At 60.8% G+C, this 115,343-nt stretch carries 99 protein-coding genes, 1 tRNA gene and 1 pseudogene (1 of these 101 running past the window's edge); 53 read left to right on the top strand and 48 right to left on the bottom strand.

Features of this window, described 5'->3' with window-relative positions; genetic code table 11:
• Positions 1–1,432 carry the 3' portion of a GMC family oxidoreductase gene (locus tag FKM97_RS14585; RefSeq protein WP_205015069.1) on the top strand. Its footprint begins 182 nt before the window's first position, so the window shows 1,432 of its 1,614 coding nt (coding positions 183–1,614); the start codon falls outside the window, past its left edge; the stop codon is at positions 1,430–1,432.
• Between the two features lie 59 nt (positions 1,433–1,491).
• Here the strand turns inward: FKM97_RS14585 and FKM97_RS14580 are convergent, their stop codons facing one another.
• Positions 1,492–2,292, bottom strand: a complete 801-nt coding sequence (locus FKM97_RS14580; RefSeq protein WP_144293161.1) for a crotonase/enoyl-CoA hydratase family protein — start codon at positions 2,290–2,292, stop codon at positions 1,492–1,494.
• A 106-nt stretch (positions 2,293–2,398) separates the two neighbouring features.
• Entirely contained in the window at positions 2,399–2,794 is a 396-nt protein-coding gene (locus FKM97_RS14575; protein ID WP_246105092.1) for a hypothetical protein, read from the bottom strand.
• Between the two features lie 182 nt (positions 2,795–2,976).
• On the opposite strand from FKM97_RS14575, the gene FKM97_RS14570 reads away from it, so the two are divergent.
• Both FKM97_RS14570 and FKM97_RS14565 read left to right on the top strand, forming a co-directional pair.
• Positions 2,977–3,684: a fumarylacetoacetate hydrolase family protein gene (locus tag FKM97_RS14570; RefSeq protein WP_144293160.1), complete on the top strand. Its 708-nt coding sequence runs from the start codon at positions 2,977–2,979 to the stop codon at positions 3,682–3,684.
• Between the two features lie 94 nt (positions 3,685–3,778).
• Positions 3,779–5,173, top strand: a complete 1,395-nt coding sequence (locus FKM97_RS14565; protein ID WP_144293159.1) for an MFS transporter — start codon at positions 3,779–3,781, stop codon at positions 5,171–5,173.
• Positions 5,174–5,186: 13 nt separating this feature from the next.
• Here the strand turns inward: FKM97_RS14565 and FKM97_RS14560 are convergent, their stop codons facing one another.
• The 6 genes from FKM97_RS14560 to FKM97_RS14535 form a co-directional block, all read right to left on the bottom strand.
• On the bottom strand, positions 5,187–6,713 hold the full coding sequence (locus FKM97_RS14560) for a malonate--CoA ligase (protein ID WP_144293158.1): 1,527 nt from the start codon (positions 6,711–6,713) through the stop codon (positions 5,187–5,189).
• The gene (locus FKM97_RS14555; protein WP_144293157.1) at positions 6,710–7,225 is read right to left on the bottom strand and encodes an OsmC family protein; all 516 of its coding nucleotides are present in this window, start codon (positions 7,223–7,225) and stop codon (positions 6,710–6,712) included. Before FKM97_RS14555 ends, FKM97_RS14560 begins: the two co-directional genes overlap by 4 nt.
• A 35-nt stretch (positions 7,226–7,260) precedes the next feature.
• Positions 7,261–8,052 carry an ABC transporter ATP-binding protein gene (locus FKM97_RS14550; protein WP_144293156.1) on the bottom strand — a complete coding sequence of 264 codons (792 nt, stop codon included), beginning with the start codon at positions 8,050–8,052 and terminating at the stop codon, positions 7,261–7,263.
• Between the two features lie 9 nt (positions 8,053–8,061).
• On the bottom strand, positions 8,062–8,907 hold the full coding sequence (locus tag FKM97_RS14545) for an ABC transporter permease (protein ID WP_144293155.1): 846 nt from the start codon (positions 8,905–8,907) through the stop codon (positions 8,062–8,064).
• Between the two features lie 5 nt (positions 8,908–8,912).
• The gene (locus tag FKM97_RS14540) at positions 8,913–9,893 is read right to left on the bottom strand and encodes an aliphatic sulfonate ABC transporter substrate-binding protein (RefSeq protein WP_144293154.1); all 981 of its coding nucleotides are present in this window, start codon (positions 9,891–9,893) and stop codon (positions 8,913–8,915) included.
• 123 nt (positions 9,894–10,016) lie between these two features.
• Complete coding sequence (locus FKM97_RS14535) at positions 10,017–10,913, bottom strand: LysR substrate-binding domain-containing protein (protein ID WP_144293153.1); 897 nt, start codon at positions 10,911–10,913, stop codon at positions 10,017–10,019.
• 101 nt (positions 10,914–11,014) lie between these two features.
• Between FKM97_RS14535 and FKM97_RS14530 the strand changes: the two genes are divergently transcribed.
• The 6 genes from FKM97_RS14530 (at position 11,015) to maiA (ending at position 18,426) form a co-directional block, all read left to right on the top strand.
• Entirely contained in the window at positions 11,015–12,490 is a 1,476-nt protein-coding gene (locus tag FKM97_RS14530; RefSeq protein ID WP_144293152.1) for a catalase, read from the top strand.
• A 183-nt stretch (positions 12,491–12,673) separates the two neighbouring features.
• Positions 12,674–13,783: an S-(hydroxymethyl)glutathione dehydrogenase/class III alcohol dehydrogenase gene (locus FKM97_RS14525; protein ID WP_144293151.1), complete on the top strand. Its 1,110-nt coding sequence runs from the start codon at positions 12,674–12,676 to the stop codon at positions 13,781–13,783.
• Positions 13,784–13,929: 146 nt separating this feature from the next.
• Positions 13,930–15,042, top strand: coding sequence for an FtsH protease activity modulator HflK (hflK, locus tag FKM97_RS14520; RefSeq protein ID WP_144293150.1), 1,113 nt, complete (start codon positions 13,930–13,932; stop codon positions 15,040–15,042).
• Positions 15,039–16,022 carry a protease modulator HflC gene (hflC, locus tag FKM97_RS14515; protein ID WP_144293149.1) on the top strand — a complete coding sequence of 328 codons (984 nt, stop codon included), beginning with the start codon at positions 15,039–15,041 and terminating at the stop codon, positions 16,020–16,022. Before hflK ends, hflC begins: the two co-directional genes overlap by 4 nt.
• A 123-nt stretch (positions 16,023–16,145) precedes the next feature.
• The gene (locus tag FKM97_RS14510; protein ID WP_144293395.1) at positions 16,146–17,687 is read left to right on the top strand and encodes a Do family serine endopeptidase; all 1,542 of its coding nucleotides are present in this window, start codon (positions 16,146–16,148) and stop codon (positions 17,685–17,687) included.
• A gap of 109 nt (positions 17,688–17,796) precedes the next feature.
• Entirely contained in the window at positions 17,797–18,426 is a 630-nt protein-coding gene (gene maiA / locus FKM97_RS14505) for a maleylacetoacetate isomerase (RefSeq protein WP_144293148.1), read from the top strand.
• Positions 18,427–18,429: 3 nt separating this feature from the next.
• On the opposite strand, the gene FKM97_RS14500 is transcribed toward maiA, so the two are convergent.
• The 5 genes from FKM97_RS14500 to FKM97_RS14480 all read right to left on the bottom strand — a co-directional run bounded on the left by FKM97_RS14500 (position 18,430) and on the right by FKM97_RS14480 (position 23,280).
• On the bottom strand, positions 18,430–19,044 hold the full coding sequence (locus FKM97_RS14500; protein ID WP_144293147.1) for a hypothetical protein: 615 nt from the start codon (positions 19,042–19,044) through the stop codon (positions 18,430–18,432).
• Between the two features lie 145 nt (positions 19,045–19,189).
• On the bottom strand, positions 19,190–20,332 hold the full coding sequence (locus FKM97_RS14495) for a hypothetical protein (RefSeq protein ID WP_144293146.1): 1,143 nt from the start codon (positions 20,330–20,332) through the stop codon (positions 19,190–19,192).
• A gap of 109 nt (positions 20,333–20,441) precedes the next feature.
• On the bottom strand, positions 20,442–21,023 hold the full coding sequence (locus tag FKM97_RS14490; RefSeq protein ID WP_144293145.1) for a YqaA family protein: 582 nt from the start codon (positions 21,021–21,023) through the stop codon (positions 20,442–20,444).
• A gap of 343 nt (positions 21,024–21,366) precedes the next feature.
• Positions 21,367–22,194 (bottom strand): tyrosine-type recombinase/integrase, encoded by an 828-nt coding sequence (locus tag FKM97_RS14485; RefSeq protein WP_170240920.1) that lies wholly within the window; start codon positions 22,192–22,194, stop codon positions 21,367–21,369.
• 669 nt (positions 22,195–22,863) lie between these two features.
• Entirely contained in the window at positions 22,864–23,280 is a 417-nt protein-coding gene (locus FKM97_RS14480; RefSeq protein ID WP_144293143.1) for a hypothetical protein, read from the bottom strand.
• Positions 23,281–24,484: 1,204 nt separating this feature from the next.
• Here FKM97_RS14480 and FKM97_RS14475 point away from each other — a divergent pair.
• Entirely contained in the window at positions 24,485–24,760 is a 276-nt protein-coding gene (locus FKM97_RS14475) for a hypothetical protein (RefSeq protein ID WP_144293142.1), read from the top strand.
• 239 nt (positions 24,761–24,999) lie between these two features.
• On the top strand, positions 25,000–25,209 hold the full coding sequence (locus FKM97_RS14470) for a hypothetical protein (RefSeq protein WP_144293141.1): 210 nt from the start codon (positions 25,000–25,002) through the stop codon (positions 25,207–25,209).
• Between the two features lie 46 nt (positions 25,210–25,255).
• Here FKM97_RS14470 and FKM97_RS14465 read toward each other — a convergent pair whose 3' ends face one another.
• The 3 genes from FKM97_RS14465 to FKM97_RS14455 form a co-directional block, all read right to left on the bottom strand.
• Positions 25,256–25,567 carry a hypothetical protein gene (locus tag FKM97_RS14465; RefSeq protein WP_205015032.1) on the bottom strand — a complete coding sequence of 104 codons (312 nt, stop codon included), beginning with the start codon at positions 25,565–25,567 and terminating at the stop codon, positions 25,256–25,258.
• Complete coding sequence (locus FKM97_RS14460) at positions 25,546–27,246, bottom strand: DUF262 domain-containing protein (protein ID WP_170240919.1); 1,701 nt, start codon at positions 27,244–27,246, stop codon at positions 25,546–25,548. Before FKM97_RS14460 ends, FKM97_RS14465 begins: the two co-directional genes overlap by 22 nt.
• Positions 27,247–27,708: 462 nt before the next feature.
• Positions 27,709–28,191 carry a hypothetical protein gene (locus FKM97_RS14455; protein WP_144293138.1) on the bottom strand — a complete coding sequence of 161 codons (483 nt, stop codon included), beginning with the start codon at positions 28,189–28,191 and terminating at the stop codon, positions 27,709–27,711.
• A 302-nt stretch (positions 28,192–28,493) separates the two neighbouring features.
• Between FKM97_RS14455 and FKM97_RS14450 the strand changes: the two genes are divergently transcribed.
• A complete protein-coding gene (locus tag FKM97_RS14450) occupies positions 28,494–28,790 on the top strand; it encodes a hypothetical protein (RefSeq protein ID WP_205015031.1) in 297 nt (98 codons plus the stop codon).
• Positions 28,791–29,537: 747 nt separating this feature from the next.
• Here the strand turns inward: FKM97_RS14450 and FKM97_RS14445 are convergent.
• Positions 29,538–29,613: transfer RNA gene (locus FKM97_RS14445), tRNA-Val, on the bottom strand.
• 85 nt (positions 29,614–29,698) lie between these two features.
• Positions 29,699–30,400: a phosphoglycolate phosphatase gene (gene gph, locus FKM97_RS14440; protein ID WP_144293136.1), complete on the bottom strand. Its 702-nt coding sequence runs from the start codon at positions 30,398–30,400 to the stop codon at positions 29,699–29,701.
• A 140-nt stretch (positions 30,401–30,540) separates the two neighbouring features.
• Between gph and FKM97_RS14435 the strand changes: the two genes are divergently transcribed.
• The 4 genes from FKM97_RS14435 to gor are packed head-to-tail and all read left to right on the top strand — an operon-like array spanning position 30,541 to position 34,455.
• Positions 30,541–31,995: an NAD-dependent succinate-semialdehyde dehydrogenase gene (locus FKM97_RS14435; protein WP_144293135.1), complete on the top strand. Its 1,455-nt coding sequence runs from the start codon at positions 30,541–30,543 to the stop codon at positions 31,993–31,995.
• Positions 31,992–32,687 carry a ribose-5-phosphate isomerase RpiA gene (gene rpiA, locus FKM97_RS14430; protein WP_144293134.1) on the top strand — a complete coding sequence of 232 codons (696 nt, stop codon included), beginning with the start codon at positions 31,992–31,994 and terminating at the stop codon, positions 32,685–32,687. The genes FKM97_RS14435 and rpiA overlap by 4 nt, the downstream gene beginning before the upstream one ends.
• Positions 32,688–32,689: 2 nt before the next feature.
• The gene (locus FKM97_RS14425; protein WP_144293133.1) at positions 32,690–33,061 is read left to right on the top strand and encodes a VOC family protein; all 372 of its coding nucleotides are present in this window, start codon (positions 32,690–32,692) and stop codon (positions 33,059–33,061) included.
• A gap of 11 nt (positions 33,062–33,072) precedes the next feature.
• Positions 33,073–34,455, top strand: coding sequence for a glutathione-disulfide reductase (gene gor, locus FKM97_RS14420; RefSeq protein WP_144293394.1), 1,383 nt, complete (start codon positions 33,073–33,075; stop codon positions 34,453–34,455).
• A gap of 1 nt (position 34,456) precedes the next feature.
• On the opposite strand, the gene FKM97_RS14415 is transcribed toward gor, so the two are convergent.
• On the bottom strand, positions 34,457–34,666 hold the full coding sequence (locus FKM97_RS14415) for a hypothetical protein (RefSeq protein WP_144293132.1): 210 nt from the start codon (positions 34,664–34,666) through the stop codon (positions 34,457–34,459).
• A gap of 194 nt (positions 34,667–34,860) precedes the next feature.
• Between FKM97_RS14415 and ileS the strand changes: the two genes are divergently transcribed.
• The 6 genes from ileS to mutL all read left to right on the top strand — a co-directional run bounded on the left by ileS (position 34,861) and on the right by mutL (position 43,814).
• Entirely contained in the window at positions 34,861–37,815 is a 2,955-nt protein-coding gene (gene ileS / locus FKM97_RS14410) for an isoleucine--tRNA ligase (RefSeq protein WP_144293131.1), read from the top strand.
• Positions 37,812–38,336, top strand: a complete 525-nt coding sequence (gene lspA, locus FKM97_RS14405; RefSeq protein WP_144293130.1) for a signal peptidase II — start codon at positions 37,812–37,814, stop codon at positions 38,334–38,336. Before ileS ends, lspA begins: the two co-directional genes overlap by 4 nt.
• Positions 38,337–38,452: 116 nt before the next feature.
• Positions 38,453–39,019, top strand: a complete 567-nt coding sequence (locus tag FKM97_RS14400) for a hypothetical protein (RefSeq protein ID WP_170240918.1) — start codon at positions 38,453–38,455, stop codon at positions 39,017–39,019.
• Positions 39,020–39,189: 170 nt separating this feature from the next.
• On the top strand, positions 39,190–40,659 hold the full coding sequence (locus tag FKM97_RS14395) for a M16 family metallopeptidase (protein WP_246105091.1): 1,470 nt from the start codon (positions 39,190–39,192) through the stop codon (positions 40,657–40,659).
• A complete protein-coding gene (locus FKM97_RS14390; protein ID WP_144293128.1) occupies positions 40,656–42,011 on the top strand; it encodes a M16 family metallopeptidase in 1,356 nt (451 codons plus the stop codon). Before FKM97_RS14395 ends, FKM97_RS14390 begins: the two co-directional genes overlap by 4 nt.
• Positions 42,012–42,032: 21 nt before the next feature.
• Positions 42,033–43,814, top strand: a complete 1,782-nt coding sequence (gene mutL / locus FKM97_RS14385; protein WP_144293127.1) for a DNA mismatch repair endonuclease MutL — start codon at positions 42,033–42,035, stop codon at positions 43,812–43,814.
• 15 nt (positions 43,815–43,829) lie between these two features.
• Here mutL and rsmD read toward each other — a convergent pair whose 3' ends face one another.
• The gene (rsmD, locus tag FKM97_RS14380) at positions 43,830–44,387 is read right to left on the bottom strand and encodes a 16S rRNA (guanine(966)-N(2))-methyltransferase RsmD (protein ID WP_144293126.1); all 558 of its coding nucleotides are present in this window, start codon (positions 44,385–44,387) and stop codon (positions 43,830–43,832) included.
• A 4-nt stretch (positions 44,388–44,391) separates the two neighbouring features.
• Positions 44,392–45,183 (bottom strand): annotated as a pseudogene (locus FKM97_RS14375) (pseudouridine synthase); the annotation flags it as partial.
• A 38-nt stretch (positions 45,184–45,221) separates the two neighbouring features.
• On the opposite strand from FKM97_RS14375, the gene FKM97_RS14370 reads away from it, so the two are divergent.
• From FKM97_RS14370 to FKM97_RS14360, 3 genes are all read left to right on the top strand, one after another.
• The gene (locus FKM97_RS14370) at positions 45,222–45,683 is read left to right on the top strand and encodes a nucleoside deaminase (protein WP_246105090.1); all 462 of its coding nucleotides are present in this window, start codon (positions 45,222–45,224) and stop codon (positions 45,681–45,683) included.
• A 299-nt stretch (positions 45,684–45,982) separates the two neighbouring features.
• Positions 45,983–47,749, top strand: a complete 1,767-nt coding sequence (locus tag FKM97_RS14365) for a type I secretion system permease/ATPase (protein WP_144293124.1) — start codon at positions 45,983–45,985, stop codon at positions 47,747–47,749.
• A complete protein-coding gene (locus tag FKM97_RS14360; protein WP_170240917.1) occupies positions 47,733–49,088 on the top strand; it encodes an HlyD family type I secretion periplasmic adaptor subunit in 1,356 nt (451 codons plus the stop codon). Before FKM97_RS14365 ends, FKM97_RS14360 begins: the two co-directional genes overlap by 17 nt.
• Here the strand turns inward: FKM97_RS14360 and FKM97_RS14355 are convergent.
• Genes FKM97_RS14355 through purD form a run of 4 tightly spaced genes read right to left on the bottom strand, consistent with a single transcriptional unit; the run spans position 49,039 to position 53,258 of the window.
• Complete coding sequence (locus tag FKM97_RS14355; protein ID WP_144293122.1) at positions 49,039–49,944, bottom strand: patatin-like phospholipase family protein; 906 nt, start codon at positions 49,942–49,944, stop codon at positions 49,039–49,041. The genes FKM97_RS14360 and FKM97_RS14355 overlap by 50 nt on opposite strands.
• Before the next feature lie 6 nt (positions 49,945–49,950).
• The gene (locus FKM97_RS14350) at positions 49,951–51,048 is read right to left on the bottom strand and encodes a phosphotransferase family protein (RefSeq protein WP_144293121.1); all 1,098 of its coding nucleotides are present in this window, start codon (positions 51,046–51,048) and stop codon (positions 49,951–49,953) included.
• Positions 51,045–51,956 (bottom strand): alpha/beta fold hydrolase, encoded by a 912-nt coding sequence (locus FKM97_RS14345; RefSeq protein WP_144293120.1) that lies wholly within the window; start codon positions 51,954–51,956, stop codon positions 51,045–51,047. Before FKM97_RS14345 ends, FKM97_RS14350 begins: the two co-directional genes overlap by 4 nt.
• Before the next feature lie 33 nt (positions 51,957–51,989).
• Entirely contained in the window at positions 51,990–53,258 is a 1,269-nt protein-coding gene (gene purD / locus FKM97_RS14340) for a phosphoribosylamine--glycine ligase (RefSeq protein WP_144293119.1), read from the bottom strand.
• Positions 53,259–53,348: 90 nt separating this feature from the next.
• On the opposite strand from purD, the gene xseA reads away from it, so the two are divergent.
• Together xseA and FKM97_RS14330 are read left to right on the top strand one after the other, a co-directional pair.
• Complete coding sequence (gene xseA / locus FKM97_RS14335; protein ID WP_144293118.1) at positions 53,349–54,947, top strand: exodeoxyribonuclease VII large subunit; 1,599 nt, start codon at positions 53,349–53,351, stop codon at positions 54,945–54,947.
• Positions 54,948–55,040: 93 nt separating this feature from the next.
• Entirely contained in the window at positions 55,041–55,262 is a 222-nt protein-coding gene (locus FKM97_RS14330) for a DUF2093 domain-containing protein (protein WP_144293117.1), read from the top strand.
• Between the two features lie 39 nt (positions 55,263–55,301).
• On the opposite strand, the gene FKM97_RS14325 is transcribed toward FKM97_RS14330, so the two are convergent.
• The 3 genes from FKM97_RS14325 to FKM97_RS14315 form a co-directional block, all read right to left on the bottom strand.
• Positions 55,302–56,447, bottom strand: coding sequence for a carboxylate-amine ligase (locus FKM97_RS14325; RefSeq protein ID WP_205015029.1), 1,146 nt, complete (start codon positions 56,445–56,447; stop codon positions 55,302–55,304).
• Between the two features lie 73 nt (positions 56,448–56,520).
• Positions 56,521–56,739, bottom strand: a complete 219-nt coding sequence (locus FKM97_RS14320) for a hypothetical protein (protein WP_144293116.1) — start codon at positions 56,737–56,739, stop codon at positions 56,521–56,523.
• Positions 56,740–56,748: 9 nt separating this feature from the next.
• A complete protein-coding gene (locus tag FKM97_RS14315) occupies positions 56,749–56,997 on the bottom strand; it encodes a hypothetical protein (protein ID WP_144293115.1) in 249 nt (82 codons plus the stop codon).
• Positions 56,998–57,304: 307 nt separating this feature from the next.
• On the opposite strand from FKM97_RS14315, the gene FKM97_RS14310 reads away from it, so the two are divergent.
• The gene (locus tag FKM97_RS14310; protein ID WP_144293114.1) at positions 57,305–58,696 is read left to right on the top strand and encodes a class II 3-deoxy-7-phosphoheptulonate synthase; all 1,392 of its coding nucleotides are present in this window, start codon (positions 57,305–57,307) and stop codon (positions 58,694–58,696) included.
• 22 nt (positions 58,697–58,718) lie between these two features.
• Here the strand turns inward: FKM97_RS14310 and FKM97_RS14305 are convergent, their stop codons facing one another.
• Positions 58,719–59,624, bottom strand: a complete 906-nt coding sequence (locus FKM97_RS14305; protein ID WP_281290108.1) for a homocysteine S-methyltransferase family protein — start codon at positions 59,622–59,624, stop codon at positions 58,719–58,721.
• Positions 59,625–59,864: 240 nt separating this feature from the next.
• On the opposite strand from FKM97_RS14305, the gene cysS reads away from it, so the two are divergent.
• The 3 genes from cysS (at position 59,865) to rarD (ending at position 64,101) form a co-directional block, all read left to right on the top strand.
• Positions 59,865–61,271 carry a cysteine--tRNA ligase gene (gene cysS, locus FKM97_RS14300; protein WP_144293112.1) on the top strand — a complete coding sequence of 469 codons (1,407 nt, stop codon included), beginning with the start codon at positions 59,865–59,867 and terminating at the stop codon, positions 61,269–61,271.
• A gap of 160 nt (positions 61,272–61,431) precedes the next feature.
• A complete protein-coding gene (cimA, locus tag FKM97_RS14295) occupies positions 61,432–63,033 on the top strand; it encodes a citramalate synthase (protein ID WP_144293111.1) in 1,602 nt (533 codons plus the stop codon).
• 132 nt (positions 63,034–63,165) lie between these two features.
• Positions 63,166–64,101, top strand: coding sequence for an EamA family transporter RarD (gene rarD, locus FKM97_RS14290; protein WP_144293110.1), 936 nt, complete (start codon positions 63,166–63,168; stop codon positions 64,099–64,101).
• A 13-nt stretch (positions 64,102–64,114) separates the two neighbouring features.
• On the opposite strand, the gene FKM97_RS14285 is transcribed toward rarD, so the two are convergent.
• Positions 64,115–64,714: an LOG family protein gene (locus tag FKM97_RS14285; protein WP_144293109.1), complete on the bottom strand. Its 600-nt coding sequence runs from the start codon at positions 64,712–64,714 to the stop codon at positions 64,115–64,117.
• A gap of 248 nt (positions 64,715–64,962) precedes the next feature.
• Here FKM97_RS14285 and FKM97_RS14280 point away from each other — a divergent pair, with 248 nt between their 5' ends.
• The 6 genes from FKM97_RS14280 to hpnH all read left to right on the top strand — a co-directional run bounded on the left by FKM97_RS14280 (position 64,963) and on the right by hpnH (position 75,090).
• Positions 64,963–66,864 carry a LysM peptidoglycan-binding domain-containing protein gene (locus FKM97_RS14280; protein ID WP_144293108.1) on the top strand — a complete coding sequence of 634 codons (1,902 nt, stop codon included), beginning with the start codon at positions 64,963–64,965 and terminating at the stop codon, positions 66,862–66,864.
• Positions 66,865–67,011: 147 nt separating this feature from the next.
• A complete protein-coding gene (locus tag FKM97_RS14275; protein WP_144293107.1) occupies positions 67,012–68,967 on the top strand; it encodes an ABCB family ABC transporter ATP-binding protein/permease in 1,956 nt (651 codons plus the stop codon).
• 84 nt (positions 68,968–69,051) lie between these two features.
• Positions 69,052–69,756: a phosphatidylserine decarboxylase gene (locus FKM97_RS14270; RefSeq protein WP_144293106.1), complete on the top strand. Its 705-nt coding sequence runs from the start codon at positions 69,052–69,054 to the stop codon at positions 69,754–69,756.
• Between the two features lie 40 nt (positions 69,757–69,796).
• Complete coding sequence (gene pssA, locus FKM97_RS14265; RefSeq protein ID WP_144293105.1) at positions 69,797–70,645, top strand: CDP-diacylglycerol--serine O-phosphatidyltransferase; 849 nt, start codon at positions 69,797–69,799, stop codon at positions 70,643–70,645.
• A gap of 484 nt (positions 70,646–71,129) precedes the next feature.
• Positions 71,130–73,688, top strand: a complete 2,559-nt coding sequence (locus tag FKM97_RS14260; protein WP_144293104.1) for an MMPL family transporter — start codon at positions 71,130–71,132, stop codon at positions 73,686–73,688.
• A 211-nt stretch (positions 73,689–73,899) separates the two neighbouring features.
• The gene (gene hpnH / locus FKM97_RS14255; RefSeq protein ID WP_144293103.1) at positions 73,900–75,090 is read left to right on the top strand and encodes an adenosyl-hopene transferase HpnH; all 1,191 of its coding nucleotides are present in this window, start codon (positions 73,900–73,902) and stop codon (positions 75,088–75,090) included.
• Here the strand turns inward: hpnH and FKM97_RS14250 are convergent.
• From FKM97_RS14250 to hpnC, 6 genes are all read right to left on the bottom strand, one after another.
• Positions 75,046–75,723 carry a phosphorylase family protein gene (locus tag FKM97_RS14250; protein ID WP_144293102.1) on the bottom strand — a complete coding sequence of 226 codons (678 nt, stop codon included), beginning with the start codon at positions 75,721–75,723 and terminating at the stop codon, positions 75,046–75,048. The genes hpnH and FKM97_RS14250 overlap by 45 nt on opposite strands.
• Before the next feature lie 135 nt (positions 75,724–75,858).
• Positions 75,859–77,862 carry a squalene--hopene cyclase gene (shc, locus tag FKM97_RS14245; protein WP_144293101.1) on the bottom strand — a complete coding sequence of 668 codons (2,004 nt, stop codon included), beginning with the start codon at positions 77,860–77,862 and terminating at the stop codon, positions 75,859–75,861.
• Positions 77,859–79,202, bottom strand: coding sequence for a hydroxysqualene dehydroxylase HpnE (gene hpnE, locus FKM97_RS14240; protein WP_144293100.1), 1,344 nt, complete (start codon positions 79,200–79,202; stop codon positions 77,859–77,861). The genes shc and hpnE overlap by 4 nt, the downstream gene beginning before the upstream one ends.
• A gap of 50 nt (positions 79,203–79,252) precedes the next feature.
• On the bottom strand, positions 79,253–80,146 hold the full coding sequence (hpnD, locus tag FKM97_RS14235) for a presqualene diphosphate synthase HpnD (protein WP_144293099.1): 894 nt from the start codon (positions 80,144–80,146) through the stop codon (positions 79,253–79,255).
• Positions 80,147–80,162: 16 nt separating this feature from the next.
• A complete protein-coding gene (gene dxs, locus FKM97_RS14230) occupies positions 80,163–82,082 on the bottom strand; it encodes a 1-deoxy-D-xylulose-5-phosphate synthase (RefSeq protein WP_144293098.1) in 1,920 nt (639 codons plus the stop codon).
• A gap of 257 nt (positions 82,083–82,339) precedes the next feature.
• On the bottom strand, positions 82,340–83,242 hold the full coding sequence (gene hpnC, locus FKM97_RS14225) for a squalene synthase HpnC (protein ID WP_205015027.1): 903 nt from the start codon (positions 83,240–83,242) through the stop codon (positions 82,340–82,342).
• A 403-nt stretch (positions 83,243–83,645) separates the two neighbouring features.
• On the opposite strand from hpnC, the gene FKM97_RS14220 reads away from it, so the two are divergent.
• The 6 genes from FKM97_RS14220 (at position 83,646) to speB (ending at position 90,364) form a co-directional block, all read left to right on the top strand.
• Positions 83,646–85,031 carry an aspartate aminotransferase family protein gene (locus FKM97_RS14220; RefSeq protein WP_144293097.1) on the top strand — a complete coding sequence of 462 codons (1,386 nt, stop codon included), beginning with the start codon at positions 83,646–83,648 and terminating at the stop codon, positions 85,029–85,031.
• A 108-nt stretch (positions 85,032–85,139) separates the two neighbouring features.
• On the top strand, positions 85,140–86,219 hold the full coding sequence (locus FKM97_RS14215) for an ABC transporter substrate-binding protein (RefSeq protein WP_144293096.1): 1,080 nt from the start codon (positions 85,140–85,142) through the stop codon (positions 86,217–86,219).
• 141 nt (positions 86,220–86,360) lie between these two features.
• On the top strand, positions 86,361–87,278 hold the full coding sequence (locus FKM97_RS14210) for an ABC transporter permease (RefSeq protein ID WP_144293095.1): 918 nt from the start codon (positions 86,361–86,363) through the stop codon (positions 87,276–87,278).
• A gap of 3 nt (positions 87,279–87,281) precedes the next feature.
• On the top strand, positions 87,282–88,172 hold the full coding sequence (locus tag FKM97_RS14205) for an ABC transporter permease (RefSeq protein ID WP_144293094.1): 891 nt from the start codon (positions 87,282–87,284) through the stop codon (positions 88,170–88,172).
• A 16-nt stretch (positions 88,173–88,188) separates the two neighbouring features.
• Positions 88,189–89,262, top strand: coding sequence for an ABC transporter ATP-binding protein (locus FKM97_RS14200; RefSeq protein WP_144293093.1), 1,074 nt, complete (start codon positions 88,189–88,191; stop codon positions 89,260–89,262).
• 112 nt (positions 89,263–89,374) lie between these two features.
• A complete protein-coding gene (gene speB, locus FKM97_RS14195; RefSeq protein ID WP_144293092.1) occupies positions 89,375–90,364 on the top strand; it encodes an agmatinase in 990 nt (329 codons plus the stop codon).
• A 27-nt stretch (positions 90,365–90,391) separates the two neighbouring features.
• Here speB and FKM97_RS14190 read toward each other — a convergent pair whose 3' ends face one another.
• Both FKM97_RS14190 and FKM97_RS14185 read right to left on the bottom strand, forming a co-directional pair.
• Positions 90,392–91,687 (bottom strand): NAD(P)/FAD-dependent oxidoreductase, encoded by a 1,296-nt coding sequence (locus tag FKM97_RS14190; protein WP_205015025.1) that lies wholly within the window; start codon positions 91,685–91,687, stop codon positions 90,392–90,394.
• On the bottom strand, positions 91,684–93,075 hold the full coding sequence (locus tag FKM97_RS14185) for a glutamine synthetase family protein (protein WP_144293091.1): 1,392 nt from the start codon (positions 93,073–93,075) through the stop codon (positions 91,684–91,686). The genes FKM97_RS14190 and FKM97_RS14185 overlap by 4 nt, the downstream gene beginning before the upstream one ends.
• A gap of 184 nt (positions 93,076–93,259) precedes the next feature.
• On the opposite strand from FKM97_RS14185, the gene FKM97_RS14180 reads away from it, so the two are divergent.
• Positions 93,260–94,612, top strand: a complete 1,353-nt coding sequence (locus tag FKM97_RS14180) for a glutamine synthetase family protein (protein ID WP_205015024.1) — start codon at positions 93,260–93,262, stop codon at positions 94,610–94,612.
• Between the two features lie 132 nt (positions 94,613–94,744).
• On the opposite strand, the gene ald is transcribed toward FKM97_RS14180, so the two are convergent.
• Positions 94,745–95,863: an alanine dehydrogenase gene (ald, locus tag FKM97_RS14175; protein WP_144293090.1), complete on the bottom strand. Its 1,119-nt coding sequence runs from the start codon at positions 95,861–95,863 to the stop codon at positions 94,745–94,747.
• A gap of 253 nt (positions 95,864–96,116) precedes the next feature.
• Here ald and bmt point away from each other — a divergent pair, with 253 nt between their 5' ends.
• On the top strand, positions 96,117–97,130 hold the full coding sequence (gene bmt / locus FKM97_RS14170) for a betaine--homocysteine S-methyltransferase (RefSeq protein ID WP_144293089.1): 1,014 nt from the start codon (positions 96,117–96,119) through the stop codon (positions 97,128–97,130).
• Positions 97,131–97,764: 634 nt separating this feature from the next.
• Complete coding sequence (locus FKM97_RS14165; RefSeq protein ID WP_144293088.1) at positions 97,765–98,466, top strand: corrinoid protein; 702 nt, start codon at positions 97,765–97,767, stop codon at positions 98,464–98,466.
• 136 nt (positions 98,467–98,602) lie between these two features.
• Here the strand turns inward: FKM97_RS14165 and FKM97_RS14160 are convergent, their stop codons facing one another.
• Positions 98,603–98,914, bottom strand: coding sequence for a hypothetical protein (locus FKM97_RS14160; protein ID WP_144293087.1), 312 nt, complete (start codon positions 98,912–98,914; stop codon positions 98,603–98,605).
• Positions 98,915–99,251: 337 nt separating this feature from the next.
• A complete protein-coding gene (locus tag FKM97_RS14155) occupies positions 99,252–99,632 on the bottom strand; it encodes a hypothetical protein (protein ID WP_144293086.1) in 381 nt (126 codons plus the stop codon).
• A 495-nt stretch (positions 99,633–100,127) separates the two neighbouring features.
• On the opposite strand from FKM97_RS14155, the gene FKM97_RS14150 reads away from it, so the two are divergent.
• Positions 100,128–100,826, top strand: coding sequence for a DUF1638 domain-containing protein (locus FKM97_RS14150; protein ID WP_342783556.1), 699 nt, complete (start codon positions 100,128–100,130; stop codon positions 100,824–100,826).
• Here the strand turns inward: FKM97_RS14150 and FKM97_RS14145 are convergent.
• Genes FKM97_RS14145 through FKM97_RS14135 form a run of 3 tightly spaced genes read right to left on the bottom strand, consistent with a single transcriptional unit; the run spans position 100,760 to position 102,856 of the window.
• Complete coding sequence (locus FKM97_RS14145) at positions 100,760–101,233, bottom strand: GFA family protein (RefSeq protein WP_144293386.1); 474 nt, start codon at positions 101,231–101,233, stop codon at positions 100,760–100,762. The genes FKM97_RS14150 and FKM97_RS14145 overlap by 67 nt on opposite strands.
• Complete coding sequence (locus FKM97_RS14140) at positions 101,217–101,906, bottom strand: hypothetical protein (RefSeq protein ID WP_144293085.1); 690 nt, start codon at positions 101,904–101,906, stop codon at positions 101,217–101,219. Before FKM97_RS14140 ends, FKM97_RS14145 begins: the two co-directional genes overlap by 17 nt.
• Positions 101,903–102,856 (bottom strand): DMT family transporter, encoded by a 954-nt coding sequence (locus tag FKM97_RS14135; protein ID WP_170240916.1) that lies wholly within the window; start codon positions 102,854–102,856, stop codon positions 101,903–101,905. The genes FKM97_RS14140 and FKM97_RS14135 overlap by 4 nt, the downstream gene beginning before the upstream one ends.
• 280 nt (positions 102,857–103,136) lie before the next feature.
• Between FKM97_RS14135 and FKM97_RS14130 the strand changes: the two genes are divergently transcribed.
• The gene (locus tag FKM97_RS14130; RefSeq protein ID WP_144293083.1) at positions 103,137–104,699 is read left to right on the top strand and encodes a trimethylamine methyltransferase family protein; all 1,563 of its coding nucleotides are present in this window, start codon (positions 103,137–103,139) and stop codon (positions 104,697–104,699) included.
• A gap of 159 nt (positions 104,700–104,858) precedes the next feature.
• Here FKM97_RS14130 and FKM97_RS14125 read toward each other — a convergent pair whose 3' ends face one another.
• The 4 genes from FKM97_RS14125 to FKM97_RS14110 all read right to left on the bottom strand — a co-directional run bounded on the left by FKM97_RS14125 (position 104,859) and on the right by FKM97_RS14110 (position 109,084).
• A complete protein-coding gene (locus tag FKM97_RS14125; protein WP_144293082.1) occupies positions 104,859–106,928 on the bottom strand; it encodes an ASKHA domain-containing protein in 2,070 nt (689 codons plus the stop codon).
• Positions 106,929–106,957: 29 nt separating this feature from the next.
• Positions 106,958–107,896 (bottom strand): methyltetrahydrofolate cobalamin methyltransferase, encoded by a 939-nt coding sequence (locus FKM97_RS14120; RefSeq protein WP_144293081.1) that lies wholly within the window; start codon positions 107,894–107,896, stop codon positions 106,958–106,960.
• Positions 107,897–107,929: 33 nt separating this feature from the next.
• Entirely contained in the window at positions 107,930–108,235 is a 306-nt protein-coding gene (locus FKM97_RS14115; protein WP_144293080.1) for a virulence factor, read from the bottom strand.
• Positions 108,236–108,361: 126 nt separating this feature from the next.
• A complete protein-coding gene (locus FKM97_RS14110; RefSeq protein WP_144293079.1) occupies positions 108,362–109,084 on the bottom strand; it encodes a hypothetical protein in 723 nt (240 codons plus the stop codon).
• Between the two features lie 203 nt (positions 109,085–109,287).
• Between FKM97_RS14110 and FKM97_RS14105 the strand changes: the two genes are divergently transcribed.
• From FKM97_RS14105 to FKM97_RS26715, 5 genes are all read left to right on the top strand, one after another.
• A complete protein-coding gene (locus FKM97_RS14105) occupies positions 109,288–110,847 on the top strand; it encodes a trimethylamine methyltransferase family protein (RefSeq protein ID WP_144293078.1) in 1,560 nt (519 codons plus the stop codon).
• Between the two features lie 76 nt (positions 110,848–110,923).
• Complete coding sequence (locus FKM97_RS14100; protein ID WP_144293077.1) at positions 110,924–112,378, top strand: amidase; 1,455 nt, start codon at positions 110,924–110,926, stop codon at positions 112,376–112,378.
• Between the two features lie 153 nt (positions 112,379–112,531).
• A complete protein-coding gene (locus FKM97_RS14095) occupies positions 112,532–114,208 on the top strand; it encodes an ABC transporter substrate-binding protein (protein WP_144293076.1) in 1,677 nt (558 codons plus the stop codon).
• Positions 114,209–114,317: 109 nt separating this feature from the next.
• Complete coding sequence (locus FKM97_RS14090) at positions 114,318–114,599, top strand: hypothetical protein (protein WP_144293075.1); 282 nt, start codon at positions 114,318–114,320, stop codon at positions 114,597–114,599.
• Between the two features lie 243 nt (positions 114,600–114,842).
• On the top strand, positions 114,843–115,301 hold the full coding sequence (locus FKM97_RS26715) for a hypothetical protein (RefSeq protein WP_246105089.1): 459 nt from the start codon (positions 114,843–114,845) through the stop codon (positions 115,299–115,301).
• Positions 115,302–115,343 lie beyond the last annotated feature (42 nt).

Here is a 115,343-nt window from a genome sequence, read left to right as displayed (position 1 = left end):
CGCCGACTGGATGTTCGTGACCGGCGAGGAGGCGGGCCTCGGCGGCCGGTCGCTTGCCTATCCCCGCGGCAAGGTGATCGGCGGATCCTCCGCGATCAACGCCATGATCTATATGCGCGGCCAGGCTGCCGATTATGACGGCTGGCGACAGCTCGGATTGAGGGGCTGGGGCTGGGACGATGTGCTTCCCTATTTCCTCAAACACGAGGACCACGCCGCTCCGCCCAATTCCCTGCATCGGTCGGGAGGCGAGTGGCGGGTGGAGAACCCGCGCATCAGCTGGGAGATCCTGGATGCCGTGCGGGATGCTGCCGAGGCGGCCGGCATCGCCAAGATCTCCGACTTCAACACCGGGGACAATGAGGGCTCGTCCTATTTCCAGGTGAACCAGAAACTCGGTCGACGCTGGAGTGCTGCCCGGGGCTTCCTCAAGCCTGTTCTCAACCGTCCCAATCTGCGTCTCGAAACCGGTGTCCATGTAGACCGCGTGACTTTGGAAAATGGACGCGCGACCGGCGTCGTGTTCTCGCGGGACGGTGAAGTTTTCCATGCCAAGGCCGCCGCAAGCGTGGTGCTGTCGGCCGGCGCGGTCGCTTCGCCAGTGATCCTCGAGCGCAGCGGAATCGGGGATGGCGAGCGGCTCTCCACCCTGGGCATTGAAGTGATGCATCATGCGCCGGGGGTGGGAGAAAACCTGCAGGACCATCTCCAGATCCGGCCGGTGTTCAAGGTGTCCGGCGTGCGAACCCTGAACACCGATTATGCGAACCTGCTGCGGCGCGCGGGAATGGGTCTAGAATATCTGTTCCGGCGCCGCGGCGCCTTGACCATGGCACCTTCGCAGGTCGGCATCTTTGCCAAATCGTCGGGTGACTACGCGACTGCCAATCTGGAATTCCATATCCAGCCCCTGTCGCTGGACAAATGGGGCGACGGCCTGCATTCGTTCGGTGCGTTCACGGCGAGTGTCTGCAATCTGCGTCCCTCAAGCCGCGGCAGTGTGCATGCGATGAGCCGCGACGCGGCGGCTCCGCCCTCCATCCGCCCGAATTATCTGGCCACGGAGGAAGACCGGCAGGTGGCGGTCGACAGCATGCGTCTCACACGCCGGATCATGGCACAGCCACCGCTGGCCCGATACCAACCCGAGGAGTACAAGCCGGGGGCTCAGTTCCAGAGCGATGAGGAGCTGACCAAAGCCGTGGGCGAGATCGCGACCACCATCTTCCATCCGGTTGGAAGCGCGAAGATGGGGATCGAGAGCGATCCCATGGCGGTCGTCGATGAGCGCCTAAGGGTGAGGGGCATCGAGGGGCTGCGTGTTGTCGATGCCTCGATCATGCCGCGGATCACTTCGGGAAATACGAACTCGCCGTCGGTCATGATCGGGGAAAAGGGTGCAGCGATGATCCTCGAAGATGGTCGAGGTTAGCCGTATCCGCGTTCACGAAGACCACGAACGGGGGCAAATTGCCACTGAACCGAGACGCCTCAGTCGCCGGTAAAGGTCGGCTTGCGCTTGCTGAGCATGGCTGAGATCGCTTCCTTGTGATCAGCCGTGGCATGGCTCAGAGCCTGCATCGCGGCGGACATCTCAAGGATCGTGGCCAGCGAGTTGCGGGACGCCTCGCGCAGAAGCCGCTTCGTCATGCGCATGGCGTGCGGCGGGTTCGCCGCGATTTTTGCGGCTATCACATGCGCCTCCTCGAGCAGTTTGTCATCGGGGACAATCTTGGAGATCAGGCCACAGGCCAGCGCCTCGGGTGCCTTGATCAGATCCCCGGTGAGCGCCATTTCACAGGCCTTCGAGAAGCCGACAATGCGGGGCAGGAGCCAGGCTCCGCCATCGCCGGGAACGATCCCGATTTTCACGAAGCTCTCGGCAAAGGCTGCGCTCTCACCGCCGATGCGGATATCGCACATGCAGGTCAGATCACAGCCCGCACCGATGGCTGGACCGTTCACTGCAGCGATGACCGGGACCTCCAAGGCCTCGAACAGGAGCGGCAGGCGCTGGATGCCGTAGCGGTAATTGCGGCGTGTCTCAGCAGGCAACTCCGCATTGAGGCCGCCGGCCTCTCCCATCTTCTTCAAGTTGCCGCCCGAGGAGAACGCGCTACCGGCACCGGTGAGGATCACGGCGCGGATTTCAAGATCCGCATCGCATCGGCACATGGCCGATTCCAGCGCATCGATCATGTCGGGATCGGAGATCGGATTGCGGACCTCCGGCAAATTGAGAGTGAGCGTGATGATCGCGCCGTCGCGGTGCTCAAGGATGAGATCGGACATAAGACTTTCCTGGTTCATGGGTCTTGCTGCCTCTTAGCCTAAAGCCAGAGGCAGGGCGACCTTTCAGGTTGCTGCTGTCCGATCTTTCAGGAACGGTCGATTCCTGTCACATCATGGTTTCGGCCTCGTCGAGGGCCTTCGTGCAACCCGCGCTGTCGCCCGCCGCGTCGGCGGCCTTCGCCTCTGCAACCTTGTCACTGAGCAGCTTGGGATCATTCATGGTCGCCGCCTGGCTGGCCGTGGCGCCGCCTTGCGTCTGCTGGCGCACGTCCGCCGCCGACGTTGCCGTATTGCCGACGGTCGCGTTCATCGCCGCGGTTGCCTCCGTCCCGGGTGCCGGTGCGGTGCTCGCGGAGCCCGTGCTGGTCGGACCGGAGCCCGCATCCCTCGAACTCAACGTCTTCTCGATCGCGGCGATGCGATCGGTGCAGGGGCCCGCCAATGCCGCGCCAGGGATGGCGACCAAGCAGGTCAGTACGGATAAAGTGAAAAGCCCGCGCATTGCTTCCTCCATCGGTATTCTTCATTGTCCCTGCAACAGCTGACTGCCAAGACGGTTCCACTTCGCGCGTCACGGGATGATCGAACGGGTGCGAAACAAGGGCTCGACAATCCATGCTTCCATCGCTTATCGGATGGTCGTCCGCTGCTGGCGGGCGGGCAATTGCGCAGGAGCTCGACGCCATGAACGGTCCATCCGACAGCCCCACTTACGTGTTCGAGCCGCTGCCGCTTCCTGCCGTTCCGGTGGCCGGTTCCGGAAAACTATTTCCGGTCCACAGGATCTATTGCGTCGGGCGCAATTACGCCGAGCACGCCCTGGAGATGGGCGGGGATCCGACGCGGGAGCCGCCGTTCTTCTTCCAGAAGAACCCGGATTGTCTCGTCGTGAACGATGGAAACTTCCCATATCCGACCCGAACCAAGGACGTGCATCACGAGATCGAACTGGTCATCGCGATCGGAGCCGGAGGCGACGACATTCCCGTCGATGCGGCCTTGGAACATGTCTACGGCTATGCGGTGGGCATCGACATGACGCGGCGCGATCTGCAAGGGGAGGCGAAGAAGCAGGGCCGGCCATGGGAAACCGGCAAGGCTTTCGAGGCCTCAGCGCCCTGCTCTGACATCATGCCGGCTTCGATCATCGGCCATCCGACCTCGGGTCCCGTCTGGCTCAAGGTCAATGGCACGCTCCGGCAAAAGGGCAATCTCAACCAGATGATCTGGAAGGTGCCGGAGACGGTGTCTTATCTGTCCGGTCTGTTCACGCTGCAGCCGGGAGACCTGATCTTCACCGGCACACCCGCAGGCGTGGCGGCCGTCTCGCGCGGCGACGAACTGCATGGTGGCGTCGAAGGCATCGGTGAACTGAGGACGCGAGTGATCTAAGCCGGCAGCTTTGCCGCTGCCGATTCTCTAAGAGAGATTGATTTCCTCAGCTGCGGTCGGCTACAGCTTCCCGTCCATCCGGAGGGCGCTGTGCATGTCCGATTTCGTCTCGAGCGACTGGGGCAGCCTGCTGCAGCGGCGCAATGCAACGGCACTGACGACACTCTGCCTCGGCGTCGGGCTCTATGCATTCAATACCTTCATCGTGGCGACCTCGCTGCCCAGTGCCGTGCGGGAAATCGGCGGCGTGGTGCTGATCTCCTGGGCGTTCACCTGCTATCTGGTGCCGGCGATCATCGGCGGGGCGGCGGGCGCATTGCTCAAGCAGAAATTCGGCGCACGGCATGCGCTCATCGCCTCGGCAGTGGTGTTCCTGGCCGGCATTGTCATCTCCAGCGTTGCCGGGTCCATGGTCGAAGTCCTCATCGGACGGGGACTGCAGGGATTGGGAGAAGGGGTGATCGCGGCCGTCTGCTACGCGCTCGTTCCCGAGCTGTTTCCAAGCCGGCTGATCCCCAAGGTCCTCGGCGTCGAGGCCATGGTGTGGGCGGTTGCCGCTTTTGGTGGGCCGTTCCTCGCCGGCCTTGCCACCGAGTTCATCTCGTGGCGCGCCGCCTTCCTCATCAACGTGCCCTTGGGGCTTGCCTTCATCGGGCTGGTTGTGCTGATCGTACCTTCGCAACCGAGCGGTGCGGGAGGCGGTTTTCCGCTGTTCCGACTGCTGGCGCTGGGTCTCGGCATCATGATGATCGCGGCGGCGGGCATCGTACCCGCACTCGGTGCTGTGGCGCTGGTGGGTTTGGGCGCCGCCATATTGGTCGCAGTGGGCTTGGCGGACCGGCGCTATGCCAACCGAATGATCCCGACGGGGGCCCTCAACTGGCGCAATCCGGTCGGGGCGGGCTTCTGGACCACGCTGCTGATGTTCCTGTCAGAGGCCGCAGCCGGGGTCTATGTGGTGATGTTCGTGCAGATGCTGTGGGAGCTTGGGCCCAGCATCGCAGGCGCCATCGGCGCAATCATCGCGATCGCCTGGAGCAGCTCGGCTCTTCTGGCGGCCCAGTGGCTGAGACCGAAACAGCGACGCGCCGCCATTGTGGCCGGGGTGACGCTGAATGCGGTGGGTGTGGGCGGACTGGCCTTGGCCATGATCAGTGGCGAGCTTGGGGCCGTCATCGCCTGCCTCATCATCATCGGGGTGGGGTTCGGTATGAGTTATGCCTATATCGCGCAGGCGATCATGGACGCCGCCCTCCCGGAGGAGCGTGACCAGGCTTCCGGGTTGGTGCCGACGCTGCAGTCGGTGGGCTATGCCATCGGCGCCGCACTGGCCGGCCTCGTGGCCAATAAATCCGGCTTGACCCAGGAGCTTCTGCGCGCAGACATGCTGCAGGCAGCCGTCTGGGTGTTCGGCATCGCAGGAGCCTTCGGACTGGTGGCCGCCGGCGTCAGCCTCAAAGTAAGGCCAGCCAGAGACATAGCCCATTAACGGCCAGCAGATCTCAAACCTTGCGGAACAGGGTATCGTGGACTCTTCGGAGCTCCGCCTTCTGGACTTTGCCCATGGTGTTGCGGGGAAGTTCATCCATGGTGAAGATGCGCTTGGGGACCTTGAACTTCGCAAGGCGCTCCGACAGGCTGGTGATCAGTTCGCTCTCGGATACGGCCTCACCGGTCTTGGGCGTCACGACCGCGATGACCGCTTCACCGAAATCAGGATGGGGCACGCCGATGACTGCGGATTCGCCAATCCCCGGCAACTCGTCGAGAAGACTTTCAATCTCCTTGGGATAGACGTTGAAGCCGCCGGAGATGATCAGGTCCTTTCCGCGTCCGACGATCGTCACGCGGCCAGCTTCGTCCATGACAGCCAGGTCGCCGGTGATGAAGAAGCCGTCTGGGCGGATCTCCTCGGCCGTCTTTTCGGGCATGCGCCAATAGCCTTTGAAGCGATTGGGGCCGTTCGTTTCCAGCATGCCGACTTCGCCCGCCGCCAGGGCATGGCCCTCCTTGTCGGCAATGCGCACCTCGACCCCCGGCAGGGCAAAACCCACCGTGCCGGCAAGCCGGTCGCCGAGGTAGGGGTTCGACGTGATCATGCCGCATTCGGTCATGCCGTAGCGCTCGAGGATGCGGTGGCCGACCCGCTGCTCGAACTCGCGGTGGGTCTCGGCCAGAAGCGGGGCGGACCCCGAGATGAAGAGGCGCATGTGGCGGGCGGCCTCGGCCGTGAAGCGGGGCTCGTTCAACAAGCGGGTATAAAAGGTCGGCACCCCCATCATGACCGTTGCCCGTGGTAACTCGGCAACGACCTGGGCGGCGTCGAATTTCGGCAGCCAGATGATCTCGGAGGTGTTCAGAAAGGCCGTGTTCAGCGCCACGTAAAGGCCGTGCACGTGGAAGATCGGCAAAGCATGCAGCAGGACGTCTCCGGGCTCGAACCCCCAAAGATCCTTCAGAGTGACGGCATTGGAGGACAGGTTGCGATGCGTGAGCATGGCACCCTTGGAGCGGCCCGTGGTGCCTGACGTGTAGAGCAGACCGGCGAGATCGTCAGGGTCACGGAAGGCGGTGTCCGCCGTGCTCGGCTGATCGGCGGCGAATTCGGCAAGGGAGCCTCCGCCCTCCGCATCCAGCGTCTCGACGGCCCCGACGCCGCGGCGATCGGCAAGATCTTCCATGGCAGCGCGGCGGGAGGGGTCGGTTACGATCAGCCGAGGCTCGGCATCGCCGACGAAATAATCGACCTCGGCCGCCGTGTACGCCGTGTTCAAGGGCTGGTAGACGGCACCCACCTTCATGACCGCGAGATAGAGCGCGACGTTGGCGATCGATTTCTCGACCTGCACCGTGACCCGATCACCGGTTTCAACGCTCAGCTCGCGCAGGGCATTGGCATAACGCCCAACCAGGGTCAGGAGTGCGCCATAGGTGACGGGTGCCCGCCCCGGCTGGGAGAAAGCGGGGCTGTCTGAAGCCTGCCGGAAGCGTTCCTCAAACAGCGCAAAGAGATTGGCGTTGCCGCTCATTGTGCTCCGTTTCGCATTTCGACACTGAGTTCGGGCTTGTGCGACAGGGTCTGGAAAATGACGCAATAGCGCTCAGTGAGTTTCAGAAGTGTATCGATCTTATCCTGGGGCGCGTCCGTGTCGACGTCGAAGCGCAGCCGGATCGTTTCGAAACCGACGGGCGCCCCCTTATCGACCCCCAAAGTGCCGCGGAAATCGAGATCACCCTCGGCGGTGACGGTGCCGGAGCGCAGGGGGATGTCCAGAGCGGTCGCAACAGCCTTCAAAGTGACGCCAGCACAGGCGACGAGGGCTTCCAGCAGCATATCGCCGGAGCACAGTTCAGCCCCGGTGCCGCCGGTTGCAGGATGCAGGCCCGCCATGGCGATGGCGCGCCCGGTCTCAACCTTGCAAGCGATGGACTGGTCATCGAGCTGACCGCGCGCCGTGAGAGTGATGCGGGCCGCGTCGGGAGCATCCTTGTAGCGGGATTTCAGCGGCGCCTGCAGGGCGCGAAGTTGATCGGCGTCCATGTGTTCTCCTGAGCCTTGTTGTCAGCGGATGATGTTCACCACCAGCCGCCCGCACCGATCGGTGCCTCCAGTGATTGCCCGGCGCCCTGATCCAAGGGCTTAAGGGAGCCGTCAAGCGCGCGCAATACCTGACGTTCGATGACGACGAATTCGTCACTCAGTCGATCCCGCGGCCTGGATAGAGGGACCGCAATCTCGGTGAAGATCCGGCCGGGATGCGGCTGCATGATGACGATGCGGTCGGCAAGAGCCACTGCCTCCTGAACATCATGACTGACCATCACCAAAGTCGGACGCTGAGCTTCCCAAAGGGCGAGCAGAGCATCCTGCAGACTTGCTCTGGTAAAGGCGTCGAGGGCCGAGAATGGCTCGTCCAGAAGCAGCACCTGGGGCCCTGCGACCAGAGCCCGAGCGATCGCCACGCGCTGCGCCTGGCCGCCGGACAGCTCGCGCGGCCAACGATCGCCATATCCGGTCAGGCCGAGACGGCCCAAGGCACGCTCGATCCGGGTGTCGCGCTCGCGCGCCGGAAGATCGTCGAGGCCGAAGCCGATATTTCCCGAGATGGTCAGCCAGGGCAGAAGCCGCGGCTCCTGAAACACCATGCCCACCGCCGGATGAGGGCGGTCGATAAGGAGGTCGTCGACTTTCACGACCCCGGCCGTGGGCTGGTCGAGGCCGGCAATGAGGCGCAGAAGCGTCGACTTCCCGCAGCCTGAGCCGCCGACCACGAGCACGATCTCTCCTGAGTCCACACACAGGGACACTCCGCCCAAGGCATGGGTGCCGTTCGGGTAGGTCTTCTCCAATCGATCGAGAATCAGCATGACAGCTCCTCAGCGGGCGGCAAAGGCGTCCTGCCACGCGAGCATGGGCCGGGTCAGGAAAACGATGAGACTGTCGGTCAGCTTTCCAAGGACGGCAAAAACCAGAATGGCGGCCACGATCTGATCCGGCTTGCCGAGCTGCTGGCCGTCATAGAGGAGGTAGCCCAAACCTTCGGAGGCGCCCATCAGCTCAGCGGCGACCACGAACATCCATCCCAGGCCGAGGCCTGAGCGCACGGCGACGACATAGGAGGGCAGGATCGCCGGCAGCAGAATGCGACGGACCATAGCCGGGCCACTCAGACGAAAGATCCGGCCGACCTCGACCACTTTTCGGTCGACCGAGGCGATTGCCGCCATGACCCCGAGATAGACGGGAAAGAACACCCCAACCGCGATCAGTACGACCTTGCTCGTCTCGAAGATGCCAAACCAGAGGATGAAGAGCGGCACCCAAGCAATGGAGGGCACCGCCCGCAAGGCCTGGAGGGTCGGATCCAGCATGCGGCGGGCGAGGGTGGAATAGCCCGCAATCGCGCCGAGGATCGTGCCGGCCAAGACACCGAAAGCAAACCCTGCGGCGATCCTTGCCAAAGTCACCGTGACATGCAGCCAGAGCTGGTCATGGACGGCCAGGTCATAGAGCGTCGTGAAGATGCGGCTCGGGGGCGGCATCAGCCGTCCCTGGGCCCATCCCGAGGCGACCGCAATTTCCCAGCTCGCCCCCACAAGGACAGGGATGATCAGGCTCAGTGCCATTCCCCGCCAGGGGGCACGCGAAGGCGCCGTGCCGGAGGCCGGCGCGGTCTGCAGGGCTAGGTCCGTCCGACGGCCGGCATCCGTTGTCAGAGACATCGTCCTCAGTTCGTCAGATCGCGGCTGAAGGTGTCGTCAATCAGAGCGTCGACCTGGGCTGTCACATCGACATCGGCAGCAATGACCCCGGCCTGCTGCAAGGCTTTGCCTGCCGCCAGGATCGAGTCACGTTGCTCCGCGCCGATCTTGTTATAGGTGAGCTTGGTGCGCTCCTGAAGCTGCTTTTGCGCCACGGGGAGCGGAATGCGCGCCGCCTTCGACAGGAGCTCCGCCACCTTATCGGGATTGGCAAGTGCCCATTTGCGCCCTTCCTCATAGACCTTCAGCACGCGGGCCACTGCTTCAGGGTGTTGGGCCGCAAACTCCTCGCGGACATCTAGGACACCCCAAGTATTGGCCTCGGCTTTGCGGTAGAAGAGACGTGCGCCGTCCTGGAGCTCGGCGGAGGCCATCATCGGATCGAGGCCCGCCCAGGCGTCCACGTCACCACGGATGAGGGCGGCGCGGCCATCGGCATGCTGCAGCAGCACGAAACGGACATCCTTATCGGTAAGGCCGGCATCAGCGAGCGCCCGCACCAAGAAGATATGCGGGTCGGTCCCGCGGGTGACGGCGACGGACTTGCCCTTGAGGTCAGCCACGGACTTGATCGAGCTATCCTTGCTGGTGACCAGCGCCGTCCATTCAGGTTGTGAATAGACATAGATGGCCTTCACGGGATTGCCATTGATCCGGGCGATGAGCGCGGCCGCACCAGCAGAGGATCCAAAATCAAGAGATCCCGCATTGAGAAACTCGAGTGCCTTGTTCGATCCGGCGGACTGCACCCAATTGATGGTCGTCCCGTCAGCGGCGAACTCTTTTTCAAGCAGCCCCTGATCCTTGAGAACAATGCTGACCGGATTATATGTCGCCCAGTCGATGTTCAAATCCGACAGCTTTTCCTCCGCCATCGCCAACGATGTGGGCAGAAGGCTTAAAGCGAGGGCCGAGGCCAAGACCCAGCGACGAACAAGACCGATCATGATGGTGCTCCCTCAGGATCCGACGATGCCCGGATCACAAGTTGTTTTTAATGCAGGACAGTATTTGTTCGTTATAAAGAACGGGCCCGAATGCGCCGTCAAGGAAAATGTGGCGCCATTGCGTCAGGGATCTCCTGCGGTCTGCTGGATCAGCCGTCCCATGGCCTCGAAGTCCGGTGCGCGGGGCGAGGTGCTTCGCCAGACCAGACCCAGTCTGCGCTGTGGCGCAGGCTGCCGAAATGACTTCACCACAATGCTGCAGGGATCCCGCATTTCAGACTGCACCGCCAGCCTCGGCAGCAACGTCACTCCATAGCCATTGGCGACCATCTGCACCAAGGTCGAGAGGCTGGTCGCCCCGAGACCATCAAGCTCGACGATGCCAAGGCCACGGCAGAAGGAGACCGCCTGGTCCCGCAGACAGTGGCCCTGTTCGAGCAGAAGCACCCTCTCACCCTCCAAATCCTGAGGGGAAACAGTCTCCAGGCTTGCCAGGGGATGATCAGCCGGAAGCGCCAGAAGAAAGGGATCGTCAAAAAGAACCATTTCGACCAACCCTTCCATCTCTGAAGGCAGAGCGAGAAGGGCTGCATCGATTCGGCCCTGCTGCAGCTCAAGCAGCAGGGAGGTTGTCTGAGTCTCATAAAGCGTCAGGCCCAGACCGGGATAGTCGCGCTTCAGCAAGGGCAGCAGCCGATGAAGCAAATAGGGTGCGACCGAAGGGATCACGCCCAGGCGCAAGGTGCCGGCAAGAGGCCCCTCGCTCTGGCGCGCGAAATCCACGAGATCGTTTACGGCGGTCAGAATGTCGCGCCCCCGAGTGGCGATCTCCGCACCACGCGCGGTGAAGACCAGTTCGCGTCTGAGACGCTCTAGCACAATCACACCGAGCTCCGCCTCCAGATCGGCGATTTGCATGGACAGAGCGGGTTGCGAGACCCGGCAACTCTGCGCGGCACGGCCGAAATGGCGATGTGTGGCCAGAGCGTCCAGGTAGCGAAGTTGTTTCAAGGTAGGCATGATCAGTATTTCTTATCACACATTCAAGATTTTGCAATTTGACCTGATGGAACTCGCTTTGTAGAACCGCTCTAGATTTCACAGAGAGCAGGAGCGAGCAGATGGCGGAGCGTCCGACATTGACGACGACGGCGGGTGCGCCGATCGCGGATAACCAGAATGCATTGAGTGCAGGCGAGCGTGGACCGCTGCTGATGCAGGACTATCAGCTGATCGAGAAGCTCGCTCACCAGAACCGGGAACGCATTCCGGAGCGTCCCGTGCATGCCAAGGGTTGGGGCGCCTTTGGGACGCTTACGGTCACCCATGACATTACCCAGTACAGTTCAGCGTCAGTCTTCCAGGTGGGTAAGAAGACGCCGATGCTGGCGCGTTTTTCAACCGTCGCCGGTGAACTGGGCGCCGCGGATCACGAGCGCGACGTGCGCGGCTTTGCGCTGAAATTCTACACCGACCAGGGCAATTGGGACCTCGTCGGCAACAACACGCCTGTGTTCTTCGTGCGCGACCCTTACAAGTTCCCCGACTTCATTCACACACAGAAGAGGCATCCCAAGACCAATCTGCGCTCGACAACGGCCATGTGGGATTTCTGGTCCCTCTCGCCCGAGAGCCTGCACCAGGTCACGATCCTGTTCTCCGATCGCGGCATTCCGCAGAGCCCGCGCCATATGCATGGCTTCGGCTCGCACACCTTCTCCTTCATCAATGCGGCGAAGGAGAGGTTCTGGGTCAAATTCCATTTCCGCACCGAACAGGGCATCAAGAACCATTCCAATGCCCAGGCGGAGGAAATTATTGGCCGTAGCCGGGAGTCCTATCAGGAGGACCTGTTCGCAGCCATCGATAGCGGCGATTTCCCACGCTGGAAGATGTATGTGCAGGTGATGCCGGAGCTCGATGCCGAGAAGACCTGGTACAATCCCTTCGATCTCACGAAGGTTTGGCCCCACGGGGATTATCCGCTGATCGAGGTCGGCGTGATGGAACTCAATCGTAATCCTGAGAACTACTTCGCCGAAATCGAACAAGCGGCGTTCTCGCCCTCCAACGTCGTGCCGGGGATCGGCTTCTCGCCGGACAAGATGCTGCAGGCCCGCGTGTTCTCCTATGCGGACGCCCATCGCTACCGCCTGGGAACACATTACGAGCATCTGCCCGTCAACCGCGCCCAGTGCCCAGTTCATCATTATCACAAGGATGGACCGATGCGCTTCTTCACGGACACCAATCCAAATCCGAACGCCTATTACGAGCCGAACTCGTTCGGGGGACCCGTGGAGGATCAGAGCTTCGCCGAGCCGCCGCTGAAGATTTCGGGCGATGCGGATCGCTACAATCATCGTCTCGGAAATGACGATTACACCCAGCCGGGCAATCTCTTCCGGTTGTTCACGGCCGAGGAGAAGGAGCGCCTGTTCGACAATTTGGCGGCCGCCATGCAGGGCGTGCCGTTGGAGATCCTGAAGCGTCAGGTGGTGCATTTCTATCGCTGCGACCCAGCCTATGGCGAAGGCGTAGCGCGCCGCGTCGGCATCGAGATGAGCGAATTGCTGCCGTCCCAGGCGGCAGAGTGATCACAGGCGGCGGGGGCGCGCGCCCCCGCCGCCCCCTTTCCGCTGACGAAGCGTGGATCGTTCTCTCCCTCTCACGGGATCTTCCGGCGAAAGAGGATCTTTGATCCTGCAGGCTTGCGAACACGTCCGGTCGCTGGCAATGTCCGGCGCAACGAGAGACATTCCCGGATTTGGAGCCCATCTATGAAGACACGCGCCGCTGTCGCGCTTGCCCCCGGTCAGCCCCTGGAAATCGTGACAGTCGATCTTGAAGGACCAAAAGCGGGCGAGGTCCTTGTCGAGATCAAGGCCACCGGCGTTTGCCATACGGATGCTTTCACATTGTCAGGCGACGATCCCGAAGGCCTGTTTCCGGCTATTCTCGGGCATGAGGGCGCGGGCGTCGTGCTGGAGGTTGGTCCCGGTGTAACATCGTTGAGACCGGGTGATCACGTCATTCCGCTCTACACGCCGGAATGTCGGGAATGTGAATATTGCCTCAACCCGAAAACCAACCTCTGCCAGAAGATCCGCTCGACCCAGGGTCAAGGATTGATGCCCGACGGCACCAGCCGATTTTCGCTGGATGGCCGGAAGCTCCACCATTACATGGGCACGTCAACCTTTGCCCAGCATACGGTGCTTCCCGAAATTGCGGTCGCCAAGATCCGGGAGGACGCCCCGTTCGACAAGGTTTGCTACATCGGTTGCGGCGTGACGACGGGGATTGGCGCCGTCATCCATACCGCCAAGGTCGAGCCAGGGGCCAATGCCATCGTCTTCGGACTGGGCGGCATCGGGCTCAACGTGGTGCAAGGGCTGAAACTCGTCGGCGCCAACATGATCGTGGGCGTCGACATGAACAACGACAAGAAAGACTGGGGGACACGCTTCGGGATGACCCACTTTGTCAATCCCAGCGAAGTCGACGGCGATCTGGTCGCGCATCTGGTCAACCTGACTGGAGGCGGCGCGGATTACACGTTCGAGTGTATCGGTAACGTGAAGGTGATGCGTATGGCGCTCGAGGCCTGCCACAAAGGCTGGGGCCAATCGATCATCATCGGCGTAGCGCCGGCAGGGGCAGAAATCTCGACGCGACCCTTCCAACTCGTCACCGGTCGTTCATGGCGCGGAAGTGCCTTTGGCGGCGCCAGGGGCCGCACCGACGTGCCTAAGATCGTGGATTGGTACATGGACGGGAAAATTCAGATTGATCCAATGATCACCCACACGATGCCGCTGGAAGAGATCAACAACGCCTTCGATCTGATGCATGACGGAAGGTCCATTCGCTCGGTGGTCGTGTATTAGGCGGGCCGGCGCGGAAACTCACAGGGAATCTATGGTTCCGGGACCTCGCTCGGCATGGACTTGGAACCCCCGTTCCCCTATATCACCCACGCATGCTTGCGCCGTCAGTCGGCGCTTGCCTCACAGCAGAGAAGGGTAAGACAATAATGCCTTGGAGCAATCAAGGCGGTGGCTGGCAGGGCGGTGGCCGCGGACCATGGGGGCAAGGTCCTCAAGGTGGCGGCGGAGGAAACCGCAATACGCCACCGGATCTGGAAGAGATCCTGAAGCGAGGCCAGGATCGCCTTAAGACCATCATCCCAAGCAGCGGCGGATCGAACAAGCTGTTCGGCATCGCGATCATCGTGGCTTTGGTTGCGATCTATTTCTGGAATGCAGCCTATCGCGTGCAGCCAGACCAGGTCGGCGTCGAACTGCTGTTCGGTAAGGCTGAGCCCGGCCAGACCTCGCCGGGGCTCCATTTCATCTTCTGGCCCTTCGAAACCGTCGAGACGGTTCCGGCTCTGCGTACCCAACAGTTGAGCGTCGGCTCGCTGACCGCGGGCCGGAGCGATGATGCCGGACTGATGCTCACGGGCGACCAGAACATCGTCGACATCGGCTTCACCGTCTTGTGGCGGATCAATGATCCGAGGGAATATCTCTTCGACATCTCCAATCAGCAGGCGCTCGTGCGCGTGGTGGCGGAGAGCGTGATGCGCGACGTGGTGGGGCAGACAACTGCAGAGGTGGTTCGCACCACAGGTCGCGGCGAGGTTCAGGAAGCGGTTCAGCGGCAGATGCAAGCGACGCTTGACAGCTACAATGCCGGCATCCAGCTCAGCAGCGTGAATATCCAGCGCGCCGATCCGCCAGCTGCTGTGTCGGACGCATTCGAAGAGGTGCAGCGGGCGAAGCAGGATCAAGAGCGCTTCATCGAAGATTCTCAAAAGTACGCCAACCGGCGGCTCGGCGAGGCGCGCGGTGAGGCGGCTCGGATCCACGAAGAGGCCGAGGCCTATAAGGGCCGCGTCGTCGCCGAATCGGAAGGCTCCTCAAAGCGGTTTCTCGAGGTGCTGCAGGAATATCGGAAGGCCGAGGACGTGACCCGTAAGCGGCTCTACCTCGAAACCATGGAAACGGTTCTGGGAGACTCAAACAAGGTGATCATGGAGGAGGGCGCCGGTTCCGGCGTGGTGCCCTACCTGCCGTTGCCTGAGATCCAGAATCGACGGAGCGCACCCGCCACCGGCACATCGAGCACGGGAGCGGCCCAATGAACACAACCTTCCGAAACATTGCGGTCATCGTCCTGGCAGTGATCGTGCTCGTCGTCTACGCTTCGACATTCGTCGTCGATGAACGGCAACGCGCCCTCGTCGTCCAGTTCGGTGAGATCAAGCGAGAGATCAACGAACCAGGGCTGTACTTCAAGCTCCCGGTGATCGAGAGCGTGGTCTATATTCCGCGGCCGCTGCAGTTCTTCGAAAGCAACGACAAGCGGGTGCAGGTTGTCGACGGCCGCCGTTATCTCGTCGACACGATCACCATGTACCGGATCGACAATGCCCGTCGCTACCGCGAGGCGGTGGAGGCAAACCAGCAGGATGCGCAGGATCGTCTCGAGACATCACTCGATGCCGCGTTGCGCGCGACATACGGCAAGCGTTCCTTCGATGCAGCGCTCAGCCAGGAGCGTGAGCAGATGATGGTCGAGATCCGGGACGCCATGATCCCTGCAGCCCGTGAAATCGGTGTCCAGGTGGTTGATGTGCGAATCCGGCGGACCGATCTCCTGCCCGAGGTGCTGCAGAGCACCTATGATCGCATGAGTGCTGAGCGACTGGCCGAGGCCGAGCAGATCCGGGCCGTCGGTACCGAGCGCAGCCTGCAGATCCGCGCCCAGGCAGACCGAACCGCGGTCATCCTCGTGTCAGAAGCCCAGCGTGACGGCGAAATCCTTCGCGGTCAGGGCGATGCCGAGCGGACGCAGATCTATGCGGATGCCTATAATCAGGCGCCGCAGTTCTTCGCCTTCACCCGCTCGCTCGAGGCGTATCGAAAGAGCCTACAAGGCAATAACACCACGCTGGTGTTGCGGCCGGATACGGAGTTCTTCGAATATTTCAAGAGCGAGAACGGCGCCACTCCGGGTGCCACCCGCTCGCCCGTGGCGACAGAAGGTGGCGCGGCAACGATGGCCCCGCCGGCGTCCGGTGCTACAATGGGCGTGCCCAACAGCAGCGCGGCGCCGCAGTAAAGAGCATGAGGGGGCCCGTGACCGGTACAGGTCACGGGTCCTTGACTTACGGTTCCCGCGCCTGACAGCGTAATGTGGACGAGTGCCGGAGTGGCACGGAGAGCAATAAGGATGTGGAACAGGATGCCGACGGGAGGTCAGTTCGTCTCTGAACGCTTGGGTCACCAAGGTTGGGGTGCCCGGCTTGCGGCCTTCGCCCTTTGCGGTCTTCTTGCCACCGGGGTCGTGTCGACGCCGGCACAGGCGGTGGGGCCGCAGTCGGTCGCCGATCTTGCGGAAGGCCTTTCAGGCGCTGTCGTCAATGTCTCCACGACGCAGAAGGTGGAGGGACGCGAGGCGGTGCCGATGCCGGATCTACCGCCGAATTCGCCGTTCCGCGAGTTTTTCGAAGAGTTCTTCAACAAGCAGCAGCAGGGCCGCGACAATAACGAGAACGATCAGGAAGACCGACAGGCCAGTTCGCTTGGATCGGGATTCGTGATCGACCCCGAAGGACTGATCGTCACCAACAATCACGTCGTCTCGGGCGCCGAGAAGATTCAAGTCAATTTCGTCGATGGCAGCAATCTCGATGCCGAGGTCGTCGGACGGGACACAAAGACAGATCTCGCCTTGCTGAGAGTGAAGCCCACGAGCCCGCTCAAGGCGGTGGAACTGGGTGATTCCGATAAGCTCCGCGTCGGTGACTGGGTCATGGCCATCGGTAATCCCTTCGGTCTTGGCGGATCGGTGACCCTGGGTATCGTCTCGGCGCGCAATCGCGACATCAATGCCGGGCCCTATGATGATTTCATCCAGACGGATGCGGCCATCAACCGGGGTAATTCGGGTGGTCCGCTGTTCGACATGAACGGCAAGGTCATCGGTATCAACAGCGCCATCATCTCTCCCAGCGGCGGCTCCATCGGGATCGGGTTCGCTATCCCGTCGACCACCGCCATGGCGGTCCTGTCCCAGCTCAGGCAATATGGCGAAGTGCGCCGAGGCTGGCTTGGGGTGCGTATCCAGACCGTTACCGACGAGATCGCCGAGAGCCTCGGTCTCAGCAATAGCCAGGGCGCGCTGGTGGCGGAAGTCACTGCGGACGGGCCGGCGGAGAAGGCAGGCATCGCCGCTGGCGACGTCATTGTCGAGTTTGACGGCAAGCCGGTTGCGGCGATGCGCGACCTGCCGAGGATCGTGGCGAACACGCCGATCAATAAGCCGGTCAAGGTCATCGTCGCGAGCAACGGGCAGCGCAAGACGCTGGACGTCACGGTGGGCGATCTCGACAGGGGCGAAAAGGCTGTGGCCGCCGCCACGCCCGAGGAACCCAAAACCACCGCGCCGGCGGCGGAGAGCGTCACGTCGCTCGGACTTCAGCTCAGGTCCCTGTCTGACGAGTTGCGCGAGCAGTATCAAATCAAAGAGGGCGTCAACGGCGTCGTCGTGACGGAAGTTACGCCTGGAAGTTCTGCAGCCGAAAAGAGAATCGAAGCTGGCGATGTCATCGTCGAGGTGGGGCAGAAGGCCGTCAGCAGTCCCGACGAAGTGGTGAATCGCGTCAAGGAGATCGAGAAGAATGGACGAAAGTCAGTTCTGATGCTCGTGGCCAATAGCCAAGGTGAGCCTCGGTTTCTCGCCCTTCGGCTGGATGACGCCGCCGGAGACGAAAAGAAGCCATAAGCCGCGGGATCCGGGGCCTTCCCACGGATCCACCCCGAGACGGAGGGCCGCCGAGACCGGATGTCCTGCCGTCGTCCATCTTTGATCTTCACGCTCCCGGGGGGCAGCATTGAAGCTCTATGACAGTATCATCAGTTCAGCCGCGTATCGCCTGCGGATCGGCCTTGCCCTTAAGGGGCTTCATCCGGACAGGTTCGCCGTCGAACTGATCAAAGATGGTGGGGAACATCGCGACGCGGCCTTCCTTGCCATCAATCCTCAAGGGCTCGTGCCCGCCCTCGCGCTCGAAGACGGCCGTATCCTTACCCAATCTCTTGCCGTCCTGGAATATCTTGAGGAACGCTATCCCGAGCCTCCACTCCTGCCACGGGGTTCGCGGGAACGGGCGCAGGTACGGGCTATCGCCCAGATGATCTGCAGCGATATTCACCCCCTGACCAGTCTTCGCCTGGTCAAACGCCTGGAGACACAGTTCGGCGCGGATTCCTCAGCCATATTGGCTTGGCGTCAGCACTGGATCAGCATCGGCTTCGAAGCGGTCGAGCAGATGGCCGGGTTCGATGGTCACTGTTTTGGCGGCCACACCACACTCGCGGATGTGTGCCTGGTTCCACAAGTCGTCAGCGCACGCCGATACAATATCGATCTGTCGGCTTTTCCACGCATCAACAAAATTGCGGATGTCTGCGGCAGCCTTCCAGTTTTTGCCATGACACATCCGGACCGCGCAGAAACGTAGCGGTCAGTTCGCCCAAAAGATGCAGTATTCCTTCTGGGTGCTGGTCTCTGCCCAGGAGCCCCCGAACATTGTGCAGCCGAGTTCGCTTCTCGGGTTACCAAGGAGCTGCGGCGAGGAAAATATCAGGGCGCCATAAAGCGTGCCCATGACCAAAACAAAGCCACCGAGCAGAAACAGAAGCATCTCACGACGGCGCAGATCCAGGCGCAGTCGCCGCAGTTCAGACGCAGTCAGTGCGGTGCTCTCGAAGCGTCTGGCGAACTCGCGCCACTCGGTCCGCACCTTGTCGAGCCGGCGGGTTCCCAAAATCGCTCCACGTTCTGCCGCCTGAGCGATCGCCCGCGGATCGATCTCGGTTCCGTAATATCCGCGAGCAGCATGCTGATCCTGCCAACCCGCCTCCTGTGCCGGGTCATGCTCGGCCTCATAATGATAGGGTTGGCCCGCAGGCGGTTCCTGCCAAGCATAGTCATGGTCCATAGGGGGAGACCCGATCGAGGCTTCGGGTCCGAATTCGCTGCTCCGATCACTTCGCTCCACTCGTTCCCGGGGAGCTCCATGATCCGGCTCCCTCTGGCCGGCAGCCGCTCGTACCCTCGTCGTCGTTGTCGCCGCCATCTGTACCCCCAAAATGATCGCCGCTGACGTGATCCGGCAGGAGCAGGAAAAGAATCAGGGCTCATCGGTACAGATTAGAAGGTGATCGGCGTTTTTCAATTTAAAAGTGTTAACGTGTAGATATGCACAGAAAAGTTGTAAACATCTACTGTAGATAGTCCGTGAGGGCCTCGAGCTTCACTTTCCAGACGGCCCCAACTTGCCAATCATCGGTGGCCCCAGAATTCGCAGATCGGGCCAGATGCGCACCGCTCAGAGTGATGGATGACTGATCCCAGTTATATCCGTAGTCCAGCGACGTCTGCTGGGTCTCGCCCTCGGCGCTCAGGATCTGCTGACGGACCATACGCTGGGTGACTTCCACCTTCTGGGGGCCACTGGCGAGGGAGAGCCGCATCCGGACAGCCATGGTCACCGGATCCTCTTCTCCCGTGGAATGCGTGATGTCCAACCCAGGCGACAGCTTTCCCTTCCACTCGCCAAGCATGAAGCCATAATTGACGGTGCCAGCAATGATCGCGTTCACGCGTTTGCCACCGTCACGAACGTATTCCACCTTGCCGGACAGTTCTGCTTCGGTCGCCTCGCTGAGCCGAGCGGAGGTGGTCACGTCGATGCCACGACCGATGCTGGTGGCCGCTACGCCGGCCGTCGTGTCGCGGGCCACGTAAGTGTCCAATCCCGTACGCATGCGCACGGGACCGAAGGTCAGAGGCGCCTCCACCCGGAGACCGGATTTGCGCGTCGTCCCGGATTGCATCGGTTGCGATGTCTCCTCCAGGGTCGCTTGGACCTGATAGCCATCGACGCCGACATTGGCGCGGGCATTGACCTGATCGCGCAAATAGCGGTCGTCCTGTCCCTTCTGCTCAAGGTTAAAGCTATAGGTGAGAGGCAAATCGCCGTTGGCGCCAAGAAGCGGTGGTTTTGCACCGCGGGCTGCGCGGGCCTTGCGACGCGCCTCCTCGATTTCGCGCTGGCGGATCTGGAGGGCATTGGCCTCACGAATCGTGGGCAGGAGATCGAGACGGAATTTCAGCCCCGGAGGCCCTGCCTCGACGGGACAAGCTTCTCCGGTCCCGGCCTCTGATCCTTCCGCTTCTCCAGAAGCCAAAGCCGCTTCAGAAAAACAGTCTTCCTGCATGTCGTAAGTCGGATCGCTCTGGATGATGACCCAGCTTCCGGGATTGCGCTCGGCGACGACCTCCTGGGCAGAGATCGGCTGCTGGCCTAAGACCAGCGCCAGCATCACCACGCAGCCTCCTGCCCATCGTTGAGACGCCTGCATCACTCGATCCTATGACTGCTGCCGGCACCCTTCTTACCCACATTGTATGGAAAGAATGCGGCAACGCACAAAACCCTCTCCCAATGAGGACTTAAACGGTTTCTCTGATTCAAAAAATAAACTTGGCGGCTAGGGTTCCGCCGACAATCCCGGCCACCGAGAGCCAGAAGACCGTGCTGAGATTTCGCTCCATGATCGGCTGTGCCCGCGGGCCGAAGTAGAAGAAAAGCGCACAGGGTGCAAAGAAGCGCACGCCACGTCCAATGGCGCTCATGACAAGAAAGGTCATGAAGTCCAGATGGGTCAGGCCGCTGGCGATCGTCACCACCTTGTAGGGCACTGGGGTGACGGCGCCGATCAGGACCATAAGCCAACCCAGATCATTGTACTGCTGGGCAATGTGTTCAAATTCGCCGGAAAGGCCGTAGAAGCGAAGCAGCGGCGCGCCGACGGCATCAAAGAGAAAAATGCCGATGAAGTACCCCAACACGCCCCCCAGGACGGAGGTGATGGTGCACAGCAGCGCCAGACGCCAAGCCTTGGTCCGGTCCGCCAGAATCATGGGCAGCAGCATGACTTCCGGCAGCATGGGCAAAAACGAACTTTCGGCGAAGCACATGGCGCCTAGCCAGCGTTCCGCGTGGCGATGGCCGGCGAGCGCCAGGGTTCGGTCGTATAGTGACTGGAACATGCAGACCTATCGGAGAGGGAGGGCGGGACCCCTCCCGCTAGAGAAGACGGGTGGCGCTCTCAAGGCCGTTCGCGACCGCTGACGCATTTGTGATCGGTCCTGCTCAGGTAAAAGATTCCCGCCCGAGGCAACACCGCGGAGTTGACCAAAATGTGAAGTTAAAAGAATGGTGGGCGGTACTGGACTCGAACCAGTGACCCCTGCGATGTGAAGGCTGGGTTCGAGGATATAAGCCACTGATTTTCAACGATGGAGCGCTGTTTTTTTCACTTCTTTACCCTCGATGCTCATGCCTGGTTGCCGTTATCCTGTCAGCTCCTGACAAAGGAGCACTGTGTTACAATCAAAGCTCTAAAAAAGAAGACGCCCTGCGGAGGAAGCTCGGGGAATAGCGGGCATAGATGCGTCGCGTCGTCTCGATGTTGGTATGGCCCAGGTACTGACTGATCTCCTCAAGTGGAATCCCACCCTCGATCATCCAGACCGCTGCCGTGTGGCGCAGCACATGTGGCGAACATTTGATGCCTGCCCGCGCCGCCGCTGCCCTTACACCTTTCTTGATCGACACTATACGCCGATCGGCCCATTCGATGACATATTCTGTCAGGGCGCCCTGGCGCTGCTTCGAGAGCGCTGCAAAGGCAAATTCATTGATCGGCACAGTTGCCCGGCCCTTAGGCGTGACATGCTTCACGGGGTCGCGCAAAGTGATCTTGCGCCTGTCCATATCAACCCTATCCCAGGTCAGGTCCAGGATAGCTTCGGACCGCCCAGCCGTCGTGAGCGCCAACGTAATGAACAGCTTCACGTGCTCAGCCGACGCGCAGGCTATGAGCGTCCTGGCCTCGTCCTTCGTGAGGAAGTGATCCTTTGGCGCTGGCTTCGGCGGAATCGGCACGTAGGGAACATGGATGAGCCAGTTCTTTTTATTCGTGGCATAGGTCAGGGCTGCGCGAAGGTAGCCCAGCTCGACGTGGATGGTGCCGTTCGAGACGCCATCATGTTTGCGCCGGCGCTCAGCGTATTGATGACACAGGGACTCGGTGATCATGGTCGGCAGGAGACTGTCGAAAGTTGGCTTCAGCCTTTTCCAGGCAAAGTCAATCCTCTCGGCTGCGCGCTTGCCCGCTTCCCTCCGGCTTTCAACATATGAGCTGTAGATGGCGCCCATTGTCAGAGCTCCGTCGCCCTGGCTAATAGCGACAAGACGTTGCTTCCTCCATTCGACAAACCTGGCTTTTGCGGTGACGGGATCATCCGTACCTAGTGAGCTGCGCTTCGGACCGACGCCGTTAGGAACTCGGTAGTAGGCGTAGAACCTTTTTCCAACCCTGCCGAGCCACTCGTCTTCTGATCGTCGCTGTCTGGACATTCCTCTCCCTCGATCCGCCACTTCGGATGCGGCTAATCTGATCAGTTTTCCGCCAAGGGAAAAGGCTGAGATGCTGTTGTCCGCAATCATCTTGCGGATTTGCAAGTCCGAGCACTCCCATCGCTAAGCAAGCGGTTTGACAGTGAATGGGAGTTCCATCGTCTTTTCTCCTGGTGCCGGACTGGGGAAAGGGAGCGAGCAGCCATTTGCATTCTCACGGCCGAGGTCGCGGCCAATCGCCCAACGACGAATGCCATAAGGCGGGCCGGATTGATGTGGATTTGGATCGCCACAGCAGTAATTCTGCTCGGCTACGCTCGACTTGGTATTTTGAAGGATTCGGCATTGCTCAAGAACTGCTGAGCCCATTCAATGTCATAAACTGGCACTGAGGGCCGCAGCGCTAGCTAGCACCTGGTTTGCTATTACTTTCGTGGGCATCACGATGCATGGCAGTTAGGAAATATGCTATTCGCATAATGTTGGATTCGATCTGCCATCCCAGTCAGTGTAACAACGGCCGTCGCGCAATTCCTTCATGCGCCAACTCACGCCTTCGATGTTGTCAGTCACACTGCTTAGTCCAGCAAAAACACCAAGTGCAGCAATGATTCCTCCGATCCAATGCAGCCACTTGGTTTTGAAGCGGCCCGCAATCACGAGCCCAACACATATACCACAACCGACGGCGACCAGCGGAAGTCCGTAGTGAAGTACGGATGCCACAAGAGCCTCCGCCACGCCGGCTACAAAATGGCGCTCACCCCATGCTGCGCGAATAGCATCGAATAGAAACAAGATGCTTATGACAGTTACAGCCTTGATGCAGCTCGGATTTTCAATCCAAGTGATTAGCCGCAACATAGCCTTGTCTCGCCAAGCCATCGTCGGTCCCCGCTGAAATCGGTCATCGTGTGATCAGGTGAGGATGACCTTTAGCATCGCATTTCCGCAAGCCGGCCTTTTCACGGCTTGTTTTTAGCAAAAAGCAGGGCCGCACATTGCCTGACATCAACGTTCTTACCGGCCGCACAAAGCATGGCGCGTCAAACCTGTCGGGAGCGCAGTCAATCGCCCATGAGAACAGCATCGTCGCCATCAAGAGCGACGGCCGCATAGGGTATCCTTAGCCAAGCTCATTGAGCTTGTGAACGAGAAGGTCGCCGAGAAGGTGAGGACTGCTGGGTTGAAGCCCGAAACATCGGCACCCGTAACTGCCGCCAAGCCTCTTGATGAGTAGTTGCGAAACATGATGCGCCGTCGCCAATGTCTATCCCCGCGCTGACCGAGCCAGAGATGGCCGACACAGGCCCCCCCCCGCCAAGGTTCCGCGAAAAACCCGCGCTGCCAAGAGCGACAGCTAACACTCTGCGTCGGCGCGGGGGGCGGGGGGATGAGCTTGAGTTTCCCACACTGTCCGTGCTTTCCCCAATGTTTTATTCGCTCGCTCTCACGCTCAGATAACCTGTCAAGCCATCCGGGCTGCGATGGCTTCGCTGCCCCGCGCTTGCGAGGGGGTTGAGGAGAGCGCGGCGCGAGAGCTGCTTCTAGCCTCCAAAGGCGTCCGGGTCTTTGGCATGAATCTCTTCACCCCACCTTGGGCAATCCACCAACCCGAGTTGTGGAAAAATCAGCGCTTCCCTTACGCCATGTCTACCCACCACAACCAGCAGCGCTACGTTTATCGCGGTGTACTTCGTGGCCACCTTGCGTCAGTTAAAGCTGTGTAGGTCGGGCTTCAAGTTGCTAAGCAGGATCTTCTTGGTCGCCTTCACCCGCTCACCCGCTCACCCGCTCACCCGCTCACCCGTCACCGGAGTGGCGTTTAGGTAAGCTATGAGAATTTCCCTAGAAGATTTTGTGCGACCACCCCTGGAGCGCATCCTGTCTATGATCAAGTTCACAGTCGCCTCTAACTCGGCTCGTCCTGCTCACGGTTCATTGGAGGGGGTTCTTCATGGCAAGCTCCAAAACAGCAAATGTTGAGCTCCCAGAACACCTGTCTCAGTCTGGACTTCACCTGCGTTGAAGCCCTCTCGCCACCCCGAACCTGCTCCTATATGCTTAGCGAAAAGCATAGGAGGGCTTCGTGTCAATCAACGACTATATAGACGGCCTTGAAGATGCCGCGCGGTACGCAGTCGCCAGGGCAGGCGCCGTAGAGGTTTGCCGTCTCCATCCCGAAGTGACCATCCGTGTTGGTAATGGTGACGCGGAGCGACATGCTTATGCTCTGGCTACGACGATCCTCAAGAGCGACGGGACGATGTGGATGCGTGAAGACCTTGTGCCGGCAATTAAAGATGAGTTGGACATGGCCGCTGATGGGGAATGTCCGCAGTGCGTTTATTTGAGAGATAACTAATGCCAACCGGACTAAGGCCAGAAGCGTCCCGCTGACGTGATCCGCAATGCTTGCTTAATGCGCACTGCGGCGAGTGAGGAGGACGATACTGTGATTGATCGTCGCAATAATCGCGCCGCTTGCTCTAGGAGTTAAGAGCGGCAGGACGCGCCGAGAACTGGCGCCGATAGGCGCGCCGAGATCGCGGGAAAGGCGGCGGAGCAGAGATTGCGCGGGCCTTACAGTAAGCGGGAGGCAGGATGAAGATCGTTGCCGCATCAGTGATTATGGCGCTTGGAATCGGGGTTGCTGGCTTCTTTGCTGGCGGTCGCTATGAGATTATTGGAAGCACGTCGAACACGATAATTCGCTTGGACCGTTACACCGGCGAAGTGTCCATGTGCGTGCCTGGAATGAAAGGCGACAGTTGCGGTTTCATCCTTGACCCGCCCGCGAGAAATTCAAACTGAGACAGCACTGAACACCAGCGGGTACTGTCTTAGTTTGAAATCAGGATCAGCCCTTGGCGCGATGTTCAGCAACGATCACCGCCCGCACCGCTGCCAGCGGCGAGGCGATTGGCGGAAAATGCAGGACAGCAAACATGCGGCGCTTATCACTGTCGTCAATGGGCGAGGACCAAGCATAGGCGCACGTGGCCGTCGGGTTGCCAGCCAGGTCGAAGACATGGACAACGCCTTCCCATAAGGGCGCGCCCCCTGAAAGCCCTCCCGCACAGGAACAGATTGCACCCCTGGCGGTGCCACCGGGCATGTTTTCGACGGCAGCCTGCAACTGGTAGGCCGTTACTTCCATTTCAGCGGCCACACCAGCGGCGCCTCTAGAGCCAGTTTCTTCTGGCGCTCGGTAATCTGGTCAGGCCCCCATTTCGACAGAGTCAAGACTTCACGAGTAATAGAGAACATGCTTTTTTCAATGAACGGCTTCTTGGCATCAAAGGATTTGTTACCGGCTTCCACGTTCACTTTGGATGGAAGCAAAACCATGTTCCCCAATCGCTTATAAAACACCGCAGCGGTCTCTGCCGGCACATCCCAATCGTTGTCCGGTTTTATCGGCAATATGTGCTCCAAGTTGACTGCAAGCGGGTCTTCATTGATCAGAAATTGTGGCGAAGGGTCCTTGCCGCGATGCAATTCCACCGCTCTGAGATAATAGCGAGCGAGGTTTGCTTTGCTCACTGAAGCAGTAGCAAAGGCTTCCTGAAACCGCGCGTCTGATGGCACCACCTCGCTCATCGCTGCGGCCAACTCGGTGGCGGTCTTGATTTGGCGGTTAGTCACAGCTTTAGCCTGCTCGCCATAATAGCGATCTAACTTCCCGCCGCCGCCGCCGCCCGAAATCAAAAACCGAACCGACCACGACAGGAACAGCTGGAATGCACGATCCATTTCCAGCGGATCAAAATGTCGCGCCACGGCTAGGACAAGCGGTCTGATCTGCTCCACGCCGATCCCATTGCTCAATAGGTCGAGGGCTTGCCGGCCAAACTTCAGGCCTTCCCATCGGGCGCTTTGAAGGGGATTCAAAATGGCGACGTATTCGCCAGCCGCCGTGTCGAGCGTCGATACTAGACTTAGGGCATCGCCTTCGTTCTTGACCTGTCCCTCGATTGCTGACCCCAAGTCATCCTTTGTGGTGGGGCCGCGCAGGGAAACCCAAAGGTGTCTTATGTAACTGAGCAGGAGGGTATCATCGCCTTGAAGCTCTATGATGCTGAGCATCGAAATCCAGTGAGAGTGCACTTGCTGTGCATGCTTTGGCGCTCGCTCGAACAAGAAGTTCTTCAAAATGTCCACCTGCGATGCCGTCGCACCACGGGCATTCAACGTCTCGAACATTTTAAAAGAGTTACCGATATGAGCTGGAACAGTAACGACAATGATAAGGGCCTGTTCCTTTAAATAAGAAACCCAACGATGTAGCTTGGCTGTCTTGGCAGAATTGTCCAACCCCGCTGTGATATCGCGCACGTGGGCCCTGGCCTTCTCCGCTGCTGCCAGCAGAAGGCTGTGCGATGTAAAAGGCCCCGCAGTGGCTGGTTTCCGTTCGTCGGGCGGTAGTAACATTTGTTCGTTGAAGAACTGATTATCCTGAGCATTCAGCGCAAGTTTCTGCCTGTATAGCCCAGTCGGAGGATCATACTTAACTAGATAGTCCGATTGATATTCCTTCGCGCCTTTCTCATCTCCAAGCTCTATAAGGTAGTCGCGCATTGCAGCGATTAAGATGCTCGTTGTGGCAAGGCGCTGCTGCCCATCAGCCACTTCGGTATCATTAGACTCACCTTTGGTGAACATAATGGTGCCGAGAAAGTATATCGGTTGAGTATCTACCGCCTTGGTGAGGTCATGAAACAGCTTCTCAACCTCGTCATCCTCCCAAGCGTATGGACGCTGATTAAGGGGAACCACGAGTTGCCACCTGTACAGGACGTCCGCAATGCCGCAGTGCTCAAACGAGAGGCCGATATCTGCCGTTTTCACGCCTGGGCCTCGTAATTTTGAAAGGGCACGGGGCGGCCCGTGTCGGTTAGCTCTGCTCGCGCCGTGCGCCTTAAGCACTCCCTAACCCACGCTGAAAGTGGGATACCAGCGAGATCGGCTGCTTCCTGGAAAGCTGACTTTTCTTGGGGCTGGAGGCGAAGCTGCAATAGTCCGGTTTTCATGCTCGTCCCGTGATGCATTTGTAATGACAAAGCAAGCGAATTTGCTGTTGTTATTACAAATGCATCACAAGGCGGCGCATCGCACCAGGTATGATCGCCTCGCCCAGAATTACCTCTCGACAATCGCGCTAGTTTCGATCGTTGCTGCATGGATTTTAATGAGTCCCCAACCTATCCAATAGTCGCCGCACGCCAAGCCTGTGACTGGCTAGCCACTTGGGGCCAGCCAGTCACAGGCTTGGAGCGAGGCATTCGGCTGCGGTAAAATGAGCCCTGAAACTTAGACAGGCGATAGGATTCTGCACTTCTGCTGACGGCACGCGAATCGCCATTGCCTCACGCGGTGTCGGGAGGAACAGGAGTCGCGCCCGACCTCCTCGATGGCCTCGCGCGCAGGCTGATCTTGTAAACCGGAAGGCTGTCCATGATCAAAACGTCGGGGGGCGTAGCTCTGGCACGAGAACCTGCTCGGCATAGGCAGGAAGGCTGGCCCGTTCATGGGATCGTCGAGCGGCGTCGGCGCCGCCATGCCGGGTAGCCGCAGGCAGTGAAGGTGGTTGTCTTCCAATGGCCATGGCGAACGGCCGCCGGCTACGCTCGCCGCAACGCGCTCGCCCTCGATGAACAACCAGACAGTCAACGGGGCTGCCTGAACCCCACGCCCGGCGGCCAGCCTGTCCTCGATCTTAGAAAGCTTGATGTCGGGCGCGCCTTCGACGAGGCGCAGAATGAACGCGTCATGCGGGTCGAGCTTCGAACGCAACGGCTTGCCTGCTTGCTCGCTTGCGTCTCACCGGTCTCGGGATAGCGGCAATCCCAGGCCCCCGGCCATCGAGATCCCGAAGCGGGAATGCTGCGCCGACGCCCGTGTCGAAATTCCATCCTCGATCGCTGCAACCACCCGCTCGCACGGTCCGCGCTCAAACTCCTCGTCAATCACCACCTCCTCACAACTCACGAGGAGCAGTGAATCAGAAAAGGTCGACCGCTTGAATCCCTGAGCGACCCCGCGTTCATCGAAGATGCTCTAGCAGAAATCTTCGACAGCCCTTAATTTAGCTCATCATGAAACTTGGTGCTCTTTGGCGGGGCGAATTACCACTTAATGAAGCTTTCTGGACGTGGACGGTCATCATCGGCCTGATCGTCAACGCATCCTCCACCATTTTGTTTCTCGCGCTGATCACGGTCGACCGGCCATGGGCGGCGCTGCTCATTGGTTACGGGTTTTCGGTGCCCTATAACATCGTCGCTGTCGTTGGAGTTTGGCGCTCGGCTACACGTTATCAGGGTCCAAGCGTCCACGTTTACCTTGCGCGCGCGGCGAGCTTGCTCGTCGGTGCTATATTGAGTTTGACGTGATCGCACCGGCGGTCCAAGGGTGTCTCGAATGCATGTTCAGATTTGGAGGGCGGCAACTTCAGGTTCGCGGTGCGCCAGCTCGCCAGCGGTTGTGATGGCGGCCGGCGCGCATCTCCTGGGAAAACACCTTCGAGCAGCTCAACGTGCAGCACTTTCTACCAGGGCGTTTGCGCACCACCGCCTTATCAAGGCCCTCTTGTATTCTGCAGATGCGGCGCAGTTTGAGGACATCATAGCTGTTGTCCCCAATCACATATCGGCTGTGGGTCGGCAACTTTGAGGAGCGCAGGGGTACTGCGCGAAGCAAGAGCCGTTCCGGTCATATGCGGCCGCCGCAAGCGCGCCATCCCATATGATGAACAGCGCTAGGGGGACCAGGGCCTGGATTTCCAACGCTGCATGTATTGCACTTTCAGCATCGAGGAAATACGCCCGCACATTGTTCAGATTGAGACCCGTGGGACGGTCCGTGAATGACCCAACTCCTGTCGTCCCCTGTGTCACAAGGTGCGTGAACGACAAAGTCTCCATAGAGCCACGGGGAACGTTTTCTAACGAAGGCCCTAACTCTATGGGTGCCGGTTCCGATCTTAGCCTTGCCGAGCCGCCAATGATCGAAGGCGTCGCTCATGCTGCACCCCAGCAGAAAGAGGTCCGAGAGCGCATTTTAGTCCAACAGAATAAGTAACCCCTGTGTTTTTGTAGAGGCCACGCTTGCTAAGTAACTGTTTTCTTAGGGTTTTTTGATGGTGGGCGGTACTGGACTCGAACCAGTGACCCCTGCGATGTGAACACAGTGCTCTACCAGCTGAGCTAACCGCCCTCGGGGACACGGCGGCGCAAGGCCACCGGGAAGGTCTGCGATATAGCCGGCATGGCGGCGGAAGGCAACTGCCTTCGATGGCTGCTCAATCGGTGGCGAGCAAAGGATGACGGGAGAGGAGTTGATCGAGAGCTGAACCCAGCTTGTCGAAATGGTCGATGACGATATCAGGGTGGAAGGTCTCGATGGGTTCGGGCGTATATCCGAAGGTGACACCGATCACGGGAGCGCCTGCGGCTCGCGCGGTCAGGACATCCGTCTCGCTGTCGCCGACCATTACGGAGGGTCCCTCACCACCGCCCAGCCGGCGCACGCTCTCCCGGAAACATTCCGGATCCGGCTTCTTCATCTTCAAGCTGTCGCCGCCGATCACGGCCTCGAAGTAGCGGCTCAGGTCGAGGGCCTCGAGCAGCTTTCTGGCGGCCGCCTCAGGTTTGTTGGTGCAGATTCCGAGGCGAGCACCCCTTGCCGCCAAGGTCTGGATCGCTGCAATTGCGCCGGGGAAGGGTGCGCTCGCATCGGCGATATGGTCGAGGTAATGGTCCAGAAACTGGTCGTAGAGCCGGTCCAGCAGGGCATCGTCGGCCGGTGTCCCGGTTTCGGCGAAGCCGCGAGCCATCATCACCCGTGCCCCGTGACCCACGAGGTTGCGGATTTGCGATGTCGGGATCGACGCGCGGTCGTGGCGGGCGAGAACCTCGTTCATGGCGGCGACCAGATCGGGTGCGGTGTCGACCACGGTGCCGTCCAGATCGAAAATCACGGATACCTTCGATAGATCGCTCATGCGCCTGCTCCCCTCGCCCTGCATCCTGCGCAAGACGCATAGCGCGCATGCCGTTGTTGCGCAAAGGGGGCTTGAGCGATTAAGTCATGGCGAGCCAAGAGATCGAGGCGGGCAGGGGCCCGGGACAAGGAGCATTTTCCATGGAATTCCTGAAGGACAAGTCGCTGCTGCGGGAGCGCTGCTACATCAATGGCGAATGGGTCGCCGGCGCGACCTCCATCAATGTGACCAACCCCGCCACGGGGGAGGTCCTGGCCACAGTCCCCAGTCTGGGGGCCGAGGAGACGCGAAAGGCTGTCGAGACCGCCCATGATGCCTTCAAGACATGGTCGAAGACGCTGCCCAAGGAACGCGCCAAGATCATGCGCAAATGGTTCGATCTCATGATGGACAATCAGGAGGATCTGGCGCGCATCATGACGGCCGAGATGGGCAAGCCGCTCGCAGAGGCCAGGGGCGAGGTGGCCTATGCCGCCGGTTTCACCGAATTCTACGGTGAGGAGGCCAAGCGCATTTCGGGCGAAACGCTGCCCACTCACAAAGCGGATGCGCGAATCATGGTCATCCGCCAGCCGATCGGCGTCGTTGGCGCGATCACGCCGTGGAATTTTCCCATGGCGATGATCACGCGCAAAGTCTCACCGGCCCTGGCAGCGGGCTGCACCGTCGTCTGCAAGCCGGCCGGCGACACACCGCTTACGGCGCTGGCCCTGGCCGAACTTGGCGAGCGCGCCGGCATTCCCAAGGGCGTGTTCAGCGTCGTCACGGGCAAGGCGTCCGCGATCGGCGGCGAGCTCACCTCAAACCCGCTGGTGAGGGCGATCACCTTCACGGGCTCGACTGAGATCGGCAAGGTGCTGATGGAGCAGTCGGCCAAGACGGTGAAGCGGGTATCGCTGGAACTCGGCGGAAACGCGCCGTTCATCGTGTTCGACGATGCTGATCTCGATGCGGCTGTTGCCGGGGCCATGGCCTCCAAGTTCCGCAACGCCGGCCAGACTTGCGTCTGCGCCAACCGGATCCTGGTGCAGGACGGCGTGTACGACAGTTTCGCCGAAAAGCTGGCTGCCGCCGTGCTGAAGCTGAAGGTCGGCAATGGCATGGAAGTCGGCGTCACGACCGGCCCCCTCATCAACAAGGCCGCGGTCGAGAAGGTCGAGGAGCACGTGCAGAATGCAGTTGCCAATGGCGCGGAGATCGTCATCGGAGGCAAGCCACATTCGCTCGGCGGCAGTTTCTACGAACCCACCATTCTCAAGAATGTCACCACACGCATGCTGGTGACGAGGGAAGAGACCTTCGGTCCGGTCGCTCCGCTGTTCCGGTTCAAGACCGAGGACGAGGCCATACAGATGGCAAATGACACCGAATTCGGTCTCGCCGCCTATTTCTATTCACGCGACGTGGGCCGGTGCTTCCGTGTGGGCGAAGCGCTGGAATATGGGATCGTCGGTGTGAATGAGGGGATCATCTCGACCGAGCTTGCGCCCTTTGGTGGCGTGAAGGAGTCCGGCCTCGGCCGCGAGGGGTCGCATCATGGCATCGACGAATATGTCGAGATCAAATACATGCTGATGGGTGGCCTTGGCACGTGACGGCAGATGCGCTCAAGCGGGAGGCGGCCTTGGCCGCCCTCGCATACGTCACTCCAGGGATGAAGCTCGGCCTGGGCACCGGAACGACGGCGCGGTTGATGGTGGAGGCCTTAGGCGAGAAAGTCGCAGGCGGCCTGAAGGTCATCTGCGTGCCCACGTCAGAGGCGACACGGGCGCAAGCCGAGGGTCTGGGAATCCCGTTGACGACACTGGATGACGAACCCAAGCTCGATCTGACGATCGACGGGGCCGATGAGGTGGATAGCAGTCTGCGCCTCATCAAGGGGGGTGGCGGCGCGTTGTTGCGGGAAAAGATCGTCGCCTTCGCTTCACAGCGCATGATCGTGATCGTCGACCAGTCGAAGAAGGTCAAGGATCTCGGACGGTTTCCGCTGCCGGTGGAGGTCACGCCCTTCGCCCATGGTGCAACTGCGTTGCGCATCCGGGAAGCCGCCGGAGCCTGCGGTCTCAACGGCGACGTCGTCCTGCGGCAAAGGGAGGGACGGACCTTCGTCACGGATGGCGGCAACTACATCTATGACTGCAGCTTCGGCGTGATCACCGATCCTGCCGCTCTTGCCGACAGACTGGCCACACTACCGGGCGTCGTGGAGCACGGGCTGTTCATCGGCTTCGCCAATCTGGTGCTCGTTGCGGGCGAAGGTGGCGTCGTCAGCCTGGGCAGCCTCTAGACATGGCGGACACTCCGACATTCAGCGGCGGCTCCAATGTGGCGATGAAGCTGGCACCAGAGGAATTTGGCGAGGCTGTCGTGTTCTATCGCGACACGCTGGGGCTCGAGGTCGAGTTCCGTAGCCCGGGTACAGCGATTGTCGCGTTCGGACCGATCCGGTTGTGGCTGGACCGGGTGGAGGGTCAGCGCCATGCGGAGATTTGGCTGGAGGTCGTGACGAGCGACGCGGAAGGAGCCGCCACGGTGCTAAAGGCGGCCGGCGTCAAGAGATGCGATTCGGTGGAGCCACTGCCCAGTGGCTTCCGCGGCTTCTGGATCCAGAATCCAGCCGGGCTCGTGCATCTGGTAGCCGAGCCGGACCAGAATGATTGAAAGGTGAATTTCTGATGGCCCATGATTACGACCTCTTCGTCATCGGCGCCGGGTCGGGCGGCGTAAGGGCGGCGCGGATGTCGGCGCTCTACGGTGCCAAAGTGGCGATCGCAGAAGAGTCGCGGATCGGCGGCACCTGTGTCGTCCGCGGTTGCGTTCCAAAGAAGCTGTATGTCTATGCAAGCCAGTTCGCCAAGAGCTTCGAGGATGCGGTGGGCTTCGGCTGGGATAAGGTCGAACCTCGTTTCGATTGGCCAACGCTGGTCGCCAACAAGGAGCGGGAGATCTCGCGGCTCTCGGCGATCTATCAGCAAAATTTGGGCATCTCCGGCGTCGAGGTCATCGAGGACCGGGCCGTCATCACCGGGCCGCACAGCGTCAGGCTGGAGAAGAGCAGGCGCGAAATTAGCGCCCGCGTGATCCTCATCGCCACCGGGGGGAGGCCCAATCGGCACAAGGACCTGCCTGGGCACGAGCTTGCCATCACTTCCGAGGAAGCGTTCGACCTGCCGAAGCTGCCAGCGCGGATCATCGTCGCTGGGGCAGGTTACATCGGCGTGGAATTCGCAGGCATCTTCAATGGTCTGGGCGCAGACACGACGATCCTCTACCGGGGCCAGGAAATTCTCTCCGGATTCGACGACGACCTCCGCACGTCACTGCATACGGAATATGAGCGGCAGGGGATCAAGATCCGATGCTGCGAGGTGTTCAAGAAGCTTGAGCGGCGCGGCGACTGCATCGTGGCGACCACCAGCGGCGGGGACGAGATCCAGGCGGATCAGGTGATGCTTGCTCTCGGCCGCATCCCGAACACCGACGGGCTGGGGCTCGACAGCGTCGGCATTCCGCTGGGTAAGAAAGGCGAGATCGAGGTCGACTCACACTCCAAGACTTCCGTCGACAGCATCTACGCCATTGGCGACGTGACCGACCGAATGGCGCTGACGCCGGTCGCCATCCGAGAGGGGGTGGCTTTCGCAGAGACCCTGTTCAACAACAATCCGACTGTCGTCGATTACGACACTGTCCCAACAGCTGTGTTCTCCCAGCCGGAAATCGGCACTGTCGGGATGTCGGAAGAGGCGGCCTGCCGGCGCTTCAGCGATGTCGACGTTTATGAGACGAAGTTCCGCCCGATGAAGGGGACGCTTTCAGGCCGGGAGGAACGAACCATGATGAAACTGGTGGTGGATGCCGAGAGCCAACGCGTGGTTGGCTGCCACATCCTGGGGCCTGATGCCGGCGAGATGGTCCAACTCCTCGGCATCGCCATCAAGATGAAAGCAACGAAGGCCGACTTCGATGCGACCGTCGCCGTACATCCGACGGCAGCCGAAGAGTTGGTAACCATGAAGGTCAAGCGCGTGCGTCAGGCACACGCCGCAGAGTAGATTAGCCCATCACATGATCGGTCTGAGGGACCCAAGTGCCATCGTGGGAATTGTCGGCAGCCGAAAGCTCGGACTGAGCCGGCTCAGCAAAGACGACGACCGGCTCGCTCTTCTTGAAATATGACGCCGTCGCAAAGCCGACGATAGGAACCATCGCTACGAGGTTTAAAATAGAAAATGCATTCTTCTGGGCAAAGCTCTTAATCGACATTGGTCACTCCTGCAACCTAAAGTAGAATGTTTGTCGATATCGTTGATATTGGGTGAAACTGTGGCAGCCTCGGTCGCTGGGATGGGCGGCTGTTACACGGTTCTGCAAGCGTCTGCTGGATTGTTAGCGCCATCATTGTTAGAAAGCCCGGCATTCGCGTTCCTTAGAGCCAGAAGCAGGCACAGATATTGACGATGAGCGAGCATACGAGCCGGAGCGGCACTGAACCGCTAGATTACCGCGACACTCTGTTCCTGCCGAAAACCGACTTTCCCATGCGCGCGGGGCTGCCGCAGAAGGAGCCGGAGATATTGGCGCGGTGGCGGGAGATCGGCTTGTACGAGCGGCTGCGCGAGGATGCCCGGGGGCGGACGAAATATCTGCTGCATGATGGTCCGCCCTATGCGAACGGCAATCTCCACATTGGGCATGCGCTGAACAAGATCCTCAAGGATGTGGTCACGCGCTCGCTGCAGATGCTGGGCTATGATTCCAATTATGTGCCCGGCTGGGACTGCCACGGCCTGCCGATCGAGTGGAAGATCGAGGAGCAGTATCGGGCGAAGGGGCTGGACAAGGATGCGGTGCCGATCAACGAGTTCCGCCGGCAATGCCGCGAATTCGCCCAGGAATGGGTGAAGATCCAGTCGGCGGAGTTCCAGCGGCTGGGGGTGATCGGCGACTGGGCCGATCCTTATCTGACCATGAGCTTCGGTGCGGAAGCCCAGATCGCGCGTGAATTGATGAAATTCGCAGCGACCGGTCAGCTTTACCGCGGATCGAAGCCGGTCATGTGGTCGGTCGTGGAGAAGACGGCGCTTGCGGAGGCGGAAGTCGAGTACCAGGACTACCAGTCGGACATGATCTGGGTGAAGTTTCCTGTGCAGTCCGGTCACGGGCTCGACGCGGCGAGCATCGTCATCTGGACCACGACCCCCTGGACCATTCCGGGGAACAGGGCGATCAGCTTTTCATCCAAGATCGCTTACGGTCTTTATGAGGTGACCGCGGCGGCCGAAGGCAACTGGGCCAAAGTGGGCGACCGACTGATCTTGGCCGACCAGCTCGCAGACAGCGTGTTCAAACAGGCCAAGGTTGAGGCTTACGAACGCCGCGGGGATGTTGCGGCATCGCTCCTGAAACAGCTTGCCGCCGAGCATCCGCTGCGCAGCTTGGGCTACAGCTTCTGGGTGCCCTTGCTTGACGGCGAGCATGTGACCGACGATGCAGGCACCGGCTTCGTGCATACCGCACCCGGGCACGGCACGGACGATTTCGAGATCTGGACGTCCAGCGAGCAGAGCCTCCGGGCGCGGGGCATCGATCCGGCGATCCCGTTCACCGTGGATGCCGACGGATTTCTCACCAAGGACGCACCCGGCTTCGAGGGCCGCCGCGTCATCACCGACAAGGGTGACAAGGGGGATGCGAACGAGTCCGTCATCAAAGCTCTGCAGGCTGCCGGCATGCTTATCGCGCGCGGAAGGCTGAAGCACCAATACCCTCATTCCTGGCGGTCCAAGAAGCCGGTCATCTACCGCAACACCCCGCAATGGTTCATCGCCATGGACCGCGACATCGACGCTGCTGGCGATACGCTGCGGCATCGGGCACTCGACGCCATCGAGGCGACACGGTTCGTTCCGCAGTCGGGACAAAATCGGCTCCGGGGCATGATCGAAAACCGTCCGGACTGGGTGATCTCGAGGCAGCGCGCCTGGGGCGTGCCGATCGCGGTATTCATCCACAAGGAGAGCGCCGAAGTCCTCAGGGACGAAACCGTCAACCAGCGCATCGCTGAGGCATTCGAGGCGGAGGGCGCGGATGCCTGGTTCGCCGAGGGCGCCAAGGCACGATTCCTGGGCAACGACTTCACTGCCGACGAATGGGAACAGGTCACCGATATTCTCGACGTGTGGTTCGATTCCGGTTCGACCCATGCCTTCGTGCTGGAACAGCGACCTGATCTTCAACCAAAGCGCGCCTTCGCGGGCGGCGAGGATCGGGTGATCTATCTCGAAGGCACGGACCAGCATCGTGGCTGGTTCCACTCCTCGCTGCTCGAAAGCTGCGGAACGCGGGGGCATGCGCCCTATGACGAAGTCGTCACCCATGGCTTCGTGATGGATGAAGAGGGGCGCAAGATGTCGAAATCCCTCGGCAACATCACCGCCCCCCAGGATGTCATCAAACAGAACGGCGCAGATATTCTGCGGCTGTGGGTCATGTCTTCGGATTACGAGGACGACCTCAAGATCGGGCCCGAGATCGTCAAGGCGAACGCAGATGCCTATCGCAAGCTGCGCAACACCGTGCGCTACCTTCTGGGTGGTCTGGCGGGCTTCGAGGCATCCGAGCGCGTCGCGGTCGCCGACATGCCCGAACTCGAGCGCTACATGTTGCACAAGCTGTGGGAGCTCGACGGGCAGGTGAGGGAAGGTTACGGCACCTTCGACTATCGCCGCATCTTCTCCCGCCTCTTCAACTTCTGCACGATCGAGCTGTCGTCGGTCTATTTCGACATTCGTAAAGACGCGCTTTATTGCGACCCGTTGTCGTCGATCCGCCGCCGCGCGTGCCGGACCGTGATGGACCAGCTGTTTTCCTGCCTCACCGCCTGGCTTGCGCCCATGCTCGCCTTCACCATGGAGGAAGCCTGGCTCGCCCGCTTCCCATCGACGGACGGTTCGGTACATCTGCGGGTTTTTCCTGAGGTCCCTGGCGACTGGCGCGACGATGCGCTCAACGATAAATGGGAGAAGATCCGACAGGTGCGCCGCGTGGTCACCGGAGCGCTTGAAATCGAGCGCGCCGCCAAGGCCATCGGCTCAAGCCTGGAGGCCGCGCCAATTGTCTATCTCTCTGATCCTGGTCTGCTGGGGGCCATGGAAGGGATCGATCTGGCCGAGATCTCCATCACCAGCGATGCGACGCTGAAGGAAGGCGATGGGCCGGACGATGCCTATCGTCTCCCGGACGTCGTCGGCGTCGCCGTGGTGCCAGCGCGGGCAGAAGGGCGCAAATGCGCCCGCTCCTGGAAAATCTCGCCGGATGTCGGCAGCGATCCGGATTATCCCGACATTACCCCGCGCGATGCCGAGGCCGTGCGCGAATGGAGGGCGCTCCAGATGAGCGCCGCCTCCGTATGACCGATGGAGCGGTCGGCTCGGCGCGGGCACAACCGTTCGGGGCAGCAGCGCGGCTCGGCTGGATGGTGGCGCTGTTCGTGCTGGTGATCGACCAGGCGTTCAAGGCCTGGATGTTGTTCGTCTATGAGATCACGGCCAGGGGCCCCATCCAGGTGACCAGCTTCTTTGATCTCGTGCTCGTCTGGAATCGAGGAATCAGCTATGGTTGGTTCACGCAGCACAGCGACGAGGGTCGATGGCTGCTGATCGGTTTGAGCCTTGTCGTCACCGTCGCATTGATCATCTGGCTCGGACGGACTCAACGGGTTCTGACGATCGTCGCCCTGGGGATGATCATCGGCGGGGCCATCGGCAACATGATCGACCGGCTGGTTCATGGGGCCGTGGCGGACTTCTTCAGTTTTCACGCGGCCGGCTATAGCTGGTATGTATTCAACATCGCGGATGTCGCCATCGTTGCCGGGGTCGTTGGCCTTATGTATGACTGTTGGCGCGAGGGCCGTGAGCCTTTGCAAAGCTGACGGTCATGGTTTCGCCTCAGTAGAATGGAAGTTATGATGCGATCACGTAACCGTTCAACAAGGGGCTCACGAGGTGCAGCTTGCTGCTCTCCCGGGGTGACGGTGGAATGGAGCGCATGAGATTAGCGAAACGATTGGCCGGCCTGGGCCTGCTGGCCTTGGCCGGGGCACAGTTGAGCGGCTGCTCGAGCAGTAGTGGTGCTGCCGTGACCGACATGCTGGGCATGGGAAAGCAGGTGCCGGACGAGCGCGCGGTGCGCACGCACCAAGTGCTGGCCATGCCGCCGGACCTGTCGCTGAAGCCGCCGGTGGCGGGCGCTGAAGAGGAAGGTGGCGCGAACGCCGCCGCTCTGGAAGCGGAGGCGGCCGTGGGGCAACAAGCGTTGCATACGCCACCGGAGAGCATTCTGCAGAATGCCGCTCCCGCGCCCAAGACCCCCGCCTATTCTGCTGCCGCGGCGGCAGCGCCGCAGACGGCCGTCGCCTCAACCCAGGCCGCAGCTCCCGCCGAGCCGGCTGGAGACGTCTATCAGCGCTATGGCGTGTCCAAAACAAATCCCGACGGGACACCCAAAAGTGATGCCCAACTCAACAAAGAGCTGCGGCAAAAGCGCCTCGAATTGGAAAAGGCGAAGAACCCAAATTACGGTTCAGTCTGGAATATCGGCAATATCTTCAATTAGCAGGAGGGGCCCTGCAAATGGCGGGGCGCTCTGTTAAAGGCGGTCGCAATCCTGAACAAGGATGGCCGATCACGTTTGCCTCAGGCTTGCCTAGCTTACCAATAATTTAGTGGACGCTCCCGCCTCGGCACCGCAACTGTGGTCCACGGTTTCCTCAATGCGAGGCTTTCATGATGTTTCTTCACCGCCATCGCGGCGTGGCCCCCACCTTTCGCGGATGCCTCGTGGCGATCGTCTGCCTGTGCTTGATCACGCTGGCGCCGGGCGCTAAAGCCCAGTCGCTGTTTGCAGATCTGACCAGCTTTTCTCTCGAAAACGGGATGCAGGTGGTGGTGATTCCCGATCACCGAGCGCCCGTGGTCACGCATATGGTGTGGTATAAGGTCGGCTCGGCAGACGAGCCGGCAGGCGTGTCCGGCATCGCTCATTTTCTTGAGCATCTGATGTTCAAGGGAACGGACAAGATCCCGGCGGGCCAGTTCTCCAAGATCGTCAGGCAGAATGGCGGGGAGGACAACGCCTTTACCTCTTCGGATTACACCGCCTATTTCCAGCGCATCGCTAAAGACCGGTTGCCTATGGTGATGGAGATGGAAGCCGATCGCATGACACATCTCAAGCTCACCGCCCAGGATGTGAATACCGAGCGGGATGTGATCATCGAAGAGCGCCGCATGCGGATCGAGAACGAACCCAGCGCTCGGCTCATGGAGCAGATGGACGCGGCACTTTATCTGAACCATCCCTATGGCAAGCCGATCATCGGCTGGATGAGCGAGATGCAGACGCTCAGCCAAGAGGATGCGATCGCCTTCTACAAGCAATACTATACACCCTCTAACGCCATCCTGATCGTCGCCGGCGACGTGGAGCCAGACGAGGTCAGAAAGATGGCGGAGAAATATTACGGGGCGCTGGAGAATACCGCGACGCCCGGTGAACGCGTGCGTGTCAGCGAGCCACCGGCGGAAGTCGCCCGCTCCCTTACCCTGCGCGATCCCAATGTCTCCTCGCCTCGCCTCTATCGATCCTATCTGGCCGTGGCCTCCGCGAAGGGCGAACCCACAGAAGGACCGGCCCTTGACGTGCTCTCGAACATCATGGGCGGCGGCACCACCAGCATCCTCTATCGCGACCTGGTGGTGGGCAAACGGTTGGCAAGCTCGGCCTCAACATGGTTCGATGGCGACGGCCTTGATTATGGCACTTTCGGGCTCGCCGTGACCCCGTTGCCAAAGGTCACGATGGATGAGATCGAGACGGAGATCGAGACGATCATCGCCCAAGTAAAGGCCGGGGAGTTCAGCGACGATCAGCTGGAAAGCGCGAAGAATTCGTTAGTCGCGCAGTCGGTTTATGCGCTGGACAGCCAAGCAATGCTGGCGCGCGTCTTCGGCACGGCCTTGACCACGGGACAGACGATCGCGGACGTCCAGCTGTGGCCACAGCGCATCAAGGCCGTGACCAAGGAGCAGGTGGTGGCGGCAGCCCAAAAGTACTTGAAACCGGAACGTTCTGTCACCGGAGAGCTCCTGCCAGCAATACGGCCGGTTGCGAGCCAGACGCCCACGCCTGAGGGGGCGCCCGGAAAAGATGTTCCCGCCGGCAGTCCCGCTGCCCAGAAGGAGGGCCAATCATGAGCCTGTTCACTCCATTCAAAAGATTCACCGCCGGAGTGGGCACAGTGCTTCTCCTGGCTCTGGTCAGTCCCTTGGCGGCTACGCCGGCTGATGCTGTGGAGATCCAGGAGGTGACCTCCCCAGGCGGGATCACGGCATGGCTGGTTCAGGATAAGACCGTGCCCATGATCGCCATGGAGTTTGCTTTCCAGGGAGGATCAGCCGTCGATCCCAAGGATCGACAGGGACTCGCGAATTTCCTCTCGACCATGCTGGATGAGGGGGCCGGCGATCTCGATTCGCAGGCCTTCCAGAAGGCGCTGGAGACGTCGGCAGTCAAGCTCTCCTTCGACGCCGACCAGGACAATTTCAGCGGCAGCCTGAAGACGCTGGCGGCGAACCGCGACGAGGCGTTCCGTTTGCTGAAACTCGCACTCAACGCGCCGCGATTCGACGCCGCGCCGATCGAACGCATGCGGGCCCAACTCCTCGTCAGCCTCCAGAACCGCGCCAAGGATCCTGAGCATATCGCCAGCAGCAACTGGATGAAACTCGCCTTCGGCGACCATCCCTATGCGAACAATTCAGACGGAACGATCGAGGGCATCACTGCAGTCCAGGCGGAAGATCTCCGATCCTTGAAGGACAAGCTGTTCACCCGCGCGGGGTTGAAGGTGGCCGTGGTGGGTGACATCGACGCCGAGGCTCTGGGAACGGCGTTGGACTCAATCTTCGGCGCCTTGCCGGATGATACGCGTCTGCCAGAGGTCGCCGAGGTCAAGGTCGAACAGGGACCAACGATCAAAGTCATCGATTATGATATTCCCCAAAGCGTGATCCAGTTCGGAGCACAGGGCTTGAAGCGCAACGATCCAGAGTTCATTCCGACCTATGTGATGAACTACATCCTGGGCGGAGGCGGATTCGGCTCCAGACTGGTCGAAGAGGTGCGCGAGAAGCGTGGGCTGAGTTACTCAGTCTATAGTTATCTCTGGCCGCTCAAACATGCCGGGCTGATGGTCGGCGGCGCCGCGACCCGCAACGACCGGGCAGCTGAAACAGTCAAGATCATCGAAGCCGAGGTCAAGCGCATGGCCGACCAAGGACCGACGGAACAGGAATTGGCGGATACGAAAACTTATCTCACTGGCTCCTATGCCCTGCGCTTCGACAGCAACTCCAAGATCGCCAACGAGTTGTTGGGGATCCAGCTCGAAAATCTCGGCATCGATTACATCAACAAACGCAACGAGATGGTTGAGGCTGTCAGCATCGAGGACGTCAGGGAAGCAGCCAAGCGGCTGCTCGGACCCGGAAAGCTTCTGTTCACGCTTGTCGGCAAGCCGACTAATGTTGCCGGCACCGAGGGCTGACAACAGACTGAGTCGCAACAGATGGGCATCCGCAGGCTGCCGGAAGGCGTCATCAACCGGATCGCTGCCGGCGAGGTGATCGAACGGCCGGCCAGCGTGGTGAAGGAGCTTGTCGAAAACGCCGTCGATGCCGATGCGCACAGCATCGACATCGTCTTTGCCGAGGGCGGCCGCAGCCTTATCCAGATCGTCGATGACGGCATCGGAATGGATGCGGACGAACTCGAGCTGGCAGTCGAGCGCCATGCCACTTCCAAGCTTGCGGATGAAGACCTGCTGCTGATCGATACGCTCGGCTTCCGCGGCGAGGCCCTGCCATCGATCGGCTCGGTTTCAAGGCTCTCTCTGCAATCACGACCGCGGGCTGGCGGCGTGGCCCACGAAATCCGTATCGAAGGCGGAGCCAAATCCAAAGTTCGGCCTACCGCCCTCAAAGGTGGCACCACCGTTACTGTGCGCGACCTGTTCTTCGCGGTGCCGGCTCGGCTCAAATTCCTCAAATCCGAACGATCTGAGACGGCGGAGGCACTGGAGGTCGTCAAACGACTGGCCATGGCGCATTCTGATATCTCCTTCACCTTCAGCGCCAGCGGCAAAAGGCTGCTCAACTATGCCGCGGCCGGCCAGGACTCGGTGGCGGCCAGGCGGCGGCTGGGCGAGATCATGGGACGCGAGTTCGTGGACAATTCGGTTGCCGTGAGCGGGGGCCGAGAGGGGTTTGCCATTCAAGGCCTGGCAGGCCTGCCGACCCTCAACCGCGCCTATGGCACCATGCAGTTCCTGTTCGTCAATGGCCGGCCGGTGCGCGACCGGATGCTGCTGGGGGCGGTGCGGGGCGCCTATGGCGATCTCCTGCCGCGGGGACGCCACCCGATGGTCGCCCTGTTCCTGACCGCTCCGCCCGAGATGGTGGATGTGAACGTGCATCCCGCCAAAGCGGAGGTGCGCTTTCGAGATCAGGGGCTGATCCGCGGGATGATCATCGGCGCCTTGCGTCGTGGCCTGGACGAGGCCGCACAGCGCACCACCGCGACGGTCGCCACCGCTGCACTCAGTGTGGCCTCCCGCTCGACTTATCCTGCCTCTTGCCAACCGGTCGAGCCCTCTCAAACCGCCCGGCAGGCGGCCTTGAATTTCCAGGCTCCGCTTGCCGTCACCTTTGACGGTTTCGCCGAGCCCAGTGCCGCAGCCTGGCCGGAGAACGAGCCTTCAGCGGTCGACCAGGCTCCGCTGGGCGCGGCAAGGGCACAGCTGCACGAGAATTACATCATCGCCCAGACGCGCGACGGTGTCGTCATCGTCGATCAGCACGCGGCCCATGAAAGGCTCGTGTATGAGCGCCTCAAGGCCTCGCTGGAGCGCCAGGGCATCGCGCGTCAGCCGCTCCTGGTGCCGGAGATCATCGATCTCGACGGCGCCCAGGCGGCGCGCGTGATGGAGGCGCAATCGCTGCTGGAGATGCTGGGGCTGGTGGTCGATGATTTTGGCCCCGGCGCCGTCTGCGTTCGGGAGGTGCCGGCGCTGATCGCAGGCGGCAATATCAAGAGGTTGATCGAAGAGCTCGCCGACGAGCTGGAAGAAGCCGGCGGAGTCCAGGCCCTCCAAGGGCGAATCGAGCATGTATTGGCGACGATAGCCTGCCACGGCTCGGTCCGTTCCGGGCGGCGGCTGCGGCCGGAAGAGATGAACGCCCTGCTTCGGGAAATGGAGGTCACGCCCAATTCCGGACAATGCAACCACGGGCGGCCCACCTATATCGAGCTGAAGCTCAGCGACATCGAAAAGCTGTTCGCCCGTCGCTGAGTCTGCAGCAAGAACTCAGACGCCGCGCATGAAGAGGAGCTGCGTGTCTCCGTATTGGCGGCGATCGATCTCCAACAACCCGTTGGGGATTTCGACCTGCGTGTCAGCGGATTCCTCCAACAGCACCACGCCCCCGGGGGCCAGCCATCCACCATCCAGCGCTGACCTCAGGGCCTTCTCCCCAAGACCCTTGCCATAAGGCGGATCGGCAAGAACCAGATCAAAGGGTTGCATCGGTGCGCAGGGGCCCAAACTGGTGGCATCCCGCCGCCAGATCTTGGTCGCGCCTTGAGCCGCCATGGTGTCGACATTGCGCCGGATGAGACCGCGGGCCTGGACGCCATCATCGATCAACACGCAGAAGCGGGCGCCGCGGGAGAGGGCCTCGAGGCCGAGGGCTCCAGTGCCGGCGAAGAGGTCAAGGACGCGCGCGCCCGCAAGCTCGAACTCGTCGATGCCATGGAGGAGAATGTTGAACAGGGCCTCTCGGGTCCGGTCGCCGGTGGGACGGATCGAACGGTCCTGTGGCTCGGCGAGGCTCAAGCCTTTATTTTTGCCGCCGACGATCCGCATCCCGTTCCGCCCTTGGCTGCTCTAATCCCTCCAAGCCTGCGGCGAGGCGCTGGCCCAACTGATCGCGCAGGACCTTGCGCGGGACCTCCTCGACCATCTCACGCGCCAGGTCACCGAGCTGGAAGGGGCCGTAGGACACGCGGATCAGACGATTTACGGTGAGGCCGATATGGTCAAGGACTTTGCGGATCTCGCGGTTCTTGCCCTCGCGGAGTACCATGGTCAGCCAGAGATTGTCGCGCTGCTCACGCTCCAGCTTGGCCTCTATGGGCCCGTAGTCGATGCCGGCCACCCGCACGCCCTTGGCGAGCTTGTCCAGGGTCGGCTGGTCGATCTTGCCATAGGCCCGCACGCGGTAACGGCGGGTCCAGCCGGTCGCGGGAAGCTCCAGACGACGTGCCAGCTCGCCATCGTTGGTCAACAGCAGCAGGCCCTCGGAGGTGATGTCGAGGCGGCCGATCGAAATCACTCGCGGCAGGCTATCGGGCAGATGGTCAAAAACCGTAGAACGGCCCTCGGGGTCGCGGTGGGTCGTGACCAGGCCGCTGGGCTTGTGGTAGCGCCAGAGGCGGGCGCGTTCGCGCTGGCCTATGGCCTTGCCATCGACCACGATCTTGTCGTCGCCGGTCACGTTGAGGGCCGGGGTGCTCAGCACTTTACCATTGACGACGACGCGGCCGGCGGCGATCAGTTGTTCGGCCTCCCGCCTGGAACAAATTCCGGCTCGGGCGATCACTTTGGCGATGCGGTCGCCCGGGGGCGTCTCTGGCGATGTCTTGGGCGTCGGGTTCGTCATGAAGGCCTCTTAGCACGCGTCCTGGCAAAAGGCACTTCATGGCTCACCTCAATCACTTTCCGTTCATGGGGATTGCTCTCGAAGCGGCGCGAGAGGCTGCGGATGCCGGGGAAGTGCCCGTGGGTGCGGTGGTGGTCGGGGCCCAGGGTGTAGTACTGGCCGTCGCACGCAATCGCACACTGGAGCTGAAGGACCCCACGGCGCATGCGGAGCTCCTGGCCATCCGGAAGGCCTGCTCGACCTTAGATTCAGAGCGGCTCGTCGGCTGCGATCTCTATGTCACGCTGGAACCCTGTGCCATGTGCGCCACCGCGATCTCCTTCGCGAGGATCCGGCGGCTCTATTTCGGCGCCACAGACCTGCGCATGGGAGGCGTCGAAAACGGTGCACGGATTTTTGCACAGGCCACGTGTCATCACTGCCCGGAGGTATACGGCGGAATCGCCGAGACGGCTGCGAGGGACCTTTTGCAGACGTTTTTCCAAGCCCGCAGGCGCTAAGGCGCAACCATGGCTCGAGTGATTAATTTCGACACGCTTTCGTCGAAAAACTCTGGTTGTTGAGCTTCATTAACGGTGACGGTCGACGACGGCGGAGGCATGGCCGACGGGACAGGTCTCACTCGTGTACAATCTAAAATTGAATAAAAGTTTTCTATGCACTTTTTGTTATTTGTCTCCAGGCTATCTTCGGCAGCCGATGAGGGAAGATTCCCGTTCGCGCTGAATGCAGATGGGGGCCTGACTTTATGCCTTCGCTGTCGCAGTGATGTCCGGCTTGTTTGTAACGTGGATGGAAGATGTCAAAGAGTAACCGTCCGGGACAGATCCTCAGTTCTCTCAAAGTATGGCTGTTAATTGCTGCCCTTTTCAGTTTCTGCATAAATATACTGGTGCTGGTTTCTCCTCTATATAGCTATCAAATATTCGATAGAGTTTTATCAAGTTCACATGTGGATACGCTGATATTCCTGACGATCGCAGCCGTATTTGCTTTCGTCATCATGAGTATCATCGACAGTATCCGAACGAATCTACTAACCCGCGTCGGGACCCGGTTCGAGCGGCAAATCGCTCCGCAACTGGTCCAAGCGGCGGTGGACAGCGCGACGACGATGCAGCCCATCGGGATCCAGCCCTTAAGAGATCTTGGGCAAATCCGGAATTTCGTCGGCGGCCCTCTCATCGCGCCGCTCTTCGATGCGCCCTGGACGCCGTTTTTTACAGTGGTCTTGTGGATCCTCCATCCGTGGCTCGGCATGACGGCACTCGCCTTTGCCGTGATTCTGCTGGGACTGGCCCTTGCCAACCACCGGATGCAGAAGGTGCCCGCCGCCAATGCTGCCAATCATCTCGCGGCCGCGTATAGGCTTGCCGAGTCGGCGGTTCGGCATGCGGAAACCGTGCAAGCCATGGGCCTATTCACCAACATCATGGCGCGCTGGCGGACCAGTGCGGAAGGCGCGCTCAAGGTGCAGGAACTCGCCGCCGACCGGGGCAGCCTCATCTCGGGCATCTCCAAATTCATTCGGCTCGTCGCGCAGATCCTGGTCCTGGCCCTGGGCGCCTATCTTGTCCTCAAGGGGCAACTGACGGGAGGCGGCATGATCGCCGGTTCGATGATCCTGGCCAGAGCCCTCATGCCCGTCGAACAGTCGATCGCAGCCTGGCGGCAGTTCATCAGCGCGAAGCAAGCCTTCGATACCATCAAAGCGGCCTTCGAAAAGGCGCCGCCCCGGGCAAAGGGCGTACAGCTGCCGCCGCCCAGTGGTCGCATCGACATGGAGCGTGTGGTGTTCCAGCCCAACCCCCACATTCCGCCCATCATCAAAGGGGTCAACCTCACCATCAATCCAGGAGAGATGCTGGGCGTCATCGGCCCGTCTGCTTCGGGCAAGAGCACGCTGTGCAAGCTCATGATCGGCGTCCTCACGCCGAGCGGCGGCAGCGTCCGCTACGACGGCGCCGACCTGGCGCACTGGCATCATGAGCAGATTGGTCCCCATCTCGGCTATCTTCCGCAGGTGGTGGATCTGTTCACCGGAACGGTCGCTGAAAACATCGCCCGGATGGGTCCTGCCGAATCCTACCAAATCGTGGAATGCGCCCGCCTAGCGGGGGTGCATGACCTGATCCTAAGGCTGCCGCAGGGATACGAGACCCTGTTGGGGGAAGGCGGGGTCCAACTCTCCGGTGGCCAGCGGCAGCGAGTCGGGCTGGCGCGTGCACTCTTCGGACAGCCCAAAATCCTCATCCTGGATGAGCCCAATGCCAATCTCGATGCGGAAGGAGAAGGGATGCTGATCAAGTCTCTGGAAAATCTGAAGCAGCTCGGGGTGACCATCATCGTAGTGGCGCATCGGCCGCAGATCCTCTCGCCCGCCGATCGCCTGCTGGTCATGACGGACGGTCAGGTCGCCATGATCGGACCGCGGGATGAGATCATGGCCAACATCAGTGGGAGACCGGTGGAACCATCGCCTCCGCCGCAGCAACACAACGGCCGCAGACCGGCGGCCGGTCCCGGTCACATCGCACCAGGTTTTGGCCATGGCATCCGCTCCTAATTCCCCGGCTTCGGACGTTTCGGAGGACGGCCGCAAAGAGCTGGCCGCCAATCTCAGGTCGCTTGGAAAGATCAGTGCGCTGGGAATCGCGATCGTCGGCATCTTCGTATTTGGCGCTGGTGCATGGGCCGCCATCGCACCGCTGGCCAGTGCCGCCCTGGCGCCAGGGATCGTAAGCCCTGAAGGCTACCGGCGCACCGTCCAGCATCTCGAGGGAGGCATCATCGCCAAGATCCTGGTCTCCGACGGCGACAAGGTCCGCAGCGGGCAACCCCTCATCATCCTCGACAATACTCGTGACACGGCCAATCTCGACGTGGTGCAGATGCAGCGATATGCGACCTCGGCGGCCGCGATCAGGCTGGATGCGGAAATCATGGGACGGCCCCTGGTCTTCCCGCAGTGGCTCGAAGAGGCCGCCAAACGGCAGACCAAGGTCGAAGAGATCGTCACATCCCAGAAGCGGCTGTTTCAGCTGCGGCGGGAGACCCTCGATGGACAAAAAAAGGTGCTCGAGCAAAGGATCGCGCAACTCAACGAGCAGATCGTCGGGCGCAAGGCAGAGGTCGAGAGCACCGGCCGCCAGCTGGCCCTTCTTTCCCAGGAACTCGACACGGCCCAGGGGCTCGTCTCCAAAGGCCTCGAACGGCGAACCCGCCTCCTGGAGCTGCAGCGCGGAAAGGCCCAGTTCGAAGGGGCGCTTTCCTCCGCCAAAGCCTCGCTCGCCTCGGCTGAACAGCAGATCGGAGAGGCGAACTTTCAAATCATCGGGGTCGAGGCCGAGTTCCGTGACAAGGCATCCAGCCAACTCGCCGAAGTGGAAAAGGAACTCGCCTCACTCGACAGCAGGCTCTCGGCGACGGCGGATGTGGTGTCGCGGACAAAAATCGTGGCTCCGGTGGGCGGGACAGTGGTCAATTTGAAATTCCACACCATCGGCGGCGTCATTCCCCCAGGCGCCCCTATCTTGGACATTGTCCCCGATTTCGAGAAACTGATCATCGATGTGAGGATCGCCCCGATCGACATCGACGTCGTGAGGGTGGGCCAGGAAGCTTTGGTGCACTTCACCGCGTTCAAGCAACGCAGCATGCCACGGATCAAGGGCAGGGTGATCTATGTGGCGCCCGATGCGACGTCCGATCCCAATACGGGTGCAAGCTTCTATTCCGGAAAAGTTGAGGTCTCGCAGCACGAGATGGGCAAGATCCAGCCGGCAATCGAATTGTTGCCCGGGATGCCGGCCGATGCCGCAATCACCACGGGTGCGCGCACGGTCATGCGCTACATCATGGATCCGTTGATTGCCGCTTTCCAGCGGAGCTTCGTCGAGGACTGACCGCGCGGCGCCGAGTCGGCTTAGGGAGAAGTGCTGAAAGTTTACGCTTCAGCTCCTCCTTGGCCGGCTCGGTCGCCTTCAAGATCTGCTGCACCTTTAGAAATTCGAGAACCTTGACCTGGTCCACTTCGGGAACGACCAGAATGTCCGGCGGGCTGCGCTCAAGCTTTGCCGTCACGATGAGGTGCTGCATGATCATGGAGGAGCGGAACCACAATTCGGGTCCAGTGGGCAACCGGTCGCCACTGCCGATGGGACGTCCTGTGACATCCACCGCGATGGTGACGTCGACATCACCCAAACGGTCGAAGGGAAGCGGATTGGTGATGCCACCATCAACCAGCACAATGTTGGCGATGCGCTGCGGGGAGATGAGACCGGGTAATGCCATGCTCGCCGCCAAGGCAGGAATCAGCGGTCCCTCCGTCAGAGGATGTTCGCACCGGCCGTAGAAGTCGGTCGCCATCGCCATGAAGGGGATGTGAAGATCCTTGAAATCATTCGGCATTCCTTCGGGCAGGACGGCACGAGCCAATATGCGCCCGTCGACCACGGAACCAGACAGGGGACGAAAGCCAAAGAACTGCAAAAGGCTCGTTTCACGGTCTGCCAACACGCGGCGCACCAGCTCGCGCCGGTTGATCAGCAGCCCCTCCGCATGGGCCCGGATTTCCGCGGCAGTAAAGCCCGCAGCATAGGCGGCGCCGATCAGGGCCCCGATGCTGGTACCGACAATGCGGGCCGGACGCAGCCCCAACTCGTCGAAGGCCTCAAGGATGATGATATGCGCCAAGCCACGCGCACCGCCGCCGCCCAAGGCGAGCCCGATGCGGGGTATTTCGCGCGCTGCCGGCATCCGACGTCAGGCGCCGGCTGCCTTGGCATAGGTCCAGGCGACCTCCGCCATAGGCGCAACCTGGGTCGCCATGGCGGCGGCCTTAGGATTGGCCGCCGTGCCATCGCGAACGCGCCCGACAATGCCCTGAAAGATCGCGGCCATGCGGAAGAAGTTGTAAGCGAGATAGAAGTCGATCTCGGCAATGCCCTGCCGCCCGGTGCGTTCGCAATAACGCTCGATATAGTCTTCGAGGCTCGGCAGGCCCAAGGCATTCAGGTCATGACCGACCAGGGTGCCGACGCCGGCGCCGGTTTCCGATGGCGGCATGCGCCATTGCATCAGGTGGTAGGTAAAGTCGGCAATCGGATCGCCGATGGTCGAGAGCTCCCAATCGAGCACGGCCAAAATTTTCGGTTTGCCCGGCGCGATGATGGTGTTGTCGAGCCGAAAGTCGCCGTGAACAATGGCGGCGTCGGTTGTCGCCGGACAGGCGCCAGGCAGCCAGTCCATCAGACGGTCCATAGCGGGGATGCTGGCGGTCGCGGAGGCTTTGTACTGCTCCGACCAGCGCTTGATCTGGCGAGCGACATAGCCCTCGGGACGGCCAAAGCTGCCGAGGCCGATCGCTTGATGATCATAGCTGTGGAGCTGCGCGATGGTCGCGTTCAAGCCATCATAGAGAGCGGCGCGCTCCTCGCGGCCGATGCCGGGGGCGGAGGGTTCCCAGAAGACGCGGCCATCAACGAAATCCATGACATAGAAGGCGGTGCCGATGACGGCGTCGTCCTCGCACAGCACGACGGGGCGAGCTACTGGAAACCCCTGGGCATGGAGGGCCGAGATCACCTTGTATTCGCGGTCTACGGCATGGGCGGAGGGAAGCAGCTTGCCCGGCGGTTTGCGGCGCAGAACGTAACGACCGGAGGGGGCAGAGAGGCGATAAGTTGGATTCGACTGTCCGCCCTTGAACTGCTCCACCTGCAGAGGCCCGCGAAAGCCCTCGACATGATCGGCCATATAGGCAGCGAGGGCTGCTTCATCGAAGCGGTGGGCCGCCCGCACCTCGTCAACGCCTGAAAATTCCTTTTGCCGATCGATGCGGTCTGTTCTCTTCTCAGTCATGCTGTCTCATCTGCTTGGAAAAAGGCAAGGAGGTGGTCGGCGACGTCGTCGGATCGCTCCTCGGGAAGAAAATGTCCGCAGGGCAAGGGAAAGCCTTCAACGTCATCAGCCCATTGCCGCCAAACATCCACAGGTGTCCCGCCTTCGGCCGCAAAACCCTTGTTGCCCCAGAGCGACACGACAGGGCATTGCACCTTGCGACCCGCCGCGCGGTCAACCTTGTCGGCCTCAAGATCATAGGTCTGGCCGGCGCGATAATCACAGCAGGTCGCATGAATATGCGGGGGAATAGAGAATGCGAGGCGGTAGCTGGCGAGTGCCACGGCATTGAAGGGGCTCAGATCCTTAGTGCCCGACCAGCTTGCAAGCGTGTAGTCGAGGAACTCCGTCGCCCGCTGCTCGATGAGCATTTCAGGCAGAGGAAAGGGCTGAGCGAGGAACAGCCAGTGGTAGGCGCCCATGGCCGCGGCCCCGGCGCCCTTCATGGATTCCCATGTCTCCAAAGTGGGCACGATGTCGAGGACGGCAAGACCGGATATTGCAGCCGGCTCATCAAGGGCCAGGCGGTAGGCCACGCGGGCACCGCGATCATGGCCCACGACGCCGAAGCGCTCGAAGCCCAGCTTGTGCATGACCTGCAGGATGTCTTGCGCCATGGCGCGCTTGGAATAGGTGAAGTTATCCGGGTCGTTGGTGGGACAGGAGGATTTGCCATAACCGCGGAGATCCGGGAGAACCAATGTGAAGCGGTCAGCAAGCCTCGCTGCCACCCCATGCCAGCAGGCGTGGGTCTGGGGATAGCCGTGCAGCAGCACCAGAGGAGGCCCCGAGCCACCGACCCGCAAGTTGATCTCCGCGCCGAAAGTCTCGACGCGACGTTCCTCAAAGCCGGGAAAAAGTTCCTCCATGACACTCCTTCTGCAACGGCTGCCTATTTCTGTCTATCCCAAGGAGACGGCGCGCCAACCGATATCGCGACGACAAAAGCCTTCCGGCCAGTCGATGAGATCCACCGCCCGGTAGGCGCGCGCCTGGGCCTCAGCGAGGGTTCCGCCCGTCGCGGTCACGTTCAGGACCCGGCCGCCATTGGCAAGGATCCTGTCACCTTCCCGCACCGTGCCCGCATGGAAGATCTGCACGCCTTCAACTTTGCCGGCCTCCTCCAGACCTGTGATCGGTGTGCGTCGCTGGAAATCTCCGGGATAGCCCTTCGCCGCCATGACCACGGTCAGAGCCGGCTCGGCATGCCAGCGCAAGTCGAAATTGGCGAGCTCCCCATCGCGGCTCGCGATAAGGGCGGGGACGATGTCGGATTTGAGTCGCATCATCAGCACCTGGCATTCGGGATCGCCGAAGCGGACATTGTATTCGATGAGCTTGGGGCCCTCGGCGGTGATCATCAGGCCGGCATAGAGCACGCCCTTGAACGGTGTGCCGGCCTCGGCCATGCCGTTGACCGTCGGCAGGATGATCTCGCGCATGGTTCGCTCGATCATCTCGCGTGTCATCACAGGGGCGGGCGAATAGGCACCCATGCCGCCGGTGTTCGGCCCCGTATCGCCATCGCCGACGCGCTTGTGATCCTGCGCCGTCTCAAGAGGCAGCGCGTGGCTCCCATCAACGAGGACAAAAAAGCTCGCCTCCTCGCCCTCCAGATACTCCTCGATGACCACCTCTGCGCCGGCTTCACCGAACTGGCCGCCGAGCATGTCGGCCACTGCCGCGTGGGCCTCCTCGCTGGTCATGGCGACGACCACGCCCTTGCCGGCTGCCAGCCCATCCGCCTTGATCACAATCGGGGCCCGGTCGGCGAGATAGGCTTTCGCGGCGACAAGATCGGTGAACCGGGCAAAACCTGCAGTCGGTATGTTCTGTCTGGCGCAGAGCTCCTTGGTGAAGGCCTTCGAGCCCTCAAGCCGTGCTGCCAAGGCGGTGGGCCCGAAGGCCTTGATCCCCGCAGCCTCAAGATCATCGACGAGGCCTGCCACGAGCGGGATCTCCGGACCGACGACGACAAAGCCGATTGTCTCCGCGCGGCAGAACTCAATCAGGGCGGCATGATCGGTGACGGGGAGCTCTACGCAGGTTGCAACCGCCGCAATGCCGCCATTGCCGGGGGCGCAAAAGAGCCTATTTACCAGAGGGCTCGCGCCAATCGCCCAGCAGAGGGCGTGTTCGCGGCCGCCGGAGCCGATCACCAGGACGTTCATGTCGCTCCTTCAGAGGTCGTAAGATGGGCCCCGCCTTGAATGCGCTGCCTTCTTAGCATCAGATAGGCGGCTGAAAAGAGGATTCGATCAATGCCCAAGGAACTGCCGGCGAATGGCTGGCCACTCGATCCGTCCCAGCGCGGCGGGACCGCAAACGTCGTGGAGTTCTCCGTCAGCGAACTCTCCTTCGCACTCAAAAGAACGGTCGAGGATGCCTTCGCCTTCGTGAGGGTGCGCGGTGAGATCAGCGGCTTTCGCGGGCAGCATTCCTCCGGTCATTGCTATTTCGCGCTCAAGGATGATGCCGCCAAGCTGGAGGCGGTCATCTGGCGCACGGCCGTGGCCAAGCTGCGGTTCAAGCCGCAGGAGGGCCTCGAAGTCATTGCCACGGGGAAGTTGACCACCTTCCCTGGCTCGTCCAAATATCAGATCGTCATCGAGCAGCTGGAACCGGCCGGTATCGGTGCGCTCATGGCCCTTCTCGACGAGCGGAGGCGAAAGCTGACCGCCGAGGGGCTGTTCGCGACAGAGCGCAAGGTGGCGATCCCGTTTCTGCCGCGCGTCATCGGTGTCGTCACTTCGCCAACGGGTGCGGTGATCCGCGATATTCTCCACCGGCTCTCGGATCGGTTCCCACGCCATGTGCTGGTGTGGCCAGTGCGGGTGCAGGGGGAGACCTGTGCGGCGGAAGTGGCCGCGGCCATCCGCGGCTTCAACGCGCTACCAGCCGGCGGCCCTGTGCCGCGGCCAGACGTGATCATCGTCGCCCGTGGCGGAGGATCGCTCGAAGATCTGTGGGGCTTCAACGAGGAAGATGTCGTCAGGGCGGCAGCCGGGAGCGACATTCCGCTGATCTCAGCCGTGGGCCACGAGACGGATACGACCCTCATCGATCATGCCGCCGACCGGCGCTGTCCAACACCCACCGCCGCCGCGGAATGTGCGGTGCCGGTGCGGGCGGACCTGATCGCGACCGTGGATGATCTCGGCTATCGGCAGCGACGGGCGGCGCGGCGCATGGTGGAGGAAAGGCGCGTGCGGGTTCTGTCGGCCGCGCGTGGATTGCCGAAGCCCGAGGACATGCTGGGGCTGGCGCGACAGAAATTCGACACAGCAGCCGGGCGGCTCACCAGCGCCTTGCGAGCCAACACTCATCATCACCGCGCCAGCTTCATCATGTCGGCGGCAAAGCTGCAGCCCCGGCTGATGCTGGTGCGCTGCGCACGGGATGGGCAGCGTCTCGACGCACAAGGCCATCGCCTCGGGCGCGCCCTGGGTACAAATCTCCGCCACCACCGGGCCGAATACGCGCGCATCGAAGCTCGACTATCGCCGCGCAGTACCCGCGCACTGGCGAACCAGGGGCGCGAACGGCTGAACGCCTGTTCCGTTCAGTCGCGGCGCGCGATCATACGGCGTCTTGAAAGCCTTGGGCAGCAACTTCAGTCACAGGGAAAGTTATTCGCCTCCCTCGGGTACAAGGCAGTGCTGGAGCGCGGTTATGCGCTGGTGCTGAAGGGGGGCCATCCGGTGCGCTCGGCAGCGGAGACCGAACCCGGCGAGGCCGTCAGCCTCCGCTTCCATGATGGAGAGAGCGGTGCCGTCATTACCAGCGGCGTCGGACTTGCCGGACCGCGACGCATAAACCGGGGACGGGCTGCGGCGAAAAGCCAGGGCGAGCTGTTCTAAGGCGGGCTCGCAACGCTTAAGCTTGGACATGATCCATGATAGGTTGGCGCCCTTCAGAATACCCCGGGGCAGTCGGGGGTCGGAGCGAATTTGATGAATAGATACGAACCAGGTTTCGTGGGTGGCCGCGAAGCTAAGCTGCGGTACCTCGATGGCGACTACCAAGTCGTCGTGCCCGGCGATTTCGTTCGCTGCTCGATTACAGGCGTACCGATTCCGATGGACCTCGTGCGGTACTGGAGCGTGGAGAAGCAGGAAGTGTATGCCGATGCCGAGACCTCTATGAAGCGCTATCTCGAACTGCAGGGGTCGTAAGCGGCTCTGGCTGGGCTCGGACCGTGATGATTCGCTTTCTCAGCCGAAATCGGCAACCGTCTGGGAAATCAAGTCGTCCACCACGGCCGCAAGAGCTTCATCCTCTGCAAGGCCGCGCCGTTTTGCGGCCTCGAACACTGAGATCTGGCGAACCGCACTCGTTCCCCGCTGGAGAATGGTCCGGCAGTGCTCCACCTCAGCGACACCGCCGAAGTGCTCGGCGTCCGGCCGCACCAGGATGAGCAACTCCTCAAGCAAGCCCTCGGAAGGCACAATTTCGCCTCGGCCGAAGTCAATCAGCCCTTGCGATGCACCGTAGCGCAAGGCGCGCCAGCGGTTCTCATTGACGAGAAATCGTTCATAAGACCGCCACCGCTGATTGTCCCGGCGCAGGCGGAACAACATCCTCACCAAGCAGCGAAACAAGGCGGCCACGGCGATGGCGTCGTCGAGACGGGTGCAGACGTCACAGATGCGAAGTTCCAGCGTGGGGAAGCGCCCAGAAGGTCGCAGATCCCACCAGATCTTCGTTGCATCCTCGACGATCGCCAGCGACGTCAGCGTCGCCACCGTGCGCTGGTAATCGGCAAAGCTCGAGAATTGCGGCGGCAGGCCGGTGCGAGGAAGGCTATCGAAGACAATGAGCCGATAGGAGGCAAGCCCCGTATTGCGGCCCTGCCAGAAGGGCGAAGAGGTCGTTAGCATCAGAAGATGCGGTAGGAAGTAGACAAGCTGGTTGAAGAGATCGATGCGGAGGTCCTCATCCTCCACGGCTACATGGACATGCATGCCACAGATGAGCATGCGCTGAACCACCACCTGCAGATCCTTGGCCAGAATCTCGTAGCGATCACGGTGGGTGTGGCGCTGATCATCCCAACGGGCAAAGGGATGGGTGGAGGCGGCGATCGGCGCAAGACCGTGATCTCGGGCCGTATCGGCGATGGTCCGGCGCAGATGCGCCAAGTCGGTTCGGGCCTCGTCCATGGTCGAGCAGACCCGCGTGCCGACCTCGATCTGACACTGCAGGAATTCGGGACTGACCTGTCCCAACAGGCGGCGCTCGCACGCGGCCAGAAGTCCTTTCGGGGCCTCGTGAATGAGGTCTCGGGTCTTGGCATCGACGAGGAGATATTCCTCTTCGATGCCAAGGGAGAAGCTGGGTTCGATCAAAGCATGGGCCATGCCGGATCTTGGCCGATGCCAGGGCGACCAACAAGGGGCCACGGACGCAGGGGCGATCGGTGCGACCGATTACCTAGAAGAAGACATCCGCGACTGCTTGCGTCGACCTTATGTCGAGGCTCGCTCCATCCTCGATCGCACAAACAACGGGCCTCGCGGTCTCAACCGCCTGGCGCTCCACGTCATCAAGGGTATGGAGAAAGTCGGTCTCCGGCTCGCAAAACTTCTCCTTGAAGCGGGCGAAGGCGATCTTAAATTGCTTGAGTTGCTCCGCATATCTCTCTTCCTTCATCGGCCCCTCCTAAAGAAAAGCTTCGATCGCGGCGGGATTGGGATGGAAGTCGCTGCTGTTGGCAAAGCCGCGCGCTTCCTCCGTGCAGAAGATGGGCTGAAGGCGGTTCACGATGGCGACGATCTCCGGATCGGTGCTGGATCCCAAGGTGCTGTTCGCGTCACAGACATGGTGCTGTATCCGCTCAACGACGAGCTTGAGCTGTTCGAGAACAACTGCCGACGTCGCCTCTTCATTCGCTGGATCGATGTTGCTCATTATACGTCTCCTCTGGATGAGCATGATTCCTAGATGCAGGAATTCGAAGAAAGTCGATGGGGCAGGGGCCTAAAATGTGACAGACTCAGGTTGAGTTCGTGATTTGAAGGATATCCAGAGCGACTGGCCACGTGAGCGGCGGGCGTGTATAGATCCCGGCGTCGATTGGGTGCCTGCCGGCCGACGGCCATATCAAGGGGGCACGGTGCGGAAGCCAGTCCAGGGTCACCGCCGCCAGGAAACATTCATAGGGACGTCACCTTTCGAGGGCCGACATGATCGTCCGCTCGGTTTTGGAGTTGTTGACATGGCACAGCATTGGACACCCGACACATGGCGCACTCTGCCGGTGGTCCAGATGCCGGACTATCCGGATGCCGCGAAGCTGGCTGCCGTCGAGGCGCAGCTGAAGGGATTTCCTCCGCTGGTCTTTGCTGGAGAAGCGCGAAAGCTGAAGCGCAAACTCGCCAAGGTGGCGGAGGGGAAAGGCTTCCTGCTCCAGGGCGGCGATTGCGCTGAGAGCTTCGAAGAACATTCTGCCGACAATATCCGCGACTTCTTCCGGGTGTTTCTGCAGATGGCGATCGTGCTGACCTTCGGCGCCTCCTCGCCGGTGGTCAAGGTCGGCCGGATCGCCGGCCAGTTCGCCAAACCACGCTCGGCACCGAACGAGACAGTCGACGGCGTGACGCTGCCCGCCTATCGCGGCGACATCATCAATTCCAACGATTTCACGCCCGAGGGCCGCATCCCGGATCCCGAGAGGCAATTGATGGCCTATCGGCAGTCGGCGGCCACGTTGAACCTGCTGCGCGCCTTCGCCCAGGGCGGTTATGCCAATCTCGAACATGTGCATAATTGGACGCTCGGCTTCCTGCGCGACAGTCCGGCGAGCGCGCGCTATCAGGCGCTTGCCGACCGGCTGACAGAAACGCTGAACTTCATGCGCGCCATCGGCATCAATGCCGATACTGCACCACAGCTCAGGCAGACCGATTTCTTCACCAGCCATGAGGCGTTGCTGCTCGGTTATGAGCAGGCGTTGACCCGGGTCGATTCGACGTCAGGCGACTGGTATGCAACATCGGGCCACATGCTGTGGATCGGCGATCGCACGCGCCAGCCGGAGGGGGCGCATGTAGAGTTCGCCCGGGGTGTTCAGAACCCGATCGGCCTCAAATGCGGACCGAGCCTGACACCTGATGAGCTGCTGCGGCTGATCGATATTCTCAATCCGTCCAACGAGGCAGGCCGGCTGACGCTCATCTGCCGCTACGGGGTCGACAAGGTGGAGGCGCATCTGCCCGGCCTGATCCGAGCGGTCACGCGCGCCGGTCGGCATGTGGTGTGGTCCTGCGATCCCATGCATGGCAACACGATCAAGGCTTCCACCGGCTACAAGACGCGGCCCTTCGATCAGATCATGGGCGAGGTGAAGCGGTTCATGGCGGTGCATCAGGCCGAGGGTACCCATGCCGGCGGAATCCATGTCGAGATGACGGGGAAGAACGTCACCGAATGCACGGGCGGCGCACAACTGGTGACGGAGGCTGATCTGTCGGATCGTTATCACAGCTTCTGCGATCCCCGCCTGAACGCGGACCAGGCCTTGGAGCTGGCTTTCCTGATCGCCGAACAGCTCAAGAAAGAGTCCGCATTCAAGCCTCAAGAAGTCGAGAGCCTGGACGCCGCTGAGTAGGGCCCCAGCTGCGTCCGATCCTTTACCCCAGCAGCGCCTCGGCGATGGCGCGGATGTGGCGATGATCCGTTCCGCAGCAGCCGCCGAGCACGGTGAGGCCGTAGCGCCTATGGAGATCAGCCATCTGCTCGCCGAAGAGTTGCGGAAGGCCCGCCTCGAGATGGTCCAGCCTGTCGAGCTGATCCGGCGGCAGGGTTGAGGCATTGGCTTTAAGTCCGGCGATGCGTCCAGCCACTGCGGCCGTCAGACTGGGACCGTTCTGATAGGCCTCTCGGAACAGCGTCGGGTGGACGCAGCCGATCAGATAGTGCTGCGGTGCAGGCTTCACCCTCGCGTCGATCCGGGCAATCGCCTCGGCAAGAGGCGTCCCATCCAGCATGCGTGCGCCCGCATCGATGATCGGAGCAAGAGCATAGGGCAGGCCTGCTGCCGCCATGGCGGCAGCAACCCCCTCCAGCTCGGCGGCGCTGGCGAAAGTCGGGGCGTAGAGAAGGTCAACGCCAAGCTCCGCCAGCATCTCGGCCTGGATCGAGTGATAGGCTCGAGCGACTTCGGGGGACGGGGCCTCCGCGGGATCGTAGCCATCGCGGCGTGGACCGATTACCCCGGCGATGGCAATTAGATATTCGAGGCCCATGTCGCGGCGCAGATCATGAAGCAGGCGGACGGCGGCGCCATTGATGCGCGCGAGATCGTCGGCATGGCCAAAGCCAAGCCGGGCCAGGCAGTCGGGATGGGCGCGCCACGTGGGGGTGCCAAGCTGCATCGGCAGCTGTGTCTCTGCAGCGATCTCCAAGTAACTGCGATAGATCGCTTCCAGGGCCCAGCGTTGGCCCGGCCGGACCAGGGGCAAGAACGAAGCAAATTCGGGAAGGTCGAGATTGAACTCGTAAATCAGCCGCGTTTCGATTCCACCATCGGTGAGGATCGTCGGTGGCTCGGCGAGGCTGGTGTGAAGCGGGGGCAGGGTGATCTCCTTTGGTCACGAAGCATCTTGACGTGGGCTGCAAGCTTTGCGCATGGTGGCGCCCATGACAACCGCCGCCACCAATGCCGCCTGCCGCGGCAGCATTATTATCCGCTAGCAATCTCGCTGGCGCTGCGGCCGCTCGATCTTCACCGACATACGAAGAGCACCCGCCCAGGCCAGCGCCAGGACGCATAGGCCATGACGCTCAAGCTTTACAATACGCTGACCCGGAGCAAGGACCAGTTCCGGCCCATCGATCCATCCAATGTGCGGATGTATGTCTGCGGGCCCACGGTCTATGACTTCGCTCATATCGGCAATGCGCGGCCGGTAATCATTTTCGACGTGTTGTACCGTCTGGTGCGCCATCTCTACGGCGAGAGCCACGTCACCTATGTGCGCAACATCACCGATGTCGACGACAAGATCAACGCCCGGGCCGCCCAGGACCATCCCGGGCTGCCGCTGAACGAGGCGATCGCCAAAGTCACGGCCGAGACGAACGCCCAGTTCCAGGCGGACGTCACAGCATTGGGCTGCCTCGAGCCCACTCATCAGCCGCGGGCGACGGATAACATCCCGCAGATGATCGAAATCATCGAGCGGCTGATTGCGCGTGGCCATGCTTATGTGGCGGAGGGGCATGTGCTGTTCAACGTGCCCAGCGACACGCATTACGGTCTGCTGTCGCAGCGGCCGTTGAAAGAGATGCAGGCCGGTGCCAGGGTCGAGGTCGCGCCTTACAAGCAAGATCCCATGGATTTCGTCCTGTGGAAGCCTTCGAATGAGGGGGAACCCGGTTGGGATAGCCCCTGGGGCCGCGGCCGCCCAGGGTGGCATATCGAATGCTCGGCCATGAGCTGGCGCTATTTGGGCGAGCGCTTCGACATCCATGGCGGGGGGATCGACCTGGTTTTTCCCCATCACGAGAACGAACTCGCCCAGACCACGTGCGCTTTCGGCACCGACGTCATGGCCAATATCTGGATGCATAACGGCTTCCTCCAGGTCGAAGGGCAGAAGATGTCCAAGTCCCTGGGGAATTTCGTGACGATCCGAGATGTCTTGGGGGACTGGCCAGCGGAGGTGGTGCGTCTCAACATGCTGAAGACGCATTACCGGCAGCCGATCGACTGGACCCTCAAAGGGCTGGAGGAGAGCAGCAAGACGCTCGACTACTGGTATCAGGCCGATGTGAACGCGCCTGAGGCGGCGGCCCTCGACGAGGAGGTGCTCGAGGCGCTTTCCGATGACCTCAATACGCCGCGTGCCATCGCCCGGCTGCACGCCTTGTTTGCCCAATTGGGCGATCTCGGTGAGTCGGGAATGGGAGACCAGCGGCGGATCTTCAAGGCATCGGTCCAAGGGCTGGGGCTCATGTCGCGGTCGGCGAAAGAATGGTTCGAGGAGAGCTGGCAGCGCGCCGGTGTTGACCAGCCGAGGATCCGCGCCTTGATCGGTGAGCGATTGAGGGCGCGCAAGGAGAAGGATTGGGCCGAGGCAGACCGCATACGCGACGTGCTCCTGGCCGAAGGCATCGCCCTCAAGGATGTCAAGGATCCGCGAACGGGCGAGCCCGTCACCACCTGGGAGGTCGCCCGATGAGCACCGGCAAAACTGAGGAGAGCCTTGAGACTGCCCCTCAGCCTCCCAGCGATAAGACCCCTCCCTCTCCCGCAGGGGGAGAGAGGAAAGAGGAGGGGGCCCCGCTGTTGATCGGCCGTCGCCTGTCGCCCGAGGCGCGGGGCAAGGGAGCCAGACGCCGATGACCCGCGAACGGCTGTTCCTGTTCGATACCACTCTTCGCGATGGCCAGCAGACGCCGGGCATCGACTTCTCCGTCGAGGACAAGCGCGCCATCGCCAGTCTGCTCGACAAGCTCGGCGTCGACTATGTGGAAGGCGGCTATCCGGGCGCCAACCCTACCGACAGCGCGCTGTTTGCGAAACGGCCGAAGCTCACCCATGCCCGCTTCACCGCGTTCGGCATGACAAAGCGGGCGGGCCGTTCGGCCGCGAATGATCCCGGCCTTGCCGCCTTGTTGGATGCGGATGCGGATGCCGTCTGCTTCGTCGCCAAGGCCTGGGACTATCATGTGGAGGTGGCGCTCGGCTGTACGAACGAGGAGAATCTCGAGAGCATTCGCCAATCCGTGGAGGCCGCCGCTGCGCGTGGACGGGAGGTGCTGGTCGATTGCGAGCATTTCTTCGACGGCTACAAAGCCAATCCCGACTATGCCCTCAGTTGCGCCCAGGCAGCCTATGCGGCCGGCGCCCGCTGGGTCGTCCTGTGCGATACGAATGGCGGCAGGCTCCCGGACGAGATCGAAACCATCGTGAGTGCTGTCTGCCGCCATATTCCCGGGGATCATCTCGGGATCCACGCCCATAACGACACTGAGCAGGCGGTGGCGAATTCGCTGGCGGCGGTGCGGGCCGGGGCGCGACAGATTCAGGGCACGCTCAACGGCATCGGCGAGCGCTGCGGAAACGCCAATCTCGTATCGCTGATCCCGACCCTGGCGCTCAAACCATCCTATGCGGACCGCTTCGTCACGGGGGTCGCTCCCGAGGCGCTGGCCACTCTGACCCATGTCTCACGGGTCTTCGACGAGTTGCTGAACCGGGCCCCCGATCGGCAGGCGCCCTATGTGGGAGAGGCCGCCTTCGCCACCAAGGCCGGCATCCACGCTTCGGCGATCATGAAGGATCCCCGCACCTACGAGCATGTGGCGCCGGAGATCGTCGGCAACCGGCGACGGGTCCTCGTGTCGGATCAGGCGGGGCGCTCCAATCTGTTGGCCGAACTCGCCCGCATCGGACTCGATGTGGAGGCCAAGGACAAACGTCTCGACCGGCTCCTGGACGAGGTGAAGCGGCGCGAGGCCGAGGGCTACGCCTATGAGGGCGCGGATGCCTCCTTCGAGCTCCTGGCCCGGCAGACGCTCGGATCCGTGCCGCATTTCTTCGATGTGGAGAGTTTTCGGGTGATGGTGGAGCGTCGCCACAATGCGCTCGGCGACCTCGTCACGATGTCCGAGGCCACGGTCAAGATCAAAGTCGATGGTGAGATCCTGATGTCGGTGGGGGAGGGCAATGGTCCGATCAATGCGCTGGACATGGCGTTGCGCAAGGATCTGGGAAAATATTCCCCTTACTTGGCGGATTTGGAGCTGGTCGACTTCAAAGTGCGGATCCTCAACGGCACGACCGCGGCGACGACGCGCGTCCTCATCGAATCCGGCGATGCCCAGGGCGAGCGCTGGTTCACGGTGGGAGTCTCGCCCAACATCGTCGATGCCTCGTTCCAAGCGCTCATTGACTCCATCACCTTCAAGCTGATGCGCGACCGGGCCCCGGCCTCTTAGCCGATGGGGCCGTTCCACGCCATGCGCTTGCCGCATGGCGGCTATGGGCGCGCCATGGTTGTGCCGGCAGGCGCTTCGTGAGACCAATGCGGCCGCTCGCGCAGGCGCCCGTTCCTGCATGGGAACAGTGTGATGGCGTCCATCCAACTCGAGATCACGGCCCATGAACGGGCACTCGCAGAAAGCCGAAAAGGCTTTTTCTGCGGCCTTGCCGCCTATGTGATTTGGGGCTTCGTCACCGTCTATTACAAGCTCGCGCCCCATATACCGCCGCTGGAAATCGTAGCCCACCGTGCGGCCTGGGCCGTGCCGTTCGCCGTTGTCGTCCTGATGGTGTTGGGCGGCGGTGCAACGGTGGGATCGATCCTGCGGACCTGGCGGATCATGCGGGTGCTGATGTTCACCGCGACCATCATTGCCATTAATTGGAGCCTGTTCATCTGGGCGGTCGCCAATGACCGCATCCTCGAATCAAGCCTAGCGTATTACATCAATCCGCTGATCAGCGTGGCGCTCGGCTTCGCCTTGCTGGGGGAGCGGCTGACGCGGGCACAGGGGCTCGCGATTGGCATCGCCGCCGTCGCGGTCGTCTTCCAGACCACGGCCGAGGGAGTGTTTCCGTGGCTCGCCCTTGCGCTGGCGTCGAGCTTCGCGACCTATGGCTATCTGCGCAAACAGGTTCCTGTGGGAGCGGTCGAGGGCTTCCTGGTGGAGGCCATGGTGATGACGCCGGTGGCGGTCGGCGCCATCGTCTGGTTCGAGGTTACGGGGCAGGGGCATTTGTTCACCGCACCGCTGGATGCGCTCTATCTCATTGTCGGTGCCGTCGTGACCGGGGCCCCGCTGATGCTGTTTGCGGCAGCCGCCCGGCGCCTTCGGCTGTCGACCCTCGGACTGATGCAGTATATCGGCCCCTCGATCGGCTTTCTCTTCGGTGTCTTCTGGTTCCATGAGCCGCTGACCACGGTGCGGCTGATCACTTTCATCTTGATCTGGGTGGCGCTGGCGCTCTTCTCCTGGTCGGCCTTGCGACGGGACCGGCCGGCAGTCGACATACCGCCCAGCTGAGTCCGTGCGGTCTTCACATGATCTGGCGGACAGGACGGAGAGGGACCGTCTCGCGACGCCGCTCGGCTTCGGCCTGGAGATAGGGCAGCACCTCCTGGGGCGTGTCGACGACGCCGAAAGACACGTCGAGCCCCGGCCGCAGGAACGCCTCTTCGCGCATATGCCGCAGGAGCTCCAATAAAGGAGCCCAGAACCCCGCCACGTTCAGCAGCACGATCGGTTTCGTGTGCTGGCCGAGCTGGGACCACGTCGAAATTTCCACGAGTTCCTCAAGGGTGCCGATCCCGCCCGGCAGAGCCACGAAGGCATCCGAGCGCTCGAACATCGTCATCTTGCGCTCATGCATGTTCTGCGTGACCACGAGGTCCGTGACCTCGTCGAGCATGCGTTCCTTCTGCACCAGAAATTCCGGGATGATGCCGGTGACCCGGCCACCACCCGACAGGCTGCCTTTCGCAACCTCCCCCATGAGGCCCAGGCCACCACCGCCATAGACGAGGCCGATGCCGCTGGCGGCCAGCTCCTCGCCCAAGATGCGGGCGGCTTCGGCATAGGCCGGATTGCGGCCGCGGCTCGAACCACAATAAACACAGACTGATCGAATCGAAGACATTTGCAACTTTGTTAACGTTAACGGGTCAGGGTGAGAAATAGTGCCTGCGAAGACCTGTCTCATAATGGGTGCTGCAAACGCTCCCGACAAGCTGAGGCAGGTTACGGTTCATCAATCAGATCAGAACATTGCGACATCCATATGCTTGCTGCGCGTAGCACTTCATGCAAGAAGTGAAGAGTTTCCGGCGGAGCAAGGTCAAAGAGCTCGTATAGTCGTGAAAATCTGGAACATTACGGATTTAGTCGATGAAGAATCCGCTCGCCATCGTGGTGGCGTTCGTGCTGGTGGCTTTAGGTGTGTTGCTTTACGTCAACAGCGATAAGTGGGATCGCTGGCGGCAATGGGCGACACTGCCTGCGGAAGATGCCATCGCACCGCAGGGATCGACATCCGGCCAGGGTCAGAGTTCCACCGCGACCGCTCCCGACATTAAGGCGCCGCAGTCGGGCGGCAGCGACGTGGCCGAGGGCCAGCCACAGTCCCCAGGCCTCTCTACCCCGGAGCGAGCCGCCTCCGAACCCTCGGTCGGGGGGCAGTCGCAAACTGCAGCGAACCAGCAGCAGGCAGCCCTCGGTGCCCCGCAGAGCCAAAAGATTGAAGAGCCACTGGCCGGGATGACCGCGCCGACGCCGGGGGGCAGCGATGCTTCTACGCCGGGGACGGATACGCCCGAGCCGCTGGCTGGCGCGGCCGAAGAGAAACCCAGTTTCGACATCGTCCGCGTTGAGGAGGACGGTACCGCCGTGATCGCCGGCCGGGCCAAGCCGAAGGCGACCGTCACCGTCATGCTCGATTCAACCACCTTGAGCGAGACCGAAGCCAATGAGCGGGGTGAGTGGGTCGTGGTGATCGACAAGCCGATTCCGCCCGGCGACCATGACCTGTCCGTCGTTTCCAAGGAGCCTGGGCAAAAGGCGGTGGTCTCAGACCAGACCGTGGCTCTCGCCCTTGCGCCCCCAGGCGAAGAGAGGCCCCTGATCGTGGCGACGGAACCCGACAAGCCAAGCAAGGTGATCCAGGCGCCAGAGCCGATGGCACAGACCGCGGCAGAGACCACTGCCGCCGAAAAGCCGCTGCAATTGGAAACCGTCGACTATAGTGATCGCGGGCAGATGATCTTCTCGGGCACCGCGCCCGCCGGTTCCAGGGTCAGGCTCTATATCGACAACAAGCATGTCGCCGACGCCGTGACCCAGGCCGACGGCCGCTGGGTCCTCGAAAATGAAGGGACCATCGCATCGGGCAAGCACCATTTGCGCGTCGATCAGCTGTTGCCAAATGGCAGGGTTGAAAAGCGTGTGGAGCTCCCCTTCGAACGGGCCGATGAGGAAATGGTCGCCCAACTCCTGAAGCAACGGGCAGCGGCACAAGCTCCGGCAGGCGCGCCTGCCGCTCAGCCCGAGAGCAAGACGGTCGCCGAGGCGCAGATTGGCGCGACCCAATCGGACGCTGCCGGTGCCAGCGGCAAGAGCGCCGAACGCCTGCCGGCCACGGGAGGCGGGGCCGCTACCGAAGAGAACGGCTCGGGTGCCGGCGTCGTCGGCGAGGCCAAGAATTCCCGTAGCGGCGCGCCGGCAGCCATGGTGGAGACGCCCGCCCAGACCGGATCCGGAGTCGCCGGAAGCTCACAAAATGTCGCGCCGCCTGCGTCCTCCGGCGTGACGGGACAGAAGACCGCCACCGCGCCATCCGCTGTGACCGGGCAGGGGCCCGCCACAGCGCCATCCATCGTGACGGGGCAGGGGCCATCCACTGCTCCGGGAAACGTCACGAATCAGGGGTCCGCTACGGCACAATCAGGATCAGCCCCGGCACCCAAGATCACAGGATTGGCTCCTTCATCACCACAGACAGCCACGGCCCCATCAGGCGCGCAGACGGCTACTGGCGAGTTGCCGCCGGCCACTCCCGCACAGGCGCGGGGGCAAGTCATCATCCAGCCGGGGAACAATTTGTGGCGCATCGCCCGCGTGGTCTATGGCAAGGGCGTCCAGTATTCGGTGATCTACCAGGCCAACCAGATGCAGATTCGCAATCCCGACCTGATTTATCCGGGGCAGATCTTCAACACACCGGGAGCCACGCCGCCCGCTGTCATCCCGCCCAGTCGACGCGACCCTTTCGAGCCTCCGCAAACTCCAAACTGAGCCGGAATTAGCTTTTGGTGGAGCGGCATTCGAGGTCCCGGAACCAGATATTTTCGGGCATGATTTGATCGACGGGTCAAAGATCACTAAGTAGGCGACACGCGCGGGAAATGTTTCTCCGCGTGCCGTGCCGCTTTCCAGGAATTGATGACCGCCCCGATCAACGATGCCGCCGCTTCCCCCGCAGCCCCCTCGGGCCATTGGGGAACGATGAAAGCCGTGCTGCCCTATCTCTGGCCCTCTGAGCGGCTGGATTTGCAGCTGCGGGTCGTGTTCGCCGTCGTGGCCTTGATCATTGCCAAGATCACCACCGTCGCCACTCCTTACGCCTTCAAATATGCCGTGGATGCGCTGGCGCCGATCAGCGTGGCGGACAGTGAACGAGGGGCGATCGCGGCAACAGCGGTTGCCGTGCCGCTGGCGCTGATCCTTGCCTATGCTGCTGGACGGGTCGCCATGGTCCTCTTTGCGCAGGTGCGTGACGGCCTGTTTGCCAGCGTCGGTCAGAATGCCGTCCGGCGGCTGGCCGACCGAACCTTCCGGCATCTCCATGCCTTGTCGCTGCGGTTCCACCTGGACCGGCGGACGGGGGGCTTGAGCCGGATCATCGAGCGCGGCACCAAAGGCATCGAGACGATCCTTCGGTTCTCGGTCTTCAATACCTTTCCGACCCTCGTCGAGCTCAGTCTCGTCTGCGGAATTCTGGCGTGGGAATTCGGCTGGATCTATGCCGTGGTCACCGGCATTACAGTGCTCCTCTACATCGGCTTTACCTACCGTGCCACCGAATGGCGGCTCAATTTGCGGCGCAGGATGAATGATGCCGACACGGAGGCGACTACCAAAGCCATCGACAGCCTGCTCAATTTCGAGACCGTGAAGTATTTCGCCAACGAGGAGCATGAAGCGCGGCGTTTCGATCAGTCCATGGCGCGTTACGAGACCGCTGCCACGAAGACAATGACGTCCCTGGCGGTGCTCAACTCCGGCCAAATCGTCATCTTCACCATCGGGCTTGCCATCATTACGCTGATGGCCGCGCGGGGCGTCGCCCAGGGAGCCATGACCGTCGGCGATTTCGTGCTGATCAACGCATTCCTGATCCAGCTCTACATGCCATTGAACTTCCTCGGCTCGACCTACCGGGACATCAAGCAGGGTCTCATCGACATCGAGTCCATGTTCCAACTGCTGGATGTGCCGCCCGAGATCAAGGATGCCCCTCATGCGACCGCTCTCGGGGTCCACCGCGGGGAGATCGTGTTTGATCACGTGCAGTTCGCCTATGATCCAGAACGAGCGATCCTCAAGGATGTGAGCTTTCGCGTGCCCGCAGGGCGGACCTTGGCCATCGTGGGTCCTTCCGGTGCCGGGAAATCGACGATTTCGCGACTGCTCTACCGGTTTTACGACGTCAGTAGCGGCGGGATCACCATTGACGACCAGCGGATCGATGAGGTGACGCAAGTCAGTCTGCGGCAGGCAATCGGCATGGTCCCGCAGGATACGGTGCTGTTCAACGACACGATCCGCTACAACATCGAATATGGGCGGCCCGGGGCCAGCGATGCGGAGATCATCGCCGCTGCGCATAGTGCCCAGATCCATGATTTCATCATCAGCTTGCCTCAGGGTTATGCAACGATCGTCGGCGAAAGGGGGCTGAAGCTCTCGGGCGGCGAAAAACAGCGGGTGGCGATCGCGCGCACGATCCTCAAAGCGCCGCCGATCCTGGTTCTGGACGAGGCGACGTCGGCGCTCGATACCCATACCGAGCGGGAGATCCAATCGGCCTTGAAGCTCGTGTCGAAAGACCGAACCACCCTAGTGATCGCCCATCGGCTGTCGACCGTGGTGGATGCGGATGAGATCATCGTCTTGGCCGATGGGCGAATCGTCGAGCGGGGACGTCATGGCGAGCTACTGGCGCGTGATGGGGTCTATGCCAGCATGTGGAACCGTCAGCGCGAGGCTGAGGAAGAGGCGGAAATCCGAGCCGAGACGGTGTTCACACAAACGCCGGTTGCAGCAGGACTGCTTGCCGTGGAGGATGAGCTCGGCGAGGATCAGGAGGACAGAGCCTTCGTCGAGGTGGTGCGGTAAGGAGTGCCTCCGGGTTGCGGAGCCATCCTCAACAGACAACAGCGGAGCCGCGGGGCTCCATCAACATGACCTCAGGAGCAAAGATTGGACATTCTGGCCACCATCCGCGCGACGCTGACACCCGTCCATCGCGAGGGGTATCGATTCGTCGCGATCTTCGCCGCCATCACACTCATTTTGTTTCTGTTCGTCTCCGATACGCTGGGTTGGATCGGAGTCGTCCTGACCCTCTGGTGCGCTTATTTCTTCCGCAATCCCGACCGGGTGACACCGCTTCGTGAGGGTCTGGTGATCAGTCCGGCGGATGGCCGCATCAGCGCCATCCAATCCGTGGTGCCGCCGCCGGAGCTCGGTTTTTCGCACGAACCAAGGATTCGGATTTCGGTTTTCATGAATGTCTTCGACGTGCATGTGAATCGCGCTCCCGTGGCCGGACGGATCACTCGAATGACCTATATCCCGGGCAAGTTCATCAATGCCGAACTCGACAAGGCCAGCGAAGACAATGAACGTCAGGCGTTCGCCATCCTGATGGCCGATGGCGAGGAGCTGGGGGTCGTGCAGATCGCCGGCCTGGTTGCGCGGCGAATCGTGCCCTTTGTCAGACCCGAGACCCAGGTGTTCGTGGGAGAGCGCATCGGCCTCATCCGCTTCGGCAGTCGCGTCGACGTCTTTCTTCCGGTGGGCAAGACTCCGCTGGTCTCGATCGGCCAGCGTGCTATTGCGGGCGAGACGGTGTTCGCCGACCTTCGTTCCGTCGAGCCGGAGCGGATCGCTCGGCTCGGATAGGCGTTAGTATCCTGTCGGTTGCGTGACAAAGGAGAAGCGGATGGGATGGCGCGGCAGCGAGTCGCTGGATCCACGGCAAAGATCGCGCGAACAGCGGATGCGCCGGTTCAAGCAGGTGCCGGTGCGGTTCCTGCTGCCGAACCTGATCACGCTGCTGGCGATGTGCGCCGGCGTGACCGCCATCAGGCTGGGTATCGAAGGACGCTTCGAACTGGCCGTCGCGGGTATCATCATCGCCATTCTTCTCGATGCCCTGGACGGCCGAATCGCGCGACTGCTCAAAGGCACCTCGCGTTTCGGAGCAGAGCTCGATTCGTTGGCGGATTTCGTGGATTTCGGCGTGGCGCCGGCAGTGCTTCTCTATCTGTGGTCGCTGCACGAGCTGAAAAGCCTGGGCTGGATCGTCTGTCTGGTGCTGGCCATTTGCTGTGCTCTCAGGCTCGCCCGGTTCAACGTCGCCCTGGACGATCCGGACCGGCCGGCCTACATGGCCAACTTCTTCACCGGGGTGCCGGCCCCCGCCGGTGCGGGTTTGGCGCTGCTGCCCCTCTTTCTCGGCTTCCTCGGCGTCATCCCCAACGGACCGGCAGCCGCCTGGTTCATCCTTCCCTATGTGGCCGTCATCGGCTTTCTCATGGTCAGCAAGGTGCCAACGCTTTCGGGAAAGACCCTGGGATCGCGGATCTCTCGCGACGTGGTGCTGCCCGTCTTGTTGGTGATGGTGCTCTTCATTGCCGTCCTGGCAAGCTTTCCCTGGCAGGTGCTGACGGCTCTCGCCGCAGCCTATCTCGTCATGCTCCCACTCGGCTATCGGAGCTATCTCCGGCAACGTGCAGCGCATCGTCGGGCCGCAGCGCCAGAAGAGCCTGGCTCAGCACCCGAAACTTAATCGGCAGGCGTCGTGATCGGCCTTGCACTGGGCGCGAGGCTGAGGATCATTTCCCATCACTTCGTTGCAGCGGGAGACAAACTCATCGCAAAGATTCGCGGATGCGGGCTGACATTGCCCCGGTTGCAGAGGCCGCAGGCAGATGGTGAGATCTGCGTAACAGGCACTGCGCCAGGCCTCCTCGCCAAAGGCTGCCTCCGTGCATTGGGTGAAGGCCGACCAGCACTGTCCCTGCGGGCTGTCCTCGAGTTCCACGGCGAAAGCCCCCGGCGCAGGCAGGGACAACAGCAGCGCTACACTTCCGGCAAGCCAGTCTTTCCTCATGGGGACGCCATCCTGTACGGTCGACGGATTATAATGGCGACACAGGAAATGGGGTCAAACAATTGCCATCTTGCCGCTCTTTCCCGAGAGGGGCGTGTCCGATTTGTCGCGAACATGCTAACCCACGCAGTTCGGTGAGACGGTCGGGGAAATCGAGGTGATGCTGCGTTCACGATTGGAACTGAGTTTCGGTAGCATGGTCGCTGCCTACGCCTCGTGGTCGGCGCGGCATGCGGCCTTGGTGCTGGGGCTGGTGATGATCGCTGCGTGCGGTGCCGGAATCTACGCCTACAGTACCTTGACTGTGGATCTCGACGATGCCGGGCTGATCTCGTCCCAGGCACCGTTCAAGCAGGCAGCGCAGGCGGTTCACAGCGTCTTCCCCGCCGTCGAGCAGTCGATGACGGCAATCGTCGAAGCCGACGATCCAACGGTGGCGCGGGTGACAGCCGACCGGGTTGCGGATGCGTTCCGCGCGCGGCCCGAACTCTTCAGCGAGATCTTCGCCCCGGGGCTGGGTTCATTTTACGATCAGAATGCCCTGATGATGATGCCGCCAACGGACATCCAGACCGTTGCCGTGAGACTGCAGCGGGCGATGCCGCTCATGCAGATCCTGTCGCGCCAACCAGATCTGGTCGGGCTGGCGACAGGCCTCGATCAGTTGGCAATCGCCACCAGGATGAAGATTTTTCCGCCCGAGGCGATCACATTGCTCACGGAGATCGACCGGGTGGGGCAGAGCCTCATCGACAACAAGCCGGCGATGCTCGACTGGCAAAGCACTTTGGTCGGAGACCTCAGCCGCAACCGGCAAAGCTGGGCGATCTCCGTCAAGCCTACTCCGGGGCCCGAGTCGGTCGCGGCAGCGAGGGCCTTGATCGCTGATCCCGCTATTACCCGAGGTGTCGCGAAAATCCGCCTGGTGGGGGGACCCGCGTCTAAGGGCGACGCGGTCAACACGGTCGCAGCCTGGCTGCCATTAGCTTTTGCCATGATTCTCGCGGGCGGCTGCCTCGTTGCCCTGTTGGGCCTTCGATCGATGCGGCTCTTCTTGGTTTGCGTCGCCACCTGGGCTGCAACACTGGCCTTTGCCGCGGCGGCGGGAGCAGCCATTCTCGGATCGGTTGGACTTCCTGCCATCGTCGTCGCCGCCCTCCTGGCCGGTGTGCTGATGGACCTGCCAATGCTCTTCGCACTGAGGTTCCGCGAGGAAAGACTCGGCGGACGGGATCAGGCGCGCGCACTCGCCGTCGCTGCAAAATCCTGCGGCCTCCCATCGGCACTGGCATTCGTCGCGATGACCATTGCCTTTCTCGCCTTCTGGTCGACGGATCTCGTGGGCGTCGCCGAGATCGGCTTGGTGGTCGCGGCCACGCTGGCGATCATGCTGCTTGCCGGCCATCTGCTGGTTCCTGCGCTGCTCGTGCTGCTGCCCATCAACCCGCGGCGAGGCCGACCCGCGTCAAGCCAGGTGCTCGCCACCATCGCAGGAGTGCTGACCTCGCAGCCGGTGCGCTTTCTGGTTACCCTGCCGATTGTCGCCGCCGCCGCCGCCAGCGTCCTCTTGCTGCGGGATGTGGAGTTCGAGCGGGATGCGAGAATTGTCGCTCAGCCCATGACGGGCGCAGCACAGGTGATGGTGACGGGAGAGCAGCAGGCGCGGTCGCTGTACAAAGCCATCGAGGCGCTGCCCGAAGTCGGAGCCGCCATCAGCGTGTTCAATTTCGTGCCCAGCGGGCAGGACACAAAACTTGCGATCCTCGGCGACGTCCAAGGAAGTCTTCCGCCGGCGCTCGAAGGTACGCCGCAGACGAGCGCGGAGCAGGCCGAACGCGGATCCATCGGACAGCTGGAACGCGCGCTCAACAGCATCGCTTCATCCAACGCGCCGGAGACAGCACGTGCCGCCGCTCAAACGGTGGAAGCGACGCTCAGGGAGTTTGCGGCCTCAAAGGGTACGGGGGAAGCGGCCATCGCCGAGCTTGAGACCGCGCTTCTGACTAGCCTGTCGCCAACCATCGCCCGTCTGCGCATGCTTGCCGATGCGAGCCGTATCTCGCTCGATACTCTCGATCCCGAATTGAAGCGCCGGTATCTCGCTCCCAATGGGCAGTTTCTCATCGACATCAGCGCTAAAAGCGACCTGAGCGACCGTGGCAACCTCAAAAATTTCGTCACCGCCGTCCAAAGCGTGGCTCCGCAGGCCTCGGGTCCCGCTGTCGACGCCTATGAAACCGCCGTCACACTCAGGCAAGCCCTCCTCCAGGTGCTGGCCGTATCGGCCGGTGTCATTGCACTTTTGCTGATCAGCCTCCTTCCGCGATTCTACGATGTCTTGCTCGTCGCGATCCCGGTGACGCTCGCGCTGCTCATTCTGGCCGGCGCCATGGTCCTTCTCGATTTGCCGGTGGTCCCGCTCACCGCATTGGCCGTGCCACTGCTGATCGGTCTTGGAGTGGGCAACGGCATCAAGCTGCTGATGCGCGCTCGGGAGAGTGTGCGGTACAACAATGCTGCTCGCCCGAGCACGCCGCGCGCTATTCTCTGGACGACTCTCGCCATCATGGTCGGTGCGGCAACGCTGCTGACAGCCCCGCTGGCTGCACCGATCCTACTGGGTAAGATCCTGATCGCCGGATTGGCCCTGCTCACTGCTTGCACTTTCATCGTGCTCCCAACTCTCGTCTACTGGACTCTGCCCAGCCGTCGCCGCTGACAGGGCGTCGCATTGCGACTGCAAAGACACAATCAGGACGAGATTTCATTCTATGGCAAGCATGTGGCGCGATGGCACCCCGCCAGTACTTGACGCTGCTCGTCCTTTTCCCTCAATGCTGGAGATTAATGCGGGGACGCTGCGGACTTGTGCGCGTGCACAATAACGTCTCCAACCCGTTCCCTCGGGGAACATTGAGAAAGGGGCTGCTGTGGCGGTACCGTTTATCCAGCAAGCGCGCGTTGGGGGCTATATCCTCAAGCAGAAGATCCTGGGGAACAAGCGATATCCGCTGGTCCTGATGCTCGAGCCCTTGTTCAAGTGCAATCTCGCATGCCCGGGCTGCGGCAAGATCGATTATCCAAAACCCATCCTCGACAAGCGTCTGTCCGTGGAGGAATGCCTCAAGGCCGTCGACGAATGCGGGGCGCCCATCGTTTCCATCCCCGGGGGCGAGCCACTGATCCACAAGGAGATCGATCAGATCGTCGAGGGGATCGTGGCACGCAAGAAGTTCGTCTATCTCTGCACGAACGCTCTGCTGCTCAAGAAGAAACTCGATCTGTTCAAGCCCAGCCCCTATCTGACGCTGTCGATCCATCTCGACGGGCTGAAGGAAGAGCATGACCATGCCGTGGCGCAGCCCGGGACTTTCGATCGAGCAGTCGAGGCCATTAAAGAGGCCGTGAAGCGCGGATTCCGCGTGACGGTGAACTGTACGCTGTTCAACAATGCTCGGGCTGACAAGGCTGCGGAGTTCTTCGACTTCGTCATGGGGCTGGGTGTGGAGGGCGTCACGGTCTCTCCCGGCTATGCCTATGAGCGGGCTCCAGCACAGGATCACTTCCTGAAGCGGCAAGAAACAAAGAACCTGTTTCGCGACGTCTTCCGGCGCGGCAAGGAGAGCAGCCGCAAGTGGGTCTTCAACCAGTCAAGTCTCTATCTGGACTTCCTCGCCGGTAATCAGGACTACTCCTGTACGCCATGGGGTAATCCAACCCGCAACGTATTCGGCTGGCAGAAGCCCTGCTACCTCATTGGAGAGGGCTATGTCGGCTCCTTCAAGGAGCTGATGGAGACCACCGACTGGGACAGCTACGGCACCGGAAAGTACGAAAAATGCGCCAATTGCATGGTGCATTGCGGCTTCGAGCCGACCGCCGTCAACGATACGGTCGCCCATCCTCTGAAAGCCCTCAAAGTCTGGTTGGGAGGCTTCAAGACCGAGGGAGACATGGCACCAGAGATCTCGCTCTCCAATCAGCGGCCGGCGGAATATGTGTTCGAGACCCATGTCACGAAGGCGTTGGCTGAGATCCACGAGAACCCAACTCCGCCAAAGCGGCCGAAGGTAACCCTAGTCAACACGACCGCCAATCGCGAGATGAGCAAGGCGAGCTAGTGACCGGGCTGCGCGGGAGTTCGCTCGCGCAAGTCGGAGCAATGCCGGAAGGTCTCGGGGGTGGCGCAACAGCCCCCGGACCGTCGCCATCGCATCTATCGTGCCATCGGAGCGCATGCCCTTCATGGCCGAAGGCGGTACGACCGCGTCCATCTCGTCGAGAATCACCCGCAGGACGATGAATGGCAGGCCGTGTCGCTCTGCGACCGTGGCTATCGCTGCAGATTCCATGTCGATGGCAACGGCACCCGTGTTGCGATGGAGCCTCTGCTTCTCCTCCGGCGTCAATGCCGGTTGGAGAACGCTCAACAGGCTTGCCACAGGTGCGCCTTCGGGGACGGCACCGCTCATCCGGACGCGCCATGGTCCGTCGCACACATAGTGACGGTGCTGCTCGTCGAGAAGTATTTCGGGGATGATGATTCGCGCCGTCTGCCATCCGGGCGCGAGGGCGCCGGCCACGCCGAAACTGACCAGTCCATCACAGTTCCGCGCGACCAGTGCCTCGGCCGCGGCTTGAGCGCGGGCCTGGCCCGGCCCATGGCAGGCGACATGAAGATGGCCAGCTGCACGCAGGATATCGGCCTCGAAGACCAAGCCTGTAATGAAGCCGGGGGAGGCGGGCAGCGCCATGCGATTACTCCTCGCCGGCCTCCACGACCCTTTCCCCTGCGATGCGAGCGCTGAGGTATGCTCGATCGATCCATCGAAACGATGATTGAGATCTCAGAATCGCTTTGCCGCGCCTGGATGTGAGCTGGCCCAGCCTCACAGTCCCCAGACCACCTGTTTCGAATTCCCCCGCTTCAAATTGCGGAAGCGGGACAGGGCCCAGATGGGGAAATAGGAACTGTAGCCGTGATACCGGAGATAAAAGACCCGGGGGAAGCCTACGGCCGTATACCAGGGTTCCTTCCAGTTGGCGCCGTCACGGGGGGTGGCAAGAATGTGCTTCACGCCGCGCTCCACCGATGGATGGTCGACTTCGCCGGCCGCCATCAGACCGAGCAGCGCCCATGCCGTCTGTGAGGCCGTGGATTCCTTGGTTTCGAATCTGCGCTCTTTCCAATAGCTGGCGCCGTCCTCTCCCCAACCTCCATCTTCGCGCTGACACGCGAGCAGCCAGTCAACCGCCTTGCGAACATAGGGTGCCTGCATGTCCTCCCCCACGGCATTCAGCGCGCAGAGGACGGACCAGGTTCCGTAGATGTAATTCGTGCCCCAGCGTCCAAACCACGAGCCGTCTTCTTCTTGCTCGTCCTTGAGGAACTTGATGCCGCGAGCGACGATGGGATGGTCACTGGCATATCCCGCCTGGGCTAGGAAACCCAAGCAGCGGGCGGTCACGTCGGCCGTTGGCGGATCAAGCAAGGCCCCGTGATCGGCGAATGGAATCGAGTTGAGGAAATCGGCATTGTTGTCGATGTCGAAGGCGCCCCATCCCCCGTTCTTGCTTTGCATGCCCTCGATCCAGACGAGGGCGCGGTCGATCGCCGGCTTGTGGGCCTCGGCGTCAATGCGGTGCAGCAGCATACCGACCACCGCCGTGTCGTCGACATCGGGGTAATAATCATTGCGATACTGAAAGGCCCAACCACCGGGCTCCAGATCAGGAGCATTGATGGCCCAGTCACCCTTCACATCGTTGATCTGTCTGCCGACAAGCCACTCACATGCATGATCAATGCGCTTTCCGCTGTCCTCGGTCGCTGCCTCGCGCAGGGCGTGACCGGCAAGTGCCGTGTCCCAGATCGGAGAGACGCAGGGTTGCACATAGCGAGGACGGTCGTTGCGGGTTTCGCGATGATCGACGACGAGCTTGTCGACGGATTGGCGAACCATGACCTGATAAGGATGATCCTTAGGATAGCCCAAAGCCTTGAAGGCCATGCCGGAATAGGCCATGGCCGGAAAGATCGCGCCAAGGCCGTCCTCGCCGTTCAGGCGGGGGACGATAAAGTCGACAGCCGCCTTAATGGCGCGCTTGCGCGTGAAGAGCCTTGGGAAGATGTGGCGTTCGGCGGGATGGAGCAACCTGTCGAGCTTAAGGAAGAATTCGCCCCACAGCTTGCCCGTCGGATTGGTCTGCCACTGGGTGATGGTCGCAGGATCGTTCTTGAAGATCTCACGGCAGGACCCGCCGGTCGGATTGGACGCTCGAGGCCGCATTGCCGCCAGGAGCAGCAAGGGCGCGATCACGGTGCGCGACCAGTAGGCAAATTTCCAGATGTTCACCGGAAACCATCGCGGCATCAGCATGAGCTCGATCGGCATGGCGGGGATCGCATGCCACGGTACCTGCCCAAACAAGGTCAGGGTATAGCGCGTGAAGACATTCGCGGTCTCCGCGCCGCCATGTGCCAAAATCGCGTTGCGAGCCCGCACCATGTGAGGGGCATCAGCGTCCTCGCCGATGAGCTTGAGGGCGAAATAGGCCTTCACGGAGGCGGAGATATTGAAGTCGCCATCATAGTAGAGCGACCAGCCGTCATGCTTGTCAGACTGGATGAGACGCAGATATTCACCCAGCTCCGCTTCGAGCGCGGGATCGAGTTCATCCATGAAGTGGTTGAAGAAGATATATTCCGACGGGATGGTTGCGTCAGCTTCCAGCTCAAAGAGAATATGTCCGTCACGCTGCTGGAGTGCGGAGAGGGCCGAGGCAGCATCGGCAATCGTAGCGTCAAGACGATCGTAGAAATCCACATCCGAGTAACCGGGAACGCCCCGCGTCTCGGCATGGAAACTGCGCTCCGATATTGCAATCGTCATCGTCGTCCTTCAACCCGGGATGCAAGTTCGTCAGTGTGGCTACTGTTTGACTTGATCGTTGCCGCGAATTTGTCAAGCTGACCTAAGTTTGTTGATAACACGTTTGCGGCCGCGGTGGCGCCCGATCTGATCGCCCCCTCGATGGTCGCCGGCAATCCGGTCGCGGTCCAGTCACCCGCCAAAACCAAGTTGGCATAGGCCGTCCGTGAACCCGGACGCCTGGCAATCTGAGCCGGTGTTTGAGCGAAGGTCGCCCGTCGCTCCTTAATGATACGCCAACGTGGCAGCGGAGCGGAGGCCATGGAAAGAGCCATAGCGACGTCTCGCCACACCGCTTCCGCCACAGTCTCCGCCGGGCTGTCGGCCAGAGCCTCGGCGGCACTGACAGTAACGGATGCCACGTCATCACGCAAAAAGATCCACTGCGCGGTGCCGCCGACAATTCCAATCACCGGCATGTCATCCTGTATCATGATCGGATGGTCCAGGCGGAAATGCGCATTGACGATGGGAGCAAAGGCGTCGGGGACGGTGAGACCGGGCAGAAGATCACTGGCAACGGTGGGAGGCACGCTCAGAACCACCTGATCTCCAGGGTTCAACGCGACCGTCTCACGCGCGAAAGTAAGGCCGGTGACACGGTCTCCGTCGCGATCCAAGGACAGGAGGCGGGATCCGTGGCGGATGTTCCCACCGCGGTCGGTGATGTATTCCAATGCAGGATCGATGAAGGTGTCCGACAAGCCGTGGCGGGCGATGCGCGGCCGGCTCGCCGCAGCCCCCTGCGCGAAAATCTCCAACAAGACCGGCTTGAGCAAAATTGCGGCGGCAGTGTCCGGTGGCGCGTTGAGGACGGCGACGACCAAGGGCTCCCAATAGAGTTCCATGACGGCTGCGTCGACTTTGAGCACCTCGCTGACGGTCGACGTCGCATCCGCGTTCAGAAGCCGCAATCCGGCAAGATAGTCAAAGGCGCTGGTGCCGGGAGCCCGGCGATGGCGGCTGAACATCCACCAAGGCAGCTTGCCGCTGTTGGGCGCGATGGTCCAGCGGTTGCCATTGCGGACGTCGAGAAACGGAAACCGCGCCGCATCGGGGCCGATCAACCGGTCCTCGGCGCCGATGGTCTGCAGATAGGCCATGGCCGAGCGGTTGCCCGATAGGAGCATGTGATTGCCATTGTCGATGACGCAGTCGAGAGCGGCATCATGAAACGAGCGGCACCGACCTCCGGCACGCACGGCCTGTTCCCAGAGCTGAACCTGGTGTCCTGCTTTGGCAAGCTCGACCCCAGCAGATAGGCCGGCCAAGCCGGCGCCAATGATGTGGACGAGGGGCATTCGACAATTCTCAGGACAGGCTCAGGTGCGAAGGTTCAGACGAAGTGCTTCTACAGCACCGCATATCGCAAGGCGATCAGAAGCTTTTCACCCTTGCTCACCAGACGCTTGGAAATCGCAGGATCGACGAGGTCGGCATCGGAGAGGGCTCGCATGCGATCAAAATCGCGACGATAAACCTCCATCATGATGCGTGCCGGTCGCATCTTACGGTAGTTGCAGTCAGCCAGGGCCTGCTTGGCTCGTGCAAAAGCATGGTCCGCCTGGAGCGCGAGGTCCCGCCACAGCGCAGGATAGGCGGGATGACCGGTGATCGCCGGGGCTGAATGGACAGCAATGCCATGATGGTCGAGAAGTTCCTTCGGCAGATAGAGCCTGCCCCGGTCGGCATCCTCCTGGACGTCGCGCAGGATGTTCGTGAGCTGCAGCGCCCGGCCCAGGGCATCGGCCACCTTGCGGCCGCGCGCGTTCGGCTCTCCGAAGATATGCACGCAGAGCCTTCCCACAGCACAAGCAACCCTGTCGCAATACAGATCAAGCTCGGCCTGGGGAGGAGCGAAGATCGGGGCGCCGGCATCCATTTCCATGCCGTCGATCACGGCATCAAAATCGACACGTTGCAGATCATAGAGGCGGATGGGGTCGGCAAGGGCGCGCGCCAGGGGGTGATGCAAAGCGCGACCGGTGAACAGGGCATCGATCTCCGTCCGCCAACGATTGAGACCGGCCCGCTTCTCCATCAACGGGGCCTCCTCGTCGGCGATATCGTCGACATCGCGACAGAAGGCATAGACAGCAAAGATGGCTTCGCGCTTCTGCCGCGGCAGAATCCGCATCGCCCAAAAGAACGAGGAGGAGGCGTTGCGCACGACCGCCTCGACCTCCGCACGATTGACGATGTCCGGTTCGGCGATGTCTATCGAAGTTGGGCCCGCGGCTACCATCACAAATTCAGGACCGTCAGGCCTTGGCCTTAAGCTCGAATACGCGATGCTCCTGATCGATCGCCTTAAACACCTCGGCCACGATATGGCGAGCCTCGAGACCCGCGTCATCATACTGCTCGGTCGGAGAGCCATGGAGGATGAAGCGGTCGGGCAGGCACATAGGGCGAATCCGGGCGCCGCGATCCAGCAAATTGTTCATTGCGAGATATTGGAGGACGTGAGACCCAAAGCCGCCGATGGAGCCTTCCTCAATGGTGATCAAGACTTCGTGGTTCAACACGAGCCGCCTGATCAGGTCGGTGTCCAAAGGCTTCGCAAATCGCGCATCCGCAACCGTGGTCGACAGGCCTAGCGCCTTCAGTTCAGCAGCGGCCTTGCGGCACTCTGCCAGACGGCCCCCAAAGGAGAGCAGGGCAACCTTCGTCCCCTCCTCGAGAATCCGACCCTTGCCGATCGCCAGCGGAACGCCATGCTCAGGGATGTCGATGCCGATACCCTCGCCGCGGGGATAGCGGAATGCACTCGGGCGATCGTCGATCTCGGCGGCCGTTGCCACCATGTGGACCAGGTCGGCCTCATCAGCCGCGGCCATGACCACGAAGTCGGGCAGGCATGCCAGATAGGCCACGTCGTAGCTGCCAGCATGGGTCGGGCCGTCCTGGCCCACCAGGCCGGCGCGGTCGATGGCAAAGCGCACCGGCAAATGCTGCAGGGCGATGTCATGGACCACTTGGTCGAAGGCGCGTTGCAGAAAGGTCGAATAAATCGCCGTGAAGGGCTTCATTCCTTCGCTGGCGAGCCCGCCGGCGAAGGTCACCGCATGCTGCTCGGCAATGCCGACGTCGAAACAGCGTCTCGGGAAGCGCTCGGCGAATTTGTCGAGGCCGGTGCCGGCCGGCATGGCGGCCGTGATGGCGACGATGCGCTCGTCCTTCTCGGCCTCCTTGACCAGGGCATCCGCAAAGACCTGGGTATAGGTCGGGTGATTCGAGGCGACCTTCTTCAGCTCGAAGGTGACGGGATCGAACTTGCCGACTGCATGATATTTTTCGGAATGCGGCTTCGGGAAAGGATGACCCTTGCCCTTCTCGGTGACCACATGCAGCAGGATGGGGCCCAGAGTGTCCGCCTCGCGCACATTCTGCAGGATCGGAACCAGGGTATCAATGTCATGGCCGTCGACAGGGCCGACATAATAGAAGCCCAGCTCCTCGAAGAGCGTGCCGCCAAACACCATGCCGCGGGCATATTCATCCGCGCGCGCCGCCGCCGTCTGGAAGCTCTTGGGAAAGCGGCGGGCCAGTTGCTTGCCGATATCCCGCAAGGACAGGAAGGGCCGGGAGGAAATCAGCCAGGAGAGGTAATTCGTCAACGCTCCTACGGCCGGCGCAATCGACATGCCATTGTCGTTCAAGATGACAACAAGGCGCGAGTCCAGCGCGCCGGCATTGTTCATGGCCTCATAGGCCATGCCGGCACTCATGGCGCCATCGCCGATCACCGCGACGACATGATTGTCCTTCTCGGCCAAGTCACGGGCCACGGCCATGCCAAGCCCCGCGGAAATCGAGGTCGAGCTATGGGCGGTCCCGAAAGGATCATATTCGCTCTCGGCCCGCTTGGTGAATCCGTGCAACCCATCCTTCTGACGGATGCTGCGGATCTTCTCACGCCGCTGGGTCAGAATCTTGTGCGGATATGTCTGATGGCTGACGTCCCAAATGAGACGGTCTTCCGGCGTATTGAAGACATAATGGAGGGCTACCGTGAGCTCAATAACGCCCAGACCGGCCCCAAAATGGCCGCCCGTCGTCGATGCCGCGTCGATCGTCTCCGCACGCAACTCATCAGCCAATTGGCGAAGGTCACGCTTGTCGATCTTGCGCAGATCTTCCGGACAAGCAACCGTATCAAGAAGCGGTGTAACAGCCATTTCGCCTCAATCTTGTTCTGCGCGCCCCCAACGAAGTAGCCGTCCGACGCCGCAACAGCAAATGTATTGCCCCGCTTTGCAGATCCTGCTCCCTCCGACAAGACCTTAACATCCGCAGGAGCACCGGCAAAACGCTTTCCCTAGAATGCGTGTAAGGAAAGGGGGTTATGGGTTAACTCGGTTTGGATCTGTGACCTGATTGCCATAGTCGCGATCCAAACGATGCATTCGCCTGCACCCCATGCAGACTGCGCCCACTAGCGCGCCAGGAGCGCCTTGGCTACCCCTTTCGCGCCACAAGCAAGGAATTGCGGCTTGGTCAAAACGACGCGTTCCGCCAGGGGGTCGCGCCGGGACAGCTCGTCCACCAGCCGCCACGCCACCGCGACGATGACGGCTGACTCCATGGCGAGCCTTCGCGATCTCAGTCTGCCGGCGAGGCGGTCGGCCTCCAGCAGCAGACCGCGCGTTCCTTCCAGGCACTGGTCAAGAACGCGGCGCAGGCCAGGGCTCGATCTGGGTCGATCGAGCGCCTCGACGTGCTCGCCGGCAGAGCTCAACCAGTCAGTCGGCAGGTAGACCCGGTCGAGCGCCGCTCGGTCCTTGCCGCAATCCTGCAGGTGATTGATCACCTGGAGCGCATTGCAGAGCGCATCGGATGAGACATATCCGGCGCGATCCTCGCCATGCAGATCCAACAGAAACCGGCCCACGGGCGAGGCCGAGCGGTCGCAATAATCGATCAGTTCATCCCAGCTCTCATAGCGAAGCTTCACCGCATCCTGCTTGAAGGCCGAGATCAGATCGAGACAGTGACGGTCGGGGATGCCGGTCTCGTCCAACATGGCGCGCGCGGCAGCCGCCTTTTCGAGGCCTGGCTGTCGCGCAAGGGTGGGGTCGCGGAGGGCGCGGGCAAACAAATCCAAGCGATTGATCTTGTCGTCGGCAGCCAGAAGAGGGTCGTCGGCGATGTCGTCGATTGCCCGCGCAAATGCGTAATACCGGGCGACATGCGGCCGCAGCCGCGCTGGCAGCAACCAGGAGCCGACGGGAAAATTCTCGTCTGCGGCGCCTTTACCGGAAGGGGCTTCAATCGATGGTGCGATGGTATTCATTCCGGGGGAGGGATAGCCGGATCGGCTGCGGGGTGCAAATGGCATTGGCACATGCATGGCAAAACTGCCCGTTATCCGTCTCGTCGTGATCTTGCTTGCGACAAATAAGGTGATCTGCGGAAGGTTGGCCTTGGGCCAAAACGCCTCGAAATGGGCTGTCGCAACAGGACGGAGGAGAACACGGCAGCCTGATATATGAAGACTATGCTTGGGTGCAGACTTGACGGCAACGGGCGATCGGCAGGAAACTCCGGTCCGACGCCACCAATGTGAGGCCGTTCTCTAATTCCGACCGCAGCCGCCATATTGACCTCGCGCACGGCGCATGACGAGATCATGATCCTGTGCGCGCGCATGGGCTACAATCCGTAGCCGTCTCCTGCTTATCCGCCCCTTGCCTCGCCGAAGCCGTGCTTCGGTTTTTTCCGGATTAGCCAGGAGCCACCCCATGACCGTTCATTCCCGAAACCTCAATATTGACGAATTGCGCGCCCTCGACCATGCGCATCACATGCACCCCTTCACCGATCACAAATCGCTGCAGGCGGAAGGCGGTTCGCGGATCATCACCCATTCCGACCGGATCTATCTGTGGGACTCGGCCGGCAACAAGATGCTGGACGCCATGTCCGGGCTCTGGTGCGTCAATGTCGGCTATGGCCGCAAAAGCATCGCCCAAGCGGCCTATGACCAGATGCTGGAACTGCCCTATTACAACACGTTCTTCAAGACCGCGCATGTGCCGGCGATCGAGCTTGCCGCAAAGGTTGCGAGCCTGTTGCCGGAGCGGTTCAACAAGGTGTTCTTCGTGGGTTCAGGGTCTGAGGCCAATGACACCATCTATCGCCTCGTGCGCCACTACTTCAACGTGAAGGGGATGCCGTCGAAGAAGGCATTCATCGCCCGGCAGAACGCCTATCACGGCTCGACCGTGGTCTCGGCAAGCCTCGGCGGGATGGCGGGAATGCATGGCCAGGGCGACCTGCCGCTGCCGGGCATCCACCACGTCATGCAGCCTTATTGGTACGATCTCGGCGGGGAGCTGTCGCCGGAGGAATTCGGGCTGAAGGCTGCGCAGGCGGTCGAGGACAAGATCCTCGAATTGGGCGCGGAAAACGTCGCAGCCTTTATCGGCGAGCCGATCCAGGGTGCGGGCGGCGTCATCATCCCACCCTCGACCTATTGGCCGGAAATCAATCGCATCTGCAAAAAATACGGCGTTCTGCTGATCGCGGACGAGGTGATCTGCGGCTTCGGCCGGACGGGGGAATGGTTCGGGCTCGACACCTTCGGAATCGAGGCCGACATCGTCCCTATGGCCAAGGGGCTCTCCTCAGGCTATCTGCCCATTGGAGCCGTCGCCATCTCCGACGAGATCGCCGACTATCTCTATGAGTATGGCGGCGAATTCTATCATGGCTACACCTATTCAGGGCATCCCGCCGCTTGCGCGGTGGCGCTGGAGAATATCCGCATTCTGGAAGAGGAAAAGCTCGTCGAACGGGTGCAGAAGCTCGCTCCCTATTTCAACGAAAAGCTCAAGACGCTCGCCGACCATCCCATCGTCGGCGAGGTGCGGTCCGTGGGACTGATCGGTGCGGTCGAACTCACGCGCGACAAGGCCACCCGGAGCCGTTTCGACAAGCCCGGCCGGGTCGGCCTGATCTGTCGCGACCACTGCTTCCAGAACAATCTCATCATGCGCTCTTGTTACGACACCATGGTCGCCGCGCCGCCCTTCGTCATCACTGAGGCAGAAATCGATGAAATGGTGAGGCTGGCGCGTCTTGCCTTCGATCTCACCTACGCAGATGTGAGCAAGGAAATGGCATAAATCCCATCTGGCTACGAATTGAGCATTGATGCCGAAGCCAAGGCATTGAATACTCGGATTCAGAGCCTTCGGCGCCGAAGGCGCCCCCAGCCAGGAGATTGATCTGCCATGGTCGTTCGGAAATCGCGCTTGCGTCCCTCTCGCCGCTCGTTCCTTGCCGGCACCGCCATTATGGCTGCCGGACTGACTTTCGGCAGCCGCGGTGCTTTTTCCGAGGAAGAGAAGGCACTGACCCTCTATAACTGGGACACCTATATCGGCCCCGACACCCTCTCTGATTTCAACGACGCGAGCGGCATCGAGGTCAAGATGGACCTCTTCGCCGACAATGATGAGCTGTTCGCGAAGCTGAAGGGGGGCAACCCCGGATATGACGTGATCGTGCCGACCAATGACTATGTCGAGCGCATGATCGCTGCCAACATGCTGATGCAGCTCGATCTCGACAAGATCCCTAATTTCACCAATCTCGAGAAGCGCTTCCAGGATGCCGAGTTTGACCCCGGCCGTAAATACTCGCTGCCGTATATGTGGGGGACAGTCGGCATCGGCTACAGCAAGAAGGATGTGAAGTCAGCACCTGTCAGCTGGAAGCCTCTGTTCGATTCGGACGAATATGCCGGGCGCATCTCCCTGCTCGGCGATGCCCAGAATGTGATCCAGCCAGCGCTCAAATATCTTGGCTTTTCCCTCAACACGAAAGACCCGGCCCAGATCAAGCAGGCGGAGGAACTGATCATCGCGCAGAAGCCCAGGATCAAAGTCTTTGCCGACGATAACGGCCAGGATCTGCTGGCCTCCGGGGAAGTCGTCATGTGCGAGGAGTGGAATGGGGACATCCTGCAGGTGATGGGCGAAGACGACAATCTCGATTATGCGCTACCCAAGGAGGGGGGACTGCTCTGGCAGGATTGCGTGGCGATCCCAAGCGGTGCGCCACACCCGCAGAATGCGCATGCCTTCCTCAACTTCATCAACGAGCCCAAGGTCAATGCGGCGATCGCTGAAGCCATTCAGTTTGCAACGCCGAACGCTGCCGCAAAGAAGCTGATGCCGGAGAGCTATACGGGAAATCCGGCGATCTTCCCATCTGAGGAGGCGCTGGCGAAATGCGAGGCGGGGCTCTATCTCGGGGAGGATATCACCAGGCTTTATGATGAGGCGTGGACGCGCATCAACGCCGCCTGACATCCCTGGGGTCATTCGGAGGCGTCTCGGGCAAAGGATGCAACGCAGATCCTGCACGGCTGGCGGGGTGAGGTCCCGGATCTGCGCTGAGCTTCGGCCGGGATGACAGTTGATTAGGATGCGGGGAGTAGACAGCAGATCATGGAAAGCTGGAGGCGCAATCCCTGGGTCTTCGCCGTGCTGGCGCTACCCGGCAGCTTCTGGCTTCTGGTTTTCTTCCTGGTTCCGCTCGCCATCGTCTGGACCCTTTCCTTCGGCGAGAAGACCTCGATCGTTGATATCGCGGTCACCTGGACCACGCAAAACTATGCCCGGGCGCTCGAGCCCATCTATCTTGAGATCATCTGGAAATCCGTATGGATCAGCGCGTTTGCGACCGCGCTGTGTCTGGCCATCGCCTATCCCATCGCCTTCCTGATCTCGTTCCTGCCGCCGCGGCTCAAGACCCTGCTCATGCTGGCCGTGATCCTGCCGTTCTGGATCAACATGCTGATCCGCACCTATGCGCTCATCGCCGTGTTCCGACGCAACGGATACGTGAATTTTGTGCTGGAATGGCTGTGGACGATCGGCAACTCGGTGCTCGGAGCCGTTGGTCTCGGTTCCTACCAGCTCCTTGGGTCGAGCTTCGAGCCGGTGCCGATGCTCTACAACACCTTCGCGCTCATGGTGGGGCTCGTCTACGTCTTCCTGCCCTTCATGGTGCTCCCGCTCTATGCCACCATCGAACGCCTCGACAAATCCTATCTCGAAGCCAGCCTCGATCTCGGCGCCAGCCAGTTCCGCACCTTTTTCTCCGTGACCTTGCCTTTGACCATGCCCGGTGTGGTCTCCGGCATCATTCTGGTTTTCATTCCCTGCCTGGGAAGCTTTCTCATTCCGGACCTGCTCGGCGGAACCAATGCGCAGATGATCGGCAATGTCATCACGCGGCAGTTCAAGGAAGCCAATGACTGGCCGTTCGGCAGCGCGTTGTCCTTCCTCTTGATGTATGTGACTTTCCTCGCGCTGGCGCTTCGCTCGCTGTTCGCGGGCCGGGGCGAGAGGGAGGCAGTGTAACCCATGGCCTCCCCTGTGCTCTATAGCAGTGCCGAAGCGGAGGTGATCGCCGTCCAGGAGGCGGAGCGGTCGCGCAGCCCTGTCGGCCCGCTCGAATTTCACCGGCGTAAATGGCTGTGGGCCATCGCCGGCGCGACGCTCCTGTTCCTGTATATTCCGCTCCTGTCGCTGATGGTGTTCTCCTTCAACAATTCGCGGCGGAACATCGTCTGGCAGGGCTTCACCACCGATTATTATGTGCGGGCCTGGAACAACGCCTCCCTGTTCGAAGCCTTTACCAACTCGCTTACCATCGCGATCATCGCAACTCTCGTTTCCACCGTGATCGGGTCCATGGTGGCGCTCATGCTGTGGCGTTTCCGGTTCCCGCTGAAACCGGTCTATGAGGGCTTCATGGCGCTGCCCATCGTGATCCCGGAAATCTGCATGGGGGTTGCCATGATGGCGTTCTTCTCGGCGATCTCCTGGCCCGCCGGAGGGCCGTGGCCGCTCAACCTTTCGGCGATCATCATCGCGCATATCGCCTTCTGCTTTCCGTTCGTCGCGATCGTGGTGCGCTCACGGCTCGTGGGCTTCAACCGCGAACTCGAAGAAGCCTCGAAGGATCTCGGCGCCAGCGAGTGGCAGACCTTTCGCTACGTCATCATCCCGTTCCTCAAGCCGGGCCTGGTGGCCGGCGCGCTCCTGGCCTTCACCCTATCGCTGGACGATTTCGTCATCACCTTCTTCACCTCAGGCCCGAATGCGATCACCTTTCCGGTGAAAATCTACTCCATGGTCCGGTTTTCCGTGACCCCGGAGGTCAATGCCGCGTCGACCATCCTCATCGTCATCACCGTGATCGCCACCATCTTCGCTGTGCGGCTGCAGTCGCCGGCCAAGACCGCTGCATGAAACCCAGGAGCCGGCCTTGAGCGATGCCATCATCTCGATCCGCCATCTCACCAAGGCCTTTCCGGGCGTGAAGGCGGTCGATGACGTCTCCTTCGACATCCGCCAGAACGAATTCTTTGCCTTGCTGGGACCATCGGGTTGCGGGAAGACCACCCTGCTGCGGATGATCGCCGGCCTCGAAATGCCAAGCTCCGGGCAGATCGTCATCGACGGACAAGACATGGCCCAGACGCCGCCCAACAAGCGGCCGGTCAACATGGTGTTCCAATCCTATGCGGTCTTCCCGCATATGACGGTCGCCGATAACGTAGCCTATGGATTGAAGGTGACGGGGATCGCCCGGTCCGAGATCGAGCCGCGGGTGACCGAGGCGCTCGCCATGGTGCAGCTCGGCCATCTCGGCCACCGCAAGCCTGACCAGCTTTCCGGCGGTCAACGGCAGCGGGTGGCACTGGCGCGCGCTTTGGTCAAGCGACCCAAGGTCCTGCTGCTGGACGAACCCCTGTCGGCGCTCGATGCCAAGCTCCGGGATCAGATGCGGCTTGAACTCACCCGGCTCCAACATATGGTCGGGATCACCTTCATCATCGTCACGCACGACCAGGACGAAGCGCTGTCCATGGCCAATCGAATCGCGGTCATGAATGCCGGAAAGGTCTCGCAGATCGCCACACCTGCAGAGCTTTACGAGCATCCCACCTCACGGTTCGTCGCCGATTTCATCGGCAAGGTGAACCTGTTCGAGGGGCGGGTGGCGGGGGAGGACGAAGGATTGACCTCCGTCGAGTGCCAAGCGCTTGGCTCCGTCAGGCTCGGCCAAGCCAAGGGCATGACGGGAGAGGTTGTGATCGCAGTTCGTCCGGAAAAGCTCATCGTCTCCCGCGAAAGGCCACAGGGCGATGTCATAATGGTCAATGGCCGGGTGCGGGACGTCGCCTATTTCGGCAATACAAGCCACATCTTTCTTGTTACGGAAGGGGGGCATGAGGTGGCGGCGGATGTGCAGAATTCCTCTCAGCGGCTCGATTCCGGGTTCCGGGCGGGGACCCGATCTGGGCGTCGTGGAGCGCGGAGGACACCCTCGTGCTGAAGGAATAAGGGCCGTGCCACAGTAGCGAGTCCTTTCCGCTTAAAGTATTCCTCGGCGACCGCTCGCGCGCTGGTCCGCGATTGCGCGGCAGAGACATCATGGAGAACGACAGATGGCCGAAGACGGGAATGAAGCGGTTCCGGGGGATGACGCCTTCCGGCGCACGAGCCTGCTCGGCACGGTACTGGAGCCATCCTATTCGGGCGCGCAATCCTTCATGCGGCGGAAATATACCCGTGACCTGGCGGGCGTCGACATCGCCGTCAGCGGCATTCCCTTTGACCAGGCGGTCACCAACCGCCCCGGCACCCGCTTCGGGCCCGAGGCGATCCGACGTGCATCTGCCCAGCATGCCTGGGGCGCCGTCTGGCCCTGGTTCTTCGATCCCTTCGACACGCTCGCCGTGATCGATTACGGCGACTGCTGGTTCGACTGGGGCAAGAAGGAGGATGTAACGCATACCATCGAGGCGCATGCGCAGACGATCCTCGCAGAGGGTGTCGAGATGCTCACCTTCGGCGGCGATCACTATATCAGCTATCCGCTGCTGAAGGCGCATGCCGCCAAGCACGGGCCACTGGCGCTCATCCAGTTCGACGCCCATCGTGACGTCGAGCCCGATCCCGGCGGCCGGATCGATCACGGCACCATGTTCAGCTATGCCATCCGCGACGGCATCATAGACCCTTCCCGTTCGGTGCAACTCGGCATCCGGACCACCTATCACGGAGAGCAGACGCATGGGATCAAGATCATCTATGCGGATACGGTCCATGAGCAGGACCCACAGACCGTCGCCGACATGATTTCCGCGCATGTGGGACCGGGGCCCGCCTATCTCAGCTTCGACATCGATTTCCTCGATCCGGCCTTTGCGCCAGGCACGGGGACGCCGGTCCCCGGGGGCCTGTCAACTTTCCAGGCGCTGTCCATCCTGCGCCGTCTGAAAAACGTGAATTTTGTGGGGGCCGATCTGGTGGAGGTGTCGCCTCCCTTCGACACCTCCGAGATCACCGCCAATGCGGCCGCGATGATCGCTCTGGAGTATCTGTGTCTGCGGGCCTATCAGCGCGGGGCTCGCGGTCAGGCGCTGGAAGGGTAGGCGGCTGACTTTTCGCCAACCACGCCATTATCCCAGTGCGTCGCGCAGGCGATACCACGCCATGGCAAGAACCAGCAACGGCATGCGGATGGGACCGCCGGGAAAGGCCTGATGCTCGATTTTCGCCATGACATCGAACCGCCCGGCCTGGCCGGTGATGGCCTCGGCCAGCACGCGCCCGCAAGCAACACCGACTGCAACGCCCTGGCCTGAGAAACCGTGGGCATAATAGACCGTCTGCTCCAACCGTCCGATATCGGGCATGCGGTTGGCGGTGATGTCGATATAGCCGCTCCAGCCATATTCGATGCGCACATCCGCCAGTTGCGGAAAGACCCGCATCATGCGCGGCCGGATCGACTTGCCGACATCCTTAGGAAGTGCACCGGAATAGCTGCAGCGGCCGCCGAACAGCAGACGCTGGTCTCCCGTGAGGCGGAAGTAGTCGAGGATGAAGTTTGTATCCGCCACCGCCTCATTGTCGCGGATCAAGGCGCGTGCCCGGTTCTCGCCGAGAGGCTCAGTCGTGACCACGAAGGAGCCCACGGGCATGATGGCCCGATAGAGTTTTGGGATCAGGCGGCCAAGATAGGCATTTCCCGCCACGACAATGAAGCGGGGGGTGACAGACCCCGCGGCCGTCGTCACCTTGGGCCGCGAACCGCCCTCAACCTTCGTGGCGCGGGAGCGCTCATGGATCGTCACCCCAACTCTCTCGCAGACCGCCGCCATCCCCAAGCAATAATTCAGCGGATGAAAATGCCCGGCACGCTCCTCGCGCAATGCGCCCTTGTAGAGGGTGGTGCCGAGCCGCTCTTCGACGGACCGCTTGCTGATGATACGAGTATCCTCGTAGCCATAGGCGGCGAATTCCTCCTGCATTTCCTTCAAAGCGTCCAAATCGCCGGCCTTGGGAGCGACATGGAGGTAACCCCAGGTCAGATCGCAGTCGATCTTGTGCTCGGCGACATTGGTCGCGATGATCGTCTTTCCCTCCTCGGCGACATCGAAGCAGGCCTGTGCCTCAGTCCGGTCAAGCTGGGCTTCGAATTTGGCCATGCCGCTGGAGAAGCCGGTGCAGATCTGGCCGCCATTGCGACCGGAGGCGCCCCAACCGACCGTCTCCGCCTCGAGCACAATCACCTTCAGACCGCGCTTGGCCAGTTCGTGCGCCGCCGAAAGGCCGGTGAGACCCGCGCCGATCACGCAGACGTCGGCCACGTGCTCGCCGATGAGGGATGGACGCGACGCACGGGGATGTGCCGTCGCATGATAATACGTCGGAGGATCACCCATCGGAGCTTGCACGGCTGCGGCGGTCACGCGTTCCTCAGATACCACTCATAATCCAAAGGCTGGATCTGATAGTGGTAGTTCTCGCATTCGAAGCGCCGGGCAGTGGCGAAGGCTTCGGAATAGCGATCACCCAGATAATGGCGGATGACCTTGCCATTCTGGAAGTGATCGAGGGCCGACGACCAGCGCACAGGCATTTCCTGGGCGGGTTGGGAATAGGCATCGCCGACCACCGGATCCGGTGGCTCGATCTTGTTGACGATGCCGTGATGCATGCCGGCCAGCATGGCAGTCGCCACCAGGTAGGGATTGGCGTCGGCACCGGCCACACGGTGCTCGATGCGCGCGGATTTATCGTCCGTACCCGGCAGGCGCAGAGATACGGTGCGGTTGTCGCCCCCCCAATTGGCGCGCGTCGGAGCATAGGTTCCGGGCCGCAGTCGCCGATAGGAATTCGCGTTCGGAGCAAAAATGGCCATGGCCTCCGGCATTGTCTCCACCAGCCCGCCGATGGCAAAACGCATGAGATCGCTCACCGGACGGTTGATGCGATCGTCAACGGGACCTGCAAAGACGTTGCGGCCATCCTTATCCAAGAGGCTGGCATGGATGTGGAGGCCAGAGCCTGCGCTTTCGGCAAACGGCTTGGCCATGAAGGTCGCGACCAGCCCGTGGCGGCGACAGACCTGCTTGATGGCGCGCTCCAACAAGATTGCGTGATCGCAGGCCAGCAAAGCGTTGTCGCAATGGTGCAGGTTGATCTCGAACTGGCCGGCGGCATATTCCGATACGAAAGTCTCGGCAGGAAGTCCCTGGAGCTTGCAGGCCGCATGGATGTCGGACAGGAGATCCTCGAACTCATAAAGATCATCCACGCCATAGACATTGGTCTGATGCGCGCGGAAGGCGGAGGACGGTGACGCTGCGGGGCGATAGACGCCCTGGGCTGCCGCTTCCCCGTCGAGAATGTAAAATTCGTATTCGATGGCGATCACCGGTTTCAGCCCGATCTCCGCGAGTCGGTCCAATGTGCGCGACAGCACATGGCGGGGATCGGCGAAAAAGGGCGTTCCGTCGTCGTGATACATAGAGGCCAGCACCTGCGCCGTCGGGCGCTTGCTCCAAGGCACCGGGGCCAGCAAGCCCGGGACGGCATAGCAATAATAGTCCGGGTCGCCGTCACGCGTGCCGTAGTCATAGGTCAGAACATTTGCGCCGGTCGAATCGAGCAGGAAGATCGAACCAGGCAGGCGGACCCCGTCGTCGTCGTAAAGCTTGCCGAGGTAATTGCGTGCCAATTGCTTGCCGCGGAGGATGCCGTTCATGTCCGTGATCAGCATATCGACGGCGAGGATTTCCGGATGCGCCGCCAAAAACGTCTCCGCTTCGGTCGCGCCAGGACTATGTTTGAGCATGATACCCTAATTGAAATTTCCGCCGCGGACGGTGGTCGTGACAGCGACCGCCCGGCTCCATTCTTTAGATGCCGGTTCCTTTCGTCAAGCAACCGGCCTATCCTTCGCACAGAGCAGCCCAAATGTCGCGTCAGACCGGCAGCAGGGCCGATCACGGGGCTTCATCCAACAAGAGCTTTCTCCCATGCTTTCCGGAATGACGTTCGAAGAGTGGCTACGCGCGGAAAAGATCGACGAGGTCGAATGTCTCGTCGCCGACATGTCAGGCACCGCGCGAGGCAAGATCCTGCCAGCCACCAAATTCATCAAAGGATCCCACAGCAGAGGCCTGAGGGTGCCGGAGGAGGTGTTCAGTCTCACGGTGACCGGCCGCTATGTGTGGGAAACCGACGCCTTTGACGATGCGGCCATCGACATCTATCTCAAGCCCGACCTGGAGACGCTGCGGCCGGTCCCCTGGTATACGGAGCCCACGGCCGAGGTCATCTGCGACTGCTTCTATGTCGACGACCGGCCGGTGGAGATGGCGCCGCGCTACGTGCTGAAACGGGTGCTCGAGCTCTACAAGGAACGCGGCTGGAAGGCCATTGTCGCACCCGAACTGGAATTCTATCTGGTCAAGCGCAATCTGGATCCAGACTATCCGCTCGAGCCGCCCGTGGGACGGTCGGGCCGCAAGGAGGCCTATGGACAGGCCTATGGCATCGATGCCGCCAATGATTTCGACCCCATCGTGGAGGATATCTATGACTGGTGCGAGGCGCAGCACATCGATCTCGATACGCTGAGCCATGAGAGCGGACCCGCCCAGCTCGAGATCAACTTCAACCATGGCGATCCACTGCTGCTGGCCGACCAGGTGTTCCTGTTCAAGCGGACGGTGCGGCAGGCGGCGCTGAAACACGACATGTATGCGACCTTCATGGCCAAGCCGCATGAGAAGGAGCCGGGCTCCTCCATGCATCTTCACCAGTCGGTGATCGATATCGCGACAGGCCGCAACATCTTCGCCACGGAGACCGGTGAGCCATCGGAAGCCCTGCTCAACCACATTGGCGGCCTGCAGCGCTATATGGGCGCGGCGATGCCCTTCTGTGCGCCGAATGTGAATTCCTACCGCCGCCTGGTGCCGGATTCCGACGCACCCACCAATGTCCATTGGGGCACCGACAACCGCACCGTCAGCTTCCGCGTTCCCACAGCGGATGCCAACAATATGCGCGTCGAGAACCGGGTCCCGGGGGCTGACGCGAACCCGTATTTGGCCATCGCCGCCTCGCTCGCCTGCGGCTATCTCGGCATGATCGAAGAGCTCGAACCCACGGCGAAGGTCGAAGGCAGCGCCTATCGTTATGCGCATACCCTGCCGCTGCATCTGGAGGAAGCGCTGTCGAAGCTCAACTACACTAAGCCACTCAAGCAGGTGTTCGGGGAGCGGTTCGTGACTGCCTTCCAAGACGTGAAGGAATACGAGATGCAGCAATACCGGACGGTGATCTCGTCCTGGGAGCGAGAGTTCCTGCTGTTGAATGTGTGAACGGCATTGCCGTCATCCCGGCCGGAGCGAAGCGCGGAGCCGGGATCTCGTGCGGCAGGAACCCACCGGATCCCGAGGCTCGCAGCAGCGCAGCCCCGGGATGATCGCAGACGCGGAAAGCGGCCGCTGGCGTCACGCCGCCAGAGCGCGGTCAGGCTCCACATAATCATAGCCCAAGGCGGTCGCGACGGCCTCGTAGGTGACCTTTCCGCCGGCAACATTCAATCCGGCGAGCAGATGAGGATCGTCGGCAAGAGCCTGACGATGGCCCTTGTCCGCCAAAGCCACCACAAAGGGCAGGGTGACGTTGTTCAGCGCAAAGGTCGACGTGCGGGCGACGCCGCCCGGCATGTTCGCGACACAGTAATGGACCACGCCATCCACGATGTAGGTCGGATCCGCATGGGTCGTGGCATGCGAAGTCTCCGCGCAGCCGCCCTGGTCGATGGCCACATCGACGAGGACGGAGCCGGTCTTCATGCCGCTGATCATCTCGCGATTGATGAGCTTGGGGGCTGCTGCCCCGGGGATGAGCACCGCACCAACCACCAGATCAGCGGCCGCAACTTCGTCCTCGACGCTCCCGCGGCTCGAGAAGAGGGTCTTCACCCGAGCGCCGAAGCGGGCGTCGAGGGCCTGCATGGTCTCGGCGCTCTTCTCGAGGATCACCACGTCGGCGCCGGCCCCCGTCGCCATGACAGCGGCATGCTGGCCCACCATCCCGCCGCCGATAATGACGACCCGCGCAGGAGCGACACCCGGAACACCGCCGAGCAGGAGGCCCATTCCACCCTGGCGCTTCTCCAGGCAGTGAGCGCCAGCCTGGATCGACATCCGTCCCGCCACCTGGGACATGGGAGCCAGCAGCGGCAGACCGCCGCGCGGCCCGGTCACCGTTTCATAGGCGATGCAGATGGCACCACTGGCGACGAGATCGCGGGTCTGTTCGGGATCGGGCGCGAGATGAAGATAGGTAAACAGCACCTGGCCCGGCCGCAGCATCTTTCGTTCGACCGCCTGCGGCTCCTTCACCTTCACGATCATGTCGGAGCGGGCGAAGATCTCCGAGGCATCGACGACGATTTCCGCACCGGCCGCGGCATAGACCGCATCACTCGCCCCGATGCCTTCGCCGGCCGTCGCCTGAACCAGGACCTTGTGCCCGTGGTGGCAGACCTCACGGACGCTGGTAGGCGTCAAACCGACGCGAAACTCCTGATTCTTGATCTCCTTCGGCACACCAATCAACATGTTCTGTCTCCAAAAACCCCTTGTCACGGGCCGGGCAGGAGCTTGGATCGGGCGGCCGAGAAGCAGGCAGGCGATGTGATTCCAGCACCATCGTCATGCCATCGTCCCGATAGAGTACCGGCCGGCTCGCGTCATTGTGGTAGCTCCAAACCCGCGTGCGGTCCAGGGGTGGTATATGCTGCGCTGCGGCGGATCAGAGTTGCATCCAGGGTCATTTTGTGGCTCCTCAACGGGAATTCCATGGAGTTGCCACATGTCGAAGTTCCTCGATCTCCTCGCCTCGCGGCCATGGCTGCTGGCCGACGGGGCTACGGGCACCAACTACTTCCAAATGGGCCTGCAGTCGGGCGACGCCCCGGAGTTCTGGAATGTCGATCATCCCGATCGTGTCCGATCGCTGCACCGACAGTTCATCGAGGCCGGGGCGGATCTCATTCTGACCAATTCCTTTGGCGGCAATCGTTACCGCCTGAAGTTGCATGATGCGCAAAACAGGGTTCATGAGCTCAACAAGCGCGCAGCAGAGCTGGCTCGCGAAGAGGCAAATGCTGCCGGTCGTGTTGTGCTGGTGGCCGGGTCCATGGGACCCACGGGAGAAATCTTCGAGCCCGTGGGGCCCCTCTCCATTGCCGATGGAGCGGACGCGTTCGCTGAACAGGCAAGGGCTCTGGCGGAGGGCGGTGCAGACGTCTTGTGGATAGAGACGATCTCGTCGGAAGAGGAGCTCAAGGCGGCGATGGAAGGAGCTTCGCAGGCCGGACTGCCGATTGTGACCACCATGAGTTTCGATACCAATGGTCGAACCATGATGGGAATCACGCCTGCGGCTTTCGGCGCCATGACAGCCGCCTTGGACAAGCAGCCCGCGGGTATCGGCGCCAATTGCGGGACGGGTGCCGCTGAGCTGGTGGCAACCGTTCTCGGCATCACCGCCGCACGACCCGATGCGGTCGTCGTGGCCAAAGGCAATTGCGGCATACCCCAGTTCGTCGGTGGTCATATCCATTACAGCGGCACTCCCGAAATCATGGCGGATTATGCCTGCTTGGCGCTCGATGCAGGCGCACGCATCATCGGAGGCTGTTGTGGCACCGAGCCAAAGCATCTCGCGGCCATGCGCTCGGCCCTGGAGGCGCATAAGAAAGGCGACCGTCCCAGCGTCGAGGAGATCACCGCAAAGCTCGGCGAAGTCTCCGCCCTCGCTCATGGTGCAGCTCCCGCCCGGTCGGAAGCCAGCGAACGCCGCCGTCGCCGCGCACCGTCTTAAGAGAGGATGACGGAAAAGGCAGAGGGAACGCGCCGGGATCGATGAGGTTCGATCTCCTCGCACCCGAAACTGCTACATCACCCGCCGACTTATCCCCGCGCCTCCAGCGCGTGTCATACTGCGCTTGTCTTCGCCGCGTGGGGGGCTTGTCCGGACCGGCCGGCATGCGCGGAGATGCGGGGCTTTCTGTCATCCCGTGTAACGAACGGGAACAGGACAAGGCTCACGTCATATCGCGTTCTGCACGGCCATCCCTCACGGGGCGGACCGCTGGGTAGACCAGCTTAGGCATCGCGAAGAGGCGTCGGCTGGAACGGCACGCGTGGAGCGCCGATCGGTCGCTACATATACTAAAACCATACGCGTCCGCTCGGCGCTCCACGGCCCTCACAACCCGCATCGGTCACGATGGCGGCAGGCGCAGAGGCATGTCAGTGCGTTTTGGAGCGCCATGTCGATTTCGAGCGTGTTCCGGTCGCTGGGTGCGATGCATGGACCTGGGGACATGCCATAGCTGGAGCTGCGGTCGCGCCAGGAATGATTGCGGCAACGGGAGAAGAGGCGTCGGCCTTTCCAGCTGTTGTCGATAAGACAATTCTGCGGGTGTCCGCCTTGACGATTTGTGGAGAGTGGGATGAGCAACGAAGAAGAACTCGATCTCAATTCCTTGGACGATGATGAGCTCGTTCAGCAGATGCATGACGATCTCTATGACGGCCTCAAGGAGGAAATCGAGGTTGCCGTCAACATCCTGCTCGGGCGGGGTTGGACGCCCTATCGCGTCCTCACCGAGGCGCTGGTCGAGGGCATGCGCATCGTCGGGGTGGACTTTCGTGACGGCATCCTGTTCGTGCCGGAAGTTCTGCTTGCCGCCAATGCCATGAAGGCGGGAATGTTCATTCTCCGCCCGCTGCTGGCGGAGACAGGAGCGCCAAAGCAGGGAAAGATGGTGATCGGCACCGTCAAGGGCGATATCCACGACATCGGCAAGAACCTCGTCGGGATGATGATGGAGGGGGCGGGATTCGATGTGATCGATCTCGGAATCAACAACCCCGTCGAGAAGTATCTCGCGGCCATCGAGGAACATCAGCCGGATATTCTGGGCATGTCGGCGCTCCTGACGACAACCATGCCCTATATGAAAGTCGTCATCGATGCGCTGAAGGAGAAGGGCATCCGCGACGATTACATTGTGCTTGTGGGAGGCGCGCCGTTGAACGAGGAGTTCGCAACGGCGATCGGCGCTGATGCCTATTGCCGGGATGCGGCCGTGGCGGTCGAAACGGCGCGCGAGATGATCAAGCGCCGCCACAATGTGCGTGCCAGCGCCTGAGCCTTTCTCGCCGGCTTCGCCTTTAGACGACAACGCCGGATCCCACCGCGCGGCCGCCAAATGATCGGCTGCGAGGTATCCCCCCTTGTCAAACGGGCCGGCGCGTCAGCGGCCGGCCCCTAGATCTCATGGGTCGTCACGATACGTGACCGGTGATCGAGCTGGAGCTGGTGGCGTGGTAAATCAGTCCGTCATCGCTCTCAGCCGGCGGTTGCGGGACCGGGGTCGGTCCGCCGGCTGCCGGAGGATGATGGTTGCCGCGCAGCTCATCACCGATATTGGTGAGAGTATCGCCCGCAATTTTGGACGCATCGATTGGGATATGGACAATGGCATCCGCCACTTTTCCAACACCCGTGACCGCGCCACCCAATATACCCACAGCACCGCCGACAAGATTCGCTGCGATATTTGCTATTCCGTTAAAAGTATCTGCTATGAAACTCATTTCAAATCCTCGAATTATTATAGGAAAATAGAATTTCTTCTAATGGGTCGGAGAGAGAAAATTTTTTTGCTGTTGTATGAGTATTGCGACCTCCAGGAAGGAGGGGCCCGACATTGATAAAACGACGGCCTCCTCCCCAGATGTTGGCCTAAGTCTCCGACTCTGATCGTCGTTCCTATATCGCCGAAAGGGCAGGATTGCAACCCTAGAGTGTGTATCAGTTGATAAGGGCTTGTAGGTTGTCGAGGGACGGTAAAGAAAGGGCGAGCCCGATCCCTCAGACCCGGAGATCAGCCTCAATGATCGTGGAGATCTTGGCGATCATCGAGGCTTCGTGTCACATCATGTGGTCGCCGCTGTGGTAGATCATTCCGTCATTTTGATCGGCCGCTGGACCCGGACCATGATCCATGATGGGGGTCGGGGCAGGAGAGATCGCCGGGCCGTGGCCCGCTCCGGGTTGGGTTCCGGGATCAACGGCGAGCGGCGACGGCGTATAGGGGCCATCGTTACTGTGATTGTTGTTATGGTCATTGCCGTTACCCAAGCTCGATATGGTCTCGCCCGCATGCTTTACGAGATGGACGGGTACGTCGACGACTGCCTGGGCGACATGGCCAACGTCAACGACTGCCTCGCCAACAGCATTTGCGACACCGCCGAATATACTGCCGACAACTCCACCCACAGCACTGATCGCGCTTCCGATAAAGCTCATAACTTACTCCTCATGAAATTTTATGAAAATAATTCAAACTATAGTAAATTTTGTCCTCGATTTGTCACGCTCAGCATTTAAATATAGATGAATATAAACATCAGACCCTCGTTGCTCTAGTAAATAACTGACGTGTTCTGCAGAAAGAAAATGATGAACCAAATTACTGTGAGAGCCGGATTTTATCTCTGCAATATCATCGGATATTGTCATTGAAATCCAGGATAATTTGGTATTTGGGACGCGAATTAACTTGAGCTCTCTTCGGAGTCTTATTTGGGCAGAACTGCCATCCCACCGCCGTTCAGGGGCTTCAAACTCCTCGACTTCAAGTGTCCGGGCCGGCCGAGGTCGGTTCCGTTTGGAGAAAGTTTTCATCAGCGACCAGGCCATGACGCACCCAATGACATCTTCGGCCTTCACTATGCGATTTCAATCATAACGAGAGATAAATTGAAACACACCAAAACAAATTTTAAGAGGAATGGTTAGTGAATGGTTGACGCCCTTGTCGAGGCCTGCGCCCTTTCGCCAGACGTCGATCCTCCCTATAGTCAGTCTATGAATTTGGAGACGGTAGAGACGTTCGGCTTCAGGAGAGGGGAGGGTCGTCTCCTGCTGATCGCCTGTGGTGCCCTTGCCACTGAAATCGTCACGCTCATCGAGGCCAATCAGTGGGCGATGTTCGATCTCGCGTGCCTGCCCGCTAAGCTGCACAATCATCCAGAGATGATCCCTGAGGCGGTCCGCGAAAAAATCCGCGAAGCTCGAGGTGCTTACGAGAATATCTTCGTGCTCTATGGTGACTGTGGTACCGGCGGCCTTTTGGATCGTGTGGTGGAAGAAGAAGGCGTCGAGCGGATCCCAGGTCCGCACTGCTACTCCTTCTTCACCGGCAATGACCTCTTTGCCGGCCGCGAGGACGCCGACTTCAGAAGCTTCTATCTCACCGATTATCTGGCCCGGCACTTTGACAAGCTGGTTTGGGAGGGCCTGGGCCTCGACCGCCATCCTGAGCTTCTGCCGCTCTATTTTGGCAATTACGAGAAGGTCATTTATCTCGCCCAGGTCAACGATCCCGGCTTGGACGCCAGAGCCGAGACTGCGGCGAAGCGACTGGGGCTCGGCTATGAACGCCGCTTCACCGGATATGGCGACATGGATGGTTTCCTGAGGGCGAGGACCTCCGGCTGAGGGGTCGCCGGCCGGTCTGAGCCCGGAACCTGATACTTGCCCCCGGCCGGCTCGTAATACCCGCCCTTCTCCGCGCAAAAAATGTGCCCGTCCTCGATGAGGCCGGTGCTGTCATCCAAGGTGCCTGCGGCAATGGAGATCTCGTCGGCTCCGTCGCGCTGCCAGAACAGGGTCGAGCCGCAGATTCTGCAGAAGCCGCGTGTGGCGATCTCGCTGGCCCGATACCAGGCGAGCCCCTGGTCACATGTGAGTTGAAAACGATCCAACGCTGTCGCGGTCGACGCGAGAAAGTGGCCGGTTTGCTTCCGACATTGACGACAGTGGCAGTAGACGATGGGGCGCAGAGGCTCGCCCGCCGTGAACTGGACCGCTCCGCAGAGACAGGAGCCTTCACGCTTCGAGACCATCACTCGTCATCTCCCAATTCGGATCGCGGGCCTGTATGAAATGGCGCATATGAAACCTAGCCTGGGAAGGCGCATAGGTGAAGTCGCGACCCACAGGGCAGGCCCGGCGCGCGAGGCATCCCCCATAGCAGCGCTGACCCTGAGGGCCTGTCACGTGCCGGGCGCAGCCCTCCACATCATAATCGGTGCCGGTGAAGGCGCCGACCGGACAGGCGGACAGGCAAGGCCGCGTGGGGCAGCTTTCGCAAGGGTGGTCTTGCCGGACTGGCTCCGGCAGAGACAGCGGCCGGGAGAAGAGGAGGGCAGCGCGGTAGGCATGCCACAGCCCGTAGAGGGGGTGGATCGTCAAACCCAGCGGAGAGGAAAACGCATTGCCTCCCTTGGCCGCCCAACGCTGGAACGGCAGATAAGGACGGTCAAAGGGGAATACGGCGCGGGCCCCGAGGCCCCGTGCCAAGGATGAGGCCTTGTCCCGGGTCCAGTCGTCCAGAAGGTCCTTGTCGGGCTCTCGATCGGAAATAAAGCGCTGCCACATGCCGGGGCCAGCATTGCCGATCAAGACCACGGTTGCGATCTTGTCCTCCCATTCGGGAAGAAAATCCTCAGGAGTCGGCAGAAACCAGCTCAAAGCCACAAAGCCCGAGGCTTGGATCTCCGACCATATCGTCTTCACCCCGCGGACTCCCTAAGGGGAATGTCCTTCCGCATCATCTCGCGACGGGTGATGAAGAGAGTGCTGGCGACGATGATTCCCGCCCCGATGACGACAGACCAGGTTGGAATGTCACCCCAGACAAGGAAGCCGAACAGGACAGCCCAGAAGAGACCGGTATATTCAATGGAGGCTAACATGGAGACCTCACCGTAACGACAGGCTTGGTTGAGAAAAAGTTGTCCATAGCTGCCGAAGATAGAGAGGAGAACGAACAACCCCCAGTCAAAGAGGCTCGGCATCTGCCAATTCCAGGGCAGAAGGCACATCGTTATCACCAGGACACCGGCACTGTAATAAAACAGAATCGTTGCGCTCGATTCCGTGCTGCTGAGCTGCCGCGCAGAGATTTGAGTGAGGGCGTAGAAAAGCGCCGAGCACAAAGCGAGCGCTCCTCCGAGCCCCAAGCTTCCATCGCCAGGTCGCAGGATGACAATTACCCCGACCATTCCGATGGCCAAAGCCAGCCAGCGCGCAGGACCCACTTTCTCGCCGAGAAAAAGAATGGACAGAAGCGTCATGAAAAGCGGGGCTGCAAATGCAATGGCGACCACATCCGCCAGAGGCAGCATGCGCAGAGCATAGTAAAACAAAAGCATCGTGATCAGGTTGAAGAGCGACCGTGTGAGATGCCCGGATATTCGGTTCGTGCGCAGCTGTGCGAACCCGCCGCTGCGCTGTGCGACGACCAGAGCGAGAGCCAAGCCGCCGATGTAGCGGAGGAAGATTATCTGAGGGATCGAATAGCTCGCCGCAAGCCATTTGACGAGCACATCCAATACGCAGAGGCAAAATATGGCGGCAAGAGCAAAAAGGATGGCTTTGCGGGGGGACCGGCGTAATCCACCGACAAGATGAGTGTCGGGAGTGGTCGTCGCACCGGCTATCTTTACTGTAGCTAAGTCGGTCACGGTGCGGCCATTTGCTCTTGATGCGATGAGCCATAGCCTGAAGTCAAGGAACGGCCAAGTGGAAAGCAGGACGGGCTCTACATAGCTGGGTTGTGAATTCCACGGGTCGATTGCTTCGGCGCAGCAATTTTGCAGATGGTGCTCGAATCGCTGTGGCTTCGCACGCTGCGTCCGTGCATCAATCCGAATGACGCAGGACCGCTTTGCAAAGAGCCTGCGCAAGCCAGCTCACCGCTGTGGGTGTATGAACTCAGGCCCGAGCAAACAGGAAAGCAGCGCCATGCAAGAAGCGGCAGAGGCTACGAAACGTCAGCGGTCAGGTCGGCGGCACCGTGAGGCCAGCGATGTCACCGGACAGGCCGTGCCACAGCTTCCCTGGCAGCAGCCGAAGCTCACCGTGGCGCCGATGCACATCATCTCCGATGACCAGGTGGAGGCTATTCACCGTGCCTCGCTGGACGTCCTGAAGGAGATCGGGATGGACTTCCTTCTGCCGGAGGCGCGTGACCTGCTACGACGTGCGGGTGCAGATGTAGATCCAAATTCAGAGCGGGTCAGGTTCGATCCCGCCCTGATCGAGGAGCTGATCAAGACAGCACCCGAGCGGTTTACGCTGCATGCCAGAAATCCAGAGCGGAACATCGAAATGGGGGGGAATTCGATCGTCTTCTCCTGCATCTCCAGTCCGCCAAATGCGTCAGACATGGATCGAGGAAGACGGATCGGCAACACGGAGGATTACTGCAATCTCCTCAAGCTGGCACAGTATTTCAACACCATCCACATGGTCGGTGGTTATCCCGTCGAGCCCGTCGATATGCATCCTTCCGTCCGCCATCTGGATGCTTTGCGGGCTCAGATCGTGCTTTGCGACAAGGTCGGCCATGCCTATTCACTCGGGAAGGAGCGCATCGTCGACGGGATGGAAATCTGGCGGCTCGGGCGCGGCGTATCACACGAGCAGTTCGCGTCAGAGCCGTCTATGGTCTCAATCATCAACACCTCTTCGCCGCTCCGGCTCGATTCTCCAATGCTCGGCGGGATCCTGGAAATGTCCGCAAAAGGCCAGGCGATCTGCATCACACCCTTCACACTTGCGGGGGCAATGGCACCGGTGACGCTGGCCGGGGCCATCGTCGAACAGAATGCCGAGGCCTTGGCTGGCATTGCAATGACGCAGATCGTGCGAAAAGGCGCACCTGTGATCTACGGCGCCTTTACCTCGAACGTGGACATGAAGTCGGGTGCGCCGGCCTTCGGCACGCCCGAATACATGAAGACGGCCATTATCGGCGGACAGCTGGCGCGACGCTATAAGCTGCCCTATCGCACGTCCAATACCTGCGCTGCCAATACAGTGGACGCGCAGGCAGCTTATGAGTCCGTCTTTTCGCTATGGGGAGCGGTTATGGGAGGCGGCAATCTCATCAAGCACGCCGCAGGATGGATGGAAGGCGGCCTCGTCGCCTCGTTCGAGAAATTCATTCTCGATGTCGACCTCCTTCAGATGGTGACCGAATTTCTGAAGCCGGTCATCAGTGGCGATGCGGAACTTGCCCTGGACGCCATGCGGGAGGTCGGGCCCGGAGGGCACTTCTTCGGGGCACAGCACACCCAGGAAAGATACCGGACGGCCTTCTACTCTCCCATTCTCTCTGATTGGCGCAATCACCAAAGCTGGGTCGAGGCCGGAAGCCCCGATGCGGCACAGAAGGCAAACCGCGTGTTCAAGCAAGCGCTTGCAGATTACGTTCCGCCACCGATCGATCCAGGGATTCTGGAGGAGGTCGACGCGTTTGTAGAACGTCGAAAGCGAGAGGGTGGCGCACCAACGGATTTTTGAGGGACACAGGGCTTCGAAGGCAGAGCTCGTGAAGCGCTCTCGCAGGTCGCCCCGGGAATGACCGGTTATACAGAGACGTTCATGTCGCAAATGGCGATCTTATCAACATGAAGGAAGGTGCCTAGGAAGCGGCATCTTTCGGCCTGGCAGCGCCTGTCGTTAGCGATGCCGCCGCCGCCGCCCCTGGCGGGCTGAACCATCGTCCGAAGTCTTCTGTTCAGGCAGAGTGACGACCTGGGCGAGATGGGGATAGAGCGCCGTCTTGTGAGGAAAGGCCATGGCACTGACGAAGTGCTCCTGGAACTTCGGCTCGATGGCGGTCTCGATCTTCTCTATTCGGGTGACAACGTCCTCGATCTCTCGCCGAGCCTTGCCGTTGAGGAGGGCAATGCGGGCGCCTGTTCCGGCAGCGTTGCCGGCGGAAGACACTTTGTTCAACGGGCAATCGGGGATCATGCCCAGGACCATGGCGTGCTTCACGTCAATATGGCTGCCAAAGGCGCCGGCGAGAGTGATGCGGTCGACGGCGTCAATCTCAAGATGGTCCATCAGCAGGCGTGCGCCGGCGTAGAGTGCAGCTTTGGCGAGCTGGATCTGCCGGATGTCGTTCTGCGTAACCCGGATTTCCGGCTCCCCTGCGCGAAGCAGATAGGTGAATGTCCGGCCGTTGGGCTGGATGCGAGACGTCGCCGACGCCAAGCTGCCGTCAATCATGCCGTCGGAGGTGACTATTCCTGCCAGAAACATCTCGGCGATGGCTTCGATGATGCCGGAGCCGCATATGCCCGAGATGCCGAGGGACGCGGTCGCATCGGAGAAGGCGGGATCGTCAGACCAGAGATCGCTGCCGATGACCTTGTAGCGGGGCTCCAAGGTTGAGGGGTCGATGCGGACGCGTTCGATCGCTCCCGGGGCCGCCCGCTGGCCAGATGAAATCTGGGCGCCCTCAAAGGCTGGACCCGTGGGGGAGGAGCAGGCGAGCAACCGATGTCGGTTTCCGAGCACAATCTCCGCATTGGTCCCGACGTCGACTATTAGCCAGTTCTCGTCCTGGAGATAGGGACCCTCGGACAACACAACAGCGGCCGCATCCGCTCCCACGTGACCGGCGATGCAGGGAAGGATGTAAACGCGTGCATCGGGATGCATCCTCACGTCCAGTTCACTCGCCCATAGCGTCTGCGAGGTGGAGGTCGCAAGGGCAAAAGGGGCTCCGCCCAGTTCGATCGGGTCGATCCCAAGCAGGAGGTGGTGCATGACAGGATTGCCGACAAAGACCCCTTCGACGATGTTGGTGCGTTCAATGCCCGCTTCGGCCGCGACCTGTCCGATCAACGTATTCAAAGCGTCACGCACCGCGGCCGTCATCTCCACGTCGCCGCCCGGGTTCATCATGACATAGGAGACCCGGCTCATGAGATCTTCGCCGAACCTGATTTGGGGATTCATGAGCCCCGCTGAGGCGATGACATCGCCCGTTGCCAGGTCGCACAGATGCGCCGCGATGGTCGTGGAGCCGATATCAATGGCGACTCCGTAAATCCTGTCATGGAACCGTGGCCACACGGCAACTACGCGGTTCCGGCTGCGAATGGCGCCGTGATAAACCGCGACCGTGACCTTCCAGTCGCCCTCCCGAAGAGCTTTCTGCAGGCGTTGAATCGTGCGAAGGTCGGCGTAGGCATCCGCAATGTTCCATTGCTCCCGCAGCGCCGTATAGAGACGCTCGAGATCGCCCGTGGGGGCATGCATGTCTGGCTCGACCACCTCGACATAATAAAGTCGCGTCACCGGATCGAGTTCGATGGCGCGGACCTCGGCGCGCTTACGAACCACTTGTTTATGGACCTGGCTGTCGGCAGGGACGTCAATCACCACGTCGCCAAGAAGTTTTACCTGACAAGAAAGTCGGCGCCCCTGCTTGAGGCCGCGCTTTTCATCATATCGCTGTTCGGTTGCCGAAACCGGGGTCAGATGGTCGGACCGTGAGGTCAAACCGTGCTTGGCGAACGAGCCCTCCGAGAGCTGAACCTGACAGCGCCCGCAAATGGCTCGGCCACCGCAGACGCTGTCAATGTCCACGCCAAGGGCACGCGCCGCTTGAAGTACCGGCGTGCCAATCGGAAACCGACCCCGTTTGCCTGAAGGCGTGAAGACAATCAGGGCCTCGTCCGCGGCTTCTTCTTCCGTGTTCGCCGAGGCGTTCGCCAGCACTGCTTCGACGCTCATACTTTTTTTCACTCCAGGTACGTGTGCCGTCAGAGACGCCTGCGCCGACGATTTTCACGGTCGCGACGGCGTGCATCGGATTCACTTTCCGGCGTGACGTCTGCCCCCGTCACCGCTTCGGGTATGGGGTCGCGAAACTTGCGCACCCAGGCCCGACAGTCGCGATCCACTCCATTGAGGACATTGGCCGCCATGATGGCGTGCATGTCCTCGTCATGGAGAGGATTCATAATGGCGGATGTCATCCCATTGGAGGACGCCATGGACAAAAAATGACCGTTCAGCAGGCGTCGGTTCGGCAGCCCAAAGGAAATGTTAGAGGCGCCACACGTGGTATTTACCTTTAACTCGTCCTTAAGCCGACGCAGCAGCGCGAAAACCTGGCGGCCGGCTGTGCCCATGGCGCCAATCGGCATGACGAGAGGATCAACGACCACGTCCTGAGGCTTGATTCCATAGTCTGAGGCGCGATTGACGATCTTCCTGGCGACCTCGAAACGTACATTGGGGTCTTCCGAGATGCCCGTTTCATCGTTGGATATGGCAACCACTGCACAATCATATTTCTTGATGAGCGGCAATACGCGGTCCAAGCTTTCGTCTTCTCCGGTCACCGAGTTGACGAGAGGGCGCCCCTTGTAGACGGCCAGGCCCGCCTCCAAAGCGTCGATGATGGAGCTATCGATGGAGAGGGGCACGTCGACGAGGCTTTGCACGAGCTGTATCGCTTCCGCCAAGATCCTGGGCTCGTCCGCCAAGGGTATGCCCGCGTTGACATCGAGCATCGTCGCGCCCGCCTGCACTTGGGCAAGGGCATCCCGCTCCACGGTCGAATAGTCGCCAGCCTTCATTTCCGCGGCCAGCTTTTTGCGCCCCGTCGGGTTAATACGCTCTCCGATCACACAGAAGGGGCGATCGAACCCGATCACAATTTCCTTGGTCGCCGAAGCAAGAATCGTCTCTGTCATTTAGATCTCCGGAATGGCGCCAATAGATTTACATCAGCGAGGCTCAGCCCAGCCGCCGTTATCGATGAGTGTCTTAATCAGTGTCCTGTCATAGGCGGCCTCGAAACCGGCTGCGGCCTTATCAGCCTCGAGGACCAGGTCGTCACCCACCTGTTGCGGCGCGGCGCGGCGCCACTCCTCCAGATACGCATCGGTTCCGGCGGCTCCGCTTCGCATCGCTGCCATATCGATGGCTTCCTGAAACTTGTCAGAGAGCTGCCGCTTTTCAGTTTTACGTCCCGCCTTGACGATCACCTGGGCGGGGATATCCCGCCAGTAAACAACGATCAGGTCGGCCATCGAACGCCTCTCACCGGCATGTGACGCACATAGGTTTCCAAAGCAGGTATGGGGGCGTATTCAAACGCAAACGCGTATTCCTCCGACGTGCGGTCATCTGAAAGCGACACAGGCCCTAGGGAAGGCCTAAAGTAGGAAATCGCCTTCGGCCATGGCTGTACCTCCCCTGCCTCCAGCGGATGCGATGTTTTCGGAAGCCGATAAATCGCTAGTGTCAGCGATGTGAGCCAGCTCGCCGGAATTCATCGGCGGGCAAATCTGCAGTATGGCTCCCCCGTGGGTGGCCGAGAATACAGAAGAAGGGTCCATCCGGTCCTCTGTCGGAGGCACGAGAATGCTCATAGATTGTGCCAATGAGGTGCCATTTTCTTGGGCGACAACCTCAATGTTGAGCTTATCAAAAGGAGTGTAGCCGTCGCCGTTGTAGCGAGCTCCCTCGGGCGTCCCGGCAGTGTTAGCCTCATACTTTGTTCCGGCCCATTCGCCCCGAAGCTGTGCAATTACCGACGGACCGTACTGGATGATCTCGATACCGCTTATGCCTTCGCCGGAAAGGTTGATCGTAATGGGACCGCCGTCGACCCGGCCCGTAATGCTGAAGCCGCCATCGTGTTTGAACACTTGCAGTTCATCGCTCTGCGAGTTGTTCAGCACCAGTGACCCCGCTGTCCATTTCTCCGAAACCGTATGAGAAGGACCGAATTCTCGGGTGGATGCCGTCGGCGCATCCACAGTCGCGCCCAAGACAAGTTGTACCGGGCCCAAGCTGTGAACAGATTTTCCCGCCGAGAGGGCGGCGGGGTCCGAACTCTGATCAGCTGGCAAAAGAAATGAGGGATTGGGCGTCATGGCAAAGGTCCTAAAATGAAAAACTCAATGTGTCCAATATGTCATTGGGATACGGCGACTACAACCCCAGATGGTGGTTAACGATGCTTGGAGCGCGGCGCTCGAGGTGCGCGTCGCTGATGGTGCATCGGTTGACGTTTCAGGGCCGGTCAGCCCTCTCATTCGACGCTAGTTAAGGCTGAAAGTCATTCCGAGGTCGAAGCATGACCGAAGTTACCCCCAGTGAACCCACCGATCGTCATTCCCGGCGCGGCGGAGGAGCAGCCGAAAGGCGCCAACGCCGTTCGGGTGGCGCCTTACCAAGCCTCAAAAACATTTCGCGAAACATCCCTCTTTACGAGACCTTGAGTGAAGAGGGTCTCCAGATCATCGAGCGAAATGCGGACGTTGTCCTTGAAGAAATCGGTGTCGACTTCAGGGAAGATCCCGAGGCCTTACAGATGTGGCGGGATGCCGGAGCCGATGTGAAAGGTGAACGGGTTCACTTTCCAAATGGACTGTGCCGTGAGCTCCTGAAATTGGCACCGAGAGAGTTCATACAATATGCGCGCAACCCCGAGCGCAATGTGGTTATCGGGGGAAAGAACACGGTCTTTGCACCCGTGTACGGCCCACCCTTTATTCGAAATCTCGACGAAGGCCGCCGCTATGCCACGTTGGAGGACTTTCGGAACTTCGTAAAACTCGCTTATTTGGCCCCGGCAATGCACCATTCGGGAGGCACCGTCTGCGAACCGGTCGATGTGCCCGTGCACAAGCGGCATCTGGATATGGTGTATTCACATATCCGCTATTCGGATAAGCCCTTCATGGGATCAGTTACTGCGCCAGAGCGGGCCGAAGATTCAGTCGAAATGGCGAAACTTCTGTTTGGTGCGGATTTTGTCGACCAGAACTGCGTCCTGATCAACTTGATCAACGCCAACTCACCCTTAGTCTTCGATTCGACGATGCTGGGTGCACTCAAGGTTTATGCGAGGAACAATCAGGCCACCATAATCTCACCGTTCATCCTGGCCGGGGCGATGTCACCGGTGACGGTTATCGGAACGTTGACGACGATCCTGGCCGAGGCCATGGCCGGAGCCGCGTTCTCCCAATTGTGCCGGCCGGGGGCACCCGTCGTATTCGGTACCTTCGCCAGTTCGATATCCATGCAGTCGGGGGCGCCGACTTTCGGATCGCCCGAGCCTTCCCACGTTCTCTATGGAGCGGCTCAGCTCGCTCGGCGCTTGGGCATCCCTTTTCGGTCCGGCGGCTCCCTCTGTGCCTCTAAAGTCCCGGATGCTCAAGCCGCGCACGAGAGCACCCAAACCCTGATCCCAACCCTCTATGCAGGAGTCAACTTTGTTCTCCACGCAGCAGGATGGTTAGAAGGTGGACTGGTCTCCTCCTATGAGAAATTCATCATCGATGCAGATCAGCTTGGTATGATGCAACGCTTCGCTGAAGGCGTTGACTTATCGGAAAATGGGCAAGCCATGGATGCCATTCGCGACGTTGGGCCTGGAAGCCACTTCCTTGGTTGCGCCCATACGCAGGCAAATTTCGAAACGGCCTTTTACCGCTCATCAATCGCGGACAATAACTCCTTTGAGCAATGGCTCGCGGAGGGCGAGAAAGATGCCGCTCAGCGCGCCAACGTCAGTTACAAACGCATGCTCAAGGAGTATCAAGCCCCGGCTCTTGATCCCGGTATTGATGAGGCGCTGCAGGCCTTCATGACCAGCCGAAAAGCCGTGTTACCGGATTCGCTGACCTGACCCTCAGCTTGACATCTACCTTGCTGACGTGCGGTAGGATGACGCGGCAAATGTCGGTTGAGGAGGTCAAGGTTTCATGAGTGATTATAGCTTCGCGTCGGCGACGGCGTTGGTTTCCGCCTTGCACTCGGGAGCCATCTCCTCCCGCGAGCTGCTGGAGATGTTCTGGGCCAGGGTTGAGAAATTTAATCCGGCATTGAACGCGATCATCTGGAGCGACATCGAGGCTGCCCGAGCAGCTGCTGAGGCGGCTGACCGACGTTTGAGTTCAGGAACTCCGTTGGGTCTTCTCGACGGGCTGCCCATGACAATCAAGGAATCGTTTCAGTTGGCTGGCTCACCCACCACTTGGGGCGATCCAACCTTTAGAGACAATGTCACCGACACTGATGCCGATGCCGTCAAGCGCCTAAAGGCACAGGGCGCGATTATTTTCGCAAAGACGAATGTGCCGCTGATGTTGGCGGACTGGCAGAGCTTCAACGACATCTACGGGACCACCAATAATCCTTGGGATGTCACCCGAGTGCCGGGAGGTTCCTCAGGAGGTTCCGCAGCCGCACTTGCCGCCGGCCTGACAGGCCTTGACGTCGGTTCGGACATTGGGGCATCGATCCGAAACCCTGCACATTATTGCGGTGTCTATGGGCATAAGCCCACTTATGGGATCGTGTCCTATCGAGGGCACGCCCTGCCGGGAGGGGTGACAACGTCTGACATTACCGTCGCAGGCCCTCTGGCACGCTCAGCAACGGATCTGTCGCTGGCGCTGGGAATTATTGAGGGGCCAGAAGACATTGATGCGATGGGCTGGCGCCTGGTCCTGCCGAGGGCGCAGAAGAAACATTTCAAAGACTTAAAGATCGCGGTGATGCTTAATGACAAAGCCTCAGACGTTGATCAGTCGATTCAGGCCGAACTTGTCAAGCTTGCCGAATTTCTCGAGAAGCAGGGTGCAAAAATCGATTTCAAAGCTCGGCCCCGCTTCGAGACATCTGAGGTCGTCGACGTCTACATCGCGCTCCTGCGTGCGGCGACCAGTCGGCGGCAAACCGGCCGAGATTTTCTTCGCAATGTCGAGCTGTCGCAGTCACTGCCCGTTGAGGATCAGAGCTATTTCGCGAGAATGGTGCGGGCCAATGTTCTGCCGCATCGGGAATGGCTCAAGATCAATGAGCGCCGCCATCACATGCGGCTCGCCTGGGCAGATTTTTTTCGTGAATGGGACCTCATGCTCTGTCCCGCTGCTGCCTCTGCAGCATTCCCGCATGACCAGGTGGGGGAACGGCATCAGCGCACCATCGAAGTGAATGCGAAACGGGTCCCAACCACTGATCAACTCTTCTGGGCGGGTTATTCGGGATGCTTTTATCTGCCGAGTACGATCGCGCCGATCGGTTCAGATCCGATGGGTCTGCCTATCGGCGTTCAGATCATTGGAGCGCAATACTTTGATTATTCTACAATAGCGTTCGCGGAACTTCTCGAACACGAATATCGCGGGTTCATAGCGCCGCCGGGATTCCGCTAAACATTGCCGTAAATATAGTTCCCAGCCAAAAATCGGGGTGTTAGGCTTCATCGGGAGCTGCGCGTTCGCGCGTATGCCAAGAGGCCTAAAGGCTCGAAACACAGGGGAGGGGTTTCTCCGTAATCGGGCAATAGGGGGAAATGGGAGTGGATAATGACAAACAAAAATGAACATCCTGGACTACTATCGCTAAAGACCCAGCTGTCCAATGGTAAAATATCCCGCCGAGAGTTCCTGCGATATTCTACTCTTTTGGGGATATCTGCCGGTTCGGCTTATATGTTAGCTGGAAAGATCACGGGAAATCCGATTGCGATGCCGGCCATGGCGCAGGCGATGCCGAAAGGCGGCACCCTCAAGATTGCCATGCGGGTGCCGAAGATCGACAATCCAGCTACTTATTCGTGGATCTACGACTCCAATATCCTACGCCAAGTCTGCGGATATATGAGCAGGACCGGCGTCGACAATGTGACACGTCCACATCTTTTGGAAAAATGGTCGCCCTCTGAAGATCTTAAAACCTGGACCCTCGGCGTCCGCGATGTGAAGTGGCATAAGGGCAAGCCACTGACTGCTCAAGATCTTGCATGGAACATAGCGTATCGGCTGAAACCGGAGACGGGCTCATCGGTTCTGGGCCTGATGAGCTATATGGTTAAAGAGGTCGACACCGGTAAGAAGGACGACAAGGGTAATCCCATCATGGCGACAGAGCTGTGGGACGCCAATGCCATCGAAGTCGTTGACGACAAGACTCTCAAGCTGAATCTGAAGGAAGCACAGATCGCTGTGCCAGAACATCTGTTCCATTATCCCTTCGGTATTCTCGATCCGGAGGAGGGCGGCAAGTTCGGTGCAGGCTCCAACGGAACGGAGGCTTTCGAGCTTGCAGAGGTCGAGGTCGGTCGCAGAGCGCTTCTCAAGGCACGGAACGACTATTACGGGGACGGGCCTTATCTGGATGCCATCGAGTTCATCGATCTCGGCGACAATCCGGCAGCGGTCGCGGCGGCGATTGCATCGAAGCAGGTTGACGGAATCTATGAAGGCAATATCGAACAGCTTGATATTTATAAGCAAATGCCGGACATTCAGGTCTATGACGTCGTTACGGCCGATACCTGCGTGGCTCGAATGCAGGTGGATCATGAATGGTTCAAGGATCCCAAGGTTCGCCAAGCGGTGCGATATGCGACCGACCAAAAGCAAGTGCTCGACATCTCACATCGTGGATTAGGGGCAGTTGCTGAACATCATCACGTTGCTCCCGTGTTGCCGGATTATGCGGAGATCCCGATGATCGAACGGGATCTCGACAAGGCAAAGGCCCTGCTGGCTGAAGCCGGTCATGCGGACGGAATCGACATCGAAATTTACTGCAAACCGGATCCATCGTGGGAGCAGACGGCTGTGGAAACGATGGTCTCGCAGTGGAAGGACGCCAATATCAGGGCAAAGATCAACGTGGTTCCATCGGCCAAGTATTGGGAAGTCTGGAACACGGTGCCTATGGGCTTTACAAGCTGGGTGCACAGGCCTCTAGGCACAATGACTCTTGCTTTGGCCTATCGCGCAAATGGAGCCTGGAACGAGAGCAAGTTCAATAATCCGGAGTTCGAGAGTCTGCTGACGAAGGCAGAGGGAACTCTGGACATAACAGAACGTAAGAAAATCATGGCTCAGATCGAGACCCTCATGCAAAACGAAGGGCCCCTTTGCCAACCGATATGGCGATCACTTTTTGTCGTATATGATAAAAAGGTGAAGGGCTTCCAGATGCATCCGACGCGTTACATCTTTGGGGAGACCCTGGCCATCGAGGGGTAAGAGCGTTCTCCAAAGACCCTCAATGACTTCCGCGCCTCTTCGTGTTTCGAAGAGGCGCTTTGCATTCGACAGGCGGGCGCCGAGGCGCGGGCGTCCAAGGAGTATTGTCATGAAATTTGCTGTCGTTTTGGCTCTTTTTCTGCTGCAGATCACAGGCGGCGAACTTGCAGCTCTGACTTTAAAAAACCAAGACACAACCCTGACGACGGTCACGATCATTGCTGATGATGAAGAGCAATCCTATGAGATCGCGCCAGGTGAGACGATATCCGACATCTGCATGAAGGGATGCATTGCGATCTTCGGCGATGGCGAAGAAATCGAGATGAAGGGAACGGAGGCCGTTTCGGTCGAGGACAGCATTCCCAACATCGAAAAACAGGCGCGTTAGCAGCATTCTCGGCACTTAACCAGCTTGAGTCCTATACGCCGGTGATTCAGCTGAACTGCGATGCATAAAGGCATCAAAATGAACCATTGTCCCCTCGGCATTGATGTTGATCACGGCGTACATAGGAGGCTCTATGCTGTATGAGCTTGATACGCTGCTGGGTGTCAGGGGGACTTGATAAACGAGCCCGGGTACGCCCGAGCACAGGATCCCCTGCCATGTGCAAAACATCGGCCGATGCACGTGTCCGAAGAAGAAGTGGTGAACCGGGCGATCGGCAATAAGCTCTGCAATTTTACCACCGTCTGCCAGTCTTGTTCCGTCAGGAAGAGCAATGTTCACGTCAAACGGGGGGTGGTGACTAAAGATCAACAAAGGCAAGTCTGGCGCGCTCTCAAGTTGGTCTCTGAGCCAACTCAGTCGGAGATCACAATAACCACTTCCACTCGATTCCGGACCGACCGAGTCTATGAAGATGCAAAACGCCTCAGCGGTCTGATGCGTAAACTGCGCATAACCATTTTCGTCTCGGGGGTGGTTCGTGAAAACTTCAAAAAACCGATCACGGGAATCGTGACCGCCAATCATCAAGAATGTCGGAATTTGAAACTTCGCCAAGCGATCTTTCAGAGCGGCATAGGCTTCAATCTCGCCTTGATTGTGCAGGGCGGTGACAAATTAGGCCATGGAGCGCCGACGTGATGGCGGTGCGGGCGGAGTAAAAGCCGTCCATTGGCTAGGCTG

Source organism: Rhodoligotrophos appendicifer, from assembly GCF_007474605.1.
Lineage (GTDB): Bacteria > Pseudomonadota > Alphaproteobacteria > Rhizobiales > Im1 > Rhodoligotrophos > Rhodoligotrophos appendicifer.
This window is presented reverse-complemented; position numbering and strand designations above follow the sequence as displayed.

Bases quoted from the DNA above. Each gene is read 5' to 3' on its own strand.
- FKM97_RS14580 (WP_144293161.1), bottom strand. From the start codon at position 2,292: ATGTCCGATCTCATCCTTGAGCACCGCGACGGCGCGATCATCACGCTC.
- FKM97_RS14575 (WP_246105092.1), bottom strand. From the start codon at position 2,794: ATGCGCGGGCTTTTCACTTTATCCGTACTGACCTGCTTGGTCGCCATC.
- FKM97_RS14570 (WP_144293160.1), top strand. From the start codon at position 2,977: ATGAACGGTCCATCCGACAGCCCCACTTACGTGTTCGAGCCGCTGCCG.
- FKM97_RS14565 (WP_144293159.1), top strand. From the start codon at position 3,779: ATGTCCGATTTCGTCTCGAGCGACTGGGGCAGCCTGCTGCAGCGGCGC.
- FKM97_RS14560 (WP_144293158.1), bottom strand. From the start codon at position 6,713: ATGAGCGGCAACGCCAATCTCTTTGCGCTGTTTGAGGAACGCTTCCGG.
- FKM97_RS14555 (WP_144293157.1), bottom strand. From the start codon at position 7,225: ATGGACGCCGATCAACTTCGCGCCCTGCAGGCGCCGCTGAAATCCCGC.
- FKM97_RS14550 (WP_144293156.1), bottom strand. From the start codon at position 8,052: ATGCTGATTCTCGATCGATTGGAGAAGACCTACCCGAACGGCACCCAT.
- FKM97_RS14545 (WP_144293155.1), bottom strand. From the start codon at position 8,907: ATGTCTCTGACAACGGATGCCGGCCGTCGGACGGACCTAGCCCTGCAG.
- FKM97_RS14540 (WP_144293154.1), bottom strand. From the start codon at position 9,893: ATGATCGGTCTTGTTCGTCGCTGGGTCTTGGCCTCGGCCCTCGCTTTA.
- FKM97_RS14535 (WP_144293153.1), bottom strand. From the start codon at position 10,913: ATGCCTACCTTGAAACAACTTCGCTACCTGGACGCTCTGGCCACACAT.
- FKM97_RS14530 (WP_144293152.1), top strand. From the start codon at position 11,015: ATGGCGGAGCGTCCGACATTGACGACGACGGCGGGTGCGCCGATCGCG.
- FKM97_RS14525 (WP_144293151.1), top strand. From the start codon at position 12,674: ATGAAGACACGCGCCGCTGTCGCGCTTGCCCCCGGTCAGCCCCTGGAA.
- hflK (WP_144293150.1), top strand. From the start codon at position 13,930: ATGCCTTGGAGCAATCAAGGCGGTGGCTGGCAGGGCGGTGGCCGCGGA.
- hflC (WP_144293149.1), top strand. From the start codon at position 15,039: ATGAACACAACCTTCCGAAACATTGCGGTCATCGTCCTGGCAGTGATC.
- FKM97_RS14510 (WP_144293395.1), top strand. From the start codon at position 16,146: ATGCCGACGGGAGGTCAGTTCGTCTCTGAACGCTTGGGTCACCAAGGT.
- FKM97_RS14500 (WP_144293147.1), bottom strand. From the start codon at position 19,044: ATGGCGGCGACAACGACGACGAGGGTACGAGCGGCTGCCGGCCAGAGG.
- FKM97_RS14495 (WP_144293146.1), bottom strand. From the start codon at position 20,332: ATGCAGGCGTCTCAACGATGGGCAGGAGGCTGCGTGGTGATGCTGGCG.
- FKM97_RS14490 (WP_144293145.1), bottom strand. From the start codon at position 21,023: ATGTTCCAGTCACTATACGACCGAACCCTGGCGCTCGCCGGCCATCGC.
- FKM97_RS14485 (WP_170240920.1), bottom strand. From the start codon at position 22,194: ATGGGCGCCATCTACAGCTCATATGTTGAAAGCCGGAGGGAAGCGGGC.
- FKM97_RS14480 (WP_144293143.1), bottom strand. From the start codon at position 23,280: ATGGCTTGGCGAGACAAGGCTATGTTGCGGCTAATCACTTGGATTGAA.
- FKM97_RS14470 (WP_144293141.1), top strand. From the start codon at position 25,000: ATGAAGATCGTTGCCGCATCAGTGATTATGGCGCTTGGAATCGGGGTT.
- FKM97_RS14450 (WP_205015031.1), top strand. From the start codon at position 28,494: ATGAAACTTGGTGCTCTTTGGCGGGGCGAATTACCACTTAATGAAGCT.
- gph (WP_144293136.1), bottom strand. From the start codon at position 30,400: ATGAGCGATCTATCGAAGGTATCCGTGATTTTCGATCTGGACGGCACC.
- FKM97_RS14435 (WP_144293135.1), top strand. From the start codon at position 30,541: ATGGAATTCCTGAAGGACAAGTCGCTGCTGCGGGAGCGCTGCTACATC.
- FKM97_RS14425 (WP_144293133.1), top strand. From the start codon at position 32,690: ATGGCGGACACTCCGACATTCAGCGGCGGCTCCAATGTGGCGATGAAG.
- FKM97_RS14415 (WP_144293132.1), bottom strand. From the start codon at position 34,666: ATGTCGATTAAGAGCTTTGCCCAGAAGAATGCATTTTCTATTTTAAAC.
- ileS (WP_144293131.1), top strand. From the start codon at position 34,861: ATGAGCGAGCATACGAGCCGGAGCGGCACTGAACCGCTAGATTACCGC.
- lspA (WP_144293130.1), top strand. From the start codon at position 37,812: ATGACCGATGGAGCGGTCGGCTCGGCGCGGGCACAACCGTTCGGGGCA.
- FKM97_RS14400 (WP_170240918.1), top strand. From the start codon at position 38,453: ATGAGATTAGCGAAACGATTGGCCGGCCTGGGCCTGCTGGCCTTGGCC.
- FKM97_RS14395 (WP_246105091.1), top strand. From the start codon at position 39,190: ATGATGTTTCTTCACCGCCATCGCGGCGTGGCCCCCACCTTTCGCGGA.
- FKM97_RS14390 (WP_144293128.1), top strand. From the start codon at position 40,656: ATGAGCCTGTTCACTCCATTCAAAAGATTCACCGCCGGAGTGGGCACA.
- mutL (WP_144293127.1), top strand. From the start codon at position 42,033: ATGGGCATCCGCAGGCTGCCGGAAGGCGTCATCAACCGGATCGCTGCC.
- rsmD (WP_144293126.1), bottom strand. From the start codon at position 44,387: ATGCGGATCGTCGGCGGCAAAAATAAAGGCTTGAGCCTCGCCGAGCCA.
- FKM97_RS14370 (WP_246105090.1), top strand. From the start codon at position 45,222: ATGGCTCACCTCAATCACTTTCCGTTCATGGGGATTGCTCTCGAAGCG.
- FKM97_RS14365 (WP_144293124.1), top strand. From the start codon at position 45,983: ATGTCAAAGAGTAACCGTCCGGGACAGATCCTCAGTTCTCTCAAAGTA.
- FKM97_RS14360 (WP_170240917.1), top strand. From the start codon at position 47,733: ATGGCATCCGCTCCTAATTCCCCGGCTTCGGACGTTTCGGAGGACGGC.
- FKM97_RS14355 (WP_144293122.1), bottom strand. From the start codon at position 49,944: ATGCCGGCAGCGCGCGAAATACCCCGCATCGGGCTCGCCTTGGGCGGC.
- FKM97_RS14350 (WP_144293121.1), bottom strand. From the start codon at position 51,048: ATGACTGAGAAGAGAACAGACCGCATCGATCGGCAAAAGGAATTTTCA.
- FKM97_RS14345 (WP_144293120.1), bottom strand. From the start codon at position 51,956: ATGGAGGAACTTTTTCCCGGCTTTGAGGAACGTCGCGTCGAGACTTTC.
- purD (WP_144293119.1), bottom strand. From the start codon at position 53,258: ATGAACGTCCTGGTGATCGGCTCCGGCGGCCGCGAACACGCCCTCTGC.
- xseA (WP_144293118.1), top strand. From the start codon at position 53,349: ATGCCCAAGGAACTGCCGGCGAATGGCTGGCCACTCGATCCGTCCCAG.
- FKM97_RS14330 (WP_144293117.1), top strand. From the start codon at position 55,041: ATGAATAGATACGAACCAGGTTTCGTGGGTGGCCGCGAAGCTAAGCTG.
- FKM97_RS14325 (WP_205015029.1), bottom strand. From the start codon at position 56,447: ATGGCCCATGCTTTGATCGAACCCAGCTTCTCCCTTGGCATCGAAGAG.
- FKM97_RS14320 (WP_144293116.1), bottom strand. From the start codon at position 56,739: ATGAAGGAAGAGAGATATGCGGAGCAACTCAAGCAATTTAAGATCGCC.
- FKM97_RS14315 (WP_144293115.1), bottom strand. From the start codon at position 56,997: ATGAGCAACATCGATCCAGCGAATGAAGAGGCGACGTCGGCAGTTGTT.
- FKM97_RS14310 (WP_144293114.1), top strand. From the start codon at position 57,305: ATGGCACAGCATTGGACACCCGACACATGGCGCACTCTGCCGGTGGTC.
- cysS (WP_144293112.1), top strand. From the start codon at position 59,865: ATGACGCTCAAGCTTTACAATACGCTGACCCGGAGCAAGGACCAGTTC.
- cimA (WP_144293111.1), top strand. From the start codon at position 61,432: ATGACCCGCGAACGGCTGTTCCTGTTCGATACCACTCTTCGCGATGGC.
- rarD (WP_144293110.1), top strand. From the start codon at position 63,166: ATGGCGTCCATCCAACTCGAGATCACGGCCCATGAACGGGCACTCGCA.
- FKM97_RS14285 (WP_144293109.1), bottom strand. From the start codon at position 64,714: ATGTCTTCGATTCGATCAGTCTGTGTTTATTGTGGTTCGAGCCGCGGC.
- FKM97_RS14280 (WP_144293108.1), top strand. From the start codon at position 64,963: ATGAAGAATCCGCTCGCCATCGTGGTGGCGTTCGTGCTGGTGGCTTTA.
- FKM97_RS14275 (WP_144293107.1), top strand. From the start codon at position 67,012: ATGACCGCCCCGATCAACGATGCCGCCGCTTCCCCCGCAGCCCCCTCG.
- pssA (WP_144293105.1), top strand. From the start codon at position 69,797: ATGGGATGGCGCGGCAGCGAGTCGCTGGATCCACGGCAAAGATCGCGC.
- FKM97_RS14260 (WP_144293104.1), top strand. From the start codon at position 71,130: ATGCTGCGTTCACGATTGGAACTGAGTTTCGGTAGCATGGTCGCTGCC.
- FKM97_RS14250 (WP_144293102.1), bottom strand. From the start codon at position 75,723: ATGGCGCTGCCCGCCTCCCCCGGCTTCATTACAGGCTTGGTCTTCGAG.
- shc (WP_144293101.1), bottom strand. From the start codon at position 77,862: ATGACGATTGCAATATCGGAGCGCAGTTTCCATGCCGAGACGCGGGGC.
- hpnE (WP_144293100.1), bottom strand. From the start codon at position 79,202: ATGCCCCTCGTCCACATCATTGGCGCCGGCTTGGCCGGCCTATCTGCT.
- hpnD (WP_144293099.1), bottom strand. From the start codon at position 80,146: ATGGTAGCCGCGGGCCCAACTTCGATAGACATCGCCGAACCGGACATC.
- dxs (WP_144293098.1), bottom strand. From the start codon at position 82,082: ATGGCTGTTACACCGCTTCTTGATACGGTTGCTTGTCCGGAAGATCTG.
- hpnC (WP_205015027.1), bottom strand. From the start codon at position 83,242: ATGCCATTTGCACCCCGCAGCCGATCCGGCTATCCCTCCCCCGGAATG.
- FKM97_RS14220 (WP_144293097.1), top strand. From the start codon at position 83,646: ATGACCGTTCATTCCCGAAACCTCAATATTGACGAATTGCGCGCCCTC.
- FKM97_RS14215 (WP_144293096.1), top strand. From the start codon at position 85,140: ATGGTCGTTCGGAAATCGCGCTTGCGTCCCTCTCGCCGCTCGTTCCTT.
- FKM97_RS14210 (WP_144293095.1), top strand. From the start codon at position 86,361: ATGGAAAGCTGGAGGCGCAATCCCTGGGTCTTCGCCGTGCTGGCGCTA.
- FKM97_RS14205 (WP_144293094.1), top strand. From the start codon at position 87,282: ATGGCCTCCCCTGTGCTCTATAGCAGTGCCGAAGCGGAGGTGATCGCC.
- speB (WP_144293092.1), top strand. From the start codon at position 89,375: ATGGCCGAAGACGGGAATGAAGCGGTTCCGGGGGATGACGCCTTCCGG.
- FKM97_RS14185 (WP_144293091.1), bottom strand. From the start codon at position 93,075: ATGCTCAAACATAGTCCTGGCGCGACCGAAGCGGAGACGTTTTTGGCG.
- FKM97_RS14180 (WP_205015024.1), top strand. From the start codon at position 93,260: ATGCTTTCCGGAATGACGTTCGAAGAGTGGCTACGCGCGGAAAAGATC.
- ald (WP_144293090.1), bottom strand. From the start codon at position 95,863: ATGTTGATTGGTGTGCCGAAGGAGATCAAGAATCAGGAGTTTCGCGTC.
- bmt (WP_144293089.1), top strand. From the start codon at position 96,117: ATGTCGAAGTTCCTCGATCTCCTCGCCTCGCGGCCATGGCTGCTGGCC.
- FKM97_RS14165 (WP_144293088.1), top strand. From the start codon at position 97,765: ATGAGCAACGAAGAAGAACTCGATCTCAATTCCTTGGACGATGATGAG.
- FKM97_RS14160 (WP_144293087.1), bottom strand. From the start codon at position 98,914: ATGAGTTTCATAGCAGATACTTTTAACGGAATAGCAAATATCGCAGCG.
- FKM97_RS14155 (WP_144293086.1), bottom strand. From the start codon at position 99,632: ATGAGCTTTATCGGAAGCGCGATCAGTGCTGTGGGTGGAGTTGTCGGC.
- FKM97_RS14150 (WP_342783556.1), top strand. From the start codon at position 100,128: ATGGTTGACGCCCTTGTCGAGGCCTGCGCCCTTTCGCCAGACGTCGAT.
- FKM97_RS14145 (WP_144293386.1), bottom strand. From the start codon at position 101,233: ATGGTCTCGAAGCGTGAAGGCTCCTGTCTCTGCGGAGCGGTCCAGTTC.
- FKM97_RS14130 (WP_144293083.1), top strand. From the start codon at position 103,137: ATGCAAGAAGCGGCAGAGGCTACGAAACGTCAGCGGTCAGGTCGGCGG.
- FKM97_RS14125 (WP_144293082.1), bottom strand. From the start codon at position 106,928: ATGAGCGTCGAAGCAGTGCTGGCGAACGCCTCGGCGAACACGGAAGAA.
- FKM97_RS14120 (WP_144293081.1), bottom strand. From the start codon at position 107,896: ATGACAGAGACGATTCTTGCTTCGGCGACCAAGGAAATTGTGATCGGG.
- FKM97_RS14115 (WP_144293080.1), bottom strand. From the start codon at position 108,235: ATGGCCGACCTGATCGTTGTTTACTGGCGGGATATCCCCGCCCAGGTG.
- FKM97_RS14110 (WP_144293079.1), bottom strand. From the start codon at position 109,084: ATGACGCCCAATCCCTCATTTCTTTTGCCAGCTGATCAGAGTTCGGAC.
- FKM97_RS14105 (WP_144293078.1), top strand. From the start codon at position 109,288: ATGACCGAAGTTACCCCCAGTGAACCCACCGATCGTCATTCCCGGCGC.
- FKM97_RS14100 (WP_144293077.1), top strand. From the start codon at position 110,924: ATGAGTGATTATAGCTTCGCGTCGGCGACGGCGTTGGTTTCCGCCTTG.
- FKM97_RS14095 (WP_144293076.1), top strand. From the start codon at position 112,532: ATGACAAACAAAAATGAACATCCTGGACTACTATCGCTAAAGACCCAG.
- FKM97_RS14090 (WP_144293075.1), top strand. From the start codon at position 114,318: ATGAAATTTGCTGTCGTTTTGGCTCTTTTTCTGCTGCAGATCACAGGC.